This is a genomic window from Pseudomonas sp. FW305-96, from assembly GCF_058783825.1.
Genome location: NZ_JBYSYW010000014.1, coordinates 1 through 111,926, shown reverse-complemented (window position 1 = coordinate 111,926; position 111,926 = coordinate 1). Strand labels below are relative to the sequence as shown.

Here is a 111,926-nt window from a genome sequence, read left to right as displayed (position 1 = left end):
CAGCTGGGCTACCTGGGGGTTGGCCAGCCCTGCCCTGGCCGATGGCAAGCGGTCCAGCTCGATCACCGGCACGCTCGTGGCCGGCAGGCGGTCACGCAGGCCCGAGAGGGTCAGCACCACCTTCGGCGCGCAGTCATCGATCAGGTACTGCAGGCGCTCGCTCGGGTGCGCCGGGTCCACCGGCACATAAGCCGCGCCAGCCTTGAGCACCGCGAGCAAGCCGACCAGGGTGTCCAGGCCGCGCCGGGCGAGCACCGCCACCCGCTGCTCTGGCAGCACGCCCATGGCCAGCAGTTGCGCGGCCAACTGGTTGGCGCGGTCGTTCAGTTCGCCGTAGCTCAGGCTGCGCCCCTGATGCACGGCGGCCGTCGCCCCGGCGCGTGTCGCGGCCTGGGCCTCGATGCGTCGGTGAACCAAGGCTGGGCCCTCGGGGCCTTGGGCGGTGGCGTTCCACTGCCGCAGGCGCTGGTGTTCCTCGGCAAGCAACAGGTCGTAGCTGTCGATGCCCGCCTGCGGTTGCTCGAGCCCTTGGGCCAGCACATGAAGCAAGCGCGCGCTGAACGCTTCGACCTCCTCGGACACCAGCCAGGCCTGGTTGTACACCAGATGCAACCAGGCCTTGCCATTGTGCGGATTGCTGCGCAGGTAAATCGACAACGGGGTGGGCTCGTGGTCGTTGCACACTTTGACGCTGTGTGCGCCGAGGCTGCCGTAACGCAAGTCGTGACCCTCTTCCTCGTAGGACACGGTGATCTCGAACAACTGCCCACGGGCCTCGCGGGACAGGCCCAGCGCACGGTTGAGCTCGCTCAGCGGCAAGCGCTGGTGGCGCAGGTCGCGCTTCAGGGTGTCGCCAATGCGCCGCACCAGATCGGCAAAACTCAAGGTCCTGCCGAAGTCCATGCGCAACGCATTGACCTGGGCGAACATCCCTTGCGTCGCCTTGGCCCGGGCATTGCCACGGTTGCGCACTGGTAAGCCGATTACCCAGTCGTCACGCTGCCAGGCCCGGGCGCAGCAGACATGCAGCGCCGCCAGCAACACATGCAGGGCCGACCCCTGCAACTCGGCGGCCAGCTGGTGCATGCGCGTCAGCAATCTGGTGTCGAAGCTGCACTCCAGCGCATTGCTCGGCGTGGCGGTGGCGGGCAGCCCCTGGTCACGTGGCCTGAGCAACGCATCGGGCAGCGTCCGGTACTTGTCCAGCCAGTAGGCGAGGTCACGCTGCTGGCGTGCCGAGCCCTGGTACGCCAGGTCGTCCTCGATGAAGGCCTGGTAGGACGGCGCTGAGTCCGGCAACGCCAGGCCCTGTTCAAGCCAACCATAGTACTGGCCCAACTGGTAGACGAACTGCTCCAGGCCCCAACCATCGAAGATCAGGTGGTGACCTTGCAGGACCAACAGGCTGCGGCACTCGCTCAGGTGGAGCAGCGCCATGCGCACCAGTGGCCCGCGCTCGAGGGCGAAGCGCTGTTGCAGCAACGTCTTGATCAGCCCCTGCGCCGCCTCGAACGGTGCGCTGTGGTCGCGCAGGTCATGCTCGTCCAGCGCGACCCGCACGTCGCGGGCGAAGCGCTGGCGCGCCAGGCCATCGCCACCGGCATGGCGCACCAGCACCGTGCGCAACCCGTCGTGCACGCGGACCAGATGGTCAAGCGCCTGGCTCAACAGCCCGCAGTCCACACGGCCATCGAGCTCGACATAACCGCCGACATTGTAGAGCGGCGAATCGCCATGGCTGATCTGGTCGAGCCAGATGTCGCGCTGGGCGCAGGTCAGGGGAAAGGTGTCGGCGGCGGACATGGCGTGGATCTTCCTTGAAACGGGGTCGTTCGCGGATTCAAGCACCCACCCCGGCCCCTGTATGGCCCCCCAAACCCGGACAATGGCAGGGCCTTTTTGCTCAGCCTGAACCTGCGGAATCTTTTGTAGGACATTGACGCTAGCGGGCAGCCGGCAGCGGCCTACCCCTGTGAGCGAGCGTGGCAAACGCCGCCGATCTCGCCGCTTACCGGCGCCAATTGTCCGACAATCCTGCGATCCGCAAGGTACATCAGGGGAAAAACACCGACTTTTCTTGTCGGATTAATTGGCATTTCCTGTCCCCGCTTTCCGCTACAGACGCAGGCTTGGAGCCTGCTATTCAATAGCGCCAAGCCCCAGCACAGAGAGGACTCGACCGCGAGACCCCGCCGCGTTACCGGATCAAGGAAGACAAGCACATGAAGCTGATCGACAGCCTCGAACACTGCCACGACCCGCACCTGTACCTGCAACTGGGGGCACTGGTTGCCAGCACCGGCGATGGCACCTTCGCCGAACAGATGTTCCAGTTGATCGGTGACCAGGTGCCGCTCCATCGCCTCGACCTCAGCGAATGGACCCTCGACAGCGACCAGGCCAGCATCCGCCAGGTCAAGGCACTGGGCAGTGCCGGCCGCCCCGAGGAAACACCGGTTCAGGAGCCTCTGCGCCACCCCCTGCTGCAAAGCATCATGCGCATGGAAGACCCGCTGCTGATCCAGATAAACGCCCCCGTGCACCAGTGCAACCTGGTATCGCGCAGCGGCAACCGGCGCTGGGTCATCTGCTGCCAACGGCTGCGCAGCGAGGGAATGTTCTCGCTGGCCGAGCTGTCGCTGCTCAAGCGCCTGTCCGACACACTGCTGCCGTTGGTCGAGCATCACGCCCAGCTGTTCCTGCAGGCGGCCAGTCGCCGCCCGGGCGGCCTGCTGCCCGATGAGACCGGGTCGCTGCGCCAGGTGTTCACCGAGCGCCTGGAGCAAGACGCAATCCGCCTGTCCAGCCGCGAGCAGGAGGTGTGCATCGGCCTGCTCACCGGTGGCACCGTGCCGCAGATGGCCCAGCGCCTGAACGTGAAGAGCAGCTCGATCGAGACCTACCTCAAACGCGCCACCGCCAAGCTCGGCGTCAGCGGACGCCACGGCCTGGCCCGCTGGATGGCCGGCACTTGAACCCAGAGACCCTGCCATGCGGCAAATCACACTACCCTTGCTTGCCCTCGTGCTGACCGGCTGCAGCCTGGCCCCCGACTACCAGCGCCCCCCCTCGCCCAGCGCCGAGCAATACCCCAGCGGCCCCGCCTATCGGGGCGGGCCGTCCACCACGGCACTGCCCCGCGACTGGCAGGGGGTCTTCCGCGACCCGGTGCTGCGCCAACTGCTCGACACCGCGCTGGCCAACAACCGCGACCTGCGCGTGGCCGTGCTCAACGCCGAAGCCTACCGCGCCCAATACCGCATCCAGCGCGCCGAGTTACTGCCGAAGATCGCCGCCAATGCCCAAGGCACACGCCAGTACCTGCCACGGCGGCGTACCGGTGGCGAAGGCGTGATCAGCACACAGCAATCGGCCACCATCGGCATCAGCGCCTATGAGCTGGACCTGTTCGGCCGCCTGCGCAGCCTCAGCAACCAGGCCCTGCTCAGTTACCTGGCTACCGACGAGGCACGGCGTGGCGCCGAGCTCAGCCTGATCAGCAGCGTTGCCGGCGCCTACCTGACCTGGCGCGCCGACCAGGAACTGCTGGCCCTGTCGCGCCAGACCTTGCAGGCCGACGAGAAAAGCCTGCGCCTGACCCAGCGCCAGCGCCGCACCGGCACGCTGTCGGCGCTCGACCAGATCCAGGCCACCACCCGGGTCGACAGCACCCGCGCCGCCGTCGCGCGCTATACCCGCCTGGCCGCCCAGGACCTCAACCAGTTACAGCGCCTGGTCGGCGCGCAGGTCGATGAGCACCTGCCGCCCCTGCCCCTGGCCAACGAGCAGATCGCCCGGGTGCCGGCCGGCCTGCCCGCCGACCTGCTGCAGCGCCGGCCCGATATCCGCCAGGCCGAATACCAGTTGCAGGCCGCCAACGCCAACATCGGCGCGGCACGGGCGGCGTTCTTCCCAAGCATCAGCCTGACCGCCAACGCCGGCAGCAGCAGCCGCGAGCTGGCCGACCTGTTCGATGCCGGCACCGGCAGCTGGCTGTTCCAGCCGCAAGTGAACCTGCCGCTGTTCAATGCCGGCAGCCTGCGCGCCAGTCTCGATTACGCCAAGCTGCAAAAGGACATGCAGGTGGCGCGCTACGAAAAATCGATCCAGACCGCCTTTCAGGAGGTGGCCGACGGCCTGGCGGCGCGCACCACCTACCAGCAGCAGCTGCAGGCCCAACGCGACCTGGTCGAGGCCAGTCAGCGCTACCACGACCTGGCCGAGAATCGCTACCGCAACGGCATCGACAGCAGCCTGACGTTCCTCGATGCGCAGCGCTCGCTGTTCAGCGCCCAGCAAGGCCTGATCAGTGATCGCCTGGCGCAGTTGCTGGCCGAGGTGAACCTGTTCACCGCGCTGGGCGGCGGCTGGGACGAAGCACCAGGGCTGGCCTACCAGCGCTCGGCGGTCCTGCCGAAGTAGACCGATGGCGACACCCCGAGGGTACGGCGGAACATCGCGCTGAACGCGCTGGGGCTGTCATAGCCCAGGTCCAGCGCCACCTCCAGCACCGACTGTCCGGCCGCCAGGGCATCCAGGCTGGCCAACAGGCGCATGCGCCGCAGCCATTGCACCAGGCTCAACCCGGTCTCGCGCTGGAAGGCGCGAGTCAGGGTGCGCGCATTCAAGCCGCTGTAGGCCGCGGCGCGAGCCAGGCTCCAGTCCTCGGACGGGGCCTGGCGCAGCGCTTCGCACAGTCCTTGCAGGTGCGCCGAATGCGGGCTCGGCACATGCAGGGCGAACACCGGCAGCACGCGGATCTCGTCGAGGATAAGTTGCATGATCCGCGCCTCGCGGCCTTGCGCCGGATGATCGGGGGCGATGTCCATGGCGCGGATGATCAGTTCGCGCAGCAACGGCGAGATCTCGATCACCTGGCATTGACGCGGCAAGTCCGGGCGCGCGCCCGGGTCGACGAACAGGGTGCGCATGCGCACCACGCCGGCCATGCGCAGCTCATGATCGACAGCCGCCGGTACCCACACACCTCGCCCAGGGGGGACCACCCAGTTGCCCTCGCGGGCACTGACCGTGACCACGCCGCTGATGGCATGGATCAGCTGGGCGCGGTCATGGCAATGCGGGGCGATGTGCTCGCCATGGCGGTAGTTCTCGGCGAGCGGCAGGATGATAGGGCGCGGCATTGATGCGAGCCTGGCAAGGGTGAATACGGATTATTGGCGATGCGCGATTCAAAGGGGAATCCCAGGGGCTTGTGCGAAAAGCCCCGATCAGCAGCCCTGCGCCGAGACTGGCACATCGAAAACCTTGTCGAAGCCCCACTGGAACACGAACGCATAGACGAAGAAGAACACGAACAACGCCAGGTTGGTGACCAGCGCCGCCCACAGGCCGATATCCAGCCAGTACGCCACCAGCGGCAGCAGGATCAGCACCAGCCCGCCCTCGAAACCCAAGGCATGCAGCAGGCGCCGCAGCAAGGTGCGGCTGCGCTTGTGCTGGCGCGCCTCCCAGCGCTCGAAGGCCCAGTTGTAGGCCATGTTCCAGCTCATCGCGATGCCCGACATGAGGACCGACAATACCGTCGACTGCGCCATGCCCGCGCCGAACGCCAGCTCCAGCGCCGGTGCCACGCAAGCCACGGCGATGGCCTCGTAAAGGATGGCCTGGACGACCTTGCGCGCCTTGCCTTGCATGTTCAACTCCTTGAATAAAAGACCCGCAAAGCTACAAGAAGTAAGCCTCAAGAAAAAGTCAGAAATACTTTATTGACTGACCGTTCAATCAAGAAAAATTAGCATAAACGTTTCCGCAACACCCATCCCTGGCGTCCGGCACCACCTTCCGCCGGCACGACCCATGCCTCGAAGCCTCTCGGCCAAGGCCTGCCCGGCACGTCTTGGGGCATGCCGCGCATTGGACAACCCTATGATCGACTGCTTGTATTTATGACTGGCAAGCGTCGACACGTCGTACACCTTCGTCCAGGGAATCGAACGAGGAACTACACGATGGCTTACACCGTGATGATGGTATTCGGTACCCGCCCCGAAGCGATCAAGATGGCCCCGCTGGCCCGCGTCCTGCGCGACTGGCCCGAGGTCGACCTGCAGATCTGCTCCACCGGCCAGCACCGCGAAATGCTCGAACAGGTCCTCACCGCCTTTGGCCTCGCGGTCGACCAGGACCTGCAGGTGATGACCCAGAACCAGACCCTCAACGGCCTGGCCCGCGACCTGCTGGACAAGCTCGACCAGGCCTATGAACAGGTCGGGCCCGATATCGTCCTGGTCCACGGCGACACCACCACCAGCTTCATCGCCTCGCTGGCCGCCTTCCAGCGTCACATTCCCATCGGCCATGTCGAGGCCGGCCTGCGCACCGGCAATCTGCAGCAGCCCTGGCCCGAGGAAGCCAACCGACGCTTGACCGGCGTGCTCGCCGACCTGCACTTCACCCCCACCCGCGACTCCGACGCCAACCTGATCCGCGAAGGCGTGCCACCCGAGCACATCGAGGTCACCGGCAACACGGTGATCGACGCCCTGCTGTGGATGCGCGACAAGCTGAACAAGGACAACTGGCGCCCCGCCGCCAACTCCCCGCTCAATGTGCTGCGCGACGACCAGCGCATGGTGCTGATCACCGGCCACCGCCGGGAAAATTTCGGCAGCGGCTTCGAACGCATCTGCCTGGCCCTGGCCGAACTGGCCCTGCGCTACCCCGACGTACAGTTCCTCTACCCGGTGCACCTCAACCCACAGGTGCAGCACGCGGTGTACAGCGTGCTCTCGGGGCGCGACAACATCCATTTGGTCGCGCCCCAGGACTACCCGCACTTCGTCTGGCTGATGAACCGCGCCCATATCATCCTCACCGACTCGGGCGGCGTGCAGGAAGAGGCCCCCGCGTTGGGCAAGCCGGTGCTGGTGCTGCGCAAGGTCACCGAGCGACCCGCCGTGCTCAAGGGCGGCACGGTCAAGCTGGTCGGCACGCTCACCGAGCGCATCGTCCAGGAGACCAGCCAGTTGCTCGATGACCCGTCGGCCTACGAGCGTATGGCCCAGGTCTACACCCCCTTCGGTGACGGCCATGCCAGCGAGCGCATCGCCGAACGCCTGAGCCGCTGGTTCGCCGAGCAATCCGCCGCACGGGACAACGCATGAGCCTGGCCTTCATCGATTTCCTCACCTACGTCCTGTTCGGCCTGAAGATCCTTGCCATCATCCTGGCGACACTGATGTTCCTGCTGGGCCTGGACGATCTGTTCATCGACCTGTGCTACTGGGGCCGCAAGCTGATCCGACGTTTCCGGATCTACGACAAGTTCGACAAGGCCGACGAAAAGCGCCTGTTCGAAGTGCCGGAAAAACCCCTGGCAATCATGGTGCCGGCCTGGAACGAGGTCGGCGTGGTCGGCGAGATGGCGCGCCTGGCCGCCTCGACCATCGACTACGAGAACTACCAGATCTTCGTCGGCACCTACCCCAACGACCCGCAGACCCAGGCCGACGTCGACGCCGTGTGCCTGCACTACCCCAACGTGCACAAGGTGGTCTGCGCCCGTCCCGGCCCCACCAGCAAGGCCGACTGCCTGAACAACATCATCGACGCCATCCTGCGTTTCCAGCAGGACGCGCGCATCGAGTTCGCCGGGTTCATCCTGCATGACGCCGAGGATGTCATCTCGCCCATGGAACTGCGCCTGTTCAACTACCTGCTGCCGAACAAGGACATGATCCAGATCCCGGTGTACCCCTACGCCCCGGAATGGAAGGGTTTCACCGCCGGCCACTATGTCGACGAGTTCGCCGAGAACCACGGCAAGGACGTCATCGTGCGCGAGGCGCTCACCGGCCAGGTGCCCAGCGCCGGGGTCGGCACCTGCTTCAGCCGCCGGGCGATCAGCGCGCTGCTGGAGGACGGCGACGGCATCGCCTTCGATGTGCAGAGCCTCACCGAAGACTACGACATCGGTTTTCGCCTCAAGCAAAAGGGCATGAAGTGCATCTTCGCCCGCTATTCCATCACCGACCCTGCGCTGGCCCTCAAGCAGGAGTGGCGCCCCGGCATGAGCCGCGAATTCGCCCAGGTGATCTGCGTACGCGAGCATTTTCCCCGTGACTGGCAGCACGCCATCCGCCAGAAATCGCGGTGGATCGTCGGCATCGTGTTCCAGGGCACCAGCAACCTCGGCTGGAGCCGCAAGGGCGCGCTCAACTACTTCCTCTGGCGCGACCGCCGCGGGCTGTTCGCCTACCTGTTGAGTTTTTTGGTCAACCTGTTGCTGCTGGTGCTGCTGGCCATGTGGCTGGTCACGGTGATCGCGCCGGAGTCGTGGCGGTTCATGTCGATCCTCAGCGACAGCACGCTGCTCAGCACCTTGCTGTGGCTCAACGGCCTGCTGCTGTTCAATCGCCTGTTCCAGCGGTTCTGGTTCGTCACCCGCTACTACGGCGTCTTCGAAGGCTTGCTCTCGGCACCACGAATGATGTGGAGCAACTTCGTCAACTTCTTCGCCAACCTGCGTGCCCTGCGCCAGGTGATGGAGATGGGCGATTCGCGGCGGGTGGCCTGGGACAAGACCACCCACGAGTTCCCTGCCCTCGCCGCGCCGGCACGCACCCCGCTGGGCCATCGCCTGGTGGAGAAAGGCCTGATCAGCGAAGAACAGCTGGAGCAGGCCATCACCAGCCCGGTACGCCGGCGCCTGGGCCGCGAGCTGCTGCTGCGCGGCTGGCTCACCAGCGAACAGCTGGTCGAGACCCTGGCCGAACAACTGGACCTGCCCTGGGCGCCGCTCAATCCGTTCAGGATCGCCCCGGCGCTGATCGCCAAGCTGCCGCGCAAGCTCGCCACCCACTATGGCGTGCTGCCTGTGGACGAAGACGGCGACACCCTGGTGCTGGCCAGCGAAAGCCCGGTCAGCCAGGTCTCGCTGGGGGTCATCAGCCGCCAGCTCAAACGCCCGGTGCGTGCCCGCCTGGCGCCGCAGGGGCGCGTTACCCTGGGCCTGCGCTATCACTACCCGAGCCCTTGGCAGAAACCCGAGACCCGGGAAATGCTCGAGGTACTCGAACGCCACCAGGACGATGCCGCGCTGCTGGAGAGGGTCGGTACCCACCAGGTGATGCTCGGTTCGCTGCTGCAAGTGCGCGGCATGGTGCCGGTGACCCTGTTCAACCAGGCCCTGATCGACTTCAACCCTGAGCAGCAGAGCCTGGGCGAGCACCTGATCGCCCGCGGCATCATCACCGAGGAGGTGCTGCAGCAAGCCCTCGCCGAGCAGGCCAGCGAACAGCAGGCCGCCTACGACCTGACCCGGGAGGTGGCATGACGCCCCGTCTTTCCCTGACCATCGCCAGCCTGCTGCTGTGTTCTTCCGCCCTGGCCGCACCGACCAAGCCGATGACCGACTTCCAGCGCTTCACCAGCTACCCCTTCATGGAGCGTGGCTATCGGGAGGCGCAGAAAGACAACTGGGCCGAGGTCGAGCGCCTGACCCGCCATGTGCTGGGGCGCGTGCCGAACAACAACGAAGCCCGCGCCCTGCTGGCCGAAGCCCTGGCCCATCAACGGCGGTACAAGGAAGCCCAGGCCATCGCCGAAGACCTCGACGACAATCCTGAACACGCCGATGCCCTGCTGGAGCTGCGCCTGACCTGGATCGAACAGGACCCGCCGGCCGCGAGCCAGGTGGAGGCCTGGCTCGCCGACAGCCAGGGCCAGCAGCGCGTGCGCCTGTGGCAGGCCTACAGCGTCAGCCTGGCCAAGTTCGGCGGCGCGGCCAAGGCCCTGGAGTGGCTGAACCATCTGCCGGTGCGCGACGATGGCATGGTGTTGCGCATGACCCGGGCCAACTTCGCCGAGCAGCTGCGCAACTGGGGAGAGACCATCGACCAGTTGCAACCGCTGGCCGACCAGGGCCAACTGCCCCCGCAGGACTGGCAGCGCCTGGCCAATGCATATATCCAGCAGGTCGATGAAAAGGGCCTGAACTCACTCCTGGCCAGCGCACCTTCCCAGGAAGCGGCGACCCGCGCCCGCCTGGCCATGGCCAACCGCGCCATCGCCATGGGCCACAACCAGCAGGCCGAGCGCTGGCTGCAGAGCCTGCCCGCCGAGCAACTGCAGCACCCCGAGCAGCGTCAGCAGCTGTGGGAGCTGGCCCGTGAAGGCGATGATGCGCCGCTGGTGCGCCAGCTGAGCAATGAACTGCAACGCCCGTGCCTGGAGACCGTCGACTGGCTGTCCCACAAGGACCTGAAGCTGGCCCGCGAGCAGCTCGGCCAATGCCAGGCCCGCGACAATCCGCGCAGCTATGCCATCCTCAGGCAACGCCTGTATGGCGAACCCGCGCAGCCTGCGCAACCGCGCACCGCGACGCAGTGGGAGCAACGCTACCGACAGACTGGCGATCTCGCCGCCCTGGAACAAGCCAGCTTCATGCTGCTCGAGAGCGGCCAGAGCGAGCGCGCCCGGCAGTTGCTCGACAACGCCTACGCGCATCGCCAGGGCAGGCTGACGCCCTCGCTGCTGCAACGCCTGGGCAATCTCTATGCGCGCAACGACGGCCCGCTGGACGGTCCACGCATGCTCGCCCTGGTGCCACGGGTCGATGCCGTCACCCGTGGCCAGCTACTGGGCCGCCTGGCCGAAGCCGGCCAGTGCGACGCCGTGCGCAAGGCCATCCCGGCCACCCCGGTCGAAGCCGGGCAGTATCGCGCCCTGGGGCGCTGCGCCATGCCTGATCAGCCCGGCGAAGCTGTGGTCTATTACCAGGCCGCCGAACGCCTGGGCGATAGCGGCAGTCGCCTGCCCCTGGCCTACGCCCTGGAAGCCTCCGGCGACTCAGAGGCAGCGCTGCCGATCTGGAACAGCCTGCCGGCCAGCGCCTGGACCAACAATGCGCGCCTGACCGCCGCCCGTGGTGCGCTGAACGCCGGTGACGCCAACACCGCCCGCCGCCACTGGGATGCGGCGGCGCACCAGAGTGCCGACGACTGGGCGCTGGGCGCCGCCATTGCCCAGCGCCAGGGCGACCCGCAGCAGGCCCTGGCCTTCCAGCGCGAAGCGCTGCGTCATGCCCCGCGCGCCGATCACTACTACGCTGCCGCCGGCACCGCCCAGCAGGCCGGCGACAGCGCCCAGAGCAGCGCCTGGCTGGCCGAGGCCGTGCGCCTGGCGCCGGACCAGCCGCGTTACCGCGCCGACTACGGCATGCGCCTGGCGGGCTCGGCGGACAAGCAGCAACGCCGCCAGTCCATACCCTACCTGGAGCGCGCCAGCCGCGACTTCCCCGAGGACTACCGCCTGGGCGAAACCCTGGCCCTGCGCTACGACGAGGTCGAGGACAGTGCCTCGGCCCGCCGCGAGCTGCGCCAGGTACTGGACGTGGAGCGCAACCTGGTCGACGGCGACGACGAGTACGGCAGCCTGGAGGCGCGCAAGTACCGCCAGCGCCGCGCCCATGAAGCCCTGTCGCGCCGCGACAGCATCACCCTGGCCAGCACCTGGTCGCCCGCCGGCACTTCGACCAACGACAAGTTCCTCGACAGCGGCGAACGCAGCGGCAGCTCGCGCCGGGCCCGCTCGCAGAACGTGCAGCTGGCGATGTGGGACCACGCCCTGGGCGAGGAGCCCAGCCGCAATGGCAGCACCCTGTCGGTCTACGGCCGCGTGCTGTTCGGTGGCCAGAGCCGCACCGACTATGCGCAGAGCATGGGCACCGGTGTTGGCCTGCGCTACAAGCCGCTCGGCCAGGCCAACCTCAACCTGTACGCCGAGCTGTACCACCAGCGCCAGATCGACAGCACGCACTACAGCGGCCTGAGTCTGGGCGAACTGCTCAGCCCGGCCAAGGTCGGCGGCAACTGGGGCGACCTGCGTCACAACGCCGAATCGAGCAACGACCTGCTGCTGCGCGCCACGGCTTCGTTCCTGGATCAGGGCAAGTACCGCAACGACTGGCGTATCGACGAGGACGACTGGGACGAGCGCTTCCTCTACCTCGACGCCGCCTGGTGGACCCGTGCCGGCGACCATGCCTGGCTGTCGCGCTTCCAGCAGGGCCATGCGTGGAAACTGCCCAGCCAGTCGCCGCAGACGATCATGCCCTACGGCTTTCTTGAATTTTCCAGCCAGGACCCGAGCAATGACTGGCGCCAGGACGCCCGCGCCGGGGTCGGCGTGCGCTGGCAGTGGTGGTTCGACGATGACCGCTACAACGCCTATCGCGGTTCGTTGAAAGTACGCGCCGAGTACCAGCAGGCACTGGGCGGCAACCTCTACGAGCGCGGCAACGGCGTACTGCTGGGTGTGGAGATGAACTTCTGATGCGTAGCTTCCTGGCTCTCTGCCTGCTGATCCTGTGGCTACCCGCCCAGGCCGACCAGCGCCTGTTCTACCAGCCGCTCAACCGTGACGCGAACGTCACCCCGGCGCAGTGGCAAAACCTGTGGCGAGCCACCGTGGCCCAGGGCGGCAAGACCCTGATCGTGCAGTGGAGTGCCTACGGCGACAGCGAGTTTGGAGGCTCCGAGGGCTGGCTGGCCGGGAGCCTGCGCGAAGCGCGGGCCCAAGGCCTCGAGCTGGTGCTGGGCCTGTACATGGATCCGGCCTACTACCAGCGCCTCGAACAGCTCGACGGCGAAGGCCTGAACAGTTACTTCAAGGCGCAGCTGGGACGCTCGCTCACCCAGTATCAGCAGCTCAAGGCCGACTGGGCGCTGCCGGTGGCCGGCTGGTACCTGCCCATGGAACTGGACGACCTGCACTTTCGCGACCCGGCCAGGCGCGATGCGCTGCACACGCAATTGCAGGCTTTCAACCGGCAACTGGACAAGCCCCTGCATATCAGCGCGTTCAGCGCCGGGCAGCTGTCGCCGCGGGTCAATGGCGCGTGGCTGGAGCAGTTGGCCAGCCTTGGCCTGAACGTCTGGTGGCAGGACGGCGCCGGCACGGGGCGCCTGACGCCGCTGGTACGCCAAGGCTATGAACAGGCCCTGCCCTGCCGGGTGGGCATCGTGCGCGAGGCATTTCGCCAGGTCAGCAAGCCTAGCCAACCGTTCCACGCCGAACCTGCGCAGCCGGCGCTGAGCGGAGGTTGTCACGCCGAAGCCGTGTTCGCCCTGCGCTATCGGCCCTGGGCCAGAGGGACGCTTTCCAGGGATTGAAACCAGCCGCCTGAACGAATCTCATCGCGGGGCAAGCCCGCTCCCACGAATACCAGCACCCAACCTTTATGGGAGCGGGCTTGCCAGTGACACGGCCGGCAAGACCCGCACAATAGCCGAGGGCATCCTCCAGCATGTACAAGACCCTCGAAGCCCACATCCGCCAGCAGGTCGCCCCCGCCGCCCTGCGCGCCGAGTTCCGCCAGCACGAATTCGAGGCCATGCGCCGTTTCTGCCTGCTGATCTTCTGCATCGGCATCGCCATCTGGCTGGTCTTCGACCTGATCGTCAGCTACCTCGGCGGCCAGGGCTTCACCTGGCTGTCCGGGATGTTCATCGCCCTGCTGTGCAGCCTCACCGTGGTCCTGGGCTTCACCCGCAGGAGCCAGCATTTCGACGTGCTAAACCTGCTGTTCGTGGCGGTGATCACCCTGGCCATGCGCCTGGTGATCGAGGGCATCCCCATCGCCCTGCGCCCGGTATGGCTGGTGCTCGGAGTCTCTACCGTGCTGTACACCGTGTCGGTGCTACCGGTGCGACGCTGGTCGTTCTTCTGCGCCATGGGCATCACCTGGATCATGCTCAATCCTTTCCTCCACACGCGTATCGAAGCCCTGGAGCTCGAAGGCGCGATGCTGATCAGCTACGCGGTATGCCTCAGCGGCCTGGTGATCTACAGCTACCTGCGCATCCGCCAGGCCAAGCTGCACAACTTCTACCTGACCAAGATACTGCTGGAGCAGGCCTATATCGATGCGCTGACCGACATCCCCAACCGTCGCTCGTTCATGGCCAAGGCCGAAAAGCAGCTGCAACAGGCCGGCGAACAGTATCTGGCGATGATCGACATCGATAATTTCAAGCAGGTCAACGACCGCTTCGGCCATGACATCGGCGACGAGGTGCTCAAGCGCGTGGCGGCGCACATAAAGGCGGCGATGATCGGCCACGAGATCGCCCGGCTGGGCGGCGAGGAATTCGCGATCTTCTTCCAGGGGCTGGATGAAACAGGCGCCGAGCAGCAAGTTGCGAGGTTGTGCCAGCGGGTGCGCGAGGACCTCGGGGCACACCCGGTGACCATCAGTATCGGCCTGGCCCGGATCGATAGCGGCGATACCCTGAGCATGGCGCTGATCCGGGCTGACCAGGCCCTGTACGAAGCCAAGCACACGGGCAAGGACCGCTTCGTCCGGTGGACTACCCGGCTGGCAAGCGAATCCTGAACTGCGCCCCACCCAACGCCGATTGCGCCACTGTGAGCGTGCCGCCCTGCCCTTCGATGGCCCGCCGGCTGATCGCCAAGCCCAAGCCGAAACCACCCGTGTTGCGATCGCGGCTGCGGTCCAGCCGGTAGAACGGCTGGAAGATCCGCTCACGCTCCTCGACTGGAATGCCGATGCCGTCGTCCTCGACCGTCACCAGGCAGGCGCCATCCTCTTCCAGGCGCAAGCGCAGCAGCAGGCTTTCGTCGCAGTAGCGCATGGCGTTGCGCACCAGGTTCTGTACCGCGCGAGCAGTCAGTCGCGGATCGAGGACGAAGCGTGGCAGGTCGGTGTCGCATTGCACCTCCCACTGGATGCCGCGATCGTCGAGTTCTTCGGCGAAACCACCGAGCACGCTGTCCACCAGCTCGAGCAACGACACCTCGACCCGCTCGCGGGCCTGGTCGGCGCTTTCCAGGCGGCTGTAGGACAGTAGCTCAAGTACCAGCTCGTCCAGCTCGCGCACATGGCCCACCAGCCCCAGCAGGCGTTTGCGGCTGGCCGGCGGCACCTCGTCGAACAGCAGCACCAGGCCGAAGTCCAGGCGAGTCAATGGCGTGCGCAGCTCGTGGGACACCGCGTTGAGCAGTTCACGCTGCTGATTGACGTGGCGCTCCAGGTCGCTGGCCATGGTGTCGAACACCCCGGCCAGCTCGCCGATGTTCGAGCGCGGCGAGATATGCGTGCGCTCGGACATCTCGCCGCGCCCCAGGCGCCGGGCGGTGTCCTTCAGGCGCTCGAGGTCGCGCCAGTGCGGCCATACCCACAGCAACAGGCAGCCGAGCATGGCCGCGCCGATCAGCACGGTCACGCCCCAGGACAGCACGTTGATGTCCAGCGGGTCGTCCGGCGAGTGCAGGCGTACCAGCCAGTCCTGGTCCAGCGGCGCCAGCGCCGTTTCGTAATAGCCCCAGTCGGCCATGCGCACCACATACAGGCCATGCTCGAGCCGGGCCTTTTCCTCGCTGCTCAGCTCAGCGTCGTCCATGCGCAGCAAGCGCACCTCCAACGGCTTGAACGCCGTGGCCAGTTCCTTTTCCACCGTCGGCCACTGCTCCCGCGGGGCCTGCTGGAACTGGCGCACGATCAGGGTCTGCACGCCCTTGGCCTGGTCGAGGTTGTAGGCCATGAAGCGATCGTGAAACAAACCGACGATGGTGTCGGGAATCAGCGCGATCGCCCCGGCATAGGCGACGATGATCACCAGGTACAACCGCACCAGGATCTTCAGCATGGCGTATCAGTACTCCCACTCGACGCGACTGAACAGGTAGCCCTTGCCCCATACGGTCTTGATCTTGCGCGCTTCACCTGCGCTGTCGTCGAAACGTCGGCGCAGCTTGGAGATGGCCACGTCCACCGAACGGTCGGTGCCGTTGAACTCGATGCCGCGCAATTGCTGGAGGATGCGGTCACGGCTCATCACCTCGCCGGCGTTGCGCGCCAGCACCACCAGCAGGTTGTACTCGCCGCTGGACAGTTCCACCTCTTCGCCGCGCCAGGTGACCGTGCGCTCGGCCAGGTCGATGCACAGCCCGCCGATCTGCATCAGGTCGCAGTCCAGGCGCGGCTCGTTGACATTGCTGCGGCGCAGCAACGTGCGCACCCTGGCCAGCAGCACGCGGGGCTCGCACGGCTTGGTGACGTAGTCGTCGGCGCCCATCTCCAGCCCCAGCACCTGGTCGTGGCTGTCGTCGCGGGCGGTCAGCATGAGGATCGGCAGGCTCTGGCTCTCCTGGCGCAGCAGGCGGCATACCTGCAGGCCGTCCAGGCCCGGCAGCATCAGGTCGAGAATCACCAGGTCCGGTTTCTGCCGGCGGAATTCGTCCAGCACATGGTCGCCGCGGGCAATCACCCGGACATGGAAATCGTTGCGTTGCAGGTAGCTGGCAATCAGTTCGGACAACGCGCTGTCGTCTTCGACCAGGAGAATGTTCGGCATAAGGGGATTTGACGAAAGATTGAAGTAAGGCAGGATATAGAATCCCGGGCGGGCCACCGCCGATTGTTCACACTTTTTCACACACGCCCAACACAGCTTAACAGCCGCCACCCGAACGGCTGCTTTAGCATACGCTGGATCAAACCTGGAAGATCCGTATGTCCACGCTCCGTGCTTTGCGCCTGCGCCCTGTGGCGCTGCTGGCGCTGATGACCCTTTCCCTGGCCGCTTGCAACGACGCCGCCGAGCAGGAAGAAAAGGCCCCGCCCTCCCAGGTCCGGGTCGAAACCCTTGCCGTGCAGCCGCTGGCCATCAGCACCGAACTCAGCGGCCGCATCCTTGCCCCCCGCACCGCCGAGGTGCGCGCCCGGGTGGCCGGCGTGGTGCTCAAGCGGGTGTACCGCGAAGGCAGCGACGTGAAACAAGGCGATGTGCTGTTCCTGATCGACCCGGCGCCGTTCAAGGCCGACTTCGACAGCGCCCGCGCCACCCTGGCCAAGGCCGAGGCGACGCTGTACCAGGCGCGCCTGCAGGAGCAGCGCTACCGCGAACTGGTCGAGGACAAGGCCGTCAGCCGCCAGGAGTACGACAACGCCCGCGCCGCCTTCCTCCAGGCCGACGCCGCGGTCGGCGAAGCCAAGGCGGCGCTGGAACGCGCGCGCCTGAACCTGGGCTATGCCACCGTCACCGCACCGATCTCCGGGCGCATCGGCCGCGCCCTGGTAACCGAGGGCGCGCTGGTCGGCCAGAGCGAGACTACGCCGCTGGCCACCATCCAGCAGTTGAACCCGATCCACGCCGACGTCACCCAGTCGACCCGCGAACTCAACGCCCTGCGCCGCTCGCTGCGTGCCGGCGAGCTGCAGCAGGTGGGCCGCGACCAGGTCAAGGCCACGCTGATCCAGGACGATGGCAGCGCCTACCCGCTGGCCGGCAAGCTGCTGTTCTCCGATATCAGCGTCGACCCGAGCACCAACCAGATCACCCTGCGCAGCGAGTTCCCCAACCCGGACCTCGACCTGCTGCCCGGCAGCTATGTGCGCGTGCGCCTGGACCAGGCCGTGCAGCCCCAGGGCATCAGCGTGCCGCAACGCGCCATCCTGCGCGACAGCGCCGGTGTGCCCAAGGTGCTGCTGGTCGACCCGCAGGACCGCATCAGCGAACGCCAGGTGACCCTGGGCAGTGCCCAGGGCGACCGCTGGATCGTCAGCGAGGGCCTGGCCCCGGGTGACCGCGTGGTGGTCGAGGGCCTGCAACACGTCAAGGCCGGCGACCAGGTACAAGTCGACGAACAACCAGGCGCCACCGCAGTCGCCCAACACAACGGCCAATGAGGGCCTGATCCATGCCGCAGTTCTTCATCGACCGCCCGGTGTTCGCCTGGGTGGTCGCCCTGTTCATCCTCCTGGTCGGCGCCCTGGCCATCCCGCAGTTGCCGGTGGCCCAGTATCCCGACGTGGCACCGCCGCAGGTGGAAATCTACGCCGTCTACCCCGGCGCCTCGGCGGCGACCATGGACGAGAGCGTGGTCAGCATCATCGAGCAGGAGCTCAACGGTGCCGACAACCTGCTTTATTTCGAATCCCAGAGCAGCCTGGGCAGCGCCACCATCACCGCCAGCTTCCAGCCCGGCACCAACCCGGACATGGCCCAGGTCGACGTGCAGAACCGCCTCAAGGTGATCGAGTCGCGCTTGCCGCGCCCGGTCACCCAGCAAGGCCTGCAGGTGGAGAAGGTGTCCACCGGCTTCCTGTTGCTGGCCACCCTCACCTCCGAGGACGGCAGCCTCGACGAGATCGCCCTGTCGGACATCCTCGCGCGAAACGTGATGAACGAGATCCGTCGCCTCAAGGGCGTCGGCAAGGCGCAGCTGTATGGTTCAGAACGGGCCATGCGCATCTGGATCGACCCGGCCAAGCTGGTCGGCTTCAACCTCACGCCCAACGACGTGGCCGAGGCCATCGCCGCGCAGAACGCCCAGGTTGCCCCCGGCAGCATCGGCGACCTGCCGAGCCGACCGACCCAGGAGATCACCGCCAACGTGGTGGTCAAGGGCCAGCTGAGCACCCCCGAGGAATTTGCCGCCATCGTCCTGCGCGCCAACACCGACGGCTCCACGGTCACTGTCGGTGACGTGGCGCGGGTCGAGATCGGGGCCCAGGAATACCAGTACGGTACCCGCCTCAATGGCAAGGCCACCAGCGCCTTCAGCGTCAAGCTGTCGCCCGGCGCCAACGCCATGGAAACCGCGACCCTGGTCAAGCAGAAGCTCGATGAGCTGGCGCGCTACTTCCCGGCCGGGGTGAAGTACGACATCCCCTACGACACCTCGCCCTTCGTCAAGGTCTCGATCAAGCAGGTGATCAACACCCTGCTCGAGGCCATGGTGCTGGTGTTCGCGGTGATGTTCCTGTTCCTGCAGAACTTCCGTTACACGCTGATTCCGACCCTGGTGGTGCCGGTGGCGCTGATGGGCACCTTCGCGGTGATGAACGTGCTGGGTTTCTCGGTCAACGTACTGACCCTGTTCGGCATGGTGCTGGCCATCGGCATCCTGGTGGACGACGCCATCGTCGTGGTGGAAAACGTCGAGCGGATCATGGCCGAGGAAGGCCTGCCGCCGAAGGAAGCCACGCGCAAGGCCATGGGCCAGATCAGCGGCGCCATCGTCGGCATCACCCTGGTGCTGGTGGCGGTGTTCCTGCCGATGGCCTTCATGCAAGGCTCGGTGGGGGTGATCTACCAGCAGTTCTCGGTGTCGATGGCGGTGTCGATCCTGTTCTCGGCGTTCCTCGCCCTGAGCCTGACCCCGGCCCTGTGCGCCACCCTGCTCAAGCCGCTGGAGAAAGGCGAGCACCATGAGCGCAAGGGCTTCTTCGGCTGGTTCAACCGCCGCTTCGAGGGCATGAGCAACGGCTACCAGCGCTGGGTGACCCACGCCCTGGCCCGCAGCGGTCGCTACCTGCTGGTGTACGCCGCACTGGTCGGCGTGCTGGTGTACGGTTTCAGCCAACTGCCCACCGCCTTCCTGCCCACCGAGGACCAGGGCTACACCATCACCGACATCCAGCTGCCGCCAGGCGCCAGCCAGGCGCGCACCATCGAGGTCGGGCAGCAGATCGAGGCGCACAACGCCGAAGAACCCGGCGTGGCCAACACCACGCTGATCCTCGGCTTCAGTTTCTCCGGCAGCGGGCAGAACGCGGCGCTGGCCTTCACCACGCTCAAGGACTGGTCCGAACGCGGTGGCGACGACAGCGCGCAGTCGATCGCCGAACGCGCCACCATGGCCTTCACCCAGCTCAAGGACGCCATCGCCTACGCGGTGCTGCCGCCGCCGGTGGACGGCTTGGGCGAGTCGACCGGTTTCGAGTTCCGCCTGCAGGACCGCGGCGGCATGGGCCACACCGGGCTGATGGAAGCTCGTGACCAACTGCTGGACGCGGCGCGCAAGAGCAAGGTGCTGGTCAACGTGCGCGAAGCATCGCTGGCGGAGAGCCCTCAGGTCGAGCTGGAAGTGGACCGCCGCCAGGCCAACGCCCTGGGCGTGTCGTTTGCCGATATCGGCGCGGTGCTCGACACCGCGGTGGGGTCGAACTACGTCAACGACTTCCCCAACCAGGGCCGCATGCAGCGGGTGGTGGTGCAGGCCGAAGGCGACCGGCGCAGCCAGGTCGAGGACCTGCTGAAGATCCACGTGCGCAACAGCAGCGGCAAGATGGTGCCCCTGGGCGCCTTCGTCAGCGCCCACTGGCAGTCCGGCCCGGTGCAGCTGACCCGCTACAACGGCTACCCGGCGGTGTCGATTTCCGGCGAGCCGGCGGCCGGCTACAGCTCGGGCGAGGCCATGGCCGAGATCGAGCGCCTGGTGGCGCAGCTGCCGGCAGGTGCAGGCCTGGAGTGGACCGGCCTGTCGCTGCAGGAACGCCTGTCCGGCAGCCAGGCGCCACTGCTGATGGCGCTGTCGCTGCTGGTGGTGTTCCTGTGCCTGGCCGCGCTGTACGAAAGCTGGTCGATCCCCACCGCGGTACTGCTGGTGGTACCGCTGGGCGTGCTCGGCGCGGTGCTCGCGGTGACCCTGCGCGGCCTGCCCAACGACGTGTTCTTCAAGGTCGGCCTGATCACCCTGATCGGCCTGTCGGCGAAGAACGCCATCCTCATCATCGAGTTCGCCAAGGACCTGGTGGACCAGGGCGTCGATGCCGTGGACGCGGCAATCCAGGCCGCCCGCCTGCGCCTGCGCCCGATCGTGATGACCTCGCTGGCGTTCATCCTCGGCGTGGTGCCGCTGGCCATCGCCAGCGGCGCCAGCTCGGCCAGCCAGCAAGCCATCGGCACCGGGGTGATCGGCGGCATGCTCAGCGCCACCTTCGCCGTGGTGTTCGTGCCGGTGTTCTTCGTCGTGGTGATGCGCCTGGCCGGGCGCGGCAAGACCAAGGCGGCGCAGGTGGCCACCCACCAGGGCTGACTGGACAAGCCCTGCGGTAAATGGGAGGGTTCCCGGCATTGACTGCCCGGAACCCTTTTTCATGCCCGACGTTCTCCCCCCCTGCTCCATCCTTATTCTTGCCGGCGGCCGTGGCCAGCGCATGGGCGGGCGCGACAAGGGGCTGGTGCCCTGGCGCGGCGAGCCGTTGGTGGCGCATGTGCAACGCGCCGTGCGGGCACTGAGCGATGACCTGGTGATCTCCTGCAACCGCAACCAGACAGCCTACGCGATCTACGCCGACCAGCTCGTCACCGACGCCGAAGCGGACTTTCCCGGCCCGCTGGCCGGCGTGATCAGCGGGCTCAGGGCAGCCCGGCACGAATGGGTGGTAGTGCTGGCCTGCGATGCGCCGCGCATCGACCGGGCGCTGGTCGAGGACCTGCTGCGCCTGGCCGTGGCGCACGACAGCGCGGCCATGGTGCGCCAGGGTGGGTATTGGCAGCCGATGTTCAGTGTGTTGCCCCGGCGCGTGTTGCCATTGCTGGAGCAAGCCTGGCAGGCGGGTGAGCGGAGTTTGCAGAAGGCTTTGCTGCAGGCGAGTTTACAGGGGTTGGCGTGTGCCGAGGACGATGCGCGATTGAGTAACTTCAACAGTCCGGATCTGTTGCGCGATTAACGCTCGCCTGTTCGGCCCCTATCACTGGGCAAAAAAAGGCCCCAAGGCAGGGACACCTGGGGCCAAGCGGTTGGATTTCCCAACCAAAGGAGGCATTTCAACCTTGGGCCGGCCAGCCACCGCCCAAGGCACGGAACAGATCGACCAGTGCCAGCTGGCGCTGGGTGCTGGCCTCGATGAACGCCGCTTCGTTGACATAGCCGCTGCGCTGCGCGTCCAGGTAGCGCAGGTGGTTGTCCACCCCGCCCTCATAGCGCGCCCTGGCCAGCGTTACGGTCGCCCGGCTGGTGTCGGCCAGGGCACGCCGCGCGGCTTCCTCGCGGCGCAAGGTATCGGTGGCGGCCAGGGCGTCGGCCACTTCGCGGAAAGCGCTCTGGATCGTGCCTTCGTAAGCGGCCACCGCCGAGTCCTTGCGCGCCTCGGCCAGGTTCAGGCCGGCCTTGTTGCGCCCGGCGTCGAACAGCGGCAGCGACAGTTGCGGCATGAACGTCCAGCTACGCGAGCCACCGTCGAACAACCCGGACATCTGCGCGCTGGAGGTGCCGAAACTGCCGGTCAGGCTGATCCGCGGGAAGAACGCCGCCCGCGCCGCGCCGATATCGGCATTGCGCGCCCGCAGCCGGTGCTCGGCGGCGAGGATGTCCGGGCGGCGCTCGATCAGCGCCGACGGCGCGCCTGGGGCGATGTCCTGCAGGACCATCGGCGCCTGCGCCCGCTCGGCGGGAATCGACTTGGCCGCCTCGGCGCTGCCCAGCAGCAGTACCAGGGCGTTGTAGGCCTGGCGCTGCTCGCGCACGATGCCTTCCAGCTCAGCCCGTGACTGCTCGACCAGCCCCAACGCTTCCTGGTGGTCCAGCGCCGTGGCCGTGCCAGCGCCTCGTCGCTGGCCGACCAGGGCCAGCGAGTCCTCACGGCTGGCCAGGGTCTGGCGGGTCAGCGCCAGGCGCCGTTCGGCACCGTCCAGGCTCAGGTAGGCCTGGCTGACATCGGCGATCAGCGCAATGCGGGCGGCGCGGCCGACCTCCTCGGTGGACAGGTACTGTTCCAGGGCCGCATCGCTCAGGCTCTTGACCCGACCGAACAGGTCCACTTCGTACTCTGGCAGCGACAGCCCCACCTGGTAGCTGCTGCTGACCCCTTCCCTGCCGCTGTTCGACAGGTCCGCCGGCAAGTGCTGGCGATTGCCGGAAGCTCCGGCACTCAGGCCAGGCACCCGATCAGCCCGCTGGATGCGGTATTGCGCTCGGGCCTGCTCGATGTCGAGCAGGGTCTGACGCAGAGAGCGGTTGTTGTCGAGTGCCGTGGCGACCAGTTGGCGCAAGGCCGGATCGACGATGAACGCCTGCCAGTCCAGCTGCTCCACCGACTTGCCATGATGGCCGGCGACATCGCCCCAGGCAGCCGCCACCGGCGCCTCCGGGCGCTGGTAGGTCGGCGCCAGGGAACAGCCGACCAGGGTCAAGGCCAGCACGAACGGGAGTGCACATTTATCCATGACCATCACTTCGCCACCTCGACAGCGTGTTGCACAGGGGCCGGCTTGCGCTTGAGCAGCTTCAGCACCCAGACGAAACAGATCGGCACGAACACTACGCCCAGCAAGGTGGCGCTGAGCATGCCGCCAATCACCCCGGTACCGATGGCGCGCTGGCTGGCCGCACCGGCGCCGGTGGCGATGGCCAGGGGCACCACGCCGAGGATGAAGGCCATGGAGGTCATCACGATCGGGCGCAAACGCAGGCGCGCGGCCTCGATGGCGGCGTCGCTCAAGCTGTAACCCTTCTCCCACAGCTCCTTGGCGAACTCGACGATCAGGATGGCGTTCTTCGCCGCCAGGCCGATGATGGTGATCAGGCCGACCTTGAAGTACACGTCGTTGGGCATGCCGGTGAGCAGTACCGCCCAGACCGCGCCCAAGGCGCCGATCGGCACGATCAGCATCACCGTCAGCGGGATTGCCCAGCTCTCGTACAGCGCCACCAGCAGCAGGAACACCACCAGGATGGCCAGGGCGAACAGGCCGGCAGCCTGGCCGCTGGACACCTTTTCCTGGTACGAAAGGCCGGTCCAGGCATAACCAATGCCAGGTGGCAGCTCGCTGACCAGACGCTCCATCTCGGCCATCGCCTGGCCAGTGCTGTAGCCGGGCGCGGCGTCACCGGCGATGCGGATCGACGGGTAACCGTTGTAGCGCACCAGTTGTACCGGCCCCTCCTCCCAGCGAGTGGAGACAAAGGCGCTGAACGGCACCTGCTCGCCGCTGACATTGGGTGCATACAGGCGTAGCACGCTTTCCGGGGTCATGCGCTCGCCCTGCTCGGCCTGCACCACCACGCGCTGCTGGCGCCCGGCATTGCTGAAGTCGTTGATCACCGCCGAACCGAAGGCGGTGGCCAGGGTACTGTTGATGGTCTCGAAGCTCACGCCCAGGGTGCGGGCTTTCTCGCGGTCGATCTGCACGCGTAGCTGCGGCGCCTCGGCCAGGCCCTCCATCATCGCGTAGAGGATCACCGGGTTGCCGTTGGCGCGGGCCAACAGCTGATCACGGGCCGCCAGCAGCGCATCGCGCCCCAGGCCGCCACGGTCCATCAGGCGCAGGGCGAAACCGCCGGAGTTGCCCAGGCCGTCGATCGGCGGAGGCATGACCGCGGTGATGGCACCATCGCCATTGGCCGCGAACTGGGCGTTGATGGCTGCGGTTTCCGCCTCTGCCGACTGCTCCTTGCCGCGCACGGACCAGTCCTTGTAGGTGGGGAACGCCAGCGCGGCGTTGTCGCCCTGGCCCGAGAAGCTGAAGCCGCTGACGATGAACGAGCTGGCCAACGCGTCGCGCGACATCAGGTACTTTTCCAGTGCCTCGGCGGTGTGGTCGGTGCGTACCCGGCTGGCGCCGGGCGGCAGTTGCACGTCGACGATGCTGTAGCCCAGGTCTTCTGCTGGCACGAAGGCCTCCGGCAGGCGCAGGTAGGAGTAGCCGAGCACCACCAGGATACCGACGTAGGCGAGCATCCAGCGCCCGGCACGGGCCACCAGGGCGCTGTTCATCACCGAGTAGCGCTCGGTGACGCGGGCAAAGGCGCGGTTGAAGGCACCGAAAAAACCACCCTTTTCATGGTGGCCATGGGGCACCGGCTTGAGCAGGGTGGCGCACAGCGCCGGGGTGAAGGTCAGGGCGAGGAAGCCGGAGAACAGGATCGACACCGCCAGCGATACGGAAAACTGCTGATAGATCACCCCGACCGATCCGGACATGAACGCCAACGGCAGGAACACCGCGGCCAGCACCAAAGTGATGCCGATGATCGCCCCGGATACCTGCCCCATCGCCTTGATGGTGGCCTCCACCGGCGACAAGCCTTCCTCGGCCATCAACCGCTCGACGTTCTCCACCACCACGATGGCGTCATCCACCAGGATACCGATGGCCAGCACCATGCCGAACATGGTCATCATGTTCACCGAGAAACCGAGCAGCTTCATGACCATCAGCGTACCCAGCAGGCACACCGGCACCACGATCGACGGGATCAGGGTGTAGCGCACGTTCTGCAGGAACAGGAACATCACCAGGAACACCAGCACCATGGCTTCGATCAAGGTGTGGATGACCTTCTCGATGGCCACATCGACGAAGCGCGAGGTGTCGTACGGCACCGAGTATTCAACGCCTTCCGGGAAGAACTGCGACAGCTCGGCCAGGCGCTCCTTGACCAGCGTCGCGGTCTGGATGGCATTGGCGCCAGGTGCCAGCTGCACCGCGCCGGCCACGGCCGGTTTGCCATCCAGGCGTGAGGACAGGTTGTAGTTCTCGCTACCGATGGCCATGCGTGCCACATCGCCCAGGCGTACGCTGGAGCCGTCCGGGTTGGCGCGCAGGACGATGGCGGCGAACGCCTCCGGCGTTTCCAGGGTGCCTTGCACAGCCAGCGTCGCGGTCAGTTCCTGCTCGCTGGCCCCCGGCGTGCTGCCGAAGCTGCCGGCAGGCACCTGGACGTTCTGGCCACGGATGGCGTTGTTGATATCGTCGATGGACAGGCCATAGCCCACCAGTTTCTGCGGATCAACCCAGACCCGCATGGCCGCCTCCGAAGAGAAGAACTGCAGCTTGCCCACACCCGGCACGCGCAACAGCTCGTTATTGATGTTGCGTGCGGCATAATCGGCCAAGGCCGTGGTATCACCCTGATCACCGGCCGTGCTGGTCAAGGCGTAGATCAGCAGGAAGCCGGAACTGGCCTGCTCGACCTTGAGCCCCTGGGTCAGCACCGCCTGGGGCATGCGCGCCTCGGCCTTCTTCAGGCGGTTCTGCACATCGACCTGGGCCATGTCCGGCTGGGTGCCGGGCTCGAACGTCACCAGCACTTCGGCCACGCCGTTGGAGTTGTTGGTGGACTCGTAGTAAAGCAGGCCCTTGGCTCCGTTCAACGACTCCTCGATGATGCTGGTCACCGACTCCACCAGCACCTTGGCCGAGGCGCCCGGGTAGGAGGCGGTGATGGAGATCTGTGGCGGTGCCACGCTGGGGTACTGGGCCACCGGCAGCGCCGGGATCACCAGCAGGCCGGCCAGGGAAATGAACAGCGCCACGACCCAGGCGAAGTTCGGCCGATTGATGAAGAACTTGGACATCTCGCTACCCTCGCCTTAGTGTGCCGCGGCCTGTTGCGCCTGGGCCGGCTGCACCGACATGCCAGGCGCAAGGCCGGCCGGGCCGCCGACGATGACCTGGTCACCAGCGCGCAGGCCCTCGGTGATCTGCCAGCGCGAGCTGTGCATCGCGCCGGTGCGCACGCTGCGCGCCTCGGCCAGGTTGCCGTTGCCGACCACCAGCACCCGCGCCTCGCCATCGCTGCCGCGCTGCACCGCGCGCTGCGGCACCAGGATGGCCTGCTGGTCGATACCCTGCGGGGTGCGCACGCGCACGTACATGCCCGGCAGCAGGATGCCGTCAGCATTGTCGAAGCGACCGCGCAAGGTGACCTGGCCGGTGCCACGGTCGACCGCCACGTCGGTGAACATCAGCGCGCCCTGGCGCTGGTAGTCGGTGCCTTCCACCTGGGCGGTCAGCGCTTTGTCGTCGCCAGCGCCGAGCGCGCCGTCCTTGAGGGCCTGACGCAGGCGCAGCGCTTCGGCGGCGGACTGGGTGAAGTCGACGTAGATCGGATCGAGCTGCTGGATGCGCGCCATCAAGGTGGCGTCGCCCTGCCCGACCAGGGCACCTTCGGTGGCCAGGGCGCGGCCGATGCGGCCGGAGATCGGCGCGGTGACCGTGGCATAGCCCAGGTTCAGGCGCGCGGTCTGCACGTCGGCCTGGGCCGAGCGCACGGCCGCCTGGGCGCTGCGCAGCTCGGCGCTGGCGGTGTCGAAGTCCTGCTGGCTGACCGCCTCGATCTTGACCAGCGGCTCATAGCGCTTGACCCGTGCCTGGGCCTCCTGCTGCACCGCCTGGGCCCGCGCAAGGTCGGCCTCGACACGCGCCAGGGCAGCCTTGAACGGTGCCGGGTCGATCTGGAACAGCACATCGCCGGCCTTGACGTCGGCGCCTTCCTCGAAACGTTTGTGCAGGACAATGCCGGCCACCCGGGCACGCACCTCGGCCACCCGCATCGGTTCGACCCGGCCCGGCAAGGTCGAGGTAAGGGCCAACTGTTCGCTGGCCAGCGTCACGGTCTCCACCGGAAATGCCGTTTCAGTCACGGCCTGCTGTTCTTCAGCCACTCCGCAACCGGCCAGCGCTACCGCCACTGCCAGCCAGCTGACCATCCCTATTGCACGCAAATTACTCATGAACTCACCCGAGCCGTTAGCTAAAATTGGCGCGAATGGTACTTGTACATTGATTTTGAGTCAATTTAGTCTCATTTGAAGTTTTTGTGAAATATTGTAATCACCCTTCCGATCGTCGGCTGAGCGCAGCCTGGCTCCATGGCAGGCGTCAAATGAACACTACCTGCTGAGGAGATCCCCATGACCTTCCATGCCGTGGCCAGCCTCGACCAGCTCGAAGAACACCGTCCCCTGCGCGTCCAGGCCGGCACCGAAGACATCGTCCTGGTGCGCCAGGGCGAGCGGGTGCGTGCCTACCAGGCCAACTGCCCGCATGAGGGCGCGCCACTGGAACAAGGCGCGGTCTGTGGGGGGGTGCTGATCTGCCCCTGGCACAAGGCCGCCTTCGCCGTGGATGAGGGCGCGGTGTGCGAGCCCCCGGCGCTGGCCGGTCTGCGCCGGCATGCCGTGCAGGTCAGGAACGGCCAGCTATGGGTGGACGACCAGCCACTGCCCGAGGCCGAAGCGCCGCGCCACAGCGACGCGCGCACCTTCGTCGTGGTGGGTGCCGGCGCCGCCGGGGCGGCCGCCATCGCCACCTTGCTCGACCATGGCTTTGCCGGGCGCCTGCTGTGGATCGACCAGGAACAGCCGAACGCCTACGATCGCACCGCGCTGAGCAAGTTCGTCATCGCCGGGCAGATGCCGGTGGACGAAGTAGCCTCATTGCTCGCCCCAGTCGACCTGCGCCGAGGCCAGCTGCGGCGCATGCACGGCAAGGTACGCGCGCTGGATGCCGGCAAGCGCGTGATCAGCCTGGCCGACGGCCAGCAGTTGAAGTACGACGCCGCCCTGCTGGCCACCGGCGGCAAGCCCTACCGCCCCCAGCTCCCCGGCGTGCAACTGCCCGGCATCTGCGTACTGCGCTCGCGCACCGATGCCGCGCAGCTGCTCGACCTGGCCGAGCCGGGCCAGCCGGTGGTGATCGTCGGCGACGGTTTCATCGGCCTGGAGGCCGCCAGCGCCCTGCGCAAGTACGGTTTGCAGGTGCATGTGGTCACGCGCCACGCCATCCCGCTGGCCCGGCAGTTGGGCGAGCGCATCGGCCAGACCCTGCGCGAGCTGCATGAACGCAAGGGTGTGCAGTTCCACGGGCCGACCGAGGTGGTCGGCTTCGAGGGCCGCGAGCGCGTTGAGGCCGTGCTGCTGGCCAATGGCGAGCGCCTGGAGACCGCGCTGGTGCTGCTGGGTACCGGCGTCACCCCGGCCACCCGCTTCGTCCAGGGCCTGCCCCTGGCCGAAGACCATTCGCTCACGGTGGACGCGCACCTGCAGGCCGCCGACGGCCTGTGGGCGGCGGGCGATATCGCCACCTTCCCCCTTGCTGGCCGCCCGGTGCGCATCGAGCACTGGCGCCTGGCCCAGCAGCATGGCGTGATCGCCGCCGCCAACATGCTCGGCGAACGGCGCCGCTACGACGACGTGCCGTTTTTCTGGACCTACCAGCACGGGCGCACCTACGAGGTGCTCGGGCATGCCGCGAGTTGGAACCGGATCGAGTACGTCGGCACGCCGGAGCAAGGCGACTTCGTTGCCCTGCAATGCCTGGACGACCAGGTCGAGGCAGTGATTGCCAAGGGCTATTCACGGGCCATGGCGGTGCTGTCGCAGCGCCTGAAGCGGCCGCTGTCGAGCCGCGAGGCGCGTGAGCTGATCGATGCCTGGGCGGATGGATGAGCCTCGCGCCAGCGCCTTGAAACGGTGCCTGGCCTGCGCTTTCAATGCAGGGCGGAACTGTGTAAAAGAGGGAAACCCCTCTCGTGGCATCAGAAAAGGATTATCTGTAATGATCTACCGCCCTCTCGGCCATTCTGGCCTGCAAGTCTCGGCCCTCACCCTCGGCAGCATGATGTTCGGCGAGCAGACCAGCACCGAAGACTCGCTGCGCATCATCGACAAGGCCTGGGACCAGGGCATCAACTTCGTCGACACCGCCGATGTCTACAATGGCGGCCGCTCCGAGGAAATCGTCGGCGAGGCGGTGGCGCGCAACCGTCACGAGTGGATCATCGCCTCCAAGGCCGGCTATGGCCCGGTCGATGGCCTGCCGAACCGCAGCGGCCTGTCGCGCAAGCACCTGTTCAATGCCATCGAGGCCACCCTCACGCGCATGGGCACCGACTACCTGGACATCTACTACCTGCACCGCGAGGACCATTCGGTACCGCTGGAAGAAACCGTGCGCGCCATCGGCGACCTGCTGGCGCAAGGCAAGATCCGCTACTGGGGCGTGTCCAACTTCCGCGGCTGGCGCATCGCCGAGATCTGCAACGTGGCGCAAAGGCTCGGCGTGGCCAAGCCGGTGGTCAGTCAGCCGCTGTACAACATCGTCAACCGCCAGGCCGAGCCCGAACAACTCACCGCCGCCGCCTACCATGGCCTGGGCGTGGTGCCGTTCAGCCCGCTGGCCCGTGGCGTGCTCAGCGGCAAGTACGCGCCAGGCTCCACCCCCAACGAAGGCAGCCGCGCCGGCCGCCAGGACAAGCGCATCATGGAAGTGGAATGGCGCCAGGAATCGCTGACCATCGCCCAGAAGATCCATGCCTATACCGAGGCCAAGGGCGTGGGCATCGTCGAGTTCGCCATCGCCTGGGTGCTGAACAACCGCCTGGTCAGCTCGGCCATCGTCGGGCCGCGCACCGAGGCGCAGTGGGACACCTATGCCGGTGCGCTGGAGGTCAAGGTCACGGCGGAGGACGAGGCCTTCATCGATTCGCTGGTGACGCCCGGCCATGCCTCCACGCCCGGTTTCAACGATGTCGCCCACTTCGTCAGCGGGCGCCTGGCGCGCTGAACCGGCCTGGGCACTTTCTCTGGGAGCGGGCAAGCCGCTCCCTCAGCGATGCCCAATGGCGGTCCGCGCCGATTACTGGCATTGTGTGTCTTTACCAGCGCAAAGGACGCGCTCCATGGCCCTGCACCTCTGGTTGACGTTCTCCTTCGCCTACCTGCTCACCTCGCTGCTGCCCGGCCCGAATGTCCTGCTCACCGTGCGCAATGCCTTGCGCTATGGCCCTTCCGGCATGAGCATGACCCTGTTCGGCAACCTCACCGCGCAACTGCTGACGATCACCGCCGTGGCCATGGGCGTGGGTGCCCTGCTGATCTCGTTGCCCACGGCGTTCCTGGTGCTGAAGCTGGCCGGCGCCGCTTACCTGATCTACCTCGGCCTGCGCCAGTTGCTGGGTAAAGGCGCCCCCACCGCGTCGACGGCGCAGGTGGTCGCGACGCCGCCCCAGACGCAATGGCGGATCGCCGTGGAAGCCTTCCTGGTCTCGGCGAGCAACCCCAAGACTCTGGTATTTTTCTGCGCCTTCCTGCCGCAGTTCCTCGAGCCTGGGCGGCCAATCTTCGGCCAGTTCGCGGCCATGTACCTGAGCGGCTCGCTGATCGTCTGCCTGGTGCACTCCTTCTACTGCTTCACGGCCTGGCGCTTCGGCCTGCGCCTGAAGGCTTCGCCCCTGGCGGCCTGGTTCAAGCGCGCCAGCGGCGCGCTGTTCATCGGCCTGGGCGTGCGTCTGCTCAACACCCGGGCGGTGTAGGCCTCACTCGCTCGCCAGCATGGCCAGGGTCGCGATCATCGCCAGCACGGCGAACCCACACGCCACGTAGCCCAGGGCGCTCAGGCCCAGGACCTGGATCACCGCGCCGCCCAACGCCGCACCGGCGGCGATACCGGCATTGGCCGCCGACACATTCAAGGTCCCGGCCAGGGCCTGGGCCTTGGCGCCGGCCTGCATCACCCGCACCTGACAGACCGGGAATAGCGCCGTGTAGGCGATGCCCCATAGCACCAGCGCGCCTCCCAGCAGCCATGCAGTGCCGAGCAACGGGGTGACCGCGCCCATGCCCAACGCCAGCATCGCCAACAGCAACAGTGTGGCCCGCAGTGGGCTGCGATCGACGATGCGCCCGGCCAGGCCGTTGCCGAGCATGCCGACCACGCCGAAGCCCATCAACCACCAGCCCACTTCACCGGCCGGCACGGCGGCCAGCTGTTCGAGGGTCTCGGCCAGGTAGGTGTAAGCAATGAACATGGCAGTGAATACCAGCGCCGAGAGCAGCACATGGGCGATGAAGCGGCGGTCCTTGAGGATCACCGTCTGCCGCTCCCCCGCCGCAGGGGCGGGTGCAGCCGGCACGCTCGGCAGCCACGCCCACATCAACAGCGCCACCAGCAGGCACAGCACGGCGAGCAACGCGAAACTGCCACGCCAACCGACCAGCCCGGCGGCCAGCGTGCCCAATGGAATGCCGAAGACGAATGCGGCGGTAATGCCCAGATACACCCGTGACACCGCCCAGCCCTCGCGCCCCGCCCCGGCCAATTGCCCGGCGCTTTCGCTGGCGGTGCCCCAATACACCGGCAAGGCCAACGCGGCGATGAAGCGTGCCAATGCCAGCACCCAGATGTTCGGCGCCAGCGCCGACAGCGCGTTGGACGCAGCGAACACCAGCAGGATGGCGATGAACAGTCCCTTGCGCGGCATTGCCGACAGCCAGGCGGTGAGCGGCGGCCCGAACAGCATCACAGTCACGGCGAACAGCGTGACCAACTGGCCCGCGCCCGCCACCGACAGGCCAAGGTCACGGGCCAGCGCCGGCAGGAGGCCGAGGATCAGAAATTCGGTGGTCAATACCGCAAAGCCGCCGATGGCGAACAGGCCGATGGACAACCCCGTACGCGGCGCTGGGCGCGTGAGGGTGGCGTGGGTCAGGCTGGAAGTGGGCATCGGCTGCGATCCTTGGTGAATGGCAGGCCAGCTTAATCTGGAAGTATGTTCCGATTACTGGTAGTTATTCCTTTATCAAGTGAATCAGATTCATTAATAAAAGGCCTCGCCATGTCTGCATCGGAACGCCTCAAGGACATCGACTTCTTCGTCAGCGTGGCCAACGCTGGCAGCTTCATCGCCGCCGCCGAACGCATGAACCTCACCAGTTCCGCCGTGAGCAAGGGCGTCGCGCGCCTGGAGAAACGCCTGCAGGTGCGCCTGTTCGATCGCACCACCCGGCGCCTGGCCCTGACCGACAGCGGCGCCGACTACTACCGCGCCTGCACGCGCGTGCTGGCGGACATCGAGGAAGCCGAGCTGGCCCTCAACGATGAACACCAGACGCCCTGCGGCAAGCTGCGTATCGACCTGCCAGCCACCTTCGGCCGTCTGCACGGCCTCCCCGCCGTACTGGACTTCGCCGCGCGGCATCCACGGCTGCAACCGCACATCACCCTCTCCGATCGGTTCGTCGACCTGATCGAGGACGCCATCGACATCGTCGTGCGTATCGGCGGACCGCAGACCTGGCAGCCAGGCATCGAGCACCGTTACCTGGGCAGCCAGCGCCTGGTGTTTTGCGCCGCCCCCGCCTACCTGGCCCGCCACGGCACACCCCGCGACCTGCAGCAACTGCAGGCCCAGGGCTGCGTGCTCTATGCCTGCGCAGACGGCAGCACGCCGGCCCTGCACTTTGCCGGCGCCCGCCCGGGCCTGACGCAGCTGCGCGGCATGCCCGGGCGCCTGGCCATCGGCGATGCCGAAGGCCAGGCGCTGGCTGTCAGCGCCGGGCACGGCATCGCCCAGTTGCCAACCTGGCTGGTCCAGCGTCAGCTGGATGCTGGGACGTTGCAGCAAGTATTGCCGGAGTACGCCATGGAAGGATTGCCGATCAACCTGGCCTGGCGCCGCAACCGCGGGCACCTGCCCAAGGTGAGCGCGATGGTCCAGGCCCTGGCCGAGCGCCTGGGGCCGCTGATCCAGGGCTGACCCAAGTCAAGCGTCACTGCCGATACTCACAGGAAGGTAAATACCTGCCCCGCCGCCAAGCGCGACTTGCTCAGCCCGGCATTGAAATCCTCCTCGCTGCGATAGCCCAGGCTGAGCAGCACCACGCTGGTGTAACCCTGCTCGCGCAGGCCCAGTTCGGCGTCCAGGGCCTTGGCGTCGAAGCCTTCGATCGGCGTGGCGTCCAGGCCGTGGGCGGCAGCGCCCAGTAGCGCGGTGCCCAGGGCCAGGTAGACCTGCTTCTCCATCCAGTGCTGCAGGTCCTTGAAGTCATGGCGGTGCAGGTCGACATAACCGCGGCGGGTCTGGTCCTGGACTTCGCGGGCCTGTTCGTTGCGGAAGCGGCCATCGGCGGCTTCCTGCCCCAGCACGGCCTGCAGGTGGGCTTCGGTCATGTTGGTACGGGCGGCGAACACGATCACATGCGAGGCGTCACGGATTTTCGGGCTGTTGTAGGCGAATCGCGCATCGGTAGCCTTGGCCAGGCGCGCCTTGCCTTCGGCGCTGTCGGCCACGACGAAGTGCCAGGGCTGCGAATTGACCGAGGACGGGCTGTGGCGCAACTGCTCGAGCAGCGCGTCGATGGTGGCCTGGGGGATTTTGCGGTTGGCGTCGTAGGCCTTGGTGGTGTAACGGCGTTTGGCGAGGGCAACGGTGTCCATCTACGGCAATTCCTCAAGGGTTCGTGAATGAATGGCATCTTATCTTCCCGACCGTAAAGAAAAACCAGCACAATGCAGCAACACTTTCATCCCTGGAGTGAAAATGCTGCGCATCAATGATCTCGAACTGTTCGCCCGTGCCAGCGCCCTGGGCAGCTTCACCGCCGCAGCCCACGAGGCCGACCTGCTGCCCGGCCAGGTGGCCGCGGCGATCAAGCGCCTGGAGCGCGAGCTCGATGTGCGCCTGTTCGCCCGCACCACCCGCAGCCTGCGCCTGACCGCCGAAGGCGAGCTGTACCTGCCCACCGCCCAGCGCGTGATCGATGCCCTGCGCCAGGGCCGCGAGGACCTGCATGGCAGCCACAGCTGCCTGCGCGGCGTGTTGCAGGTGGCGGCGCCCTCGGACATGGGCCGCAACCTGCTGCGGCCCTGGCTCAGTGCATTTCGCCGCGAGCATCCGGGGTTGGGCCTGCGCTTCTTCCTCTCCGACCAGTTGGCCGACCTGTACCGCGACCCGGTGGATGTCGCCATCCGCTACGGCCAGAACGAGGACGCCAACTACATCGCCCTGCCCCTGGCGCCGTGGAATCGCCGGGTGCTGGCGGCCTCGCCGGACTACCTGGCGCGCCATGGCCGCCCGCTGACCCCCGAGGACCTGCAGCAACACGACTGCCTGCTGTACCTGCAGCAAAGCCGGGTGTACGACAAATGGCGCCTGGGCAACCGCACCGTGCAGGTGCGCGGGCCGCTGTTCAGTGACGATGCCGACGTGGTGCGGCGCTGGGCGCTGGAAGGCGAAGGCATCGTCTACAAGTCGTGGCTGGATGTCAGCGCCGATGTCGCCGCCGGCGAGCTGGAACTGCTGCTGCCCGAGTACCCCGGCGAGCTGACCCCGGTGACCCTGGTGTGCCCGCACCGCAAGCAGCTCACCCCCGCCGTGGCCCAGTTGCACCTTTGGCTGCGCGAGCGTTTCGCCGCGCTGCGCCCGGACGACATGTTGCAGCCGTTGTCGCCGGGCGTATAGTGCATCCACCCCCGACCGCAAGGAGCTGTCATTCATGCCGAGCCTGGAATTTCTCGTCACCGCGCTGATCATCGTGCTGATCCCCGGCAGCGGGGTCATCCTCACCGTGTCGAGCGCCCTGGTGGCCGGGCGACGGGCCTGCCTGTGGACCGCCACCGGTTGCACCCTGGGCATCGTCCCGCACCTGCTGGCGTCGGTACTGGGCCTCTCCGCCTTGCTGCACACCAGTGCCCTGGCCTTCCAGGGCCTCAAGTTCGCCGGCGTCGCCTACCTGCTGTACCTGGCCTACGCCACCTGGCGCGACCGTGCGGCCTTCGCCGTGGACGCGCACGCCACCCCCGCCGCCGCCAGCCAACTGGTGATCAAAGCCTGCCTGCTGAATATCCTCAACCCCAAGCTGACGCTGTTCTTCCTCGCCTTCCTGCCACAGTTCATCACCCCGCAGGCCGGCTCCGCGACCGTGCAAATGCTCAGCCTCAGCGCGGTGTTCATGGCCATGACCTTCATCGTCTTTGTGATCTATGGCCTGCTCGCCCACCTGTTCCGCCGCGCCGTGATCGACTCGCCGAGAGTGCAAGCCTGGTTGCGCCGCGGCTTCGCCGCCTCATTCGCCGGGCTAGGCCTCAACCTGGCACTGGCGCAGCGCTGAAGGCTGCACAATCGTTCTAAACACCCGGGTCGTTTGTGCGTTAAGGTCATCCATCGACCACCCACACGGCCCGCCCCATGAGCAACTGGATCGACCTCAGACAGGACGCCGACACCGGCATCGAGTCGGTCCGCGCCCATTTCACCGGCCACGCCTACGACCCGCACTGGCACGACAGCTTCCTGGTCGGGGTGACCGAACAGGGCGTGCAGCAGTTCAACTGCCGCCGCGAGCGCCATTGCAGCACGCCCGGCCAGGTGTTCGTGCTCGAGCCTGGCGACCTGCACGACGGCCATGCACCGACCGTGGAAGGCTTCACCTATTCGACCCTGTACCTGGACGCCAACTGGCTGGAAACCGAGCTGCGCGCCCTGTTCGAGCACGCGCCCTCAGGCGCCCTGCCCAGCTTCGGCACCCTGCTGCACCAGGATCCGCGCCTTGCCGGCGCCACCGCCCGGGCCTTCGAGACGGTGCACTACAACGACCTGCGCATTGTCCGCCAGACCGCCCTGGACGATCTGCTGAGCGGCCTCACCGGCCACCTGCACTGGCGCAAACGCCTGGACCCCGATCCACGCCTGCCGCTGTGCGCCCACGTCGCCCGTGATTATCTGCACGCGCACCTCGACCAGGACATCGGACTGGTCGAGCTGGCAAAGGTCTGCGGCATCGACCGCTTCCGCCTGACCCGCGCGTTCAAGGCAGCCTTCGGCCTGGCGCCGCATGCCTACCTGATCCAGCTGCGCCTGGCCCGCGCGCGGCGGCTGCTAGCCTTGGGCGAAACGCCAGCCAGCGTCGCCACTGCCCTGGGCTTTGCCGACCAGAGCCACCTGGGCCGCTGGTTCCGCCGCGCCTACCGGCTGACCCCGGCGGACTACCGCAAGCGCTGCTCAAACCTTCCAGACTGAAGCCGCGCAGGCCGCGACCATGGTGCTTCGATCACACGGAGCCCTGACCATGTCGCACTCGCTGTTGCCCTTCATCCTGTTTGCCCTGGCCGCCAGCATCAGCCCCGGGCCGACCAACCTGTTGATCCTCGCCCACGGTGCCCGGCGCGGGCTACGCGCCAGCCTGGCACCGATCGTGGCGGCCTGCTGCGCGGCGGCGGCGGTGGTGTGGCTGGTGGGAATGGGGCTGGGCGCGTTGCTGCTGCGCTACCCCCTGGCGCAGATGGCCATGAGCTGGGCCGGCGCCCTGTGGCTGAGCTGGCTGGCCTGGAAGATGCTGCGCAGTGCCGGCGCCCCCTTGCTGGCGGGTAGCGACGGCGGCCTTGGCCCATTGAGCGCGGCGACCCTGCAGGTGGTCAACCCCAAGGTATGGGTGACGGCGGTGGCGATGGTCGGCCTGTTCGCCACCCCAGCACTGCCGATGGGCTGGCTGGCCCTGGTGTTCCTGCTGGTCGCCCTGCCCAGCATGACCGCCTGGGCTTTGATGGGCATCGGCAGCGCACGCTGGTTGCGCTCGTCGCGGGCCTTGCGCCTGTTCAACCAGGGTCTGGCGGGGTTGCTGCTGGTGTCGGCCTGGTCGGCCTTGCTGGTATGAGCGCCGCTCAGGTGCGCCCGGGGCTGGCGGTGCGCAGGCGCATTCCCAGGCGCGGCCCGAACACGTTGATCAACAGGCCCAGCATCACCAGCAGCGCCCCCCAGCCTTGTGCCTCGCTCAAGCGCTCGCCCAGCAGCAGCGCCGCGGAGCTCAGGCCCACCACCGGCACCAGCAGCGAGAACGGCGCCACCTTGCCCGCCGGGTGGCGCGACAACAGTTTGCTCCACAGGCTGTAGCCGACCATGGTGGCGACGAACGCCAGGTACGCCAGGGCCAGCACCGAACTCCAGCCGATGTTGGCCAGGGCATGGCCAATACGCTCGGGGCCTTCCAGCCACCATGACAGTGCCAGGAACGGCAGCGGCGGAATCAGCCCGCCCCAGATCACCAGGGCGACCAGGTCCACCTGGCCGAAACGCCGGGTGATGATGTTGCCCATACCCCACATGGCGCCGCCGCACAGGGTCAGCAGCAGCGCGACCAGCGGCACGTGGCCGCTGTCTTCGCTGCCGATCACGGCCAGGCCGCTGGCGGCCACCAGCAGGCCGAGCACGCTGGCCAGGCGCAGCCGCTCGCCGAGAAACATCGCGGCGAAGCCCAGGGTGAAGAACGCCTGGGACTGCAGCACCAGCGAGGCCAGCCCAGGCGGCATGCCACTGGCCATGGCCTGGAAGAGGAAGGCGAACTGGCCCAGGGAAATGGTCGCGCCATAGGCGATCAGCCAGCGCCACGGCAGGTTCGGGCGCTTGATCAGGAACACCGCCGGGAAGGCCACCAGCAGGAAACGCAGCGCCCCGAGCAGCATCGGCGGCAGGCCGTCGAGCCCCACCTTGATGACCACGAAGTTGACGCCCCAGGCGATGATCACCACCAGGGCGATCAGCAGGTCCTTGAGTGGCATTGCAGGCATTCCTTCTTCAGGCTTGTTGTAGACATATTTGGTTACAGCATACGGGCATCACGCCGCCGCGGACCAGCACAGTTGCGTACCAGCCTTGTGTAACAGTCGGCTGTGATGGCCGGCGAAAACACGCGATCATCCTGCGCAAGCTTCACTTGACCAGACTTGTATATACATGCTCATATCGGGCTTCGGCCATCCGCCCTGCGTCCCGCCGATAGCCGCCGCCTTTCACAAAAACAACGAAGCGGAGCCTCCCCGATGTCCAGCAAACCCGTGATCGAGCGCCGCTCGATCGACTACATCCCCGAGTCTGAGCGCCATGGACGCGTCTACAGCCAATTCACCCTGTGGCTGGGAGCCAACCTGCAGATTACCGCGATCGTCACCGGCGCCCTGGCCGTGGTGCTGGGCGGCGACGTGTTCTGGTCGTTGATCGGCCTTTTGCTCGGGCAACTGGTCGGCGGCGCGGTGATGGCCCTGCATGCCGCCCAGGGTCCGCGCCTGGGGCTGCCACAGATGATTTCCAGCCGCGTGCAGTTCGGCGTGTACGGCGCGGCCATCCCCATGGCCCTGGTGTGCCTGATGTACCTGGGCTTTACCGCCACCGGCACGGTGCTGTCCGGCCAGGCCATCGGCCAGTTGCTGAGCATCAGCGACAGCGCCGGCATCCTCATCTTCGCCGGGGTGATCGTGCTGGCAACCCTGGCCGGCTACCGGGTGATCCACTGGATCGGCCGGGTGGCCAGCGTGCTGGGGATCATCGCCTTCGTCTACCTGTTCAGCCGCATCCTGATGCTGGCCGATATCGGCCAGTTGCTCGACAACCGCCACTTCAGCTGGGCCAGCTTCCTGCTCGCGGTGTCGCTGGCCGCTTCCTGGCAGATCGCCTTCGGCCCTTACGTGGCCGACTACTCGCGCTACCTGCCCAGCCACACCTCGCCACTCAAGACCTTCCTCGCCGCCGGCCTGGGCTCGGTGATCGGCGCCCAGGCCTCGATGATCCTCGGCGTGTTCGCCGCAGCCATCGCCGGTGGCCAGTTCTCCGGCCGCGAGGTGGCCTACATCGTCGGCCTGGGTGGTGCCGGCACCACGGCGGCGCTGCTGTACTTCTGCATCGCCTTCGGCAAGGTGACCATTTCGACCCTCAACAGCTACGGCAGCTTCATGTGCATCGCCACGATCATCAGCGGCTTTCGTGGCCACCTGCAGATCAGCCGCATGCAGCGCCTGGTGTTCGTGCTCGGCATCGTCGGCGCGGCGACCCTGGTCGCGCTGCTCGGGCAACATTCGTTCCTCAGCGCGTTCAAGTCGTTCATCCTGTTCCTGCTGACCTTCTTCGTGCCCTGGAGCGCGGTGAACCTGGTGGACTACTACTTCATCACCAAGGAGCGCTATGACATTCCGGCACTGGCCGACCCGGATGGCCGCTACGGGCGCTGGAACTGGCCAGGCATCGGCGTGTACACCTTCGGCGTGCTGGTGCAGATGCCGTTCATCGACACCAAGCTGTACACCGGACCCATGGTCGCGCACCTGGGCGGCGTGGACGTGTCGTGGCTGATCGGTCTGGTGGTACCCAGCGTGCTGTACTACTGCGTGGCGCGCCGTCGGGCGGCCGAGGCGCCGGCCAGCATCATCGTGCCTGAAGCACGCTAAGCCTGGTCACGGGTACAGATCCCGCAGCAGCGCGCTTGGCTGCTGCGGGAGCCAGACCTGTCATTTTTCGGTCAAACAACTGTCGTAATCTGCGGTGCAACTCTGTGCCACAGGTCTTCGGCATGCCTCGCCTGCTCCCCCTATTGCTGTGCCTGCTTGCCGGCCTGGCCTGCGCCGCGCCGGCGCAACTGCGCATCCAGGGCTCCAACACCATCGGCGCCACGCTTGGCCCAGCCTTGGTGCGGGGCCTGTTGCAAGCGCAAGGCGCGAGCGCCATCGAGCGCCAGCCTGGTGCCTCCGCCAACGAGACCACGCTTCACGCTGTCGATCGCAACGGCCTGCCCCTGCGTGTCGACATCGCCGCCCACGGCACCAGCACGGGCTTCGCCGCACTGGCCCGCGGCGAAGCGGACCTGGCCGCAGCCTCGCGACCGATCAGTGACAGCGAGGTGCAACAGTTGCAGGCCCTGGGCAACCTGCGCGGCGCGGGCTCGGAGCAGGTCATCGCCCTGGATGGCGTGGCGGTGATCACCCACCCGGACAACCCCCTCGCGCAACTGACCACCGGGCAATTGGCGCAGGTGTTTTCCGGGCGGTTGCAGCGCTGGGAACAGCTGGGCGTGCCCGGTGGGGCGATCCACCTGTATGCCCGCGACGACCACTCCGGCACCTTCGAGACCTTCAAGGCCCTGGTGCTTGCCCCGCACAACCAGGCGCTGGCCACCCAGGCGCGTCGCTTCGAATCCGCCGATGCGCTGGCCGCCCAGGTCATGGCCGACCGCCAGGCCATCGGCTTCAGCGGCCTGGGCACGGTCCACCAGGCCAAGGTGCTGGCGGTGGCCGAGGGTGACGCGCCTGCCCTGCTCCCCAGCCGCGCCTTGGTAGCCAGCGAAGACTACCCGCTGTCGCGGCGCCTGTTCTTCTACCTGCCCGCCCACGCCACGCCCCAGGCCAGGGCCCTGGCAGAGTTCGCCCAAAGCCCCGCCGGACAGGCGATCGTCGCCGACCAGGGGTTCGTCTCCCAGCAGATCAAGCCACAGCCGGTACCGACCCAGGCCGACATGCCGCCGCGCTACCGGGCACTGGCCAGCGAAGCGCAACGCCTGAGCGTCAACTTCCGCTTCCAGGAAGGCAGCGCCAGCCTCGACAACAAGGCCCTGCGCGATGTGCAACGGGTCAGCGACTACCTGCGCCAGGCTGGCAAGCTGCAGGGCAAGGTGGTGCTGGTGGGTTTCGGCGACCCCAAGGAGACACCAGGACGCGCCGCCCTGCTGTCGCGGCTGAGGGCCATGGCGGTACGTCGCGAATTGGCCCGGACCGGGGTCCAGGCCAGGGACGTGACGGGGATGGGCGACGAACTGCCGGTAGCCGGTAACGATCTGCAACAGGGGCGCCTGCGCAATCGTCGCGTCGAAGTCTGGGTGTACTGACCCGCTCAGCGCCCATCGGGCAGCTCGACCCGGGCCACCAGCCCGCCGCCGCTGCGGTTGCGCAGGGTCAGCTCACCGCCTTGCTCGCGCACGCTGGCACGGGCCGCCGAAAGCCCCAGGCCCACGCCGCCGGTGTCGCGGTTGCGCGAGCCTTCCAGCCGGTAGAACGGGTCGAACACCCGCTGCAAGGCCTCTTCGGGGATGCCCGGCCCGCGGTCGCCTACCTCGATGACGATCAGGTGCCCGGCGTGGCTCAGGATGATCTGCGGCTCGCGGGCATACTTCATGGCGTTTTCCAACAGGTTGACGATCACCCGTTTGGTCGCCAGTGGACGGCCGTCATGCACCAGGTGCGCCGGGCCCTTGAAGGCGACGGCGAGCTGCTGGTCGCGGTAGTCGTCGACCAGGGTCTGCAAAAGCTCCGACAGGTCGTAGGCCGTGCGCTGCTCAAGCTGCGTGCCTTCGCGAAAGAACGCCAGGGCCTCGTTGATCATGCTCTGCATCTCCTCCACATCGCGGATCAGCTTGTGCTTGTGGTCCAGGTCTTCCATGAACTCGCTGCGCAGGCGCATGCGTGTCAGCGGGGCGCGCAGGTCGTGGGAGATGGCCGCCAGCATATGGGTACGCTCGCGAATGAAGTGCTGGATCTGCGCCTGCATGGTGTTGAAGGCGATGATCGCCTGGCGGATTTCCTCGGGGCCTTCGATGGCGATGGGTGGCGCCTGCAGATCGCCGCCGAAGCGCCGCGCCGCATTCGCGAAGCGTTGCAGCGGCGCGGCCAGCTGACGGGTGGCAAGCCAGGCCACCAGCAGGGTCGCCACCAGCCCCAGCCCGATGACCACCGCCAGCCGCGCCGGAGCGCTCATGCCCCAACTGCGCTCCGGCGGCACGAACAGCAGCCAACTGTCATCATCCAGCCCGACCAGCGCCACATAGTGCGCATCGGCGCTGCCATCTGGCCAGTCGCCCGGGTTGTATACCTCGATCGGGCGTGAAGGGCCCAGCAGTTGCGCCATCGCCGGCACTTGCCCGGAATTGAGCGGCACGCCCGGACCCGGCAAGCCGAAGTCTGCGCGTCGTGTGCTCCACCTTACCCGCAACGTCGGCGTGCTCGCCGCCTCGGCCAGTTGCCCCCGCAACGCTGGCGGCGCGGTCTCGATCATATGGGCGGTCACGGCGATCTGATCGAGCAGGCCGGTGCGCTCGATGGGCGGACGCGCCCAGCTGCCGGCAAGCTGGACGAACAAGGCGTTGAACGCCAGCGAGGCCAGCAACGCGACGAAGATGGTCAGGGCAATCCGCTTGCGCAGGGTGTCGCGGCCCAGCAGACGACGGATCACGAGCGGGTCACCTTGGCGCTGAACAGGTAGCCGCCATTTCGCACGGTGCGGATGAGGTCCGGGCGCTTGCTGTCGGGCTCTATCTTGCGCCGCAGCCGGCTGACCTGCACATCGATGCTGCGGTCGTAGGCGTCGTGACCATGGCCACGGGTCAGATCGATCAGTTGTTCACGGGTGAGGATGCGCTGCGGGTGTTCAAGGAACACCACAAGCAGGTCGAACTCTGCGCCAGACAGCGGGATCATCACCTGCTTGGGCGAGCGCAGCTCGCGGCAAGTGACATCCAGGTGCCAACCAGCGAAGCCGATCACCGGCCTGGCCGCCTCACCGCGCGGGGCCTGCTCGCCGGCACGGCGCTGCACGGCGCGCAGGCGGGCCAGCAGTTCGCGCGGGTCGAAAGGTTTGGTCAGGTAGTCGTCGGCGCCCAGCTCCAGGCCGATGATGCGATCGCTCAGCTCGGCCATGGCGGTGAGCATGATGATCGGCACCCCGACCTGCGCACGCAGTTTCTGGCACAGGCTCAGGCCGCCCTCGCCCGGCAGCATCAGGTCAAGGATGATCGCCTCCGGGCGCTGGCGCTCGATGGCCGCCCACATTGCCTGGCCTTCGGCGGCCAGGTCCACCTCGTAACCCTGCTGGACGAAGAACTGCTTCAGCAGGGCGAGGATTTCCACATCGTCATCGACGATCAGCAGTCTGCTCACGGTGGTACAGGTCCGGAAAAAAGGCGTATCTAAAACCATTGCGCCGCCCGGGTCATTTATTTCAATCGGGCAACATTTCGTCACGAGTGACACGATTCGGACATCACCTGGCAAACATTACCCTGCACCCTGCGGGCCTTTCATTCGCCGAGGGCTCCCCATGAAGATAGCCGACAGCCGCAACAACACTGATGTTCAAGAAGGTTGCGCCCCCCTGATCCTCAGCCAGCGCCACACCAGCCGCGGCCAGACGGGCTCCCTGATCGTGCAGCAGGAGAGCCTGGGCCTGGCGGACGACCTGGGCTACATCACCCTGCGGCGCTACTTCGAGCACTACGATCCAGGCTGTGGCGAATGGGTCGAATACAGCCATACCGTGCCCATCCGTGAACTGGTCCACTGGTTGATGGCGCATGGCAAGTTGCAGATCCAGGCCTCGCAGGACGCGCCCCCGACTCAAGCCTGGCAGGCCGCCGCGCAAGAGGAGCGCCGCCCATGAGCCGGCGGCATCTGCTGACGGTCATGCTGACCAGCACCCTGAGCCTCTCGGCATGCAGCAGCAACAAGCCGGCACCGGCCGGGTTTCTCAAGGATTACGGCCTGCTCACCCCGCACCAGGCGCCGTCTGGCGGTACCGTACTGAGCTGGGCCGACCCGAAGTGGCCACGGGGGCGCTATATCGAGGTCTACCTGGCGCCCAGCCGCTTCTACCCGACTCCCGAACCGAGCCCGCGTATTCCCCAGGCTGCCCTCGCCTCGATCAGCCACTACTACGACGCGGTACTGCGCAAGGAAATAGGCAAGGTGATGAAGGTAGTGGATACCCCTGGCCCGAACACGCTGGTGGTCCGACCGGCCATTACCCGCATCAGCGCCGACGCACAAAGCCTGCGGTACTACGAGTGGCTGCCGATCACCCTGGTCGCGGCTGGAGTAAGCAGTGCCGTGGGGATGCGCGACCGGGACAGCGAAATCGCCACCGAACTGTCGTTCGAAGCCGGCACAAGCGGGCGAGTGGTGGGCGAGGCAATGCTCGCAGGCACTGGCGTGCCGCTGGAGAACGACCGCCAGGTGATGACGGCCGACAACGTCAAGGCCGTGCTCGATGGTTGGGGCGTCGACCTGCGCCAGGCCTATGCGGCCCCCCTCAGATAGTGTGCCGTGCCGGTGTGTGGGCAGACTGCCTTCAAAGACCTCATCGCTGGCAAGCCAGCTCCCACAGGGATAGCGCAAGACTCAAGAACTGCGCGGGCGAGGTGGGAGCTGGCTTGCCAGCGATGCGCCGCGTCAGCGGCGCCCTGTCGGCTCAGGCCTTCAACGTGGCCATGTCGATGACGAAACGGTATTTCACATCGCCCGCGATCATCCGCTCGTAGGCCTGGTTGATGTTGCGGATGTCGAGCATCTCGATATCGCAGCTGATCCCGTGCTCGGCGCAGAAGTCGAGCACCTCCTGGGTTTCGGCGATACCGCCGATCAGCGAGCCTGCCAGGACCCGGCGCTTCATCACCAGGTTGGCCGCATGCAGTGGCGGGTCGACCGGCTCGATCAAGCCGACCAGGATATGCACACCGTCGAACCTCAACGTCTCGAGGTAGGGGTTGAGGTCGTGCTGGACCGGGATGGTGTCGAGCAGGAAGTCGAAACGGCCGGCCGCGGCGCGCATCTGTTCGGCGTCGGTGGACACGATCACTTCATCAGCCCCCTGGCGCCGCGCCTCCTCGGCCTTGGCCGCGGAACGAGTGAACAGCGTGACATGCGCCCCCAGCGCCTTGGCGAGCTTGATGCCCATGTGGCCCAGCCCGCCCATGCCCAGCACGCCGACCTTGTGCCCCGGGCCAACACCATGGTGCTTGAGCGGCGAGTAGGTGGTGATGCCGGCGCAGAGGATCGGCGCCGCGCTGGCCAGGTCGAGGCCTTGGGGAATGCGCAGGACGAAATCCTCGCTGACCACGATGCTGCTGGAGTAGCCACCCATGGTATTGCTGCCATCGACCCGGTCGGGGGTGGCGTAGGTCATGGTCGGGCCTTCCAGGCAGTATTGCTCCACGCCCTGGCGGCAGGCTTCGCAGTGACGGCAGGCATCGACCATGCAGCCGACCCCGACCAGATCGCCCACCTGGTAGCGGCTGACCTGCGCACCAACCGCGGTGACCCGACCGACGATCTCGTGGCCCGGCATCAGCGGGTAGACGGCGATGCCCCACTCGTTGCGGGCCTGATGGATATCGGAGTGACACACGCCACAGTAGAGGATCTCGATGGCGACATCGTCGGCCCGTGGGCTGCGACGCTGGAAGGTCATGGGCGCCAGGGCGCTGGTGGGGGACTGGGCGGCGTAGCCGATGGCGGTGTACATGCGGACCTCTCTCAGGTGAAACGGTTCAGGCGGCGCATTGTGCGCAGCCTGTCCCGCCCCGGCCACGGCCGATTCTCCGGCATGCATGCCTGATTCTCCGGACCTGCCTGCTACCCTCTGGCGCAAGCCATCGAATCTGCGAAGATGACAGTGTCCGATTCTCTGCCCGGTTTCGCCATGCACCTGACTTGCCACGTGGATGCCAATGCCACGCTCTGCTCACTGATCCGCACCCTCGCCACGCGCCCGGGGTTCGTGCCCACTGCCCTGCCCCAGGTCCAGGTCCTGACCTGGGACCACTACGTGGCCAGCAGCCCGCAGATCTACGAACCCAGCCTGATCATCGTCGCCCAGGGCAGCAAGCTTGCGCGCCTGGGCCCGCGCACCCTGGAGTACGGCGCCGGGCATTACCTGGTGCAGGCGCTGTCGGTGCCCTTTCTCTGCGAAACCTTCGCCACACCCCAGGCGCCGCTGCTGGGCGTGGCGGTGGACATCGACCGCGCCATGCTCGGCGAGCTGGTGCAAAGCATGAACCTGGGGCCGGATGCCGCGGTTCAGGTACAGACCCCGCAGTCGATGACCTCGGCGGCGCTGGACACGGCCATGCGCGAGAGTGTCGAGCGCCTGCTGCGGTGCCTGCAGAACCCGCTGGACGCCAGGGTGCTGGGGCCGGCGCGGGTGCGCGAGGTGCTCTACACCGCGCTGCGCGGCCCTCAGGCCGGGGTGCTGCGGGCACTGGTCGAACAACAGGGGCATTTTGCCCGGATCGCCTCGGCCCTGGCCTACCTGCGCGAGCACTACGCCGAGCCGCTGGGGGTGGATGAACTGGCCGGCCGGGCGAACATGAGCGTGTCGACCTTCCATGAGCACTTCAAGCGCTGCACCGACCTGGCGCCGATGCAGTACCTCAAGCGCCTGCGCCTGCTCAAGGCGCAACAGATGCTGATCGGCGAAGGCCTGGGCGTGGCCCAGGTGGCGCATCGGGTGGGCTACCAGAGCACCTCGCAGTTCAGCCGCGAGTACAAGCGCCAGTTCGCCCGCAGCCCCGGCGAGGAGCAGACGTACCAGAGCCTGCCGGCTTGATCGCTGGTCCGCCTCGCACTGCCAGCTACTGACGCAGGACCATCGCCACGATGGTCGCCTGCAACTCGCGCTTGGCGGCCTCGGCGGCCAACTCGCCGGCCGCCGCCGCCAGGGACAGCGCATCCGCCGCCCCCACCAGCACCCACAGGCCGGCCACGCCGATATCGCCGCCCGCCGCGAAGGGCGCCAAGGCTTCCCGGCATTTGTCCATGAAGGGCCCTTCATAGCCCCGCTTGAGCGCCTCGAGCTCCGGCGAGCCTGCCAATGCGGCGCTGACACCGGGGATCTCGCGCCCTTGGGTCGCCACGCAGTCGACATAGGCCTCGGCGATCACCCAGGCCCGCCCCGGCAGGTCCGTCGGACAACCGGCCAGGGCCGTGTCGAGCATCGCCGTCTGTCGCGCGTCGTACTCCTGGTACAGCGCCAGCAACAATCCGTTGCGGGTTTCGAAGTGGTCATACACCACCGGCTTGGTGACCCCCGCCTGATCGGCCAAGCGCCCCAGGCTCAGGGCATCGGTGCCTTCCTCGCGTACCAGTTGCCAGGCCACATCGAGCAGTTGCCGGCGACGCTCCTCGCGGGACAGGCGTTTGCGCGGCGTGGTCTTTTCCTCGCTTGACATCGATTACCTACCAAAAGTAACTTACCAATCGTAACTTACCGAGAGTATATAACGCTCCCGACGCACTCGCATCCTGATTCTGGAGACTCCACCATGCATGCCCTGATCGTCATCGGTCACCACGACCCCGCCTCCCTCACTCATACCCTTGCTGAGCAGCTCGCCGAAGGGCTGCGCACGGCGGGCCACACCAGCGAGTTCGCCGACCTGGCCCGTGAAGGATTCGACCCCCGTTTCACCCTGGCCGACCACGCCGTGCACCGCCGCCTGGGGCCGCCGCCGGCCGATGTGCTGGCCGAGCAGGCGCGCATCGAACGCGCCGACACCGTGGTGCTGGTCTATCCCATCTACTGGTGGTCGCTCCCGGCCCTGCTCAAGGGCTGGGTCGAGCGTGTGTTCAGCAATGGCTGGGCCTTCTACCAGGCTGCGGACGGTAGTACCACAAAGCGCCTGCACGGTTTGACTGCGCACCTGATTGGCGTTGCCGGGGCCGATGCCGGCACTTTCGAGCGGCACGGCTACGGCGAGGCCATGCGCGTGCAGATCGAGCACGGCATCTTCGATTATTGCGGCGCTCGGGTGTTGAGTTCGACGTTGCTGGACGACAGCGAAGGACAGGATCCGGCACGGCATCTGCGAACCGCCCGCGCATTGGGAGAGAGGATGTTCGCCAGCGAAGGACGGCGCGAACCGGCGACCGTGGCGTGAACACAGGAAGGCGCGGGCCAGCCCGCGCCAGGTGACCGCGTGCGGGCAATCAGCCGCAGTTGACGCGGGTCACCACACCCTTGTCATCGACATTCAGGTTCAACCGCTCGGAGCGGTATTCCAGGGTGATCACATCGTGCGGCTTGAGGATGCGTGCCATCTGCGAGCCGCTGGCCTTGCGCGCCTGCTCGAGCAGCTCGGCGCTGGCCGGCTTGCCGACGGTGAAATCGGCGCCACTGGCTTCGCAGCGGCCGTCATTGCCGGCCGGGGCGGCAGGGGCGCTGGCGCCCGAAGAGCCACCGGTGCTGCAACCTGCCAGGACGGTAGCCACCAGCAGGGTCGCCAGGGAAGCGCGGGTACGGAACATGAATCCTCCTAAATCGATCCGGGAACTGCCTTATGCGACAGTTCCACCAACGGTTTGTTGCAAAACCGCAAGATTCTGCCTGACTCGGCCAGGGGATGCGAAACGCAATCGTCACCGAATTTTGCACCGAACCGCAGGTTCGGCCAAACGCAAGGCTTATGCCTAAGTCGCAGATCCCGTTGCGCAAAGGCATGATTTACTGCAAGAAGTGGAGCATGAAACACCTCCCCTTCGAACGCCAGGACGCGGTATTCGACCTATCACCCAGGCCCAAGCGAGAACCGCCCCATGAGCAGCCACAGCATCGACGCCGATATCAAGGTCAAGTGGGACGAGGGCCAGAGCGCCTACAGCCCGGCAACCCCCGAAGAGCTATTGCTGATCGCCATCGACCTGCTGGTACGCGATCGTGGCAGCGAGGCGGCGCGCAGCTTCATCGACCAGGTGTTCGAACGCTACGCGCACCACGACACTATTTCAATCGGGCCAGGCGGGCGCTGAGCAGGTCGAAGAAGCCCTGGGCATCGCCCTCCTCGATCCACATCACATTGGCCGGCTGCTTGAGCACGCCGTACCAGTCGGCGACGGTCTGGCCGAAGGTCGGGCCTTCGCGACTGTCGACCACCATGTGCACCTGACGGCCCTTGAACAGCTCAGGCTTGAGCAGGTAGGCGATGACGCTGGCGTCGTGCACCGGGCCGCCGGGCATGCCGTAGTTGTCCATGTCGAACTTGATGTAGGCGTTGAGGATGTCCACCACCAGCTTGCTGGCATTGTTGTTGACCGCGGCGAGCTGCTTGAGGCGCGCGTCGCTGGTGAGCACCTTGTGGGTGACGTCCAGCGGCAGGTAGGTGAGCTTCACGCCACTGGCCAGCACCACCTCGGCGGCGTGCGGGTCGGCGAACAGGTTGAATTCCGCCGCCGGCGTGATGTTGCCGCCGTTGAAATGGGCACCGCCCATCACCACCACTTCCTTGATGCCGTTGACGATCTCCGGCTTCTGGATCAGCGCCAGGGCCAGGTTGGTCTGCGGACCGAGCATGGCGACAGTGATGCTGTGAGGCTCGGCGGCGCTCAGGGTGTCGATCAGGTACTGCACCGCGTTGCCCTGGGCCAGCGGCTTTTTCGGCTCGTGCACCTGGACGCCGGTCAGGCCTTCCTCGCCGTGAACGTTGGCGGCGTAGATCGGCGTACGCACCATCGGCCGCCCTGCCCCGGCGTATACCGGGATCTCTTCGCGGCCAGCCCACTCACGGGCCAGGCGGGCGTTGCGCGAGGTCTTCTCCAGGCGCACGTTGCCGGCCACGGTGGTGATGGCACGGATCTTCAGTTCCTCGGGCGAGGCCATGGCCAGCAGCAGGGCCACGACGTCGTCGGCGCCGGGGTCGGTATCGATGATCAGGTCGCGGGGCGCGGCCATGAGGGAAGTCGCGGCCAGCGCGGACATGAGGACGGCTCCTTGGAGCAGGTTCTTGAGGGACATTCAGCACTCCTTGTTGCTAGGGGGATGGATTCACGGGGGCAGCCCGAGGTTGCGCCCAACCTGTGGGAGCCGGCTTGCCGGCGATCAAGGGCGCAAGCCCTCGCATTCGGTCTAGAAAGTCACGCCAGCCACCAGGGCAATATTGCTGTAGGGCTTGCACTCCCCCGTGCGCACCACGGCCCGGGCCTGGCGACACAGGGTCTTGAAGTCGGCATGGCCCAGCACTTGGCGCTGGCCCAGCTCACCGCCCGCATGCAAACGCTCGACCTCGGCCAACCCCGGAGGCAGGGCCTGGAACACTTCATCAGCCAGCACATGCCGCTCCACCTGCATCTCGCTCAGTACCACGCGCAACACGCTGGCAAAATCCGGGATACCCGGCGTCAGCGCCAGGTCGATCAGCTCCACCCCCGGCGGCACTGGCAGGCCGGCGTCGCCGATCACCAGGATGTCGCCATGGCCGAGCCCGGCAATGGTCCGCGACAGGGCGATGTTCAGCAGTGGCGTCTTCTTCATGGCGCCAACTCCTTCAACAGGGGAATGGACGGCTGCGCGCCGACCCGGGTTACCGACAATGCGGCGGCGCACTGGCCGAAGCCGATCGCCTCATCTTCCGACAACCCCCGCGCCAGGCCGGCGGCAAAACCGCCAACAAAGGTATCGCCGGCCGCCGTGGTATCCACCGGCTGCACCCGTGGGGCCGGGAAGTGCCGGCTGCCGGTGGCGTCGACCAGCAAGGCACCATCGCCGCCAAGGGTGACGATCACCTTCCCTGCCCCCAACTGGCGTAGCCGCTCGGCCGCGCGGCGGGCACTTTCCTGATCATTGACCCGCACCCCGGCCAGGGCCTCGGCTTCGCTCTCGTTGGGGATCAGGTAATCGATGTAGGCGTACCACTCCGCTGGCAGTGGCCCGCTGGCCGGCGCTGGGTTGAGGATCACCGTGCGGCCCAGCTCGCGGCCGCGGGCCAGGGTCCAGGCCACGGTGGCCGTGGGCACCTCCAACTGACAGATGATCACTTCGGCGCGCTGCAGCAGTGCATCGAAACGGCTTACCGACTCGGGGCTGAGCAGGCCATTGCCGCCGGGGATCACGACGATGGCGTTCTGGCTGGCGGCATCCACCACGATCAGCGCCACGCCGCTGGACACGCCCGGGCACACGCTCACCCCCCGGCAATCGATGCCCTCGGTGAGCAGCGCCTGGCGCAGTTGCTGACCATAGGCGTCGTCGCCGACGTTGCCGACCATCGCCACGCTGGCGCCCAGCCGGGCCACAGCCACGGCCTGGTTGGCGCCCTTGCCGCCAGGCGCGGTGAAGAAACTGTCGCCGGTCAGGGTCTCGCCTCCCCGGGGCAGGCGCTGGGCGCGGGCCACCAGGTCCATGTTGAGGCTGCCGACCACTACCACCTTGGCATCCATGGGTATTCCTTAACGGTAATCGTTGAACAGGTCCGGGCGTGGCCCGGTGGATTCGCGCAGCACGATGCGCGGGGCGACGATGCGCTGTTCGGCGGCGCCGTCGCGGCGTGGCGTGACGATGCGCGACAGCAACAGCCCGGCGGCGCTCTCACCCAGCTCGCGGATCGACTGGCCGACCGTGGTCAGCGCCGGGTACACATAGCGGCTCAGTTCGATGTCGTCGAAGCCGATCACCGACAGCTCGCCCGGCACGTCGATATTGCGTTCGGCGGCGGCACGCAGCACGCCGAAACCGATCATGTCGTTGCCGGCGAAGATCGCCGTGGGCCGCTCGCCATCGAGCAGGCGCGCCGCGGCGGCATGCCCGCCGAGGCTGGTGAAATCGCTGTGCAGCACATGGCCCGGGGCAACGCGCACGCCGCCCTCGGCCATTGCCCGGCGGAACCCGGCCAGGCGCAGCTGGCTGACCCCAGTGTCCACCGGCCCGCCGATGGTGGCGATCTCGCGGTGCCCGAGTTCAAGCAGATGGCGGGTGGCCAGGTAGGCGCCCTGCTCGTGGTCGATCCGCACCAGGTCGGCCTCGACGCCTTCCAGGGCCCGGTCGACGATGACCATCGGCGTGCGCACGCCGCTGAGGCTGTCGAGCAGGTCCTGGTCCTCGCCCACCGAGGCGACGATCAGGCCGTCGATGCGCTTTTCCAGCAGCACGCGCAGGTAGCTGCGCTGTTTCTGCGGGTTGTCATCGGAGTTGCACAGGATCACGCAATAGCCGTTGCGCTCGCAGGCATCCTCGATACCCCGGGCCAACTCGGCAAAGTAGGGGTTGACGCTATTGGGCACCAGCAGGCCGATGGTGGCGGTGCTGCGCGCCTTCAGCGAACGGGCCACGGCGCTGGGCACGTAGTCGAGTTCGGCGATCGCCGCCTCGACCTTCAGCCGCACGTGCTCGCTGACCGGACGGGTCTTGTTCAGTACATGGGACACGGTGGTGTAGGAAATACCCGCCAGTGCCGCGACATCTTTGATGGTTGCCATGGTTTCAGTTCCGCCGGTTCGCACGCCGGCTGCGGTAAGTGTCGAGTACCACGGCGATGACTATGACCGCCCCGGTGATGATGCGTTTGGTCGGTTCCGAGGCGCCGATCTGGGCCAGCCCGGCGGCCAGCACCGAGATGATCAGCACACCGAAGAAGGTGCTGATGACCGAGCCGCGCCCACCCATCAGGCTGGTGCCGCCGATCACCACGGCGGCGATCACCTGCAGCTCCATGCCCGAGCCGGCATTGGGGTCGGCGGCCTCCAGGCGCGAGATCTGGAACAGCGCGGCGAGGCCCGCGAGCACGCCCATCAGGGCGAACACCAGGATCTTGAAGGGGCGTGGGTCGATGCCGGCCAGGCGCACAGCCTCTTCGTTGGTGCCGATACCGATCAGGTAGCGACCGAACACGGTACGGGTCAGCACCAGTTGGGCCAGCACGATCACCAGCAAGGCGATGATGAAAGCCGGGGAAATACCGAAGGCGATCGGGTTGGAGAACCAGGCGAAGGCATCGCCGATGTACGCGGTGCGCGAATCGGTGAACTGGTAGGCCAGGCCACGGGCCATCTCCAGCACGCCCAGCGAGACGATGAACGAAGGGATGCGCCAGGCCACGGTGATGCTGCCGGTGACGGTGCCGGCCAAGGCCGCCACGGCCATGCCGAGCAAGGCGGCGGGCAGCACGCTCCAGCCCCAGCCGAGGATCGCCACGCTGACGGTCGAAGCCGCCAGGGCCAGTACCGAGCCGACCGACAGGTCGATGCCGCCGATGATCAGCACGAAGGTCATGCCCACCGCCAGCACCATCAGGTCGGGGATCTGGTTGGCCAGGGTGCTGAAGGTGGCGTAGGACAGGAAATGGCTGCTCAGCAACGAGAACAGCACGATCATCGCCAGCAAGGCCCCGGCCAGCCCCAGGTAGGTGCCCAGGCCGAAATAGGTGCCGCTGCGGCGCACTGGCGCGGCGTCCGAGGTGTTTGTTGTGGTTTTCATGCATCCATCCTGGGGGCTGCGTCGTGCAGCAGGGCGTCACGTTTCTGGTAGCCGGCGAAGGCGGCGGCGAGGAGTTGGTCCTGGGTCCAGTGGTCACGGTCGAAGGTGTCGATCAGGCGGCCCGCCGAGAGCACGGCGATGCGGTCGCAGATCAGCATCAGCTCGCGCAGGTCGCTGGACACCACCACCAGGGCCTTGCCCTGGCGGGCGAGCTCGGCAAGCAGGCCGTAGATGTCGAACTTGGCGCCGACATCGATGCCGCGGGTCGGCTCATCGAAAAGCAGTACCTGGCAATCGCGCTCCAGCCAGCGGCCAATCACCACCTTCTGTTGGTTGCCGCCGGACAGCTCGCCCACGGCCTGGGCGGGGCTGGCGCTGCGGATACGCATGGCGCCGATCTGGCGCTCGGCCAGCTCGCGCTCGGCGTCCGCGTCGAGCACGCCGGCACGGGACACCGCGCCGAGGTTGCCCAGGGCAATATTGGCACTGATCGACTGGCTCAGCAGCAGGCCTTCGCCCTTGCGGTCCTCGGTAATCAGTGCAATGCCAGCCTTGACCGCGGCCTTGGGCGAGTCGATGGTCACCGGCACTGGCGGCTGGCCGAGGGCGACCTGGCCGCTGTCGGCGCGGTCGGCGCCGTAGATCAGGCGCAGCAGCTCGGTACGCCCGGCACCGATCAGGCCGGAGATACCGAAGATCTCCCCTGCCCTGACCTCGAACGACACCTCGCGTACCTTGTCGCCGCGGCTGAGCCCGTCGACCTTGAGCAGCGGCGCACTGATCGTGCGCTGGCCCAGGTCGATATGCTCGCCCAGCTCGCGGCCGACCATCAGGTTGACCAGTTGCTCACTGTTGTAGCGCTGGATCGGCTCGGCGCACACCAGCTTGCCATCGCGCAGCACGGCGATACGCTGGGCCACTTGCTGCAGCTCTTCGAGGCGGTGGGAGATATACACGATGGCCACGCCGCGCTGGCGCAGGCGTTCGATCTGGGTGAACAGCAGATCCACCTCGCGGGCGGTGAGCATGGCCGTGGGTTCGTCGAAGATCAGCACATGGCAGTCGCCGATCAGGTTGCGGGCGATCTCGACCATCTGCTGGTGGCCGATGCCCAGCTCGCCGACAGGGGTGTCCGGGTCGATGGCATCCAGGCCGACCTGAGCCATGGCTGCGGTGGCCAGCTGGCGCAGGCGCTTCTGGCTGATCCAGCCGAGGCGGCTGGGCAGGTTGTCAAGGAACAGGTTCTCGGCCACGGTCAGCGTCGGCAGCAGGTTGAGTTCCTGCATCACCATGCGCACGCCGAGGCGTTCGGCCTCGGCGCGGCTGCCGGGGGCGTAGGGCTGGCCGCGGTAGAGCATCTGCCCGGTGGTGGGGATCTCCAAACCGCTGATCAGCTTGGACAGGGTCGACTTGCCCGCGCCGTTCTCGCCGGTCAGGGCCAGCACCTCGCCGCCGCGCAGCTCGAGGGTGACATCGCCGAGCACGGGCTGGGCGTAGGTCTTGCCCAGGCCGCTGACGGCTAGCACGGTTTCATTGGCCGGTACTGACATGGCCATTCTCCTAGATAGACATACCCCCCTGCAGGAGCGGCTTCAGCAGCGATCACCCGCGAAGCGGGTGCCAGGCACCGCAGTGCCTGCATCGCGGCTAAAGCCGCTCCTACAGAGATCACTTTGTCACTTGGTAATCAGCTTGACCGGGGTCTGGATGACATTGTCGGCATCCACGCCGGGCTGCTCGCCCTTGAGCATCTTCAGCGCCGCCTGGATGCCATACACCGCCTGCTGGCTGGCCGCCTGGTCGAGGGTGGCGAGCACACGGCCATCCTTGAGCATCGGCTCGATGGCCTTGATGTTGTCGTAGCCGACCACCTGCACCTGGCCGGTCTTGCCGGCGGCGCGCACGGCCGAGACAGCACCCAGGGCCATGCTGTCGTTGCCGGCCAGCAGCGCCTTCAAATCGGGATACTCGTTGAGCATCGAGGCGGCAACGGCGTTGCCCTTGTCGATCTCCCAGTTGCCGGATTGCACCGAGACGATCTTCATCTGCGCGGCTTCCATGGCGTCCTTGAAACCGGCGGTGCGCTGCTGGGCATTGGTGGTGGTCGGCACGCCTTCGATGATGCCGACCTGGTCACCGGCCTTGAGCTTTTGCTGGGCCAGGTAGTCGCCGACCATACGTGCGCCCTTGCGGTTGTCCGGGCCTACGAACGGCACGCTGATACCCTTGCTCTTGAGGGTTTCTGGGTCGAGGCGATTATCGATGTTGATCACGATCACGCCTTTGTCCATGGCCTTCTTCACCGCCGATACCAGCGCCTTGGAGTCGGCCGGGGCGATGACCAGCGCCTTGGCGCCCGCGTTGACCATCTGCTCGACGATACGGATCTGCTCGCCGGTGTCGGTCTCGTTCTTGATGCCGTTGGCGACCAGCTGGAATTCGCTGGCGTGGGTCTTCTGATAATCCTTGGCGCCATCTTCCATGGTGCGGAAGAACTCGTTGGCCAGGGATTTCATCACCAGGGCGACCTTGGGCGCCTCCTCGGCGTGGGCGGTAGGCAGGGAGAAGATCAGCGACGACAGAACGGCGAGGGCCAGCGGACGGCCGGAAAACGGCAGCTTCATGGAAATGACTCCGAATCTTGTGGTTTTTATCGGATCGCAAACGTTTGCGGTGACTAACTATGTAAACAGGCTGTCGGTTTGTCAATGCACTGCGTAGGAAGCCGCATCTACGCAGGCCGGATTATCCGCAATTAGTCCGAAAAACCGAACATATTTCCTACGCTTGTTCGGTCCACCGAACAACCAGAAGCAAATTGACCCAACGGTCTCATCGAGCACTCCCAGTCAGAACAGGGGTTTCAAGATGAAATACGACGAACGGTAGTTGATGGTACGAAATCTGCCTTATAGCCGTGCGACATAACGCACATCTCACCCAGGAAGAGAGAAGCAGTAATGATGAAATCCGCTATCAAGACCTTCGCACCGAGCGCCCTGGCGCTGCTGTTGGTACTGCCGACCGGCGTTTCCGCCAAGGAAGCCGCGCAACAACAGAAGCTCGCCAACGTGGTCATCCTCGCCACCGGCGGCACCATCGCCGGGGGGGGGGCCCGCGCCGCCCCCCCCCCCCCCGCCAACAGCGCCACCTACCAGGCCGCCAAGGTAGGCATCGACAAGCTGATCGCCGGTGTGCCAGAGCTGAAGGACCTGGCCAACGTGCGCGGCGAGCAGGTGATGCAGGTCGCCTCGGAAAGCATCGGCAACGAAGACCTGCTCAAGCTGGGCAAGCGCGTCGCCGAACTGGCCGACAGCAAGGACGTCGATGGCATCGTCATCACCCACGGCACCGACACCCTGGAAGAAACCGCCTACTTCCTCAACCTGGTGGAGAAGACCGACAAGCCGATCATCGTGGTCGGCTCGATGCGCCCGGGCACCGCGATGTCCGCCGACGGCATGCTCAACCTGTACAACGCCGTGGCCGTGGCCAGCAGCAAGGACGCCCGCGGCAAGGGCGTGCTGGTAACCATGAACGACGAGATCCAGTCCGGCCGTGACGTGAGCAAGGCGGTCAATATCAAGACCGAAGCCTTCAAGAGCCAGTGGGGCCCGCTGGGCATGGTGGTCGAGGGCAAGTCGTACTTCTTCCGCCTGCCGGCCAAGCGCCACACCGTCAACTCCGAGTTCGACATCAAGACCATCAGCAAGCTGCCGGCCGTGGATATCGCCTACGGCTACGGCAACGTGACCGACACCGCCTACAAGGCGCTGGCCCAGGGTGGCGCCAAGGCGATCATCCACGCCGGTACCGGCAACGGCTCGGTGTCGTCGCGCGTGGTGCCGGCGCTGCAGGAGCTGCGCAAGGAAGGCGTGCAGATCATCCGTTCGTCCCACGTCAACCAGGGCGGCTTCGTGCTGCGCAATGCCGAACAGCCTGACGACAAGAACGACTGGGTCGTGGCCCATGACCTGAACCCGCAGAAGGCGCGGATCCTGGCAATGGTCGCAATGACCAAGACCCAGGACAGCAAAGAGCTGCAGCGGATCTTCTGGGAATACTGATCGGCATGCACCTCGGGCTGGCGTGTTGAACATACCGGCCCATCGCGGGGCCAGCCCGCCCCCACAGGTCTGCGGTGACTTTGTGGGAGCGGGCTGGCCCCGCAATACCTTCGATGGAACCAATCCCTCTACCACGGTCTTATACGGCTTTCATCCTACCTGCTGTTGCGAAATGACTTACAGTGAAATACTGTATGCACATACAGCAAAACAAGGAACAGCCCCGTGGCCAAACCCTCCGCGTCGCCAAGCAGTTATGAACTACTGGGTCAGCGCATCCAGAAGATCATCAACAGCCCCACCGCCCAGCGCAGCCGCGCCGCCCTGATCTTCCGCCTGGAGCAAGAATCGCCCGACGACTGGGCCACGCTGCTCGAGGAAATCGCCGAGAACGACAACGTCACCCTCGCCCACCGCGACGATGGCGGCGTGCAGGTGTTCTGGACCGTGCCGAAGGAAGACTGATTGCACATGAGAGTTTCGCTTTTCGCTGCCTGCCTGCTGCTGCTTACACCCCTCGCCCACGCCGACGCCCCGCGCACCTTCCAGGAAGCCAAGAAGGTCGCCTGGAAGCTGTACGCGCCGCAGTCCACCGAGTTCTATTGCGGCTGCAAGTACCAGGGCAACAAGGTCGACCTGGCGTCCTGCGGCTATGCGCCGCGCAAGAACCTCAACCGTGCCTCGCGCATCGAGTGGGAGCACATTGTCCCGGCCTGGCAGATCGGCCACCAGCGCCAGTGCTGGCAGGACGGCGGGCGCAAGAACTGCTCGCGCAACGACAAGGTCTACCAGCGGGCCGAGGCCGACCTGCACAACCTGGTGCCGAGCATCGGCGAGGTCAACGGCGACCGCAGCAACTTCAGCTTCGGCTGGTTGCCCGAGCAGCATGGCCAGTACGGCAGTTGCCTGACCCAGGTCGACTTCAAGGCCAAGAAGGTCATGCCACGCCCGTCGATCCGCGGGATGATCGCGCGCACCTACTTCTACATGAGCAAACAGTACGACCTGCGCCTGTCCAAACAGGACCGCCAGTTGTTCGAGGCCTGGAACAAGACCTACCCGCCGCAGGCCTGGGAACTGCAGCGCAACCAGCAAGTGGCATGCGTGATGGGGCGCGGCAACGCCTTCGTCGGCCCGGTCAACCTCAAGGCCTGCGGCTGAAGGCCTTCAGGCCAGCGTCTGCAGGTAGGCGCTGGCCTGCTGGTAACGGCAGAGCCGGGCCACATCTGCCGGGCCTGGGCAGGGGATGCGCGAAAGGTCGCTGTTGTCGGCCAGGTCCGCCAGCTTCACCTGGCGCGCCAAGGGGTCCACACCCAGGCGAATGACGAACGCCTCGTAGCTTTCGCCCTCGCGCCGGCTCAGCGCCAGCAGCGCGGCGAGGATTTTCAGCGGGAAGCCTTCACGGGCGAGGTCGGCCAGGGTCAGCGGCGTGTCTTCCAGCACATCGTGCAACACCGCGACGATGCGCTGCTCGGGGGTGATCACCCGCCCCATCACCCGCAGCGGGTGAAGGATGTAAGCCGCCCCGCCTTTGTCGAACTGCCCTTCGTGTGCCTTGATGGCCATCGCGATGGCCCGCTCCAGCGTCGCCATGAGGCGCTCCCCCACTCAACCCGCGCACTAGACAGCATAGCCGCTGCGCCACAGGCATGTTCACCCGGCGCCAGCGCGTCATGCCGGCGGGCTTGCGCCGCCGCAGCCCAAGCTTTTGCCAGCCTTAGGTTTTTTAAGGCTCATGAGCACAAATTTACTAATTTCTCGATCCCCGCCCGCGCCGCATCATCGCGCCAACAAGAACGCGTCGCCCCTTGCCGGCACGCACCCGGGCAGCACCCGATGCCCCACCTTGCCTTGGAGTCAGTCATGACCAGTGCAGCCAATTCGGCACCCCTCATCGAGAAACACACGATCGGCTACGTGCCGCCGCAAGACCGCCATGGAAAGGTAAGGGATCTGTTCACACTGTGGTTCGGCGGCAACATCGCGCCGCTGCCCATCGTCACCGGCGCGCTGGGCGTGCAGTTGTTCCACCTCAACCTGGTGTGGGGCATCGTCGCCATCCTGGTCGGCCATCTGCTCGGCGGCGTGCTCATGGCCCTGCATTCGGCGCAGGGCCCGCAAATGGGCATCCCGCAGATGATCCAGAGCCGCGCCCAGTTCGGTTCGCTCGGCGCCCTGCTGGTAGTGGTGATCGCCGGGGTGATGTACATCGGCTTCTTCGCCTCCAACATCGTCCTGGCCGGCAAGTCGCTGCATGGCGTGGTCGAGACGGTGCCGGTTTCCGTGGGCATCGTCATCGGCGCATTGGGCTCCGGCATCATCGGCATCATCGGCTACCGCTTCATCCACGTGCTCAACCGCATCGGCACCTGGGTGCTGGGCATCGGTATCGTGGTCGGCTTCGGTTACATCTTCAGCCACGTGCAGAGCGACGACTTCCTCACCCGTGGCGGCTTCAACCTGGCCGGCTGGCTGGCCACCGTGTCCCTGGCGGCGCTGTGGCAGATCGCCTTCGCGCCCTACGTGTCGGACTACTCGCGCTACCTGCCGGCCGACGTGAAGGTTTCCTCGACCTTCTGGACCACCTACCTGGGCTCGGCCCTGGGCTCGAGCCTGTCGTTCATCTTCGGCGCGGTGGCGGTGCTGGCGATTCCTGCCGGGATGGACACCATGGACGCAGTCAAGCTTGCCACCGGCACCCTCGGCCCACTGATGCTGGTGCTGTTCCTGCTCAGCGTGATCAGCCACAACGCCCTCAACCTGTACGGCGCGGTGCTGTCGATCATCACCCTGGTGCAGACCTTCGCCTACCGCTGGATCCCCACTGCCAAGAGCCGCGCCGTGCTGTCGCTGCTCGTCCTGGCGGCCTGCTGCGTGGTGGCGGTGTTCGCCTCGGCGGACTTCATCGGCCACTTCGTCGACATGGTGCTGGTGTTGCTGGTGGTGCTGGTGCCGTGGACGGCGATCAACCTGATCGACTTCTATGTCATCCACAAGGGCGACTACGACATCGACTCGATCTTCAAGGTCGACGGCGGCATCTACGGCCGCTACAACCCCCAGGCGCTGATCGCCTATGCGGTGGGTATAGTGGTGCAGATCCCGTTCATGAACACGCCGCTGTACGTCGGGCCGGTGTCCGAGCACATCAACGGCGCCGACCTGTCGTGGCTGGTGGGGCTGGCGATCACCTCGCCGCTGTACTGGTGGCTGGCCAGCCGCGACAGTGCGTATCGCCGTCGGCAGATGGGTGCAAAGCTGGCGGCGGGGGTTTGATCCTGCCAGGCCGAATGCCGATCAGAAGACCCGCCTAGGCGGGTCTTCTGTCGTCAATGCCAGCCACCACGACTCAGGCGGCAAACCCTAGCGCTCGCTACGGAGCATTTCCTTCGGCACATACTTGCCAATCTCATACTTGCCAATCGCCGCCCGGTGCACCTCATCCGGCCCGTCGGCCAGGCGCAGGGTGCGCTGCATCGCGTACATGTAGGCCAGCGGGAAATCACCGCTCACCCCTGCCCCGCCATGGATCTGGATCGCCCGGTCGATCACCTTCAGTGCCACGTTTGGCGCCACCACCTTGATCTGGGCGATCTCGCTGCGGGCCACCTTGTTGCCGACGGTGTCCATCATGTACGCGGCCTTCAGGGTCAGCAGCCGGGCCATGTCGATCTCCATCCGCGAGTCGGCGATCTTGTCGACGTTGCCACCCAGCCGTGCCAGCGGCCGGCCGAAGGCAGTGCGTTCGACCGAGCGCTTGCACATCAGCTCCAGGGCGCGTTCGGCCATGCCGATCGAACGCATGCAATGGTGGATGCGCCCAGGCCCGAGGCGGCCCTGGGCGATCTCGAAGCCACGGCCCTCGCCGAGGAGCACGTTCTCGTAAGGCACTCGCACGTTCTCGAACAACACTTCGGCATGGCCGTGGGGCGCGTCGTCGTAGCCGAACACCGGCAGTGGGCGGACGATCTTCACGCCGGCTGCGTCGGTGGGCACCAGGATCATCGAGTGCTGTTGATGACGCTGGCCGTCGGGGTTGGACAGGCCCATGAAGATCATCACCTTGCAGCGCGGGTCGCAGGCGCCGGAGGTCCACCACTTGCGGCCGTTGATTACCCACTCGTCACCGTCGCGCACGGCGGTGGCGGCCATGTTGGTGGCATCCGAAGAGGCCACGTCCGGCTCGGTCATGGCGAACGCCGAGCGGATCTCGCCGCGCAGCAGCGGCTCGAGCCACTGGCGCTTCTGCGCCTCGCTGCCGTAGCGCACCAACACTTCCATGTTGCCGGTGTCCGGCGCCGAGCAGTTGAACGGCTCGGGCCCCAGCAGCGAGCGGCCCATGATCTCGGCCAACGGCGCGTACTCAAGGTTGCTCAGCCCTGCGCCATATTCGGATTCGGGCAGGAACAGGTTCCACAGCCCTTCCTCGCGGGCCTTGGCCTTGAGCTCCTCCATGATCGCGGTAGGCTGCCAGCGGTCGCCCTCGGCGACCTGGCGCTCGAACACCGGCTCGGCCGGGTAGACGTATGCATCCATGAATGCGCTGACGCGCTCGCGCAGTGCCTGGACTTTGGGCGAATAGGCGAAATCCATCGGGGCTACCTTCCGTCAATGAAGAACATGGACCTGAGCCTAGAACAGCCACCCTTCATCCACCTAGTCTATTTTCTTCGTGTATAAACATTCATAACCAATATATGATCGATCCATAACTCCAACAAAGAGCGGCGCCCATGAACCTCAGCAAGGTCGACCTCAACCTGTTCATCGTCTTCGACGCGATCTACACCGAAGCCAACCTGACCCGCGCCGGGCAAATCGTCGGCATCACCCAGCCAGCAGTGTCCAACGCCCTGTCACGGCTGCGCGAGACGTTCAACGACCCGCTGTTCGTGCGCACCGCTCAGGGCATGGTGCCCACGCCCATGGCGCAGAACATCATCGGCCCGGTACGCAATGCGCTGTCGCTGCTGCGCACCTCGGTACAGGAAAGCCGCATCTTCACCCCGCTGCAGGCGAGCAAGACCTTCCGCATCAGCATGACCGACCTCACCGAGGCGGTGATCCTGCCGCCGCTGTTCCAGCGCCTGCGGCGGCTCGCCCCGGCACTGGTGATCGAGAGTTTCCTGTGCAAGCGCCGCGAGACCACCAAGGAACTGGCCGCCGGGCGCCTGGACTTCGCCGTCGACGCGCCGCTGAACACCGACCCTCAGGTGCGTCACGTCAAGCTCATGCAGGACCGCTACGTCTGCGCCATGCGCCCCGGCCACCCACACGCCGACAGCAAGCTGAGCCTGGACAACTACCTGGCCATGACCCACATCCATATCTCCAGCCGCCGCAACGGCCTGGGCTATGTGGACCTGGCCCTGGGCAAGATGGGCGTGCAACGCCGTGTCGCCCTGCGTTCGCAGCACTACCTGATGGCCTCCCAGGTACTGCAGCAGACCGACATGGTCATGACCGTGCCCGAGCGTTTCGCCCGCCGCCACCAGTTGCGCCACCAGCCCCTGCCGGTGGAGGTACCGGCGCTGGAGACTCACCTGTACTGGCACGAAAGCACCGATCAGGACCCGGCCAACCGCTGGATGCGCGAGCAGATTATCGAGCTGTGCGAGCGGGTGGTGGCCCAGGATGAGCAGGAACAGGCAAGCCCGGCAATCGCATCGGCCTGAGTCGCCTACACTGTCGATGATTGCCTCTGAACCCAGGAGCCACTCATGGACGACAGCCAACATGGCAAGCCACCGACCTTCTGGCAAATGCTGCAAAGCATCCTCGCCGCGGCGTTTGGCGTGCAAAGCGGCAAGAACCGCGCCCGCGACTTCACCTATGGCAAGGCCAGCCATTTCATCGTGATGGGGACGGTGTTCACGCTGATCTTCATCTTCGTGCTGATCGGTCTGGTGCAGCTGGCGATGCACCTGACGGCGCGCTAGTCGCGCCGGGCAATACTGCTTGGCTAAACGCAATCCGCCCGCGGATATCCCTTCCGCGGGCGGTTCAGGTGTATCTCACGGTCTTGAGCAGTTATCCGCTATTGATGGCTGACCCAGTACACCGCGGTGACCACCACCAGCACGATCAGGCACAGGATCGCCCAGGCATCGACACTGCTGTCAGCTTTGCGGACCTTGGTAGAGTTTCCCATTGCATTGCCTCTTGTAGTGGTTATGGGAATGCACTTCACAAGCAGCAGTTAAGTTCAGCAATGCCCTTCGCTCAAGCAGGGTCTTTCAATACTCGACGGGTGACGTGAGAAACGGGTAGCGGAAATCCGCCGGCCGCCCTTCGGCACTGAAACGGTGGAAGTCGATGCCGTGGTCATCCTGCTCCAGCAGCTTGAGCCAGCGCCGCGCCTTGGCCGGGTCGATCAGTTGCAGGGCGGGCGCGCTGTGCTCGCGCTGGCCGTCGCGATCCACTGCAAGCCCTTGGGCGTCGTCGTGCAACATGACCATGGCCCAGCCACCCAGGGTGAAGTGCCCGCCCATGAGCACGCTCAAACGCCCTTCGATTCGCGCGCGCAGTGCCTCGGGCGAGCTATTGACCGCACTGAACAGGGTGTCGCGCCCCGGCACCTTGCCCAACGCCTCGAACGCCTGCATGGCACCGAACGCCATCTGGTCGTTGGCCGCCCACACCAGGCGGGTGTCGGGGTATCGTTCGAGCAGCATCTGCGCCTGTTCAAAGGCGCGCTCGCGGCTCCAGCCGCCGTATACCACTTGGCGCAGGCGCACCCGGGGGAACTCGGCCAGTGCCCGGCGCATGCCCTGCACGCGCAGCTGCGAAGCCGGCGTGGTCTTGACCCCGGCGAAGGCCAGCAGGTCGACCGGCCCGGCTTCGGCAGGCAGTTGCGCCACCAGCGCCTTGAGCATCTGGTAGCCGGCCTCCTCGTCGTTGCTGACCAACGTGCCGAGTACTTCAGGATATTTGTCCGGCTGCGCCTGGACACTGTGTGCCTGGCTGTCGGTGAGGCCGTTGTTGACCAGGAACAGTTTGACCCCGGTGCCCCGCGACAAGCGGATGATCTCCGGCGCGACGTACAGCTCGTTGACCAGCACCAGGTAATCCGGGCGCTGCGGCCCTTGCAGTACCTCGCGAGCCTGGGTAAGGGCAAGGTCGGCGCGACGCTCGCTGTACTGCACGCGCAAGGTCATGCCCAGGTCGCTGGCGGCGGCCTCCATGAAACGTGAATAGTCAACCCAGAACGTTTCATCGGAGTAGCCCGGGTTGAGAAATACCACCGAAGCGGCCTGCGCGCTCGCTGCCAGTGGCAGGCTCAGGCACAGGCTCTGGCACAAGGCCTTGAGCATGCTGTTACTTCCCTGCGAAGCAAACCCCGGATTATAGCCCTGCGATGTACCGCAGCGGACAAATGCCAGTCAGTCTCACTTAGTCCAATTGGTTCTTTTCATATGCAAAAACATCACTTTAGCGCATAAACCCACTCTGCTATCGTTCCTCCGCTCCGCCCCGGAGTGCGCGGCCGTGCGCGCGATTAGCTGCATGCAGCCTGAGACAGGACTTATATGTACGTATACGACGAGTACGATCAGCGGATCATCGAGGACCGCGTCAAGCAGTTCCGTGATCAGACCCGCCGCTACCTGGCCGGTGAGCTGAGCGAAGAAGAATTCCGCCCTCTGCGCCTGCAGAACGGCCTGTATATCCAACGTTTCGCGCCGATGTTGCGAGTCGCCGTGCCGTATGGCCAGCTGAACGCACGTCAGACCCGCATGCTGGCGAAGATCGCCCGCGACTACGACAAGGGCTATGCGCACATCAGCACGCGCCAGAACGTGCAGTACAACTGGCCGGCGCTGGAAGACATCCCTGAAATTCTCGCTGAGCTGGCCACCGTGCAGATGCACGCGATCCAGACCAGCGGCAACTGCCTGCGCAACGTCACCACCGACCAGTTCGCCGGTGTCGCCGCCGACGAGCTGGTCGACCCGCGCCCGTGGTGCGAGATCGTCCGCCAGTGGACCACCTTCCACCCGGAATTCGCCTACCTGCCACGCAAGTTCAAGATCGCCGTCAACGGTTCGAGCGACGACCGCGCCGCCATCGAAGTGCACGACATCGGCCTGGAGCCGGTGCGCAACGCCGCAGGCGAACTGGGCTTCCGCGTCTTGGTCGGTGGCGGCCTGGGCCGCACTCCGGTGATCGGCGCGTTCATCAACGAGTTCCTGCCCTGGCAGGACCTGCTCAGCTACCTGGACGCCATCCTGCGCGTGTACAACCGTTACGGTCGTCGTGACAACAAGTACAAGGCGCGGATCAAGATCCTGGTCAAGGCCCTCACCCCGGAAGTGTTCGCCGAGAAGGTCGAGGCCGAGATGGTCCACCTGCGTGGCGGCAACACCACCTTGACCGAGGCCGAAGTACAGCGCGTCGCCCGCCACTTCGTCGATCCCGAGTACCTGGCCCTGAACAACACCGACTTCAGCGCGCTGGACGCCGAGCACCCGGGCTTCGCCCGCTGGCGCTCGCGCAACACCCGCGCGCACAAGAAGCCGGGCTATGTTGCCGTGACCCTGTCGCTCAAGCCCACCGGCGTCGCCCCGGGCGACCTGACCGACAAGCAGCTCGACGCGGTCGCCGACCTGGCCGAGCGCTACAGCTTCGGCTACCTGCGCACCTCCCACGAGCAGAACATCATCCTCGCCGACGTCGAGCAGCGTCAGTTGCACGCGCTGTGGCTGGAGCTGCGCGAGCAAGGCTTCGCCACCCCGAACATCGGCCTGCTGACCGACATCATCTGCTGCCCGGGCGGTGACTTCTGCTCGCTGGCCAACGCCAAGTCGATCCCGATCGCCGAGTCCATCCAGCGCCGCTTCGACGACCTGGACTACCTGTTCGACATCGGCGAGCTCGACCTGAACATTTCCGGCTGCATGAACGCCTGCGGCCACCACCACGTCGGCCACATCGGCATCCTAGGCGTGGACAAGAAGGGCGAGGAGTTCTACCAGGTCTCGCTGGGCGGCAATGCCGCGCGCGACGCCAGCCTGGGCAAGATCCTCGGCCCTTCCTTCGCCCAGGACGACATGGCCGACGTGATCGAGAAGCTGATCAATGTGTACGTCGAGCGGCGCACTGAAGACGAGCGCTTCATCGACACCTACCAGCGGATCGGCATCGACCCCTTCAAGGAACGCGTCTATGCAGCGAATCATTAAGAACAACCAGATCGTCGACGAAACCTGGCACCTGCTGCCCAAGGACGTCTCGATCGACGAACTGACCAACTGCGACGACTACATCGTGCCGCTGCAGCTGTGGCGCGACCATCCGAGCCTGCTCAAGGCCCGCGACGGCGGCCTGGGCATCTGGCTGGACAGCGACGAAGAAGCCGAGGAAATCGGCGAGCACGTCGAGCACTTCCAGGTGATCGCCCTGAACTTCCCGGCCTTCACCGACGGGCGCAGCTATTCCAACGCGCGCCTGCTGCGTGACCGCTACAAGTTCAAGGGCGAGCTGCGCGCCATTGGCGACGTACTGCGTGACCAGCTGTTCTACATGGCCCGCTGCGGTTTCGACGCGTTCGCCATCCGTGCCGACAAGGACCCGGAAGACGCGCTGCAGAGCCTGAAGGACTTCTCGGTGACCTACCAGGGCGCCACCGACGAACCGCTGCCGCTGTTCCGCCGCCGCTGATCGTCGCTTGCAGTACTCCCGGCCCGCCTATGGCGGGCCGATTCGTTTCTGCGCCGGCAAGACGACCAGTCCGGATAGGCCGAGGAAAAATCCGAACGTTCACTCAGGTTTGCTAATGGCATGCCGATATCAGGGCATATCCTTTTCACTCCGCAAGGAAAGCGACGATGAGCCCAATCACCTCGGCACTGCGATTCACGCCGATCCAAACTCCACCCGCTCCCGCGCCGAACCTGATCGTTCGCCAGCCCACGAGCGTCGCCAGCGCCCCAGGCACCCAGGTCATCCTGGGCCAGGACACCCGCATTCCCGACAGTGAGACCTACACCTCGCGAGGCACGCTGGACAGCGCGCAGCCCAGCTACACCTGGGAACAGGACGGGCTGGACAAGCTGAGCATGTACATGTTCAGCGCGGTCAAGTCGTCCTCCACCGCTGCCCGCTTCCAGGGCCTGGGCAGCGCCCTGGTGGAGCAGCTGGCGGCCAGCGGCGGCCAGCGCGTCTCCCAGTCGGCCTTGCAGGTCAACGAGACCGACACCACCCCGCTGAGCCTGCAGCAGACACGCCTGCGCGAGTTCGCCAGCAATACCGTCACCCTCAGCCTCACCACCGCCTCCGGCGCCACGGTGAAACTGGGTTTGTTCAACGGTGAACGGGGCCTGGCGGTCGACGCCGAAGTCCAGGGCGGTGAGCTCAACGCCAACGAGCTCAAGGGCCTGGCTGCCCTGGCCGACGGTTTCCAGTCGGCGATCAATGGCTTGACCCGGCAACCGCCGAGCCTGCAGCTCGGCTCGCTGGTCAAGCTCGATCCGAGCCTGTTCAGCGGCCTGCAAATGAATGCCAAGCTGGACTTGCCCAGTGGTGGGCAACAGACCTTCGACCTGCGCCTGGACGGCTCCACCCGCAGCCTGAAACTCGATGGCCCGAGTGGCCAGGTACAGCTGGACCTCGACTCCCAGGGTGGCGCGCTGCTCGGCGGCAAGGCCCAGCGCCAGGCCGCCCTGGACAACTACCTGACCCAGTTCGACGAGGCGCAGAAGCGCGGCAAGGGCGATGCCCAACTGACCTCGCTGCTCAAGGATGCCTTCAGCCAACTGAACAGCATCGACGACAACAGCCCGCGCCCCGCGGGCCATAACGACGCGGTGAACACCTACAGCCGCGCGTTGCTCAGCGGCCTGGCCGACTTCAAGGCCTCGATCGTGCAACCGTCCAGCCGCCCGAACGCGCGACGCCTGGATGAGGAAGACCGCTTCGCCTACCAGGTGTCGCAATCGACCTCGACCAGCGGCCAAGGCACCACCATCGCCCGTCAGCAACGCCAGGAGGCCAAGCTGGATGCCGCCTGGCATTCGAGCCTGTCGTCTGCTGCCAAGCTCACCGAAGCGGATCCGTTCGACGAAAAGAACTACCGTTACCACACGCTCAGCGAAACGGCGAGCAGCACCACCGAACTGTCGTTCGTCGACAATGTGCTCAAGGAAGCCAAGGCCACCCAGGAGGCCACCAGCACCAAGCGCGTGCTCACCTACGAGGGTGGCAAGCTTGAGTCCGATGTCAGCACGCCCGAGTCGGTGAGCCGCTCGCGCAACCTGCTGAACCTGCTCGACGATCTGTTCAAGACCGATGAGAAGGCCCGGCGCAACGGCAGCCAGTACGACCTCGACGCGCAACTGGCGGCCCATGCCGGGCTGTGGCAGTTGCAAACCGACCCGGCGAAGATCCACGACTGACCGAGGCGCCGCCGCGCAGACAAGCCCACCCCTGCAAGGACTGCGGAAGCGGGCTCATCTGCGCGCGGCCTTGGCGCTCAGCGTAATGGCACGTAGATATCCGTCTGCCATTGTTCCAGCGGCGTCTGCGGATAGATGCTCAGGTAGTGGAAGAACAGCGGATGATCGCGCAGCTCCTCGCCACTGCCGGGTAGCCAGTCGCGGTAGATCGGGTAGATCGTCTCGCCGATGTGGTCCGGAGAGCCGACATGGCGCACCACTGCGCAGCGCCCCGCGGGCAGGCTCGACTCACAGACGCCTTGAGCGTTCGGCGCCACGGCCTCATGGATTTCCCCGCAGATGGCAAAGCGGAAGTCTTCCGGCGCGGTGGTGTCCGGATTGTTGTAGGGAATGCCGAAGCTGCGGCTGCTGGCCACGGGCGACTGCCCGCTGCTCATGCGCCAGTCGATGAACCGGCGCACGGTTTCGCTGACCTGGCTCGGCGGCCCCCGATGTTCGAGCGCGGCAAGGCGCACGGCGGCGAAATCGACGATTCGTACCTGCATGGTGATGCTCCTGGAAAAATGAGGAATGGCAAACACCGTATTCCATACCTGCCAGTCCGGCCGCCGGCGAAACGCGCTGGGCGCACGCCCGAAGGCCCGTCGAAACGCCCGGCTGAACGCTTCCGGACTTTCGAAGCCCGCCGCCAGCGCCGCGTCCAGCACCGAGTGTTCGGGCTGCCCGACCAACCGATGCGCGGCACGGCGCAGGCGCATCAGCTGCACATAACGGGCAACTGGGACGCCCACATAGGCACTGAACTGGCGGTGAAAATGAAACGCCGAAAAATGAGCCACGGCGCTCAAGGTTTCCACCGACAGGTCACCTTCGAGGTTGTCCTCGATATAGGTAAGTACGGTCTCGAACCGCTGCTGGTAAAGGGCATTGACTGACAAATCAGGTTGCTCCTGGAAATACGGCAGGCCACAGCTTCGTCGATCCAGCCATGGCCACGCCTAGCCGCACTTGCTCAATCACAACATCCTCCGGTAACGCTGGCCTGACTGCGATTATCGGCCTGCCCGGTCTTATCCAGCGTATCCCTCCACGGGTGATCGCCATTATTTTCACGCACCGATCACAACCCAACCCTCCATTCATGACTCCAGCTCAAAGGACCTTGGTTTGTCGAGGCCTTAATCAATTCCGCCGAACCCTGCACACTGCACTCATTCACTCGAGAGGAGCACATCCATGAGCATTCCATCCTTTGGCCTTGGCACATTCCGCCTCACCGGCCAGGCCGTCATCGACTCGGTCAGTGCGGCGCTGGAGCTGGGCTACCGCGCCATCGACACCGCGCAGATCTACAAGAACGAGGCCGAGGTCGGCCAGGCTATCGCCGCAAGCGGCGTGCCGCGCGACGAGCTGTTCATCACCACCAAGATCTGGGTCGACAACTACGCCGCCGACAAACTGATCCCCAGCCTGCGCGAGAGCCTGACCAAACTGCGCACCGAGCATGTCGACCTGCTGCTGATCCACTGGCCGGCGCCCGGCAACGGCGTCGAACTGCCCGAATACATGCAGGCCCTGGCCGAGGCCAAGCGCCAGGGCCTCACCCGCCAGATCGGCATCTCCAACTTCAATATCGAGCTGACCCGCCAGGCCATCCCCGTGGTCGGCCAGGGCGAGATCGCCACCAACCAGATCGAGCTCAGCCCGTATCTGCAAAACCGCAAGCTCACCGCCTTCCTCGCGGAACAAGGCATCACCACGACCTCCTACATGACCCTGGCCTATGGCAAGGTCCTGAAGGATCCGCTGCTGGCGCAAATCGCCGCCAAGCACAAGGCCACCGTGGCCCAGGTGGCCTTGGCCTGGGCATTGCAACTGGGCTACGCGGTGATCCCTTCATCGACCAAGCGCGAGAACCTGGCCAGCAACCTGCTCGCCCAGAGCCTGCGCCTGGACGCCGACGACATGGCGCGCATCGCCACCCTGGAGCGCGACGGCCGTGAAGTCAGCCCGGACGGCCTGGCGCCGGCCTGGGACTGATATCCTTCGGGCATATAGGCCCACCTCCCTGACTTCAAACGCTTTTTCGGAGCTCCCAATGAGCACGCTTTCCCCCAAACGGGTGCTGTTCGCCCTGGCCATCGGCGCCTTCGGCATCGGCACCACCGAGTTCACCCCCATGGGCCTGCTGCCGGTGATCGCCGATGGCGTCGGCGCCAGCATTCCCAGCGCCGGCATGCTGATCACCGCCTATGCCATCGGCGTGATGGTCGGCGCGCCGATCATGACCTTGCTGTTCAGCCGCTTCGGCAAGCGTGCCGCGCTGATGATGCTGATGGGCATCTTCACCCTCGGCAATCTGCTGTCGGCACTGTCGCCGGACTACTACACCCTGCTTGTCTCGCGCCTGATCACCAGCCTCAACCATGGCGCCTTCTTCGGCCTGGGCGCGGTGGTGGCCGCCAGCGTGGTGCCCCGGGACAAGCAGGCCAGCGCCGTGGCCACCATGTTCATGGGCCTGACCATCGCCAACATCGGCGGCGTGCCGGCCGCCACCTGGCTCGGCCAGCAGGTCGGCTGGCGCATGGCCTTTGCCGGCACCGCGGTGCTCGGCCTGCTGGCCATCGCCGCACTGTGGTATGCGCTGCCCAAGGGCGAGCGCGGCAACGTGCCTCATGTCCGCAAGGAGCTGGCGGTAATCGGCCGCCCCAACGTGCTGCTGGCCATGGCCACCACCGTGCTCGGCGCAGGCGCCATGTTCACCCTGTACACCTATGTCGCCCCGGTGCTCGCCGAACTGACCGGCGCCTCCGCCAGCTTCGTCACCTTCGGCCTGGTGCTGATCGGCGTCGGCTTTACCCTGGGCAATAGCCTGGGCGGCAAGCTGGCTGACTGGTCGCTGGACGGCGCCGCCAAAATATTCCTCGGTGCACTGGCAGCGATCATGTTGCTGATGCCGCTGGTGCTGGGCAGCCCTGTCGGCGCTGCGCTGGCGCTGTTGGTCTGGGGGATGTTCACCTTCGCCGTGGTTCCGCCGCTGCAGATGCGGGTGATGATCGCCGCAGCCGAAGCGCCGGGGCTGGCGTCGTCGATCAACGTCGGCGCGTTCAACCTGGGCAATGCCGTGGGCGCGGCCCTGGGCGGCGCGGTGATCAGCCTGGATCTGGGCTACGCGGCGGTGCCGATGGCCGGCGGCCTGCTGGCGGCGGCCGGGTTGCTGCTGGTGTGGCTGGGCGGGCGTGGCAAGGCCACCGACGCGGTCTTGGGCAAACCGGCCTGAGACAGGCGACACCCACTAAAACGCCGCCATCCCCGAGGGATGGCGGCGTTTTTGCGTTGCACCCGCAGGCGGTCAGGCCGGGGCCGAAGTGCGGATCAGGTGATCGAAGGCGGCCAGCGAAGCCTTGGCGCCCTCGCCCACGGCGATGACGATCTGCTTGTACGGCACCGTGGTCACGTCACCGGCGGCGAACACACCCGGGATACTGGTCTGGCCCTTGGCGTCGACGATGATCTCGCCGCGCGGCGACAGCTCCACGGTGCCCTTGAGCCAGTCGGTGTTCGGCAGCAAGCCGATCTGCACGAAGATGCCTTCCAGTGCCAGGTCGTGCAACGCATCGGTGGCGCGGTCCTTGTAACGCAGGCCGGTGACCTTCTCGCCATCGCCGAGCACTTCGGTGGTCAGCGCGCTGGTGATCACCTTGACGTTCGGCAGGCTGTGCAGCTTGCGCTGCAGCACGGCATCGGCACGCAGCTGGCTGTCGAACTCGATCAGGGTCACCTGGGCAACGACACCGGCCAGGTCGATGGCCGCTTCCACGCCGGAGTTGCCGCCACCGATCACCGCCACGCGCTTGCCCTTGAACAGCGGGCCATCACAGTGCGGGCAGTAGGCCACGCCGCGAGCGCGGTATTGCTGCTCGCCCGGCACGTTCATTTCACGCCAGCGGGCACCGGTGGCCAGGATCACCGTCTTGGCCTTGAGCGAGGCGCCCCCGGCCAGGCGCACTTCGTGCAGGCCGCCGCCGGTGGCCGGGATCAGTGCTTCGCCGCGCTGCAGGTTCATGATGTCGACGTCGTACTGCTTGACGTGCTCTTCCAGGGCCGTGGCCAGCTTCGGCCCTTCGGTCTCCTGCACCGAGATGAAGTTCTCGATGGCCAGGGTGTCGAGCACCTGCCCACCGAAACGCTCGGCAGCAACACCGGTACGAATGCCCTTGCGCGCAGCGTAGATGGCCGCGGCAGCACCGGCCGGGCCACCGCCGACCACCAGCACGTCGAAGGCGTCCTTGGCATTGATCTTCTCGGCCTGGCGGACACCGGCATTGGTGTCGATCTTGCCGAGGATCTCTTCCAGGCCCATACGCCCCTGGCCGAACACTTCGCCGTTCAGGTAGACGCTCGGCACCGCCATGATCTTGCGGTTTTCCACTTCATCCTGGAACAGCGCACCATCGATGGCCACATGGCGCACGTTGGGGTTGAGCACCGCCATCAGGTTCAGCGCCTGGACTACGTCCGGGCAGTTCTGGCACGACAGCGAGAAGTAGGTTTCGAAGGTGAACTCGCCTTCCAGCGCCTGGATCTGCTCGATCACTTCGGCACTGGCCTTGGAGGGGTGGCCACCGACTTGCAGCAGCGCCAGCACCAGGGAAGTGAATTCGTGGCCCATGGGGATGCCGGCAAAGCGCAGGCTGATGTCGGCGCCCGGGCGGTTCAGCGAGAACGAAGGCCGACGGGCGTCGGTGCCGTCCGCGGCGAAGGTAATCAGGTTCGACAGGCCGGCGATTTCCACCAGCAGGTCGTGCAATTCGCGGGACTTCGCGCCGTCGTCGAGGGAAGCAACGATCTCGATCGGCTGGGTGACCCGCTCCAGGTAGGTTTTCAGTTGCGATTTAAGCGTGGCGTCCAACATACGGGCGATTCCTTTTTCAAAACTCGGATACAAAAACGCCCAGGCGAGATCGCCCGGGCGTTTTTACGGGGCGGTAACTGCTTCAGCTTTGGCGGCTGCCTACCGCCCGCGATTGGCGCATGATCAAAGGCTTCGCTTTAGATCTTGCCGACCAGGTCCAGGGACGGTGCCAGAGTGGCTTCGCCTTCTTTCCACTTGGCCGGGCAGACTTCGCCTGGGTGCGCGGCGACGTACTGGGCAGCCTTCACTTTACGCAGCAGCTCGGCAGCATCGCGGCCTACACCACCGTCGTTCAGTTCGACGATCTTGATCTGGCCTTCCGGGTTGATCACGAAGGTACCGCGATCGGCCAGGCCGGCTTCCTCGATCAGCACGTCGAAGTTGCGCGAGATGACGTGGGTCGGGTCACCGATCAGCGGGTACTTGATCTTGCCGATGGTGTCCGAGGTGTCGTGCCAGGCTTTGTGGGTGAAGTGGGTGTCGGTGGACACGCCGTAGATTTCCACGCCCAGTTTCTGGAACTCGGCGTAGTTGTCGGCCAGGTCGCCCAGTTCGGTCGGGCAGACGAAGGTGAAGTCGGCTGGGTAGAAGAATACGACGGACCACTTGCCTTTCAGGTCGGCTTCGCTGACCTGGACGAACTCGCCGTTGTGGTAGGCGGTGGCGTTGAACGGTTTGACCTGGCTGTTGATGATAGGCATGAGAGACGCTCCTTCATGGATTGAATTTCAATGGGTTGAAATCAGTTGACGGAGAGAATCCTAACCGCTGGTCCCGTTAAAGGCTCATTGGCAAAGCTCATGCTTGCGATTGGTTTTGGCTATAAGGCGCGATTATTAATAGAAGGGATTGGGCTGAGCAAAGGATTGCGCGGGGTCAAAAGCATCGCGGGGCAAGCCCGCTCCCGCGCCCGGCGATAACTGGCGTGGGAGCGGGCTTGCCCCGCGAGAAGGCGTATCAGCGAGTGACGGTACGCATGGTCACGAACTCTTCGGCGGCGGTCGGGTGCACGCCGATGGTCTCGTCGAACTGCTGCTTGGTCGCGCCGGCCTTCAGGGCGATCCCCAGCCCCTGGATGATTTCACCGGCATCCGGGCCGACCATGTGGCAGCCCAGGACCTTGTCGGTCTCGGCGTCGACCACCAGCTTCATCAAGGTCTTCTCCTGGATGTCGGTGAGGGTCAGCTTCATCGCCCGGAAGCGGCTCTCGAAGATCTGCACCTTGTGGCCGGCGGCCAGCGCCTGCTCCTCGGTCAGGCCCACAGTACCGATCGGCGGCTGGCTGAACACCGCTGTCGGGATGTTCTGGTAATCGACAGGCCGGTACTGCTCAGGCTTGAACAGACGTCGGGCCACAGCCATGCCTTCGGCCAGGGCCACCGGCGTCAGTTGCACCCGGCCGATCACATCGCCGATGGCCAGGATCGATGGCTCGGTGGTCTGGAACTGCTCATCGACACGGATGAAACCACGCGGATCCAGCTCCACCCCGGTGTTTTCCAGGCCCAGGTTGTCCAGCATCGGCCGCCGCCCGGTGGCGTAGAAGATGCAATCGGCCACCAGCTCGCGACCATCCTTGAGGGTAGCCTTGAGGCTGCCGTCGTCGAGTTTGTCGATGCGCTGGATATCGGCGTTGAACTGAAGGTCCATGCCGCGCTTTTCCAGTTCTTCCTTCAGGTGCGTGCGCACCGAGCCGTCGAAACCGCGCAGGAACAGGTCGCCGCGATACAGCAGCGTGGTAGCGGCGCCCAGACCCTGGAAGATACCGGCGAACTCCACGGCGATATAACCGCCCCCCACTACCAGTACTCGACGTGGCAATGCCTTGAGGTAGAAGGCTTCGTTGGAGGTGATCGCCAGCTCCTTGCCGGGGATGTCGGGCACCTGTGGCCAGCCACCGGTGGCGATGAGGATGGTGGCGGCCGTGTAGCGCTGGCCCTCGACCTCCACTTCATTGGCGCCGGTGATCCGGGCATGTCCCTGCAGCAGGGTGACGCCACTGTTGACCAGCAAGTTGCGATAGATGCCGTTGAGGCGCTCGATCTCGCGGTTCTTGTTGGCGATCAACGTACCCCAGTCGAAATGCCCCTCCTCGAGGGTCCAACCGAAGCCGGCGGCCTGTTCCAGCTCGTCGGCCACATGGGCGCCGTACACCAGCAGTTTCTTCGGCACGCAGCCGACGTTGACGCAGGTGCCCCCCAGGTAACGGCTCTCGGCCACCGCCACCTTGGCACCGAAGCCCGCGGCGAATCGCGCCGCGCGCACACCGCCGGAACCGGCGCCAATCACGAACAGATCAAAATCATAGGCCATGCATTCAGTCTCCTAGGCAGGCGCCCAGCATAGCGCCGTTACCTGCCACAGACAAAAAAGCCACCCCGAGGGGTGGCTTCTGGACCTGCCGGGCGAACTCAGTACGCCTTGCCAGTCTTGTAGTAGTTCTCGAAGCAGAAGTTGGTCGCGTCGATGTAACCCTCGGCGCCACCGCAGTCGAAACGCTTGCCCTTGAACTTGTAGGCGATCACGCAGCCATCCTTGGCCTGTTGCAGCAGGGCGTCAGTGATCTGGATCTCGCCGCCCTTGCCAGGTTCGGTGTTGGCGATGATGTCGAAGATGTCCGGAGTCAGGATGTAGCGACCGATGATCGCCAGGTTCGACGGTGCGTCTTCCGGTTTGGGCTTCTCGACCATGTTGGTCACGCGGTAGATGTCGTCACGGATCATTTCGCCGGCGATCACACCGTACTTGTTGGTTTCCTGCGGGTCGACTTCCTGGATGGCAACGATCGAGCAGCGGTACTGCTTGAACAGCTTGACCATCTGGGTCAATACGCCGTCACCTTCCGGGTTGACGCACAGGTCGTCGGCCAGCACCACGGCGAACGGCTCGTCGCCGATCAGCGGGCGGCCGGTCAGGATCGCGTGGCCCAGGCCTTTCATTTCGGTCTGGCGGGTGTAGGAGAACGAGCACTCGTCGAGCAGGCGACGAATGCCGACCAGGTACTTCTCCTTGTCGGTGCCCTTGATCTGGTTTTCCAGCTCGTAGCTGATGTCGAAGTGGTCTTCCAGGGCGCGCTTGCCACGGCCGGTGACGATGGAGATCTCGCTGAGGCCAGCGTCCAGCGCTTCTTCAACGCCATACTGGATCAGTGGCTTGTTGACCACCGGCAGCATTTCCTTGGGCATGGCTTTGGTAGCAGGCAGGAAGCGGGTGCCGTAACCGGCTGCCGGGAACAAGCATTTCTTGATCATATACGTCCTTAACAAGGGCTTTGCGTACGAAATTCGGCGCAGTCTAATCAGGCGGCGGTCACCTTACAATGCCCCCCGCGCTGGCCGATGCCATCATAGAGATATTCCAGTGTAGATAGTTCCTGAAGGCCGTGAATTTTAAGCGCCTGGCGGCGTCATGGCGGGACGGGCCCGCCCCCACGATCATCCCTTGCCGGGCGTGGGAACGGGCTTGCCCCGCGAGGGTTTCAGCTCAACCGCCGATCCCCTGCCCGATCAACACGCCATCGACTTTCTGCCCATACAGGTTGACCCCGTCATTGGCATGGAACTTCAGCCGGGTCTTCTCGATCGAGCCTTCGACCAGGCGCGGATCCTGCGGCCGCTCATGGCGATTGATCCAGGCTGCCACGTCCCAGGCCTGCTGGTCACTCAGGCTGCCGGGCTTGCCCAACGGCATGTTGTACTTGATGAACGACGCCGCCGTGTTGATCCGGTGCATGCCGGCCCCCCAGTTGTACGAATCCTTGCCCCACAGCGGCGGCATCACGTACTCCCCCGCCACCTTCTGCCCTTCGCCGTTGCCGCCGTGACAGATCGCGCATTGTTCTTCATACACCTGCTTGCCGCGCTTGAAGTCGTAGCCATCCTTGGGCTTCGGCACTTCCGGGTAGCCGCGACCGGCGATCTCCACTCCCGTCGGCGCCTGGGTCGACAACCAGTAGGCATACACGCTCAGGGCGGTCATCTGCGGGCTTTCGGCCGCCGGCGGCTTGCCGTTCATGCTGAAGGTGAAGCAGCCCTGGATGCGTTCGGCGAAGGTGTTGACCTTGTCGTTTTTCTTGCGGTACGCGGGGTACATCGGATAGGCGCCCCAAAGCGGCGCGGAATGAAACAGGCGGCCCTGGTCGAGGTGGCAGTTGCTGCAGTTCAGGCCATTGCCGACGGCTTCGGGCATCAGCCTGCGGGTATCGACGAACAGCGCATGCCCTTCGCGGACCATCTTGCCGAAGGCGTTGTCCGGAATGGCGCTTTCCGCGGGCGGCACGAATTGCGGGGCGGCCTGCACGCCCGGCACCTTGAGCTGGGACTGGTCTTCCATGGCAATAGGGGCGGCCTGGGCAGTGCCCATGGCCAGCAGCAACAGGGTTGGCATAAGGGTCTTCATGGCTTGACCTCCTGGCTTGCCGGCTGTGCGAAGTAGTCGGCAACTGCCTTGACCTCGGCATCGGTCATCGCTTTGGCGACATCCACCATCAGCTGGTTGGGGTCGTTGCTGCGGCTACCATCGCGCCAGGCGTTGAGCTGTGCCACCAGGTAGCTGGCCGGCTGCCCGGCCAACGGCGGGAAGTGCTCGCCGACACCGCTGCCACCCGGGCCATGGCACTGCACGCAACCGGGAATCTTGCGGCTCCAGTCGCCGTAGATGGCCAGGCGGGCCACCGGATCGGTGGTGATCTGCTGACGCCGCGTGTCAGGTGCGGCATCGGCCGGCAGCTTGGCCAAATAGGCGCTGATCGCTTCGATTTCGGTATCGTCCAGGGCCTTGGCCAGCGGCTCCATCACCGCCTGCTTGCGGCTGCCACTGCGAAAGTCCTGCAATTGCTTGCTCAGATAGCCGGCGGGCAGGCCGGCAAGGCGGGGAAAGCCGGCGGCGGCGATGCCTTTGCCGTCCGCGCCATGGCAGCCAAGGCAGGCCATGGCGGCGGGATTCTGCCCGCCCTGGTTGAAGATTTTCTGGCCGTCGGCAGCGTGCGCCGAGGGCCAGGCCAAGATCAGCAGGCTGCCGATCACGACATGGCTCAGGGGTTTCATCACGGAGGCTCCATTTCCTTGTTATAAGCTTAGGCTCAAACGATATAAGCCCAGAAATACTAGGCCTATTCCCCGGCCTGCGACAACGTGCCACCGGGAAGGAAAATGGCAATACGCCAGCTAATTGCCGATTAACTGAGCTGGATCAAGAACCAGAGATGCATTGGGTGGCGGCCGTGCGCACATCGCCCAGGCGCAGCGGGAAGTTGTTCAACCGCTCGTAGACCTTGATCGCGCTGCCGCTGCCGCGCTTGTCGATATCGAGCAGCGCCGCCGGGCCCACGCCAGCCGTCAGCTTCTGCGGCACGGTCAGGCGCAGGTTTTCACCACGCACCTCCTCTTGCAACGGATCGCGCGTTTCAGCCAGCTTGCGCTTCACGCAGTCGGCGTATTCACGTGGCGTCTTGCCAGAGATCACGTCCAAGGTGGCGTGGGACTGCTCGAGTTCCGTCACGCTGACACAGCCTCCCAATGCCAGCACCGCTGCCGCTACTACCCATTTCATGCACACACTCTCCAACTTCAAAGTCATCCTCTGACCACGTCCAGGCGTTTTTGCTCCCACGTCTGGCGGAAATCTCCTTGGCTTGGTCAGCCCGGGCGCAAGTGTAACCTCACATCGTGATATCTTTCGCGTTTGCAGAAACAATCCTTGCGGAGCGCCCCATGAAATTCGTACACCAGCGCGAACACCTGAACGAGGACGACATCGTCGTCATCGAGTGTTCCCAGCGCTGCAACATCCGCCTGATGAACGACGCCAACTTCCGCAGTTTCAAGAATGGCGGCCGGCATACCTACCACGGCGGCCACTTCGAGAAATTCCCGGCGAAGATCACCGTACCCAGCACCGGTTTCTGGAACATCACCATCGACACCGTGACCACCCGCCCAATCTCCGTGACGCGCAAGCCAACCCTGACCCACAAGATCAAGATCATTCGTCGCTCGTCGTCGAAACTCGGATGAGACCAGCATGACCCAGACCATCAAGTACGTGATCAAGTACAAGCTCGACGGCGAACGCCGCTGGGATTTCGCCCTGATGACCGACGCTTCCATGGCGCAGGCGCAGGAAGCCCTGCGCAAGATCCATGGCGACGACGCCGACAAGATCAGCGACATCCAGGTCAGCAAGGCCCTGTAGCCACTCTGGATCCCACCGCACTCAAGGAGTCGCCCATGAGCACCTGGCCAGACCGCCGCATCCTCGACCTGCTGAACATCGAGCTGCCTATTCTCCAGGCGCCCATGGCCGGCGCCACCGGCTCAGCCATGGCCATTGCCGTCGGTCATGCCGGAGGCCTGGGCGCCCTGCCCTGCGCCATGCTCTCCAGCGAGCAGCTGCGTGGCGAGATCGAAGCCTTTCGCAGCGCCTGCCAGGGTCCGCTCAACCTGAACTTCTTCTGCCACCAACCGCCGGCGCCAGACCCCGAGCAAGACGCTCGCTGGAAACAGGCGCTAAAGCCCTTCTACGAGGAAGTCGGCGCGGACTTCGAGGCGCCGACGCCGGTGTCCAATCGCGCGCCCTTTGACGAACAAAGCTGCAAGCTGGTGGAGGAACTGCGCCCGGAAGTGGTCAGCTTCCACTTCGGCCTGCCAGCGCCGGCGCTGCTGGAGCGGGTCAAGGCGGCAGGTGCCAAGGTGCTGTCCAGCGCCACCACGGTGGAGGAAGCGATCTGGCTGGAACAGCATGGCTGCGACGCGATCATCGCCATGGGCTATGAAGCCGGCGGCCATCGCGGCATGTTCCTCAGCAGCGACATCACCAGCCAGATCGGCACCTTCGCCCTGGTGCCGCAGATCGTCGACGCGGTGAGCCTGCCGGTGATCGCGGCAGGCGGCGTGGCTGATCACCGCGGCCTGCTTGCCGCCCTGGCCCTGGGCGCCTCAGCGGTGCAGATCGGCACCGCCTACCTGTTCTGCCCCGAGGCCAAGGTGTCCCCAGCCCACCGTCACGCCCTGGACAGCGCCTCCGCCAGCGATACCGCGCTGACCAACCTGTTCACCGGCCGCCCGGCCCGCGGCATCAACAACCGCCTCATGCGCGAGCTAGGCCCGATGAGCGCCCTGGCCCCACGCTTCCCGTTGGCCGGCGGCGCGCTCATGCCGCTGCGCGCGATCAGCGACCCGCAAGGCAACAGTGATTTCAGCAACCTGTGGGCCGGGCAGGCGTTACGCCTGGGAAGGCACCTGGGTGCAGAGAAACTGACCCGCGAAATTGCAGGTGAGACCCTGAAGCGGCTTGTCCGGTGAACGCGACACGTTCATAGAATGCCCCTTGCCGCAAAAAACCGGCGTGCGGCGGTATACTCGCCAGCCTTCGAACCTCGCCCGGAAAACCGCCATGCAGCAAGTCCTGCTCATCGTCGATGTGCAATCCACCTTCAGCCCCTCCGAGAAACTGGTGGATGGCATCCGCGTGCTGTCGGCGCATATCCCCACCATCGCCTCGGTCGAGCTGCACGACGAGCAGGTCACGCCTTTCCAGCGCCAGCTCGGTTGGCACCCGGCCAGCGAGGACGTGGCCCTGGTCGAGGCGGACAAGGTGTTCGTCAAGCATGGTTACAGCCAGACCGCCGAGACCCTCGACCACATCAAAAGCCTCGGCGTCGAACGGGTGCTGGTCTGCGGGCTGCAGACCGAGACCTGCGTGCTGGCCGCAGGCTTCGCCCTGTTCGATGCAGGCCTTACCCCGACACTGGTCACCGACCTGACCATGGGTTCCTCGCTGGACCGCTCCGGGCAGTTGGGCATCGACCTGTGGAAGCACCATTTCGGTCACGTCACCACCGCCGCCGAGGTGCTGGCCGGGCTGCACGCCCATCGAGAGGTTCCACGCCCCTCGAATACATAGTGATCGTTGTGCAGCCAGCCCGGCCGTTATCCGCAGCGCAAGCTCGCGCCTGTCGTCTCAGACGGCCATGAGATCAAGGGCACTCGCAGGTGGAAGGCCCGAACACAGGTCCCGCGCAAGGATCTTCGCCCGGGCCGAACACCGGGCACGACGCCTGAGCCGTCACGGAAAAGCCCCACAGCAGCAGTACAGCCAACATGACTTTCTTCATGGGTAAACTCCTGGTCAATGATTGATTCTTCCCTGCACCTTCGCGGTGATCAGCGCTCGCACACGCAGGTCGTCGGGCCCAGCACCGGGCCGGCACAAGGGTCCTCCCACGGCCCCAGCACCGCGCAATCGGCCTGCGCCGTCATCGAGCACATCCACAGCAGTATCGCGCCTGCCAGCATTTTCCTGTTCATCCAACCCTCCTTGGGTCTATCCCTGACAATCCTTCCCCGACGGGCGACAACCGCTCGCCGGGCCCGCAACAGCTAAGACCAACCCTGTTCAGTGCGCAACTGTGGTGCATCGTCGCAGCTGAAGGTCGGTAAAGCGGCAAGGACTAAACGCGAACCGTGCAGGACGCTGATCGAAAAAGAAAGGGCCGCTTTGCGCGGCCCTTGCCATTCAAGACGTGATCAGTTGTACAACCCAGCCGCCCTCGCCCGTGCGGCATGCAGCTTCTTGTAGCTCTCGACCAGGCGCAGGTGGCGGTCCAGCCCCTCGAGCTTCATGCTGGTCGGGGTCAAACCATGGAAACGCACGCTGCCATCCACCGAGCCCAGCACCGCGTCCATCCGCTCGTTGCCAAACATGCGACGGAAGTTGGCCTCGTAGTCGGCCATCTCCAGCTCATCGTCCAGCACCACCTCCAGCACCACGTTCAGCGCCTGGTAGAACAGCCCGCGCTCGACGGTGTTGTCGTTGAACTGCAGGAACATCTCGACCAGTTCCTTGGCGTCCTCGAAGCGCTGCAGCACCAGGTGAATCAGCAGTTTCAGCTCGAGGATGGTCAACTGGCCCCACACCGTGTTGTCGTCGAACTCGACGCCGATCAGCGTGGTGATGGTGGTGTAGTCGTCCACCTCGGCATTGTCCAGACGCTTGAGCAGCAGCTTCAGCGAACGGTTGTCCAGCTTGTGCAGGTTGAGGATGTCGGCACGGAAACCCAGCGCCCGGTTGGTGTTGTCCCAGATCAGGTCCTCGACCGGGTAGATCTCCGAATAGCCCGGCACCAGAATGCGGCAGGCGGTGGCGCCGAGGTCGTCGTACACGGCCATGTACACCTCCTTGCCCAGGTCCTCGAGGATGCCGAACAGCGTCTGCGCCTCCTGCTGGTTGGAGTCCTCGCCGTGGCCCGAGAAGTCCCACTCGACGAACTCGAAGTCGGCCTTGGCGCTGAAGAAGCGCCACGACACCACGCCGCTGGAGTCGATGAAGTGCTCGACGAAGTTGTTCGGCTCGGTCAGCGCGAGGCTGTCGAAGGTCGGCTGCGGCAGGTCGTTCAGGCCCTCGAAGCTGCGGCCCTGAAGCAGTTCGGTGAGGCTGCGTTCCAGCGCCACCTCGAAGCTGGGGTGGGCACCGAACGAAGCGAACACGCCGCCGGTGCGCGGGTTCATCAGGGTCACGCACATCACCGGGAACTCACCGCCCAGCGACGCGTCCTTGACCAGCACCGGGAAGCCCTGCTCCTCCAGCCCCTGGATGCCGGCGACGATGCCCGGGTACTTGGCCAGTACCTCCTGCGGCACGTCCGGTAGGCACAGCTCGCCTTCGAGGATCTCGCGCTTGACTGCCCGCTCGAAGATCTCCGACAGGCACTGCACCTGCGCCTCGGCCAGGGTGTTGCCGGCGCTCATGCCATTGCTCAGGTACAGGTTTTCGATCAGGTTGGACGGGAAGTACACCGTCTCGCCGTCCGACTGGCGCACGAACGGCAGCGAGCAGATACCGCGCTCCTTGTTGCCCGAATTGGTGTCGTACAGGTGCGAGCCGCGCAGCTCGCCGTCGGGGTTGAAGATCGCAAGGCAGTAATCATCGAGGATCTCGGCCGGCAGCGCGTCCTTGGGCCCAGGCTTGAACCACTGCTCGTTGGGGTAGTGCACGAACGCGGCGTTGGCGATGTCCTCGCCCCAGAACTGGTCGTTGTAGAAGAAGTTGCAGTTCAAGCGCTCGATGAACTCACCCAGCGCCGAGGCCAGCGCCGCTTCCTTGGTCGCGCCCTTGCCGTTGGTGAAGCACATCGGCGACTGCGCGTCGCGCACGTGCAGCGACCAGACGTTGGGCACGATGTTGCGCCACGAGGCAATCTCGATCTTCATCCCCAGCTCCGCCAGCAGGGCAGACATGTTGGCGATGGTCTGCTCCAGCGGCAGGTCCTTGCCGGGGATGTAGGTGGTGGTGTCCGACACCGGCATCAGCAATGCCTGGGCGTCGGCGTCGAGGTTGTCGACCTCCTCGATGATGAACTCGGGGCCGGTCTGCACCACTTTCTTCACGGTGCAGCGGTCGATGGAGCGCAGGATGCCCTGGCGGTCCTTCTCGGAAATGTCCTCGGGCAGCTCGACCTGGATCTTGAAGATCTGGTTGTAGCGGTTCTCGGGGTCGACGATGTTGTTCTGCGACAGGCGGATATTCTCGGTCGGAATATCGCGGGTCTGGCAGTACAGCTTGACGAAGTACGCCGCGCACAGGGCCGACGAGGCCAGGAAGTAGTCGAACGGCCCCGGGGCCGAGCCGTCGCCTTTGTAGCGGATCGGCTGGTCGGCGATCACCGTGAAGTCGTCGAACTTGGCTTCGAGACGGAGGTTGTCGAGAAAATTGACCTTGATTTCCATGCGAGGGGGTACCAGGAAGCGGGGCGGAAAATGGCGGGTATTATCCGGGATTCGCCGGTGAATGTCTTGGCATACCGCCGGACGAGCCGCAACGGGTCGCGCGGACCTCTTTCATGGCTTCGCCAGCCCCTACTCCGCCCGAAAGCTCCACACGATCTCGACCACCCGCGAAGCCAGCACCAGGTAAAGCAAACACAGGATCACCTGCAGCGCCGTGTGATAAGGCAGCTTGGCCAGCCGGTGCAAGGTATCGCTGACGTTCAGCAGCAACAACAGTGCCGATACCAGGATCAGCCCCCAGCCGGTAAAACTCGACACCCACAAGCCCAGCAGGATCTGCTGGTCACCGTGAATCGCCTCGGTGCCTGCGGCGAACAGCAGCGCGCACACCAGCAGGTTCTTCAAGTTGTCGAACACCTTGGCACTGAGGTCGGCGTCGAGCAGTGCCAGGTACTTTTGCCAGAGTCTGCGCATGGGCCTCTCCCACGGATACAGGTGATGTACGCAAGTCTAGGCTCTGTACGAAATGTATCTGCACTCGCCCATACTGCGTTGAAACGGGGCTCGGAATGCTCATGTACTCCAGTACACTGCGCTTCCTCCCCCCGTTTCGCCTTGTCTGGCCTTCGCGCAGACACATTCGTACAGACCCTAGAAGTGATTGGCCAAGTGCACGCTACCGTGGCGCTCGCAAAAGCCGACCAGGCTCACTACCCTTGGCCAACACACGACTGACAGGGATAGCGGGAGTGCCATGCCCCATCACCAACAGCTCCACCAGGCGGGCTATGCCCTGCTCCGCCAAGCGATCCCGGCACAATGGCTGGACGAGCTGCGTCGGGTGTTCGAGGCCGGGGTGAAACCCTCGGAGGACTGGCCGGTGCCCCGCGCCGGGGACTGGCGTCATGCGCACCTGGATGGCGCAGCAGCGGTGCAGGCCGTTTGCCGCTTGCCGCACGTGCTGGCAGCGGTTGGCGCGTTGATCGGCGAACGGTTCTTCCTCTACCAGGTCGAGGGACGCGCCCCGGTTGCCGGGGGTGGCCATCAGCGGCTGCACCGTGACCTGTCGGCGCAGCGCCCGGGCGACACGGTGGGGGTGATGGTCTACCTGGATGATTACGGCCCGAACAACGGTGCCACCCGTATCGTCCCCGGCAGCCATCGACCTGCCCCGCACGCGCCACCTTTCGACTTCAGTGATGAATCACGCAGCGTTCAGCTTGCCGGGCGAGCAGGCGACGCCCTGGTGTTCGATGTGGACCTGGTACATGCCGGCAGCCTGAACGTCAGCGGTGCACCGCGTCGCGCGCTGCTGATCGGTTATGCCGCCGACCCGCTGTATGCCGTATTTGAGGAAACCGCGCATCTGCGTGGCGTCCAAATGGACACGCACGAACGCTTCGAACCCTCGGACTACCCGTTCACGACGCCATGACCTGGCGCTTGGCGTTCTTCTTGACGATAGCCTTCATCCGCGCCGCCGCGCGCTGCACGGTCGCCATCTTCTCCGGGCGCTTCATGCCGCGCCATTTGCGGATCTCGTCCCGGGTCCGGCCACAGCTGACGCACAGCTCGCTGTTGAGCTGGCAAAGCGAGATGCACGGATTGTCGATGTCTTTGGCCATGGGGCACTCCGTTGACGGGCGCGTATCATACCGGCTTCGGCCTGCGTGATGCAGGCCAGGGCCTTTGCAGGTGATCCACCCACCGCGCGTGTATGTCCCTTCTCCTACCTGACCGCTATACAATACCGCCCACCGCCTGAACGGAATCAAGCCATGCCCGCTGCCCTGAAACGCCCTACCCCTGCGCCACTGCTTGCGCCAGGAGAAACCGTCTTGCTGTTCGACGGTGTATGCAAGCTGTGCAACGGCTGGGCGAAATTCGTGATCCGCCATGATCGCCATCAACGCATCCGCCTGGCCACGGTGCAATCAGCGCAAGGCCAGGCGCTGCTCGCCTGGGCGGGCCTGCCGATAACGGCGTTCGACACCATGGCGGTGATCCGTGACCAGCACTGCTGGGTGCGCTCCGCGGCGTTTTTCGAAATCGTCCGGCAGCTGCCCGGCGCCTGGCCGCTGTTGCGGGTAATGCGCATCTGCCCGCAGGGACTACGGGACTGGCTGTACGATCGCGTGGCACTCAATCGCTATCGCCTGTTCGGCAAGCATGACCAATGCCTGCTGCCGAGCCCAGACCACCAGCGACGCTTTCTCCAGGGCCAGCCATGAACCGCCTGTGCCAGGTGCACTGGCTGGCGCGCGCCAGCCTGGCGTTCATCTTCGCCTACCACGGGCTGGTGCCCAAGCTGTTGCTCCTCAGCCCCGGTGAGCAACTGCTGCTGCAGGCGCACGGACTCGGGCATGCAGCCTGGTTGTCACAAGTTGCCGGCATAGCCGAACTGGTGCTCGCCGCACTGCTGCTGATGCCGAGCCTGGCCTGGCCGTTGCTGGTCGCCGCAGGCGTGCTGCTTGGGCTGCTGGTGGATGTGGCGGTGATGCAGCCGTCGATGCTGGTGGATGCCTTCAACCCGGTCTCGCTGAACGTGGCGGGCATGACACTGTGCGCCGTGGCGTGGACCTCAAGGCAGGGCCATACCCCTGACCGCTGAACGAAGCGCCCTGCGCAGCAGTCGGAACTGGAGGCCCTCAACAAGGAAACCACCCATGGCCGCAGCGCTTGCCGCCTTCACCACCCTGTCCATGCTGCTCGCAGGCGCGATGGCACAGGCGTCGGAAGGCTTGCGTATCGAAAGCCTGAAACGTTGCGGTGACCTGCTGGACACCCGGCGCCAGGACTGGTGCCTGACCGTCCACGGGCTGAGCCCCCAGCTGCCGACACTGAAACTCGGCAACAAGACGATCCCCTCCAGCGCGGTGGCGCGCGAAGGCGACCGGCTACGCCTGCGGCTGGACAGCAGCGAGCGGCAAAGCGGTCCGCTCTGGCTTGAATATGGCACGCGCACCAGCAACGCCGTATGGCTGACACTGCGCAACAGTCACGTACTGGCCGCAGGGCCAGACGAGGTGGCCAGGAACATGGACGGTCTGACCACGTATGTGAACCTGGTGAGCCTGTTGATCGAGGAGCACCATGATGGTCGTCAGGAGGCCGCACGTCTGGCGGGCAAATACGGGGCCAGCGTCGTCGGCAGCATTGCGCCGCTGAACCTCTATCAGTTGCGCCTGCCGGCACGCAATCTGGAGCAACGCGATGCCTTGGTGTTGCGTCTGGGCAGCGAGGCCAGCGTGGATGCGGTGGTGATCGAAGAGTCGGCGCCGGAACAGGCCGAACACGAACGCACGCACGCCCCGACCGGGGACTCTGACGAGTGGGCGGCGAACCGCTTCCTCGACGCGGTCGATTTCTACCGCCGACGCCTGCCTGGGCAGCAGACTGTCCTCCAGCCACAGCCGTTGCGCATTGGGCTGATCGAGCGCGATGTCGACTTCGACAGCCCGGACTTTGTCGATTACCTCGGTGCCTGCGCCATTCCCCGCACATGCCTGTATGCCCGCGATGCCGAACAACCTGACTCTCATGGCAGCACGGTCGCCGGCATTCTTGCCGCCGGCTGGGACAATGGCGGCAACACCGGTTTCCTGCGCGGCCTGGAACCGGCCAGCGGCGGTTTCGAGGTCATCGTCGAGCGCAACTCCGATGCGGGTATCACCGCCAATATCGCGGCCTCGGTCAACCTCGTCGAAGACGGCGTGCGCGTGCTCAACTGGAGCTGGGGCATCCACCGTGTCGGTACTCGAAACGCCGAGGGTGACGAAGTCGACTCTCTGTTGCGCTCAGGCCTTGCCATGGGCGGCTATGAGGAATTGCTGGAAGAATTCTTCCTCTGGCTGCGCAAGTCGCACCCCGATGTGCTGGTGGTGAACTCCGCCGGCAATGGCTCGACCTTTGCCGGCACCGACGAATACCGCCTGCCCTCCTCGTTCATCACCGAGCAGTTGCTGGTGGTCGGCGGCCACCAGCGCGCCGAGGGTGTCGAGCGCGACGTGGACGACCCGGCCTTTGCCGTCAGGCGCAGCAGCTCGAACATGGACATGCGTGTGGACATCACCGCAGCCGCCTGCACCCACGCCTCGACCCTCGAAGCAGGGCAGCCCGGCGCAGTGCATTGCGGTACCTCCTATGCCACGCCGATGGTCACGGGCCTGGTGGCGGCGATGTTGTCGATCAATCCGAACCTGCAGCCCGAACAGGTGCGCATGCTGTTGCGCCGCAGTGCCATGAGCATCGGTGACCAGCACGACTTCGAACGGATGGATGCCGAGGACCTCACCGCGCCCATCCTGCCGTCGGAGCGCAACTATCAGCTCGGTGACAAGGATGTCGGGCGGTCGGCGCGGCTGGACATGCGAAAGGCCCTCGACCTCGCGCTGAAAAGCCGTGAGCGGGTGCGCTGACAGGATTTCGATGGACAGGTGCACAGGCATCATCCGGACAGCGGTGGTACAAGAAAGTAGTGTCATCTGATGATGGCCGATACCGCGGTGCCGTACCGTGACCTGGCAACATTTGGACGCAAAATGTTGACGCACATCTCCGCCCGCATCGCTAGAATGGCCGCCTGGCGTGTGCTGCGTGCGCCCGGGAGCCTTCCCGAATACGGAGAACATTCATTTGTTTTCCGTGAGATCCGTCTATGTTGCACGCATGCCCCCATTCCCCATGGCCCTTCCTGCCCCGTGTCTTCACGGCGTGGGTTGCTGCGCCGCATTCCCCATCCTTCTTCTCGCCCTTCGCCGCAGTGGCCCGTACAGTCCGGAGCCAGCGTCTCGCCGTGCCCGTTGCCCGCCGCGCCACTGCCATTGCGAGGGTGATGCCATGAACGAGGACCGTTACATGACTGCATCCCTTCCAACCGTCAAGCCGCGCTCGATGCTGCGTCACCTGCTGGCCACCGAAGCGGCCGGCGGCGTATTGCTGATGTTCACCGCCGCGCTGGCCATCGTCATCGCCAACAGCCCCTGGGCCAGTGCCTACCAGCACCTGCTGCACCTGCCCATCGGCCCGGTACTGACCGACAAACTCGGCCCGATGACCGTGCACATGTGGATCAACGATGGTTTGATGGCGATCTTCTTCCTGCTGGTGGGCCTGGAGATCAAGCGCGAGCTGGTCGACGGCCGCCTTGCCAGCTGGGAACAGCGCCGCCTCCCGGCCCTGCCGGCACTGATGGGCATGGCCGTGCCGGCGCTCATCTACCTCGCGGTGGCTGGCGGTGAACCCGGGCTGTCCAACGGCTGGGCGATCCCCGCCGCCACCGACATTGCCTTCGCGGTCGGCGCCCTGGCCCTGCTCGGGCGGCATGCACCGCTGTCGCTCAAGGTGATGCTGGTGTCGGTGGCGATCATCGACGACATGGGCGCGGTGGCGATCATCGCGGTGTTCTACACCTCGTCGCTGAACCTGCTGGCACTGGCCGCTGCCGCCGGCATCATCGCCATCCTGCTGGCCTGCAATCGCCTGCGCGTGGTCAGCCTGTGGCCCTACCTGATCGGCGTGGCCGCGCTGTGGTACGTGACCCTGCTGTCGGGCGTGCACGCCACCATCGCCGGCGTGGTCGGAGCCCTGCTGATCCCCTACAGCACAGGCAGCAGCGAGGCCCGCGAGGCCAGCCCGCTGCTCAGGCTGGAGCATGGCCTGGCGCCGTGGGTCGGTTTCCTCATCGTACCTGCTTTCGGCTTTGCCAACGCCGGCGTCTCGTTCGGCGATCTAGGCCTTGGCGACATCTTTGCCCCGCTGCCGCTGGCCATTGCCCTGGGCCTGCTGCTGGGCAAGCAGCTCGGCGTGTTCGGTGGTGTACTGCTGGCGGTCAAGACCGGCTTGGCCAGCAAACCCCAAGGCGCCAGCTGGCTACAGATCTACGGCGTGGCGATGCTCTGCGGTATCGGCTTCACCATGAGCCTGTTCATCGGCGAACTGGCCTTCCCGGGCCAGGCCGAGAAGATCGATTCAGCCAAGATCGGCATCTTGTTGGGCTCGCTGCTATCGGCAGTGATTGCCTGCCTGATCCTGCGATTTGCGCCCAAGCAGGCCGATTGAAGTAGCCCCGGGGCCCGCGCCTGCTCGACAGCTCAGTGGCTGTCGAGCAGGCGCAGAAAGGTGTCGCGGACCTTCACATTGTCACTGTGACCGACATTGAAACGCATGAACGCCCGGGCATCGGCCTGGGCGCTCAGCAAGGTGCCGGGTGACAGCACCAAACCATGTTGCAAGCCGCTCATGGCAATAGCCTCGCCATCGACACCGGCGGGTAGCCGGGTCCACAGGAACAGCCCCTCCCCTTGGCACGACGCCACCTCGCACCCTGCCTCGCGCAACCAGCCAGCCACCCGCCCGCTGGCCTCATGCAGCCGGTCGACGACCCTGCGCGTATGCCGCTCATAGCTCCCTTCGGTCAGCAGGCGATGAATCACCTGCTCGGTCAGCTCGGACGTCACGCCGCCGCACTTCATCTTGAGCAGCGTCAGTTGCCCCGCCAATTCGGCGCCCACGGCCAGGTAACTGACGCGGCAATTGGCGGTGAGGGTCTTCGAGTAGCCGCAGACATAGCTGACGTTGTCCAGCCCACCCACCCCCGCCAGCCGGGGCGTTCGTTTATGCTGGATATCGCAGTACAGATCATCTTCGATGACGTGCACGCCATAGCGCTGGCACAGCTCCAGCAGGCGGTGGACCTGTGCTGCCGAAAAGGAATGCCCCGTTGGATTGTGCAAGGCACTGTTGGTCAGGTAGACCCGCGGGCGATGGGCAATCAGCAGTTGCTCGAAGGCCACGAAATCGATGCCTTCCACCGATCGCGCCACGCAAACCGGGCGGGCGCCGTGGTAATGCAGGTTGGCGCGGAAGTTGAAATAGCACGGGTCGTCGACCATGACGCTGTCCCCCCTGCGAAGGATCAGGCGCATCAGCATGTCCACGCCTTGCATGGTGTTGGCGGTGGTGACGATCTGCTCGACCGGAACATCGATGCCCAAAGTGCCGAGCTTGAGGCGCAGCCATTGACGCAGCGGCAGGTAGCCTGCCGCCGAGCCATACTCTCCCATGCGCAACTCGCTGGCCCGCAGGCACCCGCGCATGGCCTTGAGCAGGGTATCCACGGGCATCCATGAGGGCGGCAGGAAGCCGCAGCCGGGACGCAGCATGCCGTTGTCCGTCAGCAGTGCGTGACGGAGCACGCTCACCGGGTCCTGGGGCAGCAGATTGCGCACAGCCTCCGTGCCCATGGCCTGGGCATCGCGTGCCACATAGTGGCCAGCGCCCTGGCGCGATACCACCAGCCCGCTGGCGCGCAGTCGGTCCAGGGCCTCGACCACCGTGGACTTGCTCACGCCCAACAGCTCGGTCAACTCACGAATGGGCGGCAACCGCACCCCTGGGGCCAAAGCCCCATTTCCGATGGCTTCGGTAAAACCCTCGGCAATCTGCTGCACCAGCGGTTGCCCCGACTGGAGTTCGATCGCGGCGATCACGGCGCGCTGTCGCTGCATTGTACTGGTCGTCCCGGCAGTAAAGTTCAGAGGTTTCCATCCGAAGTTGCCCTGCCCCTGCGGCCAGCGCCTATCTACTATGCATCGGCATCCGGCTTGCGCCTAGCGCATACCGCCCCGAGGCCATGAAGAGACCGAGAAGCGCCCTATGTCCCGTGAAGCACAGTTTGCCGCGATACTTGATCAGCTGGGTTACACCTTCGAAGCAGGGTTGAAACTCGGTGGCGACTACGCCGCCACCGTGCGCCATGAAGGCGTTGTGTACGTCAGCGGGCAGATCCCGCGCATTGACGAAGAGGTGATCCACCCCGGCCGGGTGGGGAGCGAAGTCAGCCTGAAGGATGCACGCACCGCGGCCATGGTCAGCGCCCTGCGCTGCCTGGCATTGGTGCGTGAACGGGTTGGCTCACTGGATAACATCCGCGCCATCCTGCGCATGACCGTGTTCGTGCAGTCGGCCGAAGCGTTCACCCGGCAGAGCGAGGTGGCCAACGGTGCTTCGCAGGTCTTGTACAGTGTGTTTGGCGAAGCCGGCGCTCATACACGAACTTCGGTCGGCGTGCTCAGGCTGCCGAAGAATGCCCCCGTGGAAATCGACCTGATCGCCGCGGTGACGTAATGATCCAGCCAGGGCACGCTACCGTCCGCCTCAGCCGCGCACCACCGATACCCCGCCATCCACCACCATCGCCGACCCGGTCATGAAGCTTGATGCGTCCGAGGCCAGGAACAGTGCCGCCTCGGCGATTTCCTCCGGCCTGGCCAGGCGTTTGAGGGCGTGCAAGCCTTCGACATGGGTCTGGGCCTCGGGGCTGCTCATCACACTGCGGCCCATCGGTGTGTCGGTACCGCCCGGCAGCAACGCATTGGCGCGTATACCCCGGGCGCCCTGCTCCGCCGCGATGACCTGGACCAGGCCGACCAGGCCTGCCTTGCTGGCCGCGTAAGCGGCCATGCCCGGCATGCCCACCGTGTGGCCGACGAAGGTCGAGGTGAAGATCAGCGAGCCACCGCCACGGGCCAGCAACGCCGGAATCTGCACCTGGGCGCCGAGGAAAGCGCTGGTCAGGTTGGTGCGCAAGGTATGTTGCCAGGCGTCCAGCGTCAGCTCGGGAACGGCAGCCAGCTCACCGAGGGTGCCTGCATTGTTGAAGGCGATGTCCAGGCCACCGAAGCGCGACACCGCCGTGTTCACCAGCTCCCTGGCCAGCGCCGCGTCGGTGATGTCACCGGCCACCGTAAAGACCCGGCCGTGTCCGGCTGCCGTGAGGTCCGCCGCCAACTGCTCGAGCTCGGCCTGACGCCGCGCGGTGAGCACCAGATTGGCGCCGTGCCGGGCGAACAGTTTCGCCGCCGCACGGCCGATGCCGGAGCTGGCACCGGTGATGATTGCCACTTTGCCTGCCAGTTGCATGATCTGTACCTCGTCCTGAAGGTGATTTGCAGGGTGCGCGGGTACTATCGGGTGCGGTGCGGGGGGATGCTCTCCGTTTCTTGCGGACTGGGGTCGGCTCAAGTTGCTCGATCGCCTGGGTACAGTAATGTAAAGCTTGTACTCGCTCTTCCTTTTGTATCGCCCACTCCTTACATCACAGGTGCGACCGTCTGTCCGACTAGAGTCTCCCTGGATGGCTGTTGCAGTAACCCGCGCGGCAAGCGGAAACCTTTGAACGGTTGTTGAGTAATTGGGTTGAAGGCCTTCTCTGCGCTGATTCGGTAGCGCATCACACCATCACCAGTCCTGAAACTCAGATCCACGCTGGTCGCCGTCCGCCCGTTGAGCGAACCGCGACTGAGCAGGCGAAACATGGACCATGGCCCTCGGTACTCCAGGCTGCTGCTGTTGCCGTTCTGCCTGAGCAGCGTCAGGTTGCTACGCACATGTTGCCCAAGCGTATTGGGCCAGATGATGCCGGTGATCTGGCTCGTGCCATGGGTGTAGGAAATCAACTGACCGTCCAGATCCAGCAGGCTGGTGCGCTGGTTCGCACTCAGCCCTAACGGCTCGATACTGAACTGCACACTCAAGTTGCCGCGCTGATCGAAGAACGTTTCGCGAATGCGGTCTGCCAGTTCCAACTGCTCGATCACATCGCTGCGGATCAGGGACTGCCCCTGCTGGCCGGTTTGCAGGGCTTCGAGGTTGTCCTTCAGGAACACCTTCAGATACTGCTCATTGAACTGCTGCAGCCGGCCCTTCGGCCCGAAGAACGCCTCGAAGTCATCCAGGGACGCGTCGGGGGCCCTGGCCACGAAGGGGTATCGACCTGCCAGGCGCTGCTGGAAGAAGCTGTACACCTCGGCGTCCCAGCGCCGTTCCAACTCGCGCAGGGCTTCAACGTTCAATACCTGTGCCGTTTGATCAGCCACCTTTCGGACCTGGTGGTTGATCGGCTCAGGCAAGCCGGTGGATACCCGTTGCAAGGTGCCGATGGGGTCATGCCCGGTCATCGAGAAACGCTGATGCACGGCCTGCAGTGCAGCCTTGCCTCGGTCCGGGCTGTCCTGCACCGCCTTGGCGTAGTCGTGCACGGCTGCGATAGCAGCCAGGGTTTCATCGTAGTAGCTAGGCTTCTCTGCCGTTACCTGCAGCATCGCGCTCAGCCCGGCAAAGGCCCTTTGAATCGTCCACGCCTGCTGATGGTCAGGCTTACTACTTGTCGGTGGCACTGTCTTGGCTTCATCTGCCACCTCAACAACGCCAAGCGATGAGAGCGACGTGTTGTCCCTTACCGTATCGAGCAATCGATGCAGCGGCGCCGCAGGCCCCGTCAACTGCTGCAGGATCGCGACACCATGGTCCAGGTCACGGAAATCAGCCACGCTGAAAGCGTTGAGGGCACGGCGCCAACTGTCAATGTAATCGGCGCTGTATAAATTGCGCAGCCGTTCGCTCAGTGTCTCCCTGTCGGCGTCCGAATAATCGAGCTGGCTACGCTCGCCCAGCGCCCATTGGTCAATCATCGCCAAATCGGCGAAGCTCTGACTGCGTGGTTCGAAGTACTCCTTGAAACCTTTGGCAGTGAGCATCGGCGCTAACAGCACATCATCACCCTTCCTGGCGCTCATGGACGGCTGATACACCACGTCGAAGGCAGGCCCAACCTGATGACGCAAGTCCAGTCCGATGTGCAACTGTTCCCCGGCCTGTTGTTTCAGGCCGGCGTAAACCCGCTCGGGTAGCGGCACCTTGCGCAGCGCTGCCTGCGCCACGGCGACACGTTGGCTGTACTGCGGCAGGTCGGTATCGGCGTAGGCCAAGGCGTACTTAAGGTGCCGCATGAGGTCGCGCTGCAGTTGCCCCTGGCCAGGGAATTTCTGCTGCCATTGTCGGGTCATCCACTCTTCGACCCATTCGGTGCGGCGGTTCTGACGGTCTTCCAGCATGCGGTAAACCCTGAGGGCAGCCATTTGCTGCTCACTGCCTGGCGGCGCCGCATCCATGGCATCGATCACACCACTGGCCAAGGCCGGCAGGAACCGCTTGGAGAGCAAGCTGAGATATGCCTCATCCACACGCGGGCCGATAGCGCGCCCCTGATACAGGCCAAAATCGGAAACACCCGGCCATGCAGTGCGGTAGTCGCCAAAAACCGATACCGCATCGCGAATCTGGTCCAGCGGCTCCAGCAGATTGCGTCCGGTAGGATCCAGACGCTGGTCCACCTCGTGATGGCTGTACTCCCTGCTTTTGGCAAGCACGTTGGCGGCTTTGTCGCCATTGATGTCGAAAAAGCGCTGCCAGCCGGCGATGGCGACACAAAAAGCCAGCATGCCTACCCCTGCGCCCACCCATAGGAGTTGGCGCTTGCTGCGTGCCACCTTGATGTTATCCCCAGCAAGTCCGGCTTCCTTATAGATGACGCGCCCGAACGCATGCTGGATGAAGTATGGCAGCGCCTTGGTTTGCGCCTTGCCCTCGAGCAGAGGGAGCTTCGTCTTGTAGGGTTGCGCGGCCTCGCGCACGAACGCATTGAACATGTCACCTTGCTGGATGACCGAGGACCAGTACACTCCGCGCACCAAGGCTGGCGTGGTGTAGCGATCACTGGCCAGCGCTTCTTTCAGGAACTCCAGCAATATTGGGCGCAAGCCGATCAATTGGGCATGCAATGAGAACAGGCGCGCGCGCTGCGGAGCACTGTCCAGCGCATCGAGCCGATCCACCACCTGCTCGAACAGCTGGCTGATCAACTGTTCGTAGTGATCGCCATACTCCTCCAGCCAAGCGTCGAACGTGCCGATCGCATCCAGCTTGAACGTGAAACCGAGCATTTTTTCCCGCATGGAAACGGAAAGCCCGGCATAGAGCTGGTCGAACCCGTCCAACAGGTCGAACTTGGTCAGCACCACATACAGCGGCAGCCGCGAACCCAATTGACTACTGACCTCGTACAGACGGGTGCGCAACACATGCGCCAAGGCAATGCGCTGCTCGGGTGTGCCATGCAATAACGCGGGTAAGTCGACTACCAGTAATATGCCATTTAGGGCTCTCTGGCTGCGGCTGCGCAACAACCAGTCCAGCAGGTGCTGCCACAGCCTGGCCGAGGTTGCAGGTGGCACTTGCTGCCTGGCTGATTCGTCGACAGGCGAGCCTGCCAGCGACTCCTGCCTGATGAACGCCCCTGGCGGATCGATGATCACCGCATCATTGCTGAGCCACCAACCTATCGGAAAGGCCAGCGCTTGGGCCTGCCTGCCCCGTGCCTGTGCCTTGTCGATGCGGGTCAGGGAAAAGCTTTGTTCTGTGCGATCGATGAAGCTGGTCTTGCCAGCATGTTGGTCGCCTATCACCAAGTACCAGGGCAATCGATACAACGCACGTCGCCCGCCTGCGCCATCGAGAAATCGCGAAAGTCCTTGGTCCAAGGCTTTCTCTTGCGCCTGAACCAGCGGCAATACGCTGTCCAGCTCAGCGGCCACCGCCTGCTTGCGCTCAGCCTGCAGGCGACCGTATCGCCTGCGCAGCACCACTAGCCAGCACAACAGCGGCACCAGCACGAGTACCAGGCTGGCCAAGCTGCGATGCGCCATGCTGGCCAGCGGGTGCTGTTCACGCCACATCCACTGCGGCCCAAGCCACCAGATGGCGCCCAGCATCAGCACGGTACCCAGCACAAGCAGCAGCGGCATGGCCAGGCCGATCCGAGTCATCAGGGGCAAACCCCAACGTTTCAATAGCTTCCATAGTTGATTCATGGGGGGCCTATTCCTTGTTCTGATCAGCCAACACATGAGCAGAGGCATACTGTTGCAGCCGTTGAAACACCTCTGGCTCCCAAACGGCGGCCGTGGTGTGCTGCATGGTCCGTGCGACGCTGGCGCACAGGTCCTGGGCCAGCCAGGAAACGCCTCGCGCTGCCAAGAGATCGGCCGCAATGACGGTGGTATGGCAGCGCTCACGCGGAGCACGAAGGTCCGCCTGCATGGCCTGCAACTTGAGCAAAACCGGCTCTACCCCACCTGCGTCCAACTGACCGGCCAACTCTTCGCGCAGGCCTGCGAACTCGTGGGCAGATTCGGCTTGCGTTTGTCCAGCTGCGCCTCTGAGCCAAGCCATGCTTTGCTCGTCCACGAACGACCTGCCGTCGCTGAAACACAACTGCTGCAGCGCGGGCATGCGTTGGACGAATCGGGCAGTCGCTGCGCGGATTGCCTCAGCTACCTCCCCCATCGCCAGCCGTGTCGCAGCACTGGCCGCGAGGAAACTGCCGCGTACCCAAAAGGGGCAAGCCGTCACGCTCTTTTCGATCCGCTGAAGCAACGCCGCGTCGATCGCGGTGCCAGCAATCGCCTCTTCATAGTCACTGGCGATATCCAGCGGTACCGCCATCAGTTCCGTGCGATTGCCCTGCTTGACTTGAGGCGCCGCCGGGATATGGGCCCACAGGCCGAATCGACGCAACTGGTAGCCTGTCGGGTCGTAGGGGTCTTGTTGATTGATCATCTCGGCCATGGCCAGCACGGCCCGTCGTGATTCGCGCTCGTTGCCTAACGACACACGAGGCATTGGAGTGGCAATGACCTCGGCCAGCGGTGCAGACCTGGTGGCCGCCGCCGACGACTTTGCCGCAGCAGGCTCGCCAGCACCGCCCGCCTGCTGCGCCTGCTTGCGCAGCAGTCGCTCTACATCATTCAGAAGGGCTCCATCCAACTGAGCAACGGCTTGCTGCTGTTGCAGGCGCTGCAATGCCTCTTGAGCTATGGCCGCATGAGCAGGGGTGAATGTGTAGCGGTCCAGGCGCGGCAGCGCTTCGTTCAAACGATCGAGCACAAGGCCAACCAGCTTGCGCTTGCCCAGGAAACCTTTGGGGCCAGGCTTTGGATGCGCAATCTCCCAATAGCGCTCGACCATGCCGGCCAGCAACGCCAAGGTAAAACCCCATCGCTCCCAACATCCACTGCGAAGCCACGCAGCACTCAGGTGCGCTACGATACGCAAGTGCTTGCACTGCTGCGCCAGATACTGTCGTGACGCTTCCTCGATATAGGCCCAGTCGATGGTGGATGCCTGCAGCCCGCCCAGCTTGACCATTTCCTGGTCAATGGCCTGATAGGTTTCGTCCTCCACATCGAACAGACCGACCGGTGCCTGCGCATCGATGGGTGCGAGCAGCCGGGCAATTTCCTGTGCGTTGACCTCTGCTACCAGCGACATGTTTTGCGCGCCTCGTCGATGAGTGGGTCCAGGCCTTGAGCATCGAAGACCAATCCATCAATGGAGGGGTTGTCGCTTTGGACCTCAATGCGATGGGCCCCAATCAGTTGCTTGATCTGCTCGATTCCGGGCAAGCCCCGGCCCGCATCGAGTACCTGACCGTTCTCCGTCACCTGCCAAGGGGTTGCGACGGTGGTGCTCCGCTCCCCCTGCAATCGCACCGTCACCCGACCAGCATCAACGGGTTGCGCGGCGACCAGTTGCAGTCTGGAGATGTTCTGCAAACAACTGATCACCAGGTAGGGATGCGATGCGGCCGAACCGATTGCAGGTGCAGAGATCGTCAGCCCTTCGTCTTCAGGCGTGAGTCGAAACGTTAGGTCGTCGGGATGGCGTCCTGCTTCGTGAGTCAGCACCCGGCGAACCGTGGGTGAGTCCTGTTCTGGCGACGACCACTGCATGGGCACCAAGTGTGCAGGCGTTCCGGCGGCTTCATCAAAACACGCCAAACGCTCAAGGTTGGACACGATCCGCGAGCAATCCTGATCGGAGTACACGGGCAGTGGCATACACCCGAGCACCAGCCAAAGACTTACGCCACAAGTTTTATTACCAAGCATCGCAAGTAAATACCTTTCATATAGTGCATATGATCTACTCAAACTAGCGGATCTGAAACAGCCCTCTCAGGCACTCAAATTCCCGCAAACGGCAAGAGCCTAGCCCACCGGACCAGCAACTAACAAAAAAATATTTTCTTACATTTTCATGCTCGACGACATGACAAAATCAAGCGCAATGTTTTTACGCGACGCACAACCAACCCCGAACTTTGTTTATGCCACAGACAAGTAACCAGGAATCTTCCTACACACTAATTTGTAACTAAAATCCAATACGGACAACTCTTAAGAACACGGAGAGATTCTGCAATGGCAAAATCCACAGGATCGGTTGCCCCCAAAGAACGCATCAACATCAAATATGTACCCGCCACCGGCGATGAACAGGCCGAAGTAGAGCTGCCGCACAAGATGTTGGTAATGGGCGACTTCGGCGTGGATGACACCCGTGCGCTGGAAGACCGATCGGTCATGCGTATCGATAAACACACCTTCAACAACGTGTTGAACGACGCCGATGTCAGCTTGGTCATGTCGGTACCTTCCATGCTCAGCACGGCCGCCGACGCGGAGCTGGCGGTCAACCTGCAGTTCAGATCGATCAATGACTTCGGGCCAGACGGCATTGCCCGCCAAGTACCAGAGCTCAGCAAGCTTCTGGAGCTGCGTGAGGCGCTGGTGGCACTGAAAGGCCCGCTGGGCAACGTGCCCGCTTTCCGCAAGCAATTGCAACACCTGCTGAGCAACGAGCAGGCCCGCAAACAACTCGCCAAAGAATTGGACCTGGTGCTTGAGGCGCCAAAAGAAGACTGAGACAACGGAGCGTCCCATGCCAAAGCCAACCAGCACATCCCTCGCCGTTGAACTATCTGGCGAGACAATGAGCAATGCCACCTTGCTCGATCAGATCATGGCAGAAACGAAACTAGTGCCCGCTCAAGAGGGCTATCAAGTCGCTCGTCAAGGCGTATCGGCCCTTATTGCAGAAGTACTCAAAAGTGATGATCCAGATCAACTAATCAATAAACACCGTGTCGACCAGATGATTGCAGAGCTGGACCGAGTGCTCAGCGAGCAAATGGATGCCATTCTTCATCAGCCGAAATTCCAGGCGCTCGAATCCTCGTGGCGCAGCCTCAAACTTCTGGTGGACCGCACAGACTTCCGCGAGAACATCAAGCTTGAATTCCTGCATGTCAGCAAAGAAGACTTGCTCGACGATTTCGACAATGCCGCTGATATCACCTGCAGCGGTATATACAAACACGTTTACACCGCAGGCTATGGGCAGTTCGGTGGTGAGCCGGTGGCGGCCATGCTGGGGAACTACAACTTCGGCCCCTCTTCGCCAGACATCAAGTTACTAAGCTACATGGCCTCTGTCGGCGCCATGTCGCATGCCCCGTTCTTGGCCGCCCCCTCCCCCGATTTCTTCAATCTGAGCAGCTTTGAAGAGCTGCCCAACCTGAAGGAAATCAAAGACATTTTCGCAGGGCCGCGACATGCCAAATGGCGCGCCTTCCGCGAAAGCGAAGATGCCCGCCACACAGCGCTGACCGGGCCACGTTTCATGCTTCGCTCGGCCTACCACCCCCAGGAACAGCCGATCAAAAGCTTCAACTACGAAGAAAGTATCGACGGGCGACACGACAATTACCTGTGGGGCAATTCCGCCTTCCTGCTGGCCAGCTGCATCAACGACAGCTTTGCCCGCTACCGCTGGTGCCCGAACATCATCGGCCCGCAGTCCGGTGGCGCCGTGGAGGATCTGCCAGTGCATCTCTACGAGGCGCTTGGGCAGTTGCAAGCGAAGATCCCAACCGAGGTGCTGATTTCCGACCGCAAGGAATTCGAGCTGGCCGAAGAAGGCTTCATTGCACTGACCATGCGCAAGGACAGCGACAACGCCGCGTTCTTCTCGGCCAATTCGGTACAGAAACCGAAGAACTTCCCCAAGACCCCGGAAGGCTTGCAGGCTCAAACCAACTACAAGCTGGGCACACAGTTGCCTTACCTGTTCATCGTCAACCGGCTGGCCCATTACATCAAGGTGCTGCAACGCGAGCAGATCGGCAGCTGGAAGGAGCGCCGCGACCTTGAGTCCGAGCTGAACAAATGGATCAAGCAGTACGTCGCCGACCAGGAAAATCCCTCTGCCGATGTGCGCAGCCGCCGTCCCCTACGTGCTGCGAAGGTCGAAGTTTCAGACGTTGCCGGCGATCCGGGTTGGTATCAGGTTTCGCTCGCAGTGCGCCCGCACTTCAAATACATGGGCGCGAATTTCGAGATCTCGCTCGTAGGCCGGCTCGATACCCAATGAGCGGATTTTTCGACCGTTTGGTTGCCGATCAGTCCCTGATCCGGGAGCCGTCCAGGCAAGAGAACGCGTACCACAAGTTTGCCGCCATCAAGCGCCACTTGGAAACGCTGCTCAACGCTCGCCAGGGTTGCTCACAGAGCAGCCCTGAGCTGGGCCTGCGCGATTTCAATGGGCATGACGTGAGCAGTGGCGACCTCCTGAAACAAGTGAGCGCCGACATACGCCGCACCATCCAGCGTTTCGAGCCTCGCGTGCAGGTACGTTCACTCAAAGCCGTGCCCGATTGTCACGCCCCCCAGGAGCTGCATTTCAGGCTGGACTGCCAGGTGCAGGTGAATAACCACACGGAGCAGTTGCAACTGGAGCTGCTGGTCAACGGCCATAACCGCCATACCCGAGTGAGGTGATCGATGTCGCTCAAAGATCGATTCAGCGAAGAGCTGCGCTACCTCCATGAACTGGGGAACGACTTCGCCCAGGACAATCCACAACTTGCCCGGCTGCTGGGCAAGGGTGGTAGCGACCCCGACGTGGAGCGCTTGATGGAAGCCTTCGCCTTCCTGACGGCCAAGCTGCGCCTCAAGTTGGAGGACGACCTCCCAGAGCTGACGCACCCCATGTTGCAACTGCTGTGGCCCAACTACCTTCGCCCGCTGCCGAGCGCCACGATCATCCAATTCACACCGCGTAAACAGGCGCTCAGCCAGTCGCAACACGTGCCAAGGGGGGCACGCCTGCTCTCCAAGCCTGTCGACGGAATTCCCTGTGAGTTCCGCACCTGTACCGCCGTGGACATTCACCCGTTCGAGATCGACGCGGTGGGCTCAACCCAAACGCTCGACAGTTCAGTGGTTCGCATCGACCTACACACCTTGGTCGAACGCCCATTGAACACGCTCGAATGCACCAGCCTTGACTTTCACCTGAGCGGTACCACCCGAACAGCGCGCACACTGTACCTATGGATCGCTCACTATCTCAGCCATGTCAGCGTGACCATCAATGGTCAGGCTCGCCGGCTGCCGGCCAGCAGCATCGTCTTCCCAGGTTTCAGCCCGGACGACGCGTTGTTGCCTTATCCGCAGAACGTCTTCGACGGTTACCGGATCCTGCAGGAATACTTCATTTTCCCTGAGCGCTTTCACTTCTTCACCATGACGGGGCTGGAGAAGATCTGGCCTGGTCAGACGACTCAGCAAGTGGGTCTGGAATTCCACTTCACCCGTCAGCTACCGGACTCGCTGCGCATTGGCAAAGCGGATTTCAACCTGTTCTGCGCCCCTGCGGTAAACCTGTTCAAGCACAGTGCCGAGCCCATTGACCTCTCCAACGAGGCCGCCCAAGTCGAGCTCACACCCAAAGGCGCCGAGCGCCACGCCTACGAAATCTTCAGTGTCGATCAGGTGATCAGCACCCGTACGACAGGCGACGGAAGTACAGGTAAACACCTGCGAACCTTCCGCCCCTTCGAATCGTTCGCCCATGAGATCGAGCATGTTCAAGGGCGCACGGCGCTGTACTACCGCTACACCCTCGAAGACTCACTGCGGGGTGATGGCGTCACGCATCGCATCGCCTTCGTGCGTGCCGACGCCAATACCTATGTCGGTGAGCTGGAAACGGCGTCCATCGACCTGACCTGCACCAACCGCGATCTGCCCCTGGCTCTGGGCATCGACGACATCAATGTGCTCTCCGAAGTCACCCCGCCGCTGACCACCTACACCAATATCTGTGCACCGACCCGCCCCTATCGGCCGGTGCTGGACGGCCAGTTGCAATGGGCCTTGATATCCAACATGTCGCTCAACTACTTGTCGTTGCTCTCAGCCGCGACATTGAAGGCGGTTATTCGCGCTTATGACTTCGCGGCCTTGCACGACATCCAGCAGACACGCACCACCCGCAAACGCCTCGACGGCATCCGGGATATCCAAACGGCGCCTCTGGATTGGCTGATCAAAGGGCAGCCCATTCGCGGCCTGCGCACGCAACTGAAGCTCGACCAGGCCGCATTCCTCTGCGAAGGCGACCTGTACCTGTTCGGCTGTGTGCTCGCGCACTTCTTCGCCTTGTACGCCAGCATCAATTCCTTCCATCAGCTGGAAGTGATCAACATCACCAACAACGAGCACTACACATGGCCCATCCAGACCGGCAAGCAACCGCTGATCTAGCCGACAAGTTGCTCGCGGGGGCGCACCGGTACAACTTCTACCAGTTGCTGGAGCGCCTTCACGGGCTTCACGGAGACGATCTTGAACCCCGTTGGCCCAGCGAAGAAGCCCGCCTGCGCGTGCGGCTTGGCAGCGACCCGCGCCTGAGCTTTCCCGTTTCGGACATCTGCAAGGCCGAACGCATGCCCGAGGCACAAGATCGCTATCGCGTGTGCACCACGTTCATGGGCCTGCACGGCACTGATTCGCCTTTGCCCTCCTATTACCTGGAGCAGGTGGCATACGAGCATGCACAGGGTATCGGCGTGCGCCCGGCGTTCTTCGACTTCTTCAATCACTACCTGCTCAGCCTGCTACACCGCATCTGGCGCAAGTACCGCTACTACATTCGTTTCCAGCCGGGTGCCAGCGATGGATTCTCCCAGTACATCTTTGCCCTGCTCGGGTTGAATGACAAACAGCTGCGCGGCGACACGGCGTTGCCCTGGAGCCGGCTGCTCAGCTTCGCCGGCGTCATCGCCAGTCGCAGCCGCGCACCGGGCACCGTCTCCGGCATCATCGCGCACTGCTTCGACCTGAAGCAGGTGCAGATTCGCGAGTTCGAAACCCGCTTGGTACCTACGACAGTCCAGCAACAGGTAAGCCTTGGCCGCAACAATGGTGAGCTCGGCAATTCCTTCATGGTCGGCAGCCGCACGCGGACTCGCAGCAGCAAGTTCACCATCGTGATCAGCGAGCTCGACCAGGCACAGCTGCGTGACCTGTTGCCCAGCGGCATCAACTTCAACCGCTTGCGTGCGCTGATCGACTTCCTGTTGCGCGACGGTTTGGCCTACGACCTGGAGCTGCGGCTGAGGCAGCACGCGCTGTCGCCCTTCTGCCTGCACCCCAGCCGTGGCGCCCAATTGGGCTGGACCAGCTTCGTCGATGACCGCCACGGCCAGATCAGCCCCATCGTGCGGTTCCGGGGGCGTTCATGAGCACGTTGATCTTGAGCATCACCAACCTCGACCAGTTGCAGCACAACGTCACCGCCCGGCACGAATTCGATCGTGCAGGTGGTACCGTCGGCAGCGCGGGAACCACGTGGCTGATCAATGATCGTGAGCAGGGCGTGGCGCCGGTCCATTGCGAGATCCGCTGGATCGAAGACGGCTTCTGCGTGATCGACCGCTGCGAGCGCACCTACCTGAACGACAACCTCGATAGCCTGGGGCCGCTATCGGCCAGGCGTTTGCTCGAGGGTGACCGGCTACGTGTTGGCGCTTATCGACTGTTGGTTCAGCTTTCACAAGCTGATGCCCGTTCGATGGAAGAGTTGTTCAACTCTGACTTGCGGGTGCTCGACCGACTCATCCTGGATGCACCCGCGCAGCGTTGGCTACACAAGCCCACGGCTGCCCCAGTCGTCGCTGAGATCTGCTCGGTCTTCGATCCGGGCATGGGCAACGATCCCTTGGCTGCCCTGGAAGCAGTGACACGGCCGGTGCAAGAGAGCCCGCTGGATCAACTGATCTCAGGAGAGCGCTCATGACGCGTCATTCACTCATGGCCGGCCTTCTGGCAACACTGATCGGGTTCTCGGGCTGCACCGCACTGAGCAAAATGGGCCAAGTGGCGATGGACCCCTCGATCCCCGTCGGCGCGACCAAGGATCAGCCCACCGAAATCGCGTTCAGCATCAATGCCAGCCCCACGCTCAACAGCAACCCCAACAGCCTGCAAGCAGCGACTGAGCAAGAAAGCAGCCTGGAGCCCAGCCCCTACGCGGTCAGCTTGAGCGCGGGCGACCCCTATGCCCTGACCGAGAAAGTCGGGACCCTGCTCGAGTTTCTTCACGAGCAATTCCCGGCCTTTTCGCCCGTCGAACTGCCAGAGGACGAGGCCGATGAGCCGGCTCGCTCTCCCTTGGAGGAAAGCACGCCGGGCCACTACGAAGACTCGAATGTGGTGCTGACCTTACCGCGTGCAACCACAGTGGCCCCCGAGTCGGCCGCCACTCCAATGGCCATCAAGATCCTGCAACTGCGCGACGACTCGCTGCTGCGCAACAGCATTTATGAGCTGTTGGACAAGGACCCCGCCAAGGTGCTGCGCAGTACCTACATTCGTGATGACGACTACCTGCTACGCCCCGGACAATTCAAGTTCATTCCGTTTGCCGCTATCGAGGCCGAGACCCGGTTCATCGCGGTGATCGCCGACTACCGCCACCAGGAAAACGCGACCTGGAGCCAGGTACTGCGCATTCCACCGCGCGGCCAACACATCATCTTGTCGGTCTTGCTCAACGACACGCAGATCCTGCTCAAGGAGGAGGACTGATGGCGCCTGCAACCCTGCCCTTCTCACTTACTCACGCTGACATGGAGCGCTCATGAGTTCACGTAATCCCGTCCTGTGGCCTGAAGGTCTGTTCGTCAAACCGCAGCACTTCCAGCAGGCTGTCCGTGCCGCTGAAGCGGCCCTGCATCAACGCCTTGGCAGCCTGAACGCAGCCTTCTATGGATTCAGCGAACTGCAACTGAACGACGAATATTTGAGCCTGGGCAAGATCGCCATCACCCGCGCACGCGGCATCATGCCGGACGGCACGGTGTTCGATATCCCGGCTGACCTGCCACCGCCGCCGCCGCTGGAAATCGAGGACAACGGCGCGAAAGACAGCGAGATCTACCTCTGCCTGCCACTGCGCACCGAGGGTGGCCGAGAGGTGAGCTGGCCCGACAATGCCGCCAACTTCCGCTACAGCGCACAGGCTCAGGAAATCAAGGACACCCATAGCGCCGACGGCGACTTGGCGCAGGTCGATCTGGCAGTGCCCAACCTTCAGCTCAAACGCAAGGCCGATGACAGCAGCGCTTACACCCGCCTTGCCATGGCACGCATTCTGGAGCGCCGGCCCGATGGCAGCCTGCAACTGGATGAAGGGTTCTACCCGACGAGCGTCTCGGTACGGGCGGTACCGGCACTCCAGCGTTACCTCGAGGAGATCACCAATACCCTGCGCGAGCGCTCGCGCAACCTGGCTAGCCGGATAGGCGCATCGGGCCAGTCCGGTATTGCCGACATCCGCGACTTCAACCTGCTGCAGGCCATCAACCGCTGGTGGCCGTGCTTCCAGCACTTGGCCAGGCAGGTGCAGACACACCCCGAGCAGTTGTACCTGCATATGAGCCAGGCCTGTGGCGAATTCGTGACCTTCACCGACGAAAGCCGGCTACCTCCAGAATTCCCCGCCTATCAGCACACGGCTCTGCGCACGTCATTCAAGCCACTGCAGGACACCTTACGCCGCGCCCTGGGTACGGTCCTGCAACCGCGTGCCATCTCGCTGCCGCTGGACGCGCTGGATTACGGCGTGATGACGACAACGCTCGAAGACCGCCGCCTGATCGATGAGGCGTACTTCGTCCTTGCCGTGCGCGCGGACCTGCCGCCGCCAACATTGCGCCGGCTGTTCCTGCAGAAAGCCAAGGTCACATCCCTGGAGACCTTGAATGACCTAGTGCATAAGCAGTTGCCCGGCATCGCGCTACATCCGCTGCCTGTGGCCCCACGCGATCTGCCCTTCCATGCGGGCTTCAGTTACTTCGAGCTCGACCGCCGCGACCCGGCCTGGGTCTGCATGAAGACGGCCAACGGTTTCGGGATTCATATCGCGGGGGAGTTCCCTGGGCTTGAGTTGCAGTTCTGGGCGATCAGGAGTGAATGAGATGCAAGAGAACCACCTCCCACACAATGAAACCCCACCAGCTCAAGCTGAGCAGATGCCATCAATGCTTGCAAAGCCTTTACCCACTGGCGCCGTGGCCTCCGAGGCAACCACACCAAAGCCCGCCCCTGTCTACAAGGGCTACCCCGCCGATCCCGACTTTCAGCTACGGGGCGGCTACGACAACCTGATGCTGGACGCAGCCACACCACTGCTTGGACTGGTCATGCGCCTACGCACGCTCGATACCTTGCCCAACATCAAGGAAGTGCACCAACAGGTACGCAACCAGATTGAAAACATCCAGCAAGAGATGCGTCAGCATGGCTACGAGACCACGCAACTTCTGGCGTATTCCTATGGTTTGTGCCTGTTCATCGATGAAGCCGTGATGGAACGGCCATGGGGCCAGGCCAGCCTCTGGAGCCAGGAGCCCCTGCTCAGCATTTTTCACAGCGAAACGTTTGGCGGCGAAAAGATCTTCACCGTTATCTCGCGCCTGATGCAAGAGCCCCAGCGCTACAAGGACGTGCTGGAGTTCATGTACTTCACCCTGTGCCTGGGGCTCAAAGGCAAGTACGCCCTCGCGCCCAAAGGCGCAGAGACGCTGAACACCCTCATTCACCAACTCCACGGAATCATCCGTGAACTACGAGGACCCACGCCGACAACGGTCTGTGACCCCTACACCAACGTTGCCCCACGCAACTTCCGCATGAATCGGCAATGGCCCTGGTGGAGCCCGCTGGTGATTTCCGCCATTGCCATGGCCACGGCCTACGGCATCTATAGCTACCGCCTGCACCTGATAACCACAGAAGTGCTGGAGTCGCTCAACGGCATCTTGCAGCAGTAAACCGCCGACAGTCGGCACAAACGTATTCAACGATTTGACGCGGCGTTTGCCGCGATGAAAAAGCCCATCGATTCCGATGGCCACGCTGCCGCTTATGCGCGTGTTTATCCACATGGACGCAGGAGAAACTGTCATGCCAACACCCGCTTACATCAAGATCGAAGGCCAGACCCAAGGCAACATCACCGCGGGCGCCTTCACCTCCGATTCGGTCGGCAACGTGTTTGTCGAGGGCCACGAAGACGAGATTCTGGTGCAGGAGATCAAGCACCAGGTGACCGTACCTACCGACCCGCAAAGCGGCCAACCTGCAGGCCAACGGGTCCACAAACCCTTCATCTTCACCAGCGCCCTGAACAAGGCGACACCGCTGATGTATCAGGCCCTGTCCAGCGGCGAAATGCTGCCGACTGTTGAAGTCAACTGGTACCGCACTTCGGTAGAGGGCAAGCAGGAGCACTTCTTCACCACCAAGCTGGAGGACGCCACCATCGTCGACATCAACACCACCTTGCCTCATGCACAAAACAAGGAGAACGCTGACTTCACCCAGTTGATCGAGGTATCGATGTCATACCGCAAGATCTCCTGGACACACGTCACCGCAGGCACCGAAGGCTCCGACGACTGGCGTAAACCCGTCGTCTAACCCGGCTGAACATCCCTGGCAGGCAGGCCCTGCCGGGGGCGTTTGAACTCTCGGACGGCGGAAGGACTTTTGATGCCCAGCCAATCTGATTTGCGGTACACCTTCGAGCCACTCGTTGGCAATGCCGAGTTCGAAGTGGTGTCGTTTGAACTCAAGGAAGAAATCAGCGCGCCTTTCACTCTCGAGCTGGAATTGATCAGCTTCGAACCCGACATCGATTTCGGCCAACTGCTTGACAAGCCGGTGCTGTTCACGATCTGGGACGGTGAACGACCCGTACGGTACGTACATGGCTTGGTCAGTGGTTTTAGCCAAGGCGAAAGTGGCTTCTATCGCACTTACTACCACGCACTGATCGAACCCATTTTGGCCCGCGCTGGTTTGCGCTCGAACTGGCGCACCTTCCAACAAAAGACCGTCCCGCAGATTCTCGAGCTGATGCTTCAGCGCCAGGGCATTGATCAATACGAGCTTCGCGCGAGCCTGGACCACCAAGTGCGCGAGTTCTGTGTGCAAGCGGGCGAGACCGACCTCGACTTCATCGCCCGCTTGGTGGCTGAAGAGGGCTTCGTCTATCGCTTTGAGCACAGCGGAAAACTGCACAAGTTGATCATCACGGATCAGCTGCAATCCCTTGGACAGATCAGTCATGGCGCGCTCAACACCGAGAACGATGACGAAGGCTTCTTCGAAGGCGAGGACGTTATCGACCCCAACACCGTCCTCTATCAATCCAAAAGTGGCGGCGATCAGGCCACACCTTGCCTTCGGCGCTTGCGCTACAGCGAGCAGGTACGAACTTCGCGACAGGTCCAGCGCGACTACACCTTCACTCACCCAGCGTATCGCCAGGAACACCGTGCTTGCGGCCCTTTTCTGGAACACCAGTCCACCGAGTACGAGCGCTTCGACTATCCCGGCCGCTACAAACGCGATGCCGTGGGCAAACCGTTCACCGAAAACCGGATCACTGCCCTGCGCCATGATGTGCGCATTGCGGAAGTTCAGGGCGATGACGTAAGGCTGCAGCCTGGGCTCAGCTTCACGCTCACAGGCCACCCACGTGATGATCTAAATGCGCATTGGCGCGTGAACAGCGTGGTTCACAAGGGCAGCCAGTTCACCAGTCTGCAGGAAGAAGCCGCTGGCCTCGACCAGAGCACGCACTACGAGCAAACCGCTCAGCTGGTACCCGGCAGAACCGAGTGGCGCCCTGCTCCGCTCAAAAAGCCCCGCGTCGACGGTCCTCACATGGCCACCGTGGTCGGGCCGTCCGGTGAGGAGATCTATTGCGACGAATGGGGCCGGGTCAAGGTCAGCTTTCCCTGGGACCGGGAGAGCAACAACAACGAGTTCAGCTCCTGCTGGGTCCGGGTATCCCAAGGCTGGGCAGGTGGCAGCTGGGGCTCGATGGCCATCCCGCGTATCGGCCAGGACGTGATCATCCAGTACGTCAACGGTGACCCCGACCAGCCGATGATCACCGGGCGCACCTATTGCGGTAACCAGTTACCGCCCTACGACCTGCCCGACCACAAGACCCGCATGACCATCAAGAGCCAGACCCACAAGGGCGATGGCTTCAACGAGCTGCGGTTCGAGGATGAGCTGGGCCGGCAGGAGGTGTTTATCCATGCGCAGAAGGACCAGAACAACGTCGTCAAACACAACGAAACCACTTTCGTCGGCAATGACCGCAGTGAACAGGTCGATCATGACGAGACGCTCAGTATCGGGCATGACCGCAGCCAAACGGTGGGCAATGATGAACGGGTCCGGATTGGCCAGGATACGTTTGTCGATATAGGCCGAAATCAGAAAATAAACATCGCCAAAGACCGTATAGAGGCCGTCGGCAATCATCGCCACGACCGGATCACAGCCAATCACCACATCAGCGTCGGCGGCAATCTTGAGCAGCAGGTCGAGGGCCATGCAGAGCTGGAGGCGGGACTGGAAATCCGCAGGCGCACCCGGCGTTACGACCTTCGAACAGCGGAAGCTGTGATCATCCAAGGGCCTGGAGGCTCCATCCGGATTGATGACAAGGGCATCACCCTGGACAGCCCGAACATACACATCAACGGCGTCCTGCTCCAATCTCCAAGCGGTAGCGCCAATCACTTTTCCATCAGCAGCGCACCCATCACTGGCAAACCTCTGGAGCGCCTATGCGGGCGACGCCCCGATGGCACCTGCCCGTTGCCCGACTGCCGCTGTATCAAAGGGCCAGTCAAATGAATACAACACCCTCGCAGCTGGCCGGCGAACCTCTCGGACATCCTTATCGCTTCATCCTGCTCATGACCCGCGAGCTCGAGTACTGGGCCTACCGGCCCATACCGCAAGAAGGCGAATTGGTGCCGGCCTATGCCCCATCAGTACTCGACCTCATCCATAACGTCAGCCGAAATACTCAACATGCATGGCTATGGAAGCGCAGCGCGCTGGACGACCGCCACGAATTTGGCCCTTTGCTGGTCGACGTTTCAGAAGCGCCCGAACTGCTTGCCCATGCAATCACCACCTGGATGCCCGTTGGCGGGGCCATAGCACTGGATAGCGAAGCTTGTCTCGCAGTGCTAGCGGACCATTTCACCAGCCTTACTCAGGTCACGCTCCCGGATCAGGGAACAGCCAATTTTTATTTCAAGCCGGATCATCTTGGAGCCTGGCTCGATGCATTGGACGGCGATCATCGCGCCACCTGGCTTGGGCCTGTGTCGTCACTGGCCTGGCGAGTCAACTGGGGGCCGGCCCATGAATGGAAAACACTCGAACGCCCCCCGACTACTGCCCGCCTGATATCGCAAGCACCGCTGCGCCTTCGCGTACATGAAATGGGCCGGCTGCACGCAGGTATACGCGAGCACTTCATCCTCACGCTGGCGCACGAAGTCTTGGCCATGCCACCCCATGCCACCCAAACGTTAGCCGCCATCAGGGAATGGATTGAAGCCCTGTTGCCGCAGCTGAAGTCCCTCAACTTTCGCGACGAGGAAACTGCAGGTCAGTTCATTCGGCTGATGGCCGGGCACATGTGGCTGATGAGCAGTGACCAGGCTACGAAGATCTACACCAACCTCAACGAGTCGCCCCAGGCCCGTCTTCGCGAGCTGCACACACTGGTCCAAATCAAGGAATCCAACCATGACTGATACTGCCGCCGGCAGCGCCACCTCCGGCCCCGTCTGCAGCCCGCGCGTGCCCATCCTGCCGGTGCGCTATGCCATCGTGCCGCGTACGGGCGATGCCCCTGCCTGTCGCTACGCAGACGC

General features: G+C 64.7%; 102 protein-coding genes (1 of these 102 running past the window's edge). 58 read left to right on the top strand and 44 right to left on the bottom strand.

The window, feature by feature from the left end; translation table 11 throughout:
- Window positions 1-1,803: the 5' portion of a non-ribosomal peptide synthetase gene (locus AC3WL2_RS13230; protein ID WP_102685063.1), read on the bottom strand. Its footprint begins 4,539 nt before the window's first position; 1,803 of the gene's 6,342 nt are visible here — the first part of the coding sequence; the start codon lies at window positions 1,801-1,803; the stop codon falls past the left edge of the window.
- Window positions 1,804-2,222: 419 nt separating this feature from the next.
- Here AC3WL2_RS13230 and AC3WL2_RS13225 point away from each other — a divergent pair, with 419 nt between their 5' ends.
- Complete coding sequence (locus tag AC3WL2_RS13225; protein ID WP_102685496.1) at window positions 2,223-2,975, top strand: helix-turn-helix transcriptional regulator; 753 nt, start codon at window positions 2,223-2,225, stop codon at window positions 2,973-2,975.
- A gap of 16 nt (window positions 2,976-2,991) precedes the next feature.
- Window positions 2,992-4,422, top strand: a complete 1,431-nt coding sequence (locus AC3WL2_RS13220; protein WP_102690690.1) for an efflux transporter outer membrane subunit — start codon at window positions 2,992-2,994, stop codon at window positions 4,420-4,422.
- Here AC3WL2_RS13220 and AC3WL2_RS13215 read toward each other — a convergent pair.
- Window positions 4,392-5,144, bottom strand: a complete 753-nt coding sequence (locus AC3WL2_RS13215) for an AraC family transcriptional regulator (protein ID WP_102682821.1) — start codon at window positions 5,142-5,144, stop codon at window positions 4,392-4,394. The genes AC3WL2_RS13220 and AC3WL2_RS13215 overlap by 31 nt on opposite strands.
- Before the next feature lie 87 nt (window positions 5,145-5,231).
- Window positions 5,232-5,657, bottom strand: a complete 426-nt coding sequence (locus AC3WL2_RS13210; RefSeq protein WP_102682822.1) for a PACE efflux transporter — start codon at window positions 5,655-5,657, stop codon at window positions 5,232-5,234.
- A gap of 315 nt (window positions 5,658-5,972) precedes the next feature.
- On the opposite strand from AC3WL2_RS13210, the gene wecB reads away from it, so the two are divergent.
- From wecB to AC3WL2_RS13185, 5 genes are all read left to right on the top strand, one after another.
- Window positions 5,973-7,127, top strand: coding sequence for a non-hydrolyzing UDP-N-acetylglucosamine 2-epimerase (gene wecB, locus AC3WL2_RS13205; RefSeq protein ID WP_102682823.1), 1,155 nt, complete (start codon window positions 5,973-5,975; stop codon window positions 7,125-7,127).
- Window positions 7,124-9,298, top strand: a complete 2,175-nt coding sequence (gene nfrB, locus AC3WL2_RS13200; RefSeq protein WP_102682824.1) for a cyclic di-3',5'-guanylate-activated glycosyltransferase NfrB — start codon at window positions 7,124-7,126, stop codon at window positions 9,296-9,298. Before wecB ends, nfrB begins: the two co-directional genes overlap by 4 nt.
- Entirely contained in the window at window positions 9,295-12,297 is a 3,003-nt protein-coding gene (locus AC3WL2_RS13195; RefSeq protein WP_102682825.1) for a phage receptor, read from the top strand. Before nfrB ends, AC3WL2_RS13195 begins: the two co-directional genes overlap by 4 nt.
- Entirely contained in the window at window positions 12,297-13,136 is an 840-nt protein-coding gene (locus AC3WL2_RS13190) for a DUF4434 family protein (protein ID WP_102682826.1), read from the top strand. The genes AC3WL2_RS13195 and AC3WL2_RS13190 overlap by 1 nt, the downstream gene beginning before the upstream one ends.
- 134 nt (window positions 13,137-13,270) lie before the next feature.
- Entirely contained in the window at window positions 13,271-14,359 is a 1,089-nt protein-coding gene (locus tag AC3WL2_RS13185; protein ID WP_102682827.1) for a GGDEF domain-containing protein, read from the top strand.
- Here the strand turns inward: AC3WL2_RS13185 and AC3WL2_RS13180 are convergent.
- Window positions 14,334-15,632 carry an ATP-binding protein gene (locus AC3WL2_RS13180; RefSeq protein WP_102682828.1) on the bottom strand — a complete coding sequence of 433 codons (1,299 nt, stop codon included), beginning with the start codon at window positions 15,630-15,632 and terminating at the stop codon, window positions 14,334-14,336. The genes AC3WL2_RS13185 and AC3WL2_RS13180 overlap by 26 nt on opposite strands.
- Before the next feature lie 6 nt (window positions 15,633-15,638).
- Entirely contained in the window at window positions 15,639-16,340 is a 702-nt protein-coding gene (locus tag AC3WL2_RS13175; RefSeq protein WP_102682829.1) for a response regulator, read from the bottom strand.
- 158 nt (window positions 16,341-16,498) lie between these two features.
- Here AC3WL2_RS13175 and AC3WL2_RS13170 point away from each other — a divergent pair, with 158 nt between their 5' ends.
- The 3 genes from AC3WL2_RS13170 (at window position 16,499) to mobA (ending at window position 21,445) form a co-directional block, all read left to right on the top strand.
- A complete protein-coding gene (locus AC3WL2_RS13170) occupies window positions 16,499-17,674 on the top strand; it encodes an efflux RND transporter periplasmic adaptor subunit (protein WP_102682830.1) in 1,176 nt (391 codons plus the stop codon).
- Window positions 17,675-17,685: 11 nt separating this feature from the next.
- Window positions 17,686-20,808 (top strand): multidrug efflux RND transporter permease subunit, encoded by a 3,123-nt coding sequence (locus AC3WL2_RS13165; RefSeq protein WP_102682831.1) that lies wholly within the window; start codon window positions 17,686-17,688, stop codon window positions 20,806-20,808.
- 61 nt (window positions 20,809-20,869) lie between these two features.
- Window positions 20,870-21,445: a molybdenum cofactor guanylyltransferase MobA gene (gene mobA, locus AC3WL2_RS13160; RefSeq protein WP_102682832.1), complete on the top strand. Its 576-nt coding sequence runs from the start codon at window positions 20,870-20,872 to the stop codon at window positions 21,443-21,445.
- Window positions 21,446-21,542: 97 nt separating this feature from the next.
- On the opposite strand, the gene AC3WL2_RS13155 is transcribed toward mobA, so the two are convergent.
- The 3 genes from AC3WL2_RS13155 to AC3WL2_RS13145 are packed head-to-tail and all read right to left on the bottom strand — an operon-like array spanning window position 21,543 to window position 27,232.
- On the bottom strand, window positions 21,543-22,946 hold the full coding sequence (locus AC3WL2_RS13155; RefSeq protein ID WP_102682833.1) for an efflux transporter outer membrane subunit: 1,404 nt from the start codon (window positions 22,944-22,946) through the stop codon (window positions 21,543-21,545).
- On the bottom strand, window positions 22,946-26,074 hold the full coding sequence (locus AC3WL2_RS13150; RefSeq protein ID WP_102682834.1) for a multidrug efflux RND transporter permease subunit: 3,129 nt from the start codon (window positions 26,072-26,074) through the stop codon (window positions 22,946-22,948). Before AC3WL2_RS13150 ends, AC3WL2_RS13155 begins: the two co-directional genes overlap by 1 nt.
- A gap of 15 nt (window positions 26,075-26,089) precedes the next feature.
- The gene (locus AC3WL2_RS13145) at window positions 26,090-27,232 is read right to left on the bottom strand and encodes a MexC family multidrug efflux RND transporter periplasmic adaptor subunit (protein ID WP_102682835.1); all 1,143 of its coding nucleotides are present in this window, start codon (window positions 27,230-27,232) and stop codon (window positions 26,090-26,092) included.
- 180 nt (window positions 27,233-27,412) lie between these two features.
- Here AC3WL2_RS13145 and AC3WL2_RS13140 point away from each other — a divergent pair, with 180 nt between their 5' ends.
- From AC3WL2_RS13140 to AC3WL2_RS13130, 3 genes are all read left to right on the top strand, one after another.
- Complete coding sequence (locus AC3WL2_RS13140) at window positions 27,413-28,948, top strand: FAD-dependent oxidoreductase (protein ID WP_102682836.1); 1,536 nt, start codon at window positions 27,413-27,415, stop codon at window positions 28,946-28,948.
- A gap of 109 nt (window positions 28,949-29,057) precedes the next feature.
- Entirely contained in the window at window positions 29,058-30,065 is a 1,008-nt protein-coding gene (locus AC3WL2_RS13135) for an aldo/keto reductase (protein WP_102682837.1), read from the top strand.
- Between the two features lie 115 nt (window positions 30,066-30,180).
- Entirely contained in the window at window positions 30,181-30,813 is a 633-nt protein-coding gene (locus AC3WL2_RS13130; RefSeq protein ID WP_102682838.1) for a LysE family translocator, read from the top strand.
- A 3-nt stretch (window positions 30,814-30,816) separates the two neighbouring features.
- Here the strand turns inward: AC3WL2_RS13130 and AC3WL2_RS13125 are convergent, their stop codons facing one another.
- Window positions 30,817-32,004, bottom strand: a complete 1,188-nt coding sequence (locus AC3WL2_RS13125) for an MFS transporter (protein ID WP_102682839.1) — start codon at window positions 32,002-32,004, stop codon at window positions 30,817-30,819.
- 111 nt (window positions 32,005-32,115) lie between these two features.
- Between AC3WL2_RS13125 and AC3WL2_RS13120 the strand changes: the two genes are divergently transcribed.
- Window positions 32,116-33,036 carry a LysR family transcriptional regulator gene (locus AC3WL2_RS13120; protein WP_102682840.1) on the top strand — a complete coding sequence of 307 codons (921 nt, stop codon included), beginning with the start codon at window positions 32,116-32,118 and terminating at the stop codon, window positions 33,034-33,036.
- A 26-nt stretch (window positions 33,037-33,062) separates the two neighbouring features.
- Here AC3WL2_RS13120 and nfsB read toward each other — a convergent pair whose 3' ends face one another.
- Window positions 33,063-33,716 carry an oxygen-insensitive NAD(P)H nitroreductase gene (gene nfsB, locus AC3WL2_RS13115; RefSeq protein WP_102682841.1) on the bottom strand — a complete coding sequence of 218 codons (654 nt, stop codon included), beginning with the start codon at window positions 33,714-33,716 and terminating at the stop codon, window positions 33,063-33,065.
- 103 nt (window positions 33,717-33,819) lie between these two features.
- Between nfsB and AC3WL2_RS13110 the strand changes: the two genes are divergently transcribed.
- The 4 genes from AC3WL2_RS13110 (at window position 33,820) to AC3WL2_RS13095 (ending at window position 36,931) form a co-directional block, all read left to right on the top strand.
- Window positions 33,820-34,740: a LysR family transcriptional regulator gene (locus tag AC3WL2_RS13110; protein WP_102682842.1), complete on the top strand. Its 921-nt coding sequence runs from the start codon at window positions 33,820-33,822 to the stop codon at window positions 34,738-34,740.
- Between the two features lie 34 nt (window positions 34,741-34,774).
- Window positions 34,775-35,389 (top strand): LysE family translocator, encoded by a 615-nt coding sequence (locus AC3WL2_RS13105; RefSeq protein ID WP_102682843.1) that lies wholly within the window; start codon window positions 34,775-34,777, stop codon window positions 35,387-35,389.
- A gap of 77 nt (window positions 35,390-35,466) precedes the next feature.
- A complete protein-coding gene (locus AC3WL2_RS13100) occupies window positions 35,467-36,297 on the top strand; it encodes an AraC family transcriptional regulator (protein WP_102682844.1) in 831 nt (276 codons plus the stop codon).
- A 49-nt stretch (window positions 36,298-36,346) separates the two neighbouring features.
- On the top strand, window positions 36,347-36,931 hold the full coding sequence (locus AC3WL2_RS13095; RefSeq protein ID WP_102682845.1) for a LysE family translocator: 585 nt from the start codon (window positions 36,347-36,349) through the stop codon (window positions 36,929-36,931).
- A gap of 7 nt (window positions 36,932-36,938) precedes the next feature.
- Here the strand turns inward: AC3WL2_RS13095 and AC3WL2_RS13090 are convergent, their stop codons facing one another.
- Window positions 36,939-37,832, bottom strand: coding sequence for an EamA family transporter (locus tag AC3WL2_RS13090; protein ID WP_102682846.1), 894 nt, complete (start codon window positions 37,830-37,832; stop codon window positions 36,939-36,941).
- Between the two features lie 261 nt (window positions 37,833-38,093).
- On the opposite strand from AC3WL2_RS13090, the gene AC3WL2_RS13085 reads away from it, so the two are divergent.
- Both AC3WL2_RS13085 and AC3WL2_RS13080 read left to right on the top strand, forming a co-directional pair.
- On the top strand, window positions 38,094-39,491 hold the full coding sequence (locus tag AC3WL2_RS13085) for a purine-cytosine permease family protein (protein WP_102682847.1): 1,398 nt from the start codon (window positions 38,094-38,096) through the stop codon (window positions 39,489-39,491).
- A gap of 122 nt (window positions 39,492-39,613) precedes the next feature.
- On the top strand, window positions 39,614-40,921 hold the full coding sequence (locus AC3WL2_RS13080; RefSeq protein WP_102682848.1) for a substrate-binding domain-containing protein: 1,308 nt from the start codon (window positions 39,614-39,616) through the stop codon (window positions 40,919-40,921).
- Between the two features lie 5 nt (window positions 40,922-40,926).
- Here the strand turns inward: AC3WL2_RS13080 and AC3WL2_RS13075 are convergent, their stop codons facing one another.
- Together AC3WL2_RS13075 and AC3WL2_RS13070 are read right to left on the bottom strand one after the other, a co-directional pair.
- Entirely contained in the window at window positions 40,927-42,261 is a 1,335-nt protein-coding gene (locus tag AC3WL2_RS13075) for an ATP-binding protein (RefSeq protein WP_102682849.1), read from the bottom strand.
- Window positions 42,258-43,004 carry a response regulator gene (locus AC3WL2_RS13070; protein WP_102682850.1) on the bottom strand — a complete coding sequence of 249 codons (747 nt, stop codon included), beginning with the start codon at window positions 43,002-43,004 and terminating at the stop codon, window positions 42,258-42,260. The genes AC3WL2_RS13075 and AC3WL2_RS13070 overlap by 4 nt, the downstream gene beginning before the upstream one ends.
- 121 nt (window positions 43,005-43,125) lie before the next feature.
- Between AC3WL2_RS13070 and AC3WL2_RS13065 the strand changes: the two genes are divergently transcribed.
- Together AC3WL2_RS13065 and AC3WL2_RS13060 are read left to right on the top strand one after the other, a co-directional pair.
- Window positions 43,126-43,464, top strand: coding sequence for a hypothetical protein (locus AC3WL2_RS13065; RefSeq protein WP_102682851.1), 339 nt, complete (start codon window positions 43,126-43,128; stop codon window positions 43,462-43,464).
- Window positions 43,461-44,120, top strand: a complete 660-nt coding sequence (locus tag AC3WL2_RS13060) for a DUF3313 domain-containing protein (protein WP_102682852.1) — start codon at window positions 43,461-43,463, stop codon at window positions 44,118-44,120. The genes AC3WL2_RS13065 and AC3WL2_RS13060 overlap by 4 nt, the downstream gene beginning before the upstream one ends.
- Window positions 44,121-44,271: 151 nt before the next feature.
- On the opposite strand, the gene AC3WL2_RS13055 is transcribed toward AC3WL2_RS13060, so the two are convergent.
- Window positions 44,272-45,324: an NAD(P)-dependent alcohol dehydrogenase gene (locus AC3WL2_RS13055; RefSeq protein WP_102682853.1), complete on the bottom strand. Its 1,053-nt coding sequence runs from the start codon at window positions 45,322-45,324 to the stop codon at window positions 44,272-44,274.
- Between the two features lie 177 nt (window positions 45,325-45,501).
- On the opposite strand from AC3WL2_RS13055, the gene AC3WL2_RS13050 reads away from it, so the two are divergent.
- On the top strand, window positions 45,502-46,407 hold the full coding sequence (locus AC3WL2_RS13050) for an AraC family transcriptional regulator (RefSeq protein WP_102682904.1): 906 nt from the start codon (window positions 45,502-45,504) through the stop codon (window positions 46,405-46,407).
- A 25-nt stretch (window positions 46,408-46,432) separates the two neighbouring features.
- Here AC3WL2_RS13050 and AC3WL2_RS13045 read toward each other — a convergent pair whose 3' ends face one another.
- On the bottom strand, window positions 46,433-47,029 hold the full coding sequence (locus AC3WL2_RS13045; protein ID WP_102682854.1) for a TetR/AcrR family transcriptional regulator: 597 nt from the start codon (window positions 47,027-47,029) through the stop codon (window positions 46,433-46,435).
- A 93-nt stretch (window positions 47,030-47,122) separates the two neighbouring features.
- Here AC3WL2_RS13045 and AC3WL2_RS13040 point away from each other — a divergent pair, with 93 nt between their 5' ends.
- Entirely contained in the window at window positions 47,123-47,737 is a 615-nt protein-coding gene (locus AC3WL2_RS13040) for an NAD(P)H-dependent oxidoreductase (RefSeq protein WP_102682855.1), read from the top strand.
- Window positions 47,738-47,786: 49 nt separating this feature from the next.
- Here AC3WL2_RS13040 and AC3WL2_RS13035 read toward each other — a convergent pair whose 3' ends face one another.
- Window positions 47,787-48,104 (bottom strand): I78 family peptidase inhibitor, encoded by a 318-nt coding sequence (locus AC3WL2_RS13035; RefSeq protein WP_046855162.1) that lies wholly within the window; start codon window positions 48,102-48,104, stop codon window positions 47,787-47,789.
- A gap of 288 nt (window positions 48,105-48,392) precedes the next feature.
- Here AC3WL2_RS13035 and AC3WL2_RS13030 point away from each other — a divergent pair, with 288 nt between their 5' ends.
- Window positions 48,393-48,605: a hypothetical protein gene (locus AC3WL2_RS13030; protein ID WP_102682856.1), complete on the top strand. Its 213-nt coding sequence runs from the start codon at window positions 48,393-48,395 to the stop codon at window positions 48,603-48,605.
- Here the strand turns inward: AC3WL2_RS13030 and AC3WL2_RS13025 are convergent.
- The 7 genes from AC3WL2_RS13025 to AC3WL2_RS12995 all read right to left on the bottom strand — a co-directional run bounded on the left by AC3WL2_RS13025 (window position 48,577) and on the right by AC3WL2_RS12995 (window position 55,664).
- Window positions 48,577-49,587, bottom strand: coding sequence for a nucleoside hydrolase (locus AC3WL2_RS13025; protein ID WP_102682857.1), 1,011 nt, complete (start codon window positions 49,585-49,587; stop codon window positions 48,577-48,579). The two genes, AC3WL2_RS13030 and AC3WL2_RS13025, sit on opposite strands and share 29 nt — an antisense overlap.
- A 111-nt stretch (window positions 49,588-49,698) precedes the next feature.
- Window positions 49,699-50,103 carry a D-ribose pyranase gene (gene rbsD / locus AC3WL2_RS13020; RefSeq protein WP_102682858.1) on the bottom strand — a complete coding sequence of 135 codons (405 nt, stop codon included), beginning with the start codon at window positions 50,101-50,103 and terminating at the stop codon, window positions 49,699-49,701.
- The gene (rbsK, locus tag AC3WL2_RS13015) at window positions 50,100-51,008 is read right to left on the bottom strand and encodes a ribokinase (protein ID WP_102682859.1); all 909 of its coding nucleotides are present in this window, start codon (window positions 51,006-51,008) and stop codon (window positions 50,100-50,102) included. The genes rbsD and rbsK overlap by 4 nt, the downstream gene beginning before the upstream one ends.
- A 9-nt stretch (window positions 51,009-51,017) precedes the next feature.
- Entirely contained in the window at window positions 51,018-52,043 is a 1,026-nt protein-coding gene (locus tag AC3WL2_RS13010) for a LacI family DNA-binding transcriptional regulator (protein WP_102682860.1), read from the bottom strand.
- Between the two features lie 4 nt (window positions 52,044-52,047).
- Window positions 52,048-53,040 carry an ABC transporter permease gene (locus AC3WL2_RS13005; RefSeq protein ID WP_102682861.1) on the bottom strand — a complete coding sequence of 331 codons (993 nt, stop codon included), beginning with the start codon at window positions 53,038-53,040 and terminating at the stop codon, window positions 52,048-52,050.
- Window positions 53,037-54,590, bottom strand: a complete 1,554-nt coding sequence (locus AC3WL2_RS13000; protein ID WP_102682862.1) for a sugar ABC transporter ATP-binding protein — start codon at window positions 54,588-54,590, stop codon at window positions 53,037-53,039. The genes AC3WL2_RS13005 and AC3WL2_RS13000 overlap by 4 nt, the downstream gene beginning before the upstream one ends.
- A gap of 126 nt (window positions 54,591-54,716) precedes the next feature.
- Window positions 54,717-55,664, bottom strand: coding sequence for a sugar ABC transporter substrate-binding protein (locus AC3WL2_RS12995; RefSeq protein WP_102682863.1), 948 nt, complete (start codon window positions 55,662-55,664; stop codon window positions 54,717-54,719).
- Window positions 55,665-56,003: 339 nt separating this feature from the next.
- On the opposite strand from AC3WL2_RS12995, the gene AC3WL2_RS12990 reads away from it, so the two are divergent.
- From AC3WL2_RS12990 to AC3WL2_RS12980, 3 genes are all read left to right on the top strand, one after another.
- Window positions 56,004-57,107, top strand: coding sequence for an asparaginase (locus AC3WL2_RS12990; protein WP_102719675.1), 1,104 nt, complete (start codon window positions 56,004-56,006; stop codon window positions 57,105-57,107).
- A 225-nt stretch (window positions 57,108-57,332) separates the two neighbouring features.
- Window positions 57,333-57,572, top strand: a complete 240-nt coding sequence (locus tag AC3WL2_RS12985) for a DUF1654 domain-containing protein (RefSeq protein ID WP_102682864.1) — start codon at window positions 57,333-57,335, stop codon at window positions 57,570-57,572.
- A gap of 6 nt (window positions 57,573-57,578) precedes the next feature.
- Complete coding sequence (locus tag AC3WL2_RS12980) at window positions 57,579-58,268, top strand: endonuclease (RefSeq protein ID WP_046855152.1); 690 nt, start codon at window positions 57,579-57,581, stop codon at window positions 58,266-58,268.
- Between the two features lie 6 nt (window positions 58,269-58,274).
- On the opposite strand, the gene AC3WL2_RS12975 is transcribed toward AC3WL2_RS12980, so the two are convergent.
- The gene (locus AC3WL2_RS12975; protein WP_023631215.1) at window positions 58,275-58,700 is read right to left on the bottom strand and encodes a bifunctional (p)ppGpp synthetase/guanosine-3',5'-bis(diphosphate) 3'-pyrophosphohydrolase; all 426 of its coding nucleotides are present in this window, start codon (window positions 58,698-58,700) and stop codon (window positions 58,275-58,277) included.
- A gap of 270 nt (window positions 58,701-58,970) precedes the next feature.
- Between AC3WL2_RS12975 and AC3WL2_RS12970 the strand changes: the two genes are divergently transcribed.
- The gene (locus tag AC3WL2_RS12970) at window positions 58,971-60,383 is read left to right on the top strand and encodes a purine-cytosine permease family protein (RefSeq protein ID WP_102682865.1); all 1,413 of its coding nucleotides are present in this window, start codon (window positions 58,971-58,973) and stop codon (window positions 60,381-60,383) included.
- A gap of 87 nt (window positions 60,384-60,470) precedes the next feature.
- Here AC3WL2_RS12970 and AC3WL2_RS12965 read toward each other — a convergent pair whose 3' ends face one another.
- Complete coding sequence (locus AC3WL2_RS12965; protein ID WP_102682866.1) at window positions 60,471-61,700, bottom strand: acyl-CoA dehydrogenase; 1,230 nt, start codon at window positions 61,698-61,700, stop codon at window positions 60,471-60,473.
- A 140-nt stretch (window positions 61,701-61,840) separates the two neighbouring features.
- Here AC3WL2_RS12965 and AC3WL2_RS12960 point away from each other — a divergent pair, with 140 nt between their 5' ends.
- On the top strand, window positions 61,841-62,782 hold the full coding sequence (locus tag AC3WL2_RS12960) for a LysR family transcriptional regulator (RefSeq protein ID WP_102682867.1): 942 nt from the start codon (window positions 61,841-61,843) through the stop codon (window positions 62,780-62,782).
- Between the two features lie 45 nt (window positions 62,783-62,827).
- Window positions 62,828-63,046, top strand: a complete 219-nt coding sequence (locus AC3WL2_RS12955) for a DUF2970 domain-containing protein (RefSeq protein ID WP_094011402.1) — start codon at window positions 62,828-62,830, stop codon at window positions 63,044-63,046.
- Window positions 63,047-63,343: 297 nt separating this feature from the next.
- Here the strand turns inward: AC3WL2_RS12955 and AC3WL2_RS12950 are convergent, their stop codons facing one another.
- Entirely contained in the window at window positions 63,344-64,420 is a 1,077-nt protein-coding gene (locus AC3WL2_RS12950; RefSeq protein WP_102682868.1) for an ABC transporter substrate-binding protein, read from the bottom strand.
- A gap of 216 nt (window positions 64,421-64,636) precedes the next feature.
- Between AC3WL2_RS12950 and AC3WL2_RS12945 the strand changes: the two genes are divergently transcribed.
- From AC3WL2_RS12945 to AC3WL2_RS12935, 3 genes are all read left to right on the top strand, one after another.
- Window positions 64,637-66,289: a nitrite/sulfite reductase gene (locus tag AC3WL2_RS12945; RefSeq protein WP_102682869.1), complete on the top strand. Its 1,653-nt coding sequence runs from the start codon at window positions 64,637-64,639 to the stop codon at window positions 66,287-66,289.
- The gene (locus AC3WL2_RS12940) at window positions 66,273-66,767 is read left to right on the top strand and encodes a DUF934 domain-containing protein (protein ID WP_023629994.1); all 495 of its coding nucleotides are present in this window, start codon (window positions 66,273-66,275) and stop codon (window positions 66,765-66,767) included. The genes AC3WL2_RS12945 and AC3WL2_RS12940 overlap by 17 nt, the downstream gene beginning before the upstream one ends.
- A gap of 167 nt (window positions 66,768-66,934) precedes the next feature.
- Window positions 66,935-68,500, top strand: a complete 1,566-nt coding sequence (locus tag AC3WL2_RS12935; RefSeq protein ID WP_102682870.1) for a hypothetical protein — start codon at window positions 66,935-66,937, stop codon at window positions 68,498-68,500.
- A gap of 77 nt (window positions 68,501-68,577) precedes the next feature.
- On the opposite strand, the gene AC3WL2_RS12930 is transcribed toward AC3WL2_RS12935, so the two are convergent.
- On the bottom strand, window positions 68,578-69,438 hold the full coding sequence (locus AC3WL2_RS12930; RefSeq protein ID WP_256582612.1) for an AraC family transcriptional regulator: 861 nt from the start codon (window positions 69,436-69,438) through the stop codon (window positions 68,578-68,580).
- Between the two features lie 298 nt (window positions 69,439-69,736).
- Here AC3WL2_RS12930 and dkgB point away from each other — a divergent pair, with 298 nt between their 5' ends.
- Together dkgB and AC3WL2_RS12920 are read left to right on the top strand one after the other, a co-directional pair.
- Window positions 69,737-70,540 carry a 2,5-didehydrogluconate reductase DkgB gene (gene dkgB, locus AC3WL2_RS12925; RefSeq protein WP_102682872.1) on the top strand — a complete coding sequence of 268 codons (804 nt, stop codon included), beginning with the start codon at window positions 69,737-69,739 and terminating at the stop codon, window positions 70,538-70,540.
- A gap of 58 nt (window positions 70,541-70,598) precedes the next feature.
- Entirely contained in the window at window positions 70,599-71,780 is a 1,182-nt protein-coding gene (locus AC3WL2_RS12920; RefSeq protein WP_102682873.1) for an MFS transporter, read from the top strand.
- A 72-nt stretch (window positions 71,781-71,852) separates the two neighbouring features.
- Here the strand turns inward: AC3WL2_RS12920 and ahpF are convergent, their stop codons facing one another.
- From ahpF to AC3WL2_RS12885, 7 genes are all read right to left on the bottom strand, one after another.
- Window positions 71,853-73,415, bottom strand: a complete 1,563-nt coding sequence (ahpF, locus tag AC3WL2_RS12915; RefSeq protein WP_102682874.1) for an alkyl hydroperoxide reductase subunit F — start codon at window positions 73,413-73,415, stop codon at window positions 71,853-71,855.
- A 137-nt stretch (window positions 73,416-73,552) separates the two neighbouring features.
- Window positions 73,553-74,116: an alkyl hydroperoxide reductase subunit C gene (ahpC, locus tag AC3WL2_RS12910; RefSeq protein ID WP_023631141.1), complete on the bottom strand. Its 564-nt coding sequence runs from the start codon at window positions 74,114-74,116 to the stop codon at window positions 73,553-73,555.
- A gap of 256 nt (window positions 74,117-74,372) precedes the next feature.
- Window positions 74,373-75,728, bottom strand: a complete 1,356-nt coding sequence (gene gorA, locus AC3WL2_RS12905; RefSeq protein ID WP_102682875.1) for a glutathione-disulfide reductase — start codon at window positions 75,726-75,728, stop codon at window positions 74,373-74,375.
- A gap of 98 nt (window positions 75,729-75,826) precedes the next feature.
- Window positions 75,827-76,666 (bottom strand): UTP--glucose-1-phosphate uridylyltransferase GalU, encoded by an 840-nt coding sequence (galU, locus tag AC3WL2_RS12900; protein WP_023631140.1) that lies wholly within the window; start codon window positions 76,664-76,666, stop codon window positions 75,827-75,829.
- Window positions 76,667-76,898: 232 nt separating this feature from the next.
- On the bottom strand, window positions 76,899-77,813 hold the full coding sequence (locus AC3WL2_RS12895) for a c-type cytochrome (protein WP_102682876.1): 915 nt from the start codon (window positions 77,811-77,813) through the stop codon (window positions 76,899-76,901).
- Window positions 77,810-78,460 carry a c-type cytochrome gene (locus AC3WL2_RS12890; protein WP_102682877.1) on the bottom strand — a complete coding sequence of 217 codons (651 nt, stop codon included), beginning with the start codon at window positions 78,458-78,460 and terminating at the stop codon, window positions 77,810-77,812. Before AC3WL2_RS12890 ends, AC3WL2_RS12895 begins: the two co-directional genes overlap by 4 nt.
- Before the next feature lie 145 nt (window positions 78,461-78,605).
- Window positions 78,606-78,965, bottom strand: coding sequence for a hypothetical protein (locus AC3WL2_RS12885; RefSeq protein ID WP_023631137.1), 360 nt, complete (start codon window positions 78,963-78,965; stop codon window positions 78,606-78,608).
- 161 nt (window positions 78,966-79,126) lie between these two features.
- On the opposite strand from AC3WL2_RS12885, the gene AC3WL2_RS12880 reads away from it, so the two are divergent.
- The 4 genes from AC3WL2_RS12880 (at window position 79,127) to AC3WL2_RS12865 (ending at window position 81,317) form a co-directional block, all read left to right on the top strand.
- Window positions 79,127-79,429, top strand: a complete 303-nt coding sequence (locus AC3WL2_RS12880) for a DUF1883 domain-containing protein (RefSeq protein ID WP_046855131.1) — start codon at window positions 79,127-79,129, stop codon at window positions 79,427-79,429.
- Between the two features lie 7 nt (window positions 79,430-79,436).
- Window positions 79,437-79,607, top strand: coding sequence for a hypothetical protein (locus AC3WL2_RS12875; RefSeq protein WP_173862430.1), 171 nt, complete (start codon window positions 79,437-79,439; stop codon window positions 79,605-79,607).
- 35 nt (window positions 79,608-79,642) lie between these two features.
- A complete protein-coding gene (locus tag AC3WL2_RS12870; RefSeq protein WP_102682878.1) occupies window positions 79,643-80,716 on the top strand; it encodes an NAD(P)H-dependent flavin oxidoreductase in 1,074 nt (357 codons plus the stop codon).
- A 91-nt stretch (window positions 80,717-80,807) separates the two neighbouring features.
- Complete coding sequence (locus AC3WL2_RS12865) at window positions 80,808-81,317, top strand: cysteine hydrolase family protein (RefSeq protein ID WP_102682879.1); 510 nt, start codon at window positions 80,808-80,810, stop codon at window positions 81,315-81,317.
- A gap of 73 nt (window positions 81,318-81,390) precedes the next feature.
- Here the strand turns inward: AC3WL2_RS12865 and AC3WL2_RS12860 are convergent, their stop codons facing one another.
- The 4 genes from AC3WL2_RS12860 to AC3WL2_RS12845 all read right to left on the bottom strand — a co-directional run bounded on the left by AC3WL2_RS12860 (window position 81,391) and on the right by AC3WL2_RS12845 (window position 84,613).
- On the bottom strand, window positions 81,391-81,528 hold the full coding sequence (locus AC3WL2_RS12860) for a PA0050 family protein (RefSeq protein ID WP_102682880.1): 138 nt from the start codon (window positions 81,526-81,528) through the stop codon (window positions 81,391-81,393).
- 49 nt (window positions 81,529-81,577) lie between these two features.
- Entirely contained in the window at window positions 81,578-81,721 is a 144-nt protein-coding gene (locus AC3WL2_RS12855; RefSeq protein ID WP_023630030.1) for a PA0050 family protein, read from the bottom strand.
- Between the two features lie 219 nt (window positions 81,722-81,940).
- On the bottom strand, window positions 81,941-84,139 hold the full coding sequence (locus AC3WL2_RS12850; RefSeq protein WP_102682881.1) for an OsmC domain/YcaO domain-containing protein: 2,199 nt from the start codon (window positions 84,137-84,139) through the stop codon (window positions 81,941-81,943).
- A 129-nt stretch (window positions 84,140-84,268) separates the two neighbouring features.
- Window positions 84,269-84,613 carry a hypothetical protein gene (locus tag AC3WL2_RS12845; protein WP_023630028.1) on the bottom strand — a complete coding sequence of 115 codons (345 nt, stop codon included), beginning with the start codon at window positions 84,611-84,613 and terminating at the stop codon, window positions 84,269-84,271.
- Window positions 84,614-84,893: 280 nt separating this feature from the next.
- Here AC3WL2_RS12845 and AC3WL2_RS12840 point away from each other — a divergent pair, with 280 nt between their 5' ends.
- Complete coding sequence (locus tag AC3WL2_RS12840) at window positions 84,894-85,574, top strand: phytanoyl-CoA dioxygenase family protein (protein WP_102682883.1); 681 nt, start codon at window positions 84,894-84,896, stop codon at window positions 85,572-85,574.
- Here the strand turns inward: AC3WL2_RS12840 and AC3WL2_RS12835 are convergent.
- A complete protein-coding gene (locus AC3WL2_RS12835) occupies window positions 85,561-85,764 on the bottom strand; it encodes a DUF1289 domain-containing protein (RefSeq protein WP_023631435.1) in 204 nt (67 codons plus the stop codon). The genes AC3WL2_RS12840 and AC3WL2_RS12835 overlap by 14 nt on opposite strands.
- Before the next feature lie 153 nt (window positions 85,765-85,917).
- Here AC3WL2_RS12835 and AC3WL2_RS12830 point away from each other — a divergent pair, with 153 nt between their 5' ends.
- The 4 genes from AC3WL2_RS12830 to nhaA all read left to right on the top strand — a co-directional run bounded on the left by AC3WL2_RS12830 (window position 85,918) and on the right by nhaA (window position 90,199).
- Window positions 85,918-86,370 carry a thiol-disulfide oxidoreductase DCC family protein gene (locus AC3WL2_RS12830; RefSeq protein WP_102682884.1) on the top strand — a complete coding sequence of 151 codons (453 nt, stop codon included), beginning with the start codon at window positions 85,918-85,920 and terminating at the stop codon, window positions 86,368-86,370.
- Complete coding sequence (locus AC3WL2_RS12825) at window positions 86,367-86,750, top strand: DoxX-like family protein (protein WP_102682885.1); 384 nt, start codon at window positions 86,367-86,369, stop codon at window positions 86,748-86,750. The genes AC3WL2_RS12830 and AC3WL2_RS12825 overlap by 4 nt, the downstream gene beginning before the upstream one ends.
- Window positions 86,751-86,841: 91 nt before the next feature.
- Window positions 86,842-88,557, top strand: coding sequence for a S8/S53 family peptidase (locus AC3WL2_RS12820; protein WP_256582615.1), 1,716 nt, complete (start codon window positions 86,842-86,844; stop codon window positions 88,555-88,557).
- A gap of 439 nt (window positions 88,558-88,996) precedes the next feature.
- Window positions 88,997-90,199 (top strand): Na+/H+ antiporter NhaA, encoded by a 1,203-nt coding sequence (gene nhaA, locus AC3WL2_RS12815; RefSeq protein WP_102682906.1) that lies wholly within the window; start codon window positions 88,997-88,999, stop codon window positions 90,197-90,199.
- 32 nt (window positions 90,200-90,231) lie between these two features.
- Here nhaA and AC3WL2_RS12810 read toward each other — a convergent pair whose 3' ends face one another.
- Window positions 90,232-91,647: an aminotransferase-like domain-containing protein gene (locus tag AC3WL2_RS12810; RefSeq protein ID WP_102682887.1), complete on the bottom strand. Its 1,416-nt coding sequence runs from the start codon at window positions 91,645-91,647 to the stop codon at window positions 90,232-90,234.
- Between the two features lie 148 nt (window positions 91,648-91,795).
- Between AC3WL2_RS12810 and AC3WL2_RS12805 the strand changes: the two genes are divergently transcribed.
- Complete coding sequence (locus AC3WL2_RS12805) at window positions 91,796-92,266, top strand: RidA family protein (RefSeq protein ID WP_102682888.1); 471 nt, start codon at window positions 91,796-91,798, stop codon at window positions 92,264-92,266.
- 30 nt (window positions 92,267-92,296) lie between these two features.
- Here AC3WL2_RS12805 and AC3WL2_RS12800 read toward each other — a convergent pair whose 3' ends face one another.
- From AC3WL2_RS12800 to vasI, 4 genes are all read right to left on the bottom strand, one after another.
- Window positions 92,297-93,061 carry an SDR family oxidoreductase gene (locus AC3WL2_RS12800; protein ID WP_102682889.1) on the bottom strand — a complete coding sequence of 255 codons (765 nt, stop codon included), beginning with the start codon at window positions 93,059-93,061 and terminating at the stop codon, window positions 92,297-92,299.
- A 170-nt stretch (window positions 93,062-93,231) separates the two neighbouring features.
- Window positions 93,232-96,849 carry a type VI secretion system membrane subunit TssM gene (gene tssM, locus AC3WL2_RS12795; RefSeq protein WP_102682890.1) on the bottom strand — a complete coding sequence of 1,206 codons (3,618 nt, stop codon included), beginning with the start codon at window positions 96,847-96,849 and terminating at the stop codon, window positions 93,232-93,234.
- A gap of 7 nt (window positions 96,850-96,856) precedes the next feature.
- A complete protein-coding gene (gene tssA / locus AC3WL2_RS12790; protein ID WP_102682891.1) occupies window positions 96,857-98,308 on the bottom strand; it encodes a type VI secretion system protein TssA in 1,452 nt (483 codons plus the stop codon).
- Window positions 98,296-98,877 (bottom strand): type VI secretion system-associated protein VasI, encoded by a 582-nt coding sequence (vasI, locus tag AC3WL2_RS12785; protein ID WP_102682892.1) that lies wholly within the window; start codon window positions 98,875-98,877, stop codon window positions 98,296-98,298. The genes tssA and vasI overlap by 13 nt, the downstream gene beginning before the upstream one ends.
- 363 nt (window positions 98,878-99,240) lie before the next feature.
- On the opposite strand from vasI, the gene tssB reads away from it, so the two are divergent.
- The 12 genes from tssB (at window position 99,241) to AC3WL2_RS12725 (ending at window position 111,806) form a co-directional block, all read left to right on the top strand.
- Window positions 99,241-99,744: a type VI secretion system contractile sheath small subunit gene (gene tssB, locus AC3WL2_RS12780; RefSeq protein WP_102682893.1), complete on the top strand. Its 504-nt coding sequence runs from the start codon at window positions 99,241-99,243 to the stop codon at window positions 99,742-99,744.
- A gap of 16 nt (window positions 99,745-99,760) precedes the next feature.
- Window positions 99,761-101,251 carry a type VI secretion system contractile sheath large subunit gene (gene tssC / locus AC3WL2_RS12775; RefSeq protein ID WP_102682894.1) on the top strand — a complete coding sequence of 497 codons (1,491 nt, stop codon included), beginning with the start codon at window positions 99,761-99,763 and terminating at the stop codon, window positions 101,249-101,251.
- Window positions 101,248-101,658, top strand: coding sequence for a type VI secretion system baseplate subunit TssE (gene tssE / locus AC3WL2_RS12770; RefSeq protein WP_102682895.1), 411 nt, complete (start codon window positions 101,248-101,250; stop codon window positions 101,656-101,658). Before tssC ends, tssE begins: the two co-directional genes overlap by 4 nt.
- A gap of 3 nt (window positions 101,659-101,661) precedes the next feature.
- A complete protein-coding gene (tssF, locus tag AC3WL2_RS12765; RefSeq protein WP_102682896.1) occupies window positions 101,662-103,428 on the top strand; it encodes a type VI secretion system baseplate subunit TssF in 1,767 nt (588 codons plus the stop codon).
- Window positions 103,392-104,408: a type VI secretion system baseplate subunit TssG gene (tssG, locus tag AC3WL2_RS12760; RefSeq protein ID WP_102682897.1), complete on the top strand. Its 1,017-nt coding sequence runs from the start codon at window positions 103,392-103,394 to the stop codon at window positions 104,406-104,408. Before tssF ends, tssG begins: the two co-directional genes overlap by 37 nt.
- Window positions 104,405-104,962 carry an FHA domain-containing protein gene (locus AC3WL2_RS12755; protein WP_102682898.1) on the top strand — a complete coding sequence of 186 codons (558 nt, stop codon included), beginning with the start codon at window positions 104,405-104,407 and terminating at the stop codon, window positions 104,960-104,962. The genes tssG and AC3WL2_RS12755 overlap by 4 nt, the downstream gene beginning before the upstream one ends.
- The gene (tssJ, locus tag AC3WL2_RS12750; protein ID WP_102682899.1) at window positions 104,959-105,753 is read left to right on the top strand and encodes a type VI secretion system lipoprotein TssJ; all 795 of its coding nucleotides are present in this window, start codon (window positions 104,959-104,961) and stop codon (window positions 105,751-105,753) included. Before AC3WL2_RS12755 ends, tssJ begins: the two co-directional genes overlap by 4 nt.
- Before the next feature lie 52 nt (window positions 105,754-105,805).
- Window positions 105,806-107,143, top strand: coding sequence for a type VI secretion system baseplate subunit TssK (gene tssK, locus AC3WL2_RS12745; RefSeq protein WP_102682900.1), 1,338 nt, complete (start codon window positions 105,806-105,808; stop codon window positions 107,141-107,143).
- Between the two features lie 55 nt (window positions 107,144-107,198).
- The gene (gene icmH / locus AC3WL2_RS12740) at window positions 107,199-107,999 is read left to right on the top strand and encodes a type IVB secretion system protein IcmH/DotU (protein ID WP_256582703.1); all 801 of its coding nucleotides are present in this window, start codon (window positions 107,199-107,201) and stop codon (window positions 107,997-107,999) included.
- A 133-nt stretch (window positions 108,000-108,132) separates the two neighbouring features.
- Window positions 108,133-108,648, top strand: coding sequence for an Hcp family type VI secretion system effector (locus AC3WL2_RS12735; protein WP_102682902.1), 516 nt, complete (start codon window positions 108,133-108,135; stop codon window positions 108,646-108,648).
- Between the two features lie 72 nt (window positions 108,649-108,720).
- Window positions 108,721-110,889, top strand: a complete 2,169-nt coding sequence (locus AC3WL2_RS12730; RefSeq protein ID WP_102682903.1) for a type VI secretion system Vgr family protein — start codon at window positions 108,721-108,723, stop codon at window positions 110,887-110,889.
- On the top strand, window positions 110,886-111,806 hold the full coding sequence (locus AC3WL2_RS12725) for a DUF4123 domain-containing protein (RefSeq protein WP_256582701.1): 921 nt from the start codon (window positions 110,886-110,888) through the stop codon (window positions 111,804-111,806). Before AC3WL2_RS12730 ends, AC3WL2_RS12725 begins: the two co-directional genes overlap by 4 nt.
- Window positions 111,807-111,926 lie beyond the last annotated feature (120 nt).

Excerpts from the sequence above, each read along its gene's own strand:
- AC3WL2_RS13225 (WP_102685496.1), top strand. The coding sequence starts at position 2,223 with ATGAAGCTGATCGACAGCCTCGAACACTGCCACGACCCGCACCTGTAC.
- AC3WL2_RS13220 (WP_102690690.1), top strand. The coding sequence starts at position 2,992 with ATGCGGCAAATCACACTACCCTTGCTTGCCCTCGTGCTGACCGGCTGC.
- AC3WL2_RS13215 (WP_102682821.1), bottom strand. The coding sequence starts at position 5,144 with ATGCCGCGCCCTATCATCCTGCCGCTCGCCGAGAACTACCGCCATGGC.
- AC3WL2_RS13210 (WP_102682822.1), bottom strand. The coding sequence starts at position 5,657 with ATGCAAGGCAAGGCGCGCAAGGTCGTCCAGGCCATCCTTTACGAGGCC.
- wecB (WP_102682823.1), top strand. The coding sequence starts at position 5,973 with ATGGCTTACACCGTGATGATGGTATTCGGTACCCGCCCCGAAGCGATC.
- nfrB (WP_102682824.1), top strand. The coding sequence starts at position 7,124 with ATGAGCCTGGCCTTCATCGATTTCCTCACCTACGTCCTGTTCGGCCTG.
- AC3WL2_RS13195 (WP_102682825.1), top strand. The coding sequence starts at position 9,295 with ATGACGCCCCGTCTTTCCCTGACCATCGCCAGCCTGCTGCTGTGTTCT.
- AC3WL2_RS13190 (WP_102682826.1), top strand. The coding sequence starts at position 12,297 with ATGCGTAGCTTCCTGGCTCTCTGCCTGCTGATCCTGTGGCTACCCGCC.
- AC3WL2_RS13185 (WP_102682827.1), top strand. The coding sequence starts at position 13,271 with ATGTACAAGACCCTCGAAGCCCACATCCGCCAGCAGGTCGCCCCCGCC.
- AC3WL2_RS13180 (WP_102682828.1), bottom strand. The coding sequence starts at position 15,632 with ATGCTGAAGATCCTGGTGCGGTTGTACCTGGTGATCATCGTCGCCTAT.
- AC3WL2_RS13175 (WP_102682829.1), bottom strand. The coding sequence starts at position 16,340 with ATGCCGAACATTCTCCTGGTCGAAGACGACAGCGCGTTGTCCGAACTG.
- AC3WL2_RS13170 (WP_102682830.1), top strand. The coding sequence starts at position 16,499 with ATGTCCACGCTCCGTGCTTTGCGCCTGCGCCCTGTGGCGCTGCTGGCG.
- AC3WL2_RS13165 (WP_102682831.1), top strand. The coding sequence starts at position 17,686 with ATGCCGCAGTTCTTCATCGACCGCCCGGTGTTCGCCTGGGTGGTCGCC.
- mobA (WP_102682832.1), top strand. The coding sequence starts at position 20,870 with ATGCCCGACGTTCTCCCCCCCTGCTCCATCCTTATTCTTGCCGGCGGC.
- AC3WL2_RS13155 (WP_102682833.1), bottom strand. The coding sequence starts at position 22,946 with ATGGTCATGGATAAATGTGCACTCCCGTTCGTGCTGGCCTTGACCCTG.
- AC3WL2_RS13150 (WP_102682834.1), bottom strand. The coding sequence starts at position 26,074 with ATGTCCAAGTTCTTCATCAATCGGCCGAACTTCGCCTGGGTCGTGGCG.
- AC3WL2_RS13145 (WP_102682835.1), bottom strand. The coding sequence starts at position 27,232 with ATGAGTAATTTGCGTGCAATAGGGATGGTCAGCTGGCTGGCAGTGGCG.
- AC3WL2_RS13140 (WP_102682836.1), top strand. The coding sequence starts at position 27,413 with ATGACCTTCCATGCCGTGGCCAGCCTCGACCAGCTCGAAGAACACCGT.
- AC3WL2_RS13135 (WP_102682837.1), top strand. The coding sequence starts at position 29,058 with ATGATCTACCGCCCTCTCGGCCATTCTGGCCTGCAAGTCTCGGCCCTC.
- AC3WL2_RS13130 (WP_102682838.1), top strand. The coding sequence starts at position 30,181 with ATGGCCCTGCACCTCTGGTTGACGTTCTCCTTCGCCTACCTGCTCACC.
- AC3WL2_RS13125 (WP_102682839.1), bottom strand. The coding sequence starts at position 32,004 with ATGCCCACTTCCAGCCTGACCCACGCCACCCTCACGCGCCCAGCGCCG.
- AC3WL2_RS13120 (WP_102682840.1), top strand. The coding sequence starts at position 32,116 with ATGTCTGCATCGGAACGCCTCAAGGACATCGACTTCTTCGTCAGCGTG.
- nfsB (WP_102682841.1), bottom strand. The coding sequence starts at position 33,716 with ATGGACACCGTTGCCCTCGCCAAACGCCGTTACACCACCAAGGCCTAC.
- AC3WL2_RS13110 (WP_102682842.1), top strand. The coding sequence starts at position 33,820 with ATGCTGCGCATCAATGATCTCGAACTGTTCGCCCGTGCCAGCGCCCTG.
- AC3WL2_RS13105 (WP_102682843.1), top strand. The coding sequence starts at position 34,775 with ATGCCGAGCCTGGAATTTCTCGTCACCGCGCTGATCATCGTGCTGATC.
- AC3WL2_RS13100 (WP_102682844.1), top strand. The coding sequence starts at position 35,467 with ATGAGCAACTGGATCGACCTCAGACAGGACGCCGACACCGGCATCGAG.
- AC3WL2_RS13095 (WP_102682845.1), top strand. The coding sequence starts at position 36,347 with ATGTCGCACTCGCTGTTGCCCTTCATCCTGTTTGCCCTGGCCGCCAGC.
- AC3WL2_RS13090 (WP_102682846.1), bottom strand. The coding sequence starts at position 37,832 with ATGCCACTCAAGGACCTGCTGATCGCCCTGGTGGTGATCATCGCCTGG.
- AC3WL2_RS13085 (WP_102682847.1), top strand. The coding sequence starts at position 38,094 with ATGTCCAGCAAACCCGTGATCGAGCGCCGCTCGATCGACTACATCCCC.
- AC3WL2_RS13080 (WP_102682848.1), top strand. The coding sequence starts at position 39,614 with ATGCCTCGCCTGCTCCCCCTATTGCTGTGCCTGCTTGCCGGCCTGGCC.
- AC3WL2_RS13070 (WP_102682850.1), bottom strand. The coding sequence starts at position 43,004 with ATGGTTTTAGATACGCCTTTTTTCCGGACCTGTACCACCGTGAGCAGA.
- AC3WL2_RS13065 (WP_102682851.1), top strand. The coding sequence starts at position 43,126 with ATGAAGATAGCCGACAGCCGCAACAACACTGATGTTCAAGAAGGTTGC.
- AC3WL2_RS13060 (WP_102682852.1), top strand. The coding sequence starts at position 43,461 with ATGAGCCGGCGGCATCTGCTGACGGTCATGCTGACCAGCACCCTGAGC.
- AC3WL2_RS13055 (WP_102682853.1), bottom strand. The coding sequence starts at position 45,324 with ATGTACACCGCCATCGGCTACGCCGCCCAGTCCCCCACCAGCGCCCTG.
- AC3WL2_RS13050 (WP_102682904.1), top strand. The coding sequence starts at position 45,502 with ATGCACCTGACTTGCCACGTGGATGCCAATGCCACGCTCTGCTCACTG.
- AC3WL2_RS13045 (WP_102682854.1), bottom strand. The coding sequence starts at position 47,029 with ATGTCAAGCGAGGAAAAGACCACGCCGCGCAAACGCCTGTCCCGCGAG.
- AC3WL2_RS13040 (WP_102682855.1), top strand. The coding sequence starts at position 47,123 with ATGCATGCCCTGATCGTCATCGGTCACCACGACCCCGCCTCCCTCACT.
- AC3WL2_RS13035 (WP_046855162.1), bottom strand. The coding sequence starts at position 48,104 with ATGTTCCGTACCCGCGCTTCCCTGGCGACCCTGCTGGTGGCTACCGTC.
- AC3WL2_RS13030 (WP_102682856.1), top strand. The coding sequence starts at position 48,393 with ATGAGCAGCCACAGCATCGACGCCGATATCAAGGTCAAGTGGGACGAG.
- AC3WL2_RS13025 (WP_102682857.1), bottom strand. The coding sequence starts at position 49,587 with ATGTCCCTCAAGAACCTGCTCCAAGGAGCCGTCCTCATGTCCGCGCTG.
- rbsD (WP_102682858.1), bottom strand. The coding sequence starts at position 50,103 with ATGAAGAAGACGCCACTGCTGAACATCGCCCTGTCGCGGACCATTGCC.
- rbsK (WP_102682859.1), bottom strand. The coding sequence starts at position 51,008 with ATGGATGCCAAGGTGGTAGTGGTCGGCAGCCTCAACATGGACCTGGTG.
- AC3WL2_RS13010 (WP_102682860.1), bottom strand. The coding sequence starts at position 52,043 with ATGGCAACCATCAAAGATGTCGCGGCACTGGCGGGTATTTCCTACACC.
- AC3WL2_RS13005 (WP_102682861.1), bottom strand. The coding sequence starts at position 53,040 with ATGAAAACCACAACAAACACCTCGGACGCCGCGCCAGTGCGCCGCAGC.
- AC3WL2_RS13000 (WP_102682862.1), bottom strand. The coding sequence starts at position 54,590 with ATGTCAGTACCGGCCAATGAAACCGTGCTAGCCGTCAGCGGCCTGGGC.
- AC3WL2_RS12995 (WP_102682863.1), bottom strand. The coding sequence starts at position 55,664 with ATGAAGCTGCCGTTTTCCGGCCGTCCGCTGGCCCTCGCCGTTCTGTCG.
- AC3WL2_RS12990 (WP_102719675.1), top strand. The coding sequence starts at position 56,004 with ATGAAATCCGCTATCAAGACCTTCGCACCGAGCGCCCTGGCGCTGCTG.
- AC3WL2_RS12980 (WP_046855152.1), top strand. The coding sequence starts at position 57,579 with ATGAGAGTTTCGCTTTTCGCTGCCTGCCTGCTGCTGCTTACACCCCTC.
- AC3WL2_RS12975 (WP_023631215.1), bottom strand. The coding sequence starts at position 58,700 with ATGGCGACGCTGGAGCGGGCCATCGCGATGGCCATCAAGGCACACGAA.
- AC3WL2_RS12970 (WP_102682865.1), top strand. The coding sequence starts at position 58,971 with ATGACCAGTGCAGCCAATTCGGCACCCCTCATCGAGAAACACACGATC.
- AC3WL2_RS12965 (WP_102682866.1), bottom strand. The coding sequence starts at position 61,700 with ATGGATTTCGCCTATTCGCCCAAAGTCCAGGCACTGCGCGAGCGCGTC.
- AC3WL2_RS12960 (WP_102682867.1), top strand. The coding sequence starts at position 61,841 with ATGAACCTCAGCAAGGTCGACCTCAACCTGTTCATCGTCTTCGACGCG.
- AC3WL2_RS12955 (WP_094011402.1), top strand. The coding sequence starts at position 62,828 with ATGGACGACAGCCAACATGGCAAGCCACCGACCTTCTGGCAAATGCTG.
- AC3WL2_RS12950 (WP_102682868.1), bottom strand. The coding sequence starts at position 64,420 with ATGCTCAAGGCCTTGTGCCAGAGCCTGTGCCTGAGCCTGCCACTGGCA.
- AC3WL2_RS12945 (WP_102682869.1), top strand. The coding sequence starts at position 64,637 with ATGTACGTATACGACGAGTACGATCAGCGGATCATCGAGGACCGCGTC.
- AC3WL2_RS12940 (WP_023629994.1), top strand. The coding sequence starts at position 66,273 with ATGCAGCGAATCATTAAGAACAACCAGATCGTCGACGAAACCTGGCAC.
- AC3WL2_RS12935 (WP_102682870.1), top strand. The coding sequence starts at position 66,935 with ATGAGCCCAATCACCTCGGCACTGCGATTCACGCCGATCCAAACTCCA.
- dkgB (WP_102682872.1), top strand. The coding sequence starts at position 69,737 with ATGAGCATTCCATCCTTTGGCCTTGGCACATTCCGCCTCACCGGCCAG.
- AC3WL2_RS12920 (WP_102682873.1), top strand. The coding sequence starts at position 70,599 with ATGAGCACGCTTTCCCCCAAACGGGTGCTGTTCGCCCTGGCCATCGGC.
- ahpF (WP_102682874.1), bottom strand. The coding sequence starts at position 73,415 with ATGTTGGACGCCACGCTTAAATCGCAACTGAAAACCTACCTGGAGCGG.
- ahpC (WP_023631141.1), bottom strand. The coding sequence starts at position 74,116 with ATGCCTATCATCAACAGCCAGGTCAAACCGTTCAACGCCACCGCCTAC.
- gorA (WP_102682875.1), bottom strand. The coding sequence starts at position 75,728 with ATGGCCTATGATTTTGATCTGTTCGTGATTGGCGCCGGTTCCGGCGGT.
- galU (WP_023631140.1), bottom strand. The coding sequence starts at position 76,666 with ATGATCAAGAAATGCTTGTTCCCGGCAGCCGGTTACGGCACCCGCTTC.
- AC3WL2_RS12895 (WP_102682876.1), bottom strand. The coding sequence starts at position 77,813 with ATGAAGACCCTTATGCCAACCCTGTTGCTGCTGGCCATGGGCACTGCC.
- AC3WL2_RS12890 (WP_102682877.1), bottom strand. The coding sequence starts at position 78,460 with ATGAAACCCCTGAGCCATGTCGTGATCGGCAGCCTGCTGATCTTGGCC.
- AC3WL2_RS12885 (WP_023631137.1), bottom strand. The coding sequence starts at position 78,965 with ATGAAATGGGTAGTAGCGGCAGCGGTGCTGGCATTGGGAGGCTGTGTC.
- AC3WL2_RS12880 (WP_046855131.1), top strand. The coding sequence starts at position 79,127 with ATGAAATTCGTACACCAGCGCGAACACCTGAACGAGGACGACATCGTC.
- AC3WL2_RS12875 (WP_173862430.1), top strand. The coding sequence starts at position 79,437 with ATGACCCAGACCATCAAGTACGTGATCAAGTACAAGCTCGACGGCGAA.
- AC3WL2_RS12870 (WP_102682878.1), top strand. The coding sequence starts at position 79,643 with ATGAGCACCTGGCCAGACCGCCGCATCCTCGACCTGCTGAACATCGAG.
- AC3WL2_RS12865 (WP_102682879.1), top strand. The coding sequence starts at position 80,808 with ATGCAGCAAGTCCTGCTCATCGTCGATGTGCAATCCACCTTCAGCCCC.
- AC3WL2_RS12860 (WP_102682880.1), bottom strand. The coding sequence starts at position 81,528 with ATGAAGAAAGTCATGTTGGCTGTACTGCTGCTGTGGGGCTTTTCCGTG.
- AC3WL2_RS12855 (WP_023630030.1), bottom strand. The coding sequence starts at position 81,721 with ATGAACAGGAAAATGCTGGCAGGCGCGATACTGCTGTGGATGTGCTCG.
- AC3WL2_RS12850 (WP_102682881.1), bottom strand. The coding sequence starts at position 84,139 with ATGGAAATCAAGGTCAATTTTCTCGACAACCTCCGTCTCGAAGCCAAG.
- AC3WL2_RS12845 (WP_023630028.1), bottom strand. The coding sequence starts at position 84,613 with ATGCGCAGACTCTGGCAAAAGTACCTGGCACTGCTCGACGCCGACCTC.
- AC3WL2_RS12840 (WP_102682883.1), top strand. The coding sequence starts at position 84,894 with ATGCCCCATCACCAACAGCTCCACCAGGCGGGCTATGCCCTGCTCCGC.
- AC3WL2_RS12835 (WP_023631435.1), bottom strand. The coding sequence starts at position 85,764 with ATGGCCAAAGACATCGACAATCCGTGCATCTCGCTTTGCCAGCTCAAC.
- AC3WL2_RS12830 (WP_102682884.1), top strand. The coding sequence starts at position 85,918 with ATGCCCGCTGCCCTGAAACGCCCTACCCCTGCGCCACTGCTTGCGCCA.
- AC3WL2_RS12825 (WP_102682885.1), top strand. The coding sequence starts at position 86,367 with ATGAACCGCCTGTGCCAGGTGCACTGGCTGGCGCGCGCCAGCCTGGCG.
- AC3WL2_RS12820 (WP_256582615.1), top strand. The coding sequence starts at position 86,842 with ATGCTGCTCGCAGGCGCGATGGCACAGGCGTCGGAAGGCTTGCGTATC.
- nhaA (WP_102682906.1), top strand. The coding sequence starts at position 88,997 with ATGACTGCATCCCTTCCAACCGTCAAGCCGCGCTCGATGCTGCGTCAC.
- AC3WL2_RS12810 (WP_102682887.1), bottom strand. The coding sequence starts at position 91,647 with ATGCAGCGACAGCGCGCCGTGATCGCCGCGATCGAACTCCAGTCGGGG.
- AC3WL2_RS12805 (WP_102682888.1), top strand. The coding sequence starts at position 91,796 with ATGTCCCGTGAAGCACAGTTTGCCGCGATACTTGATCAGCTGGGTTAC.
- AC3WL2_RS12800 (WP_102682889.1), bottom strand. The coding sequence starts at position 93,061 with ATGCAACTGGCAGGCAAAGTGGCAATCATCACCGGTGCCAGCTCCGGC.
- tssM (WP_102682890.1), bottom strand. The coding sequence starts at position 96,849 with ATGAATCAACTATGGAAGCTATTGAAACGTTGGGGTTTGCCCCTGATG.
- tssA (WP_102682891.1), bottom strand. The coding sequence starts at position 98,308 with ATGTCGCTGGTAGCAGAGGTCAACGCACAGGAAATTGCCCGGCTGCTC.
- vasI (WP_102682892.1), bottom strand. The coding sequence starts at position 98,877 with ATGCCACTGCCCGTGTACTCCGATCAGGATTGCTCGCGGATCGTGTCC.
- tssB (WP_102682893.1), top strand. The coding sequence starts at position 99,241 with ATGGCAAAATCCACAGGATCGGTTGCCCCCAAAGAACGCATCAACATC.
- tssC (WP_102682894.1), top strand. The coding sequence starts at position 99,761 with ATGCCAAAGCCAACCAGCACATCCCTCGCCGTTGAACTATCTGGCGAG.
- tssE (WP_102682895.1), top strand. The coding sequence starts at position 101,248 with ATGAGCGGATTTTTCGACCGTTTGGTTGCCGATCAGTCCCTGATCCGG.
- tssF (WP_102682896.1), top strand. The coding sequence starts at position 101,662 with ATGTCGCTCAAAGATCGATTCAGCGAAGAGCTGCGCTACCTCCATGAA.
- tssG (WP_102682897.1), top strand. The coding sequence starts at position 103,392 with ATGGCCCATCCAGACCGGCAAGCAACCGCTGATCTAGCCGACAAGTTG.
- AC3WL2_RS12755 (WP_102682898.1), top strand. The coding sequence starts at position 104,405 with ATGAGCACGTTGATCTTGAGCATCACCAACCTCGACCAGTTGCAGCAC.
- tssJ (WP_102682899.1), top strand. The coding sequence starts at position 104,959 with ATGACGCGTCATTCACTCATGGCCGGCCTTCTGGCAACACTGATCGGG.
- tssK (WP_102682900.1), top strand. The coding sequence starts at position 105,806 with ATGAGTTCACGTAATCCCGTCCTGTGGCCTGAAGGTCTGTTCGTCAAA.
- icmH (WP_256582703.1), top strand. The coding sequence starts at position 107,199 with ATGCCATCAATGCTTGCAAAGCCTTTACCCACTGGCGCCGTGGCCTCC.
- AC3WL2_RS12735 (WP_102682902.1), top strand. The coding sequence starts at position 108,133 with ATGCCAACACCCGCTTACATCAAGATCGAAGGCCAGACCCAAGGCAAC.
- AC3WL2_RS12730 (WP_102682903.1), top strand. The coding sequence starts at position 108,721 with ATGCCCAGCCAATCTGATTTGCGGTACACCTTCGAGCCACTCGTTGGC.
- AC3WL2_RS12725 (WP_256582701.1), top strand. The coding sequence starts at position 110,886 with ATGAATACAACACCCTCGCAGCTGGCCGGCGAACCTCTCGGACATCCT.